Source organism: Periweissella fabaria, from assembly GCF_918814575.1.
GTDB classification, from domain to species: Bacteria; Bacillota; Bacilli; order Lactobacillales; family Lactobacillaceae; genus Periweissella; species Periweissella fabaria.
On sequence record NZ_CAKKNS010000004.1, the window covers coordinates 115,343 to 200,740 of the forward strand.

82 protein-coding genes, 1 tRNA gene, 2 rRNA genes and 2 pseudogenes (1 of these 87 running past the window's edge) are annotated in these 85,398 nt (G+C 39.5%); 10 read left to right on the forward strand and 77 right to left on the reverse strand.

All coding sequences use genetic code 11. The features are described 5' to 3' along the window. The 20 genes from LQZ75_RS05540 to helD (LQZ75_RS05635) form a co-directional block, all read right to left on the reverse strand. Positions 1 to 733 carry the 5' portion of an amino acid permease gene (locus LQZ75_RS05540; protein ID WP_230096842.1) on the reverse strand. The gene continues 680 nt to the left of window position 1, outside the view, so the window shows 733 of its 1,413 coding nt (coding positions 1-733); its start codon is at positions 731 to 733; the stop codon falls past the left edge of the window. A 191-nt stretch (positions 734 to 924) separates the two neighbouring features. Then, positions 925 to 2,340: an amino acid permease gene (locus tag LQZ75_RS05545; protein ID WP_230096843.1), complete on the reverse strand. Its 1,416-nt coding sequence runs from the start codon at positions 2,338 to 2,340 to the stop codon at positions 925 to 927. Positions 2,341 to 2,649: 309 nt separating this feature from the next. Further along, positions 2,650 to 3,636 carry a ribose-phosphate diphosphokinase gene (locus LQZ75_RS05550; RefSeq protein ID WP_230096844.1) on the reverse strand — a complete coding sequence of 329 codons (987 nt, stop codon included), beginning with the start codon at positions 3,634 to 3,636 and terminating at the stop codon, positions 2,650 to 2,652. Between the two features lie 155 nt (positions 3,637 to 3,791). After that, positions 3,792 to 4,238, reverse strand: a complete 447-nt coding sequence (locus LQZ75_RS05555; protein ID WP_230096845.1) for a MerR family transcriptional regulator — start codon at positions 4,236 to 4,238, stop codon at positions 3,792 to 3,794. A 65-nt stretch (positions 4,239 to 4,303) separates the two neighbouring features. Continuing rightward, positions 4,304 to 5,560, reverse strand: a complete 1,257-nt coding sequence (locus LQZ75_RS05560; RefSeq protein ID WP_230096846.1) for a D-alanyl-D-alanine carboxypeptidase family protein — start codon at positions 5,558 to 5,560, stop codon at positions 4,304 to 4,306. Beyond that, entirely contained in the window at positions 5,550 to 6,701 is a 1,152-nt protein-coding gene (locus LQZ75_RS05565; protein ID WP_230096847.1) for a sensor histidine kinase, read from the reverse strand. Before LQZ75_RS05565 ends, LQZ75_RS05560 begins: the two co-directional genes overlap by 11 nt. A 116-nt stretch (positions 6,702 to 6,817) precedes the next feature. After that, positions 6,818 to 7,510 (reverse strand): response regulator transcription factor CroR, encoded by a 693-nt coding sequence (croR, locus tag LQZ75_RS05570; RefSeq protein WP_230096848.1) that lies wholly within the window; start codon positions 7,508 to 7,510, stop codon positions 6,818 to 6,820. Between the two features lie 39 nt (positions 7,511 to 7,549). Beyond that, positions 7,550 to 8,299, reverse strand: coding sequence for a DUF1129 family protein (locus LQZ75_RS05575; RefSeq protein ID WP_230096849.1), 750 nt, complete (start codon positions 8,297 to 8,299; stop codon positions 7,550 to 7,552). A gap of 84 nt (positions 8,300 to 8,383) precedes the next feature. After that, complete coding sequence (gene ychF / locus LQZ75_RS05580; RefSeq protein WP_230096850.1) at positions 8,384 to 9,487, reverse strand: redox-regulated ATPase YchF; 1,104 nt, start codon at positions 9,485 to 9,487, stop codon at positions 8,384 to 8,386. Between the two features lie 23 nt (positions 9,488 to 9,510). Next, entirely contained in the window at positions 9,511 to 9,708 is a 198-nt protein-coding gene (locus tag LQZ75_RS05585) for a DUF951 domain-containing protein (RefSeq protein ID WP_230096851.1), read from the reverse strand. 11 nt (positions 9,709 to 9,719) lie between these two features. Continuing rightward, complete coding sequence (locus LQZ75_RS05590; RefSeq protein WP_230096852.1) at positions 9,720 to 10,637, reverse strand: ParB/RepB/Spo0J family partition protein; 918 nt, start codon at positions 10,635 to 10,637, stop codon at positions 9,720 to 9,722. After that, entirely contained in the window at positions 10,624 to 11,394 is a 771-nt protein-coding gene (locus LQZ75_RS05595; protein WP_230096853.1) for a ParA family protein, read from the reverse strand. The genes LQZ75_RS05590 and LQZ75_RS05595 overlap by 14 nt, the downstream gene beginning before the upstream one ends. After that, positions 11,395 to 11,937, reverse strand: coding sequence for a ParB/RepB/Spo0J family partition protein (locus LQZ75_RS05600; protein ID WP_230096854.1), 543 nt, complete (start codon positions 11,935 to 11,937; stop codon positions 11,395 to 11,397). 22 nt (positions 11,938 to 11,959) lie between these two features. Beyond that, complete coding sequence (rsmG, locus tag LQZ75_RS05605) at positions 11,960 to 12,685, reverse strand: 16S rRNA (guanine(527)-N(7))-methyltransferase RsmG (protein ID WP_230096855.1); 726 nt, start codon at positions 12,683 to 12,685, stop codon at positions 11,960 to 11,962. A gap of 338 nt (positions 12,686 to 13,023) precedes the next feature. Continuing rightward, positions 13,024 to 13,224: a cold-shock protein gene (locus LQZ75_RS05610; RefSeq protein ID WP_168721656.1), complete on the reverse strand. Its 201-nt coding sequence runs from the start codon at positions 13,222 to 13,224 to the stop codon at positions 13,024 to 13,026. 238 nt (positions 13,225 to 13,462) lie between these two features. Further along, entirely contained in the window at positions 13,463 to 14,194 is a 732-nt protein-coding gene (locus LQZ75_RS05615; protein ID WP_230096856.1) for a DUF4811 domain-containing protein, read from the reverse strand. Further along, positions 14,191 to 15,663 carry an MDR family MFS transporter gene (locus tag LQZ75_RS05620; protein ID WP_230096857.1) on the reverse strand — a complete coding sequence of 491 codons (1,473 nt, stop codon included), beginning with the start codon at positions 15,661 to 15,663 and terminating at the stop codon, positions 14,191 to 14,193. The genes LQZ75_RS05615 and LQZ75_RS05620 overlap by 4 nt, the downstream gene beginning before the upstream one ends. A 466-nt stretch (positions 15,664 to 16,129) precedes the next feature. Further along, complete coding sequence (gene apf, locus LQZ75_RS05625) at positions 16,130 to 16,864, reverse strand: aggregation-promoting factor (protein WP_230096858.1); 735 nt, start codon at positions 16,862 to 16,864, stop codon at positions 16,130 to 16,132. Between the two features lie 402 nt (positions 16,865 to 17,266). Next, the gene (gene coaA, locus LQZ75_RS05630) at positions 17,267 to 18,154 is read right to left on the reverse strand and encodes a type I pantothenate kinase (RefSeq protein WP_230096859.1); all 888 of its coding nucleotides are present in this window, start codon (positions 18,152 to 18,154) and stop codon (positions 17,267 to 17,269) included. A 4-nt stretch (positions 18,155 to 18,158) separates the two neighbouring features. After that, positions 18,159 to 20,450, reverse strand: coding sequence for an RNA polymerase recycling motor HelD (helD, locus tag LQZ75_RS05635; RefSeq protein ID WP_230096860.1), 2,292 nt, complete (start codon positions 20,448 to 20,450; stop codon positions 18,159 to 18,161). 157 nt (positions 20,451 to 20,607) lie between these two features. Here helD (LQZ75_RS05635) and LQZ75_RS05640 point away from each other — a divergent pair, with 157 nt between their 5' ends. The 3 genes from LQZ75_RS05640 to LQZ75_RS05650 all read left to right on the forward strand — a co-directional run bounded on the left by LQZ75_RS05640 (position 20,608) and on the right by LQZ75_RS05650 (position 23,337). Next, on the forward strand, positions 20,608 to 21,291 hold the full coding sequence (locus LQZ75_RS05640; RefSeq protein ID WP_230096861.1) for a histidine phosphatase family protein: 684 nt from the start codon (positions 20,608 to 20,610) through the stop codon (positions 21,289 to 21,291). A 20-nt stretch (positions 21,292 to 21,311) separates the two neighbouring features. After that, positions 21,312 to 22,595 (forward strand): GTPase HflX, encoded by a 1,284-nt coding sequence (gene hflX / locus LQZ75_RS05645; protein WP_230096862.1) that lies wholly within the window; start codon positions 21,312 to 21,314, stop codon positions 22,593 to 22,595. A gap of 130 nt (positions 22,596 to 22,725) precedes the next feature. Beyond that, positions 22,726 to 23,337, forward strand: coding sequence for a sugar O-acetyltransferase (locus LQZ75_RS05650; protein WP_230096863.1), 612 nt, complete (start codon positions 22,726 to 22,728; stop codon positions 23,335 to 23,337). A gap of 83 nt (positions 23,338 to 23,420) precedes the next feature. Here the strand turns inward: LQZ75_RS05650 and LQZ75_RS05655 are convergent, their stop codons facing one another. The 26 genes and pseudogenes from LQZ75_RS05655 to LQZ75_RS05780 form a co-directional block, all read right to left on the reverse strand. Next, positions 23,421 to 25,865, reverse strand: coding sequence for a phosphoketolase family protein (locus LQZ75_RS05655; RefSeq protein ID WP_230096864.1), 2,445 nt, complete (start codon positions 25,863 to 25,865; stop codon positions 23,421 to 23,423). A gap of 393 nt (positions 25,866 to 26,258) precedes the next feature. Then, on the reverse strand, positions 26,259 to 27,578 hold the full coding sequence (locus LQZ75_RS05660; RefSeq protein ID WP_230096865.1) for a dihydrolipoyl dehydrogenase family protein: 1,320 nt from the start codon (positions 27,576 to 27,578) through the stop codon (positions 26,259 to 26,261). Positions 27,579 to 27,627: 49 nt separating this feature from the next. Beyond that, the gene (gene pnuC, locus LQZ75_RS05665) at positions 27,628 to 28,377 is read right to left on the reverse strand and encodes a nicotinamide riboside transporter PnuC (protein ID WP_230096866.1); all 750 of its coding nucleotides are present in this window, start codon (positions 28,375 to 28,377) and stop codon (positions 27,628 to 27,630) included. 270 nt (positions 28,378 to 28,647) lie between these two features. Continuing rightward, positions 28,648 to 29,790, reverse strand: coding sequence for a dihydropteroate synthase (gene folP, locus LQZ75_RS05670; RefSeq protein ID WP_230096867.1), 1,143 nt, complete (start codon positions 29,788 to 29,790; stop codon positions 28,648 to 28,650). Then, positions 29,791 to 30,381: a non-canonical purine NTP pyrophosphatase gene (locus LQZ75_RS05675; RefSeq protein WP_230096868.1), complete on the reverse strand. Its 591-nt coding sequence runs from the start codon at positions 30,379 to 30,381 to the stop codon at positions 29,791 to 29,793. Further along, positions 30,381 to 30,950 (reverse strand): annotated as a pseudogene (folE, locus tag LQZ75_RS05680) (GTP cyclohydrolase I FolE). Before folE ends, LQZ75_RS05675 begins: the two are co-directional and overlap by 1 nt. Next, positions 30,943 to 31,446: a 2-amino-4-hydroxy-6-hydroxymethyldihydropteridine diphosphokinase gene (folK, locus tag LQZ75_RS05685; RefSeq protein ID WP_230096869.1), complete on the reverse strand. Its 504-nt coding sequence runs from the start codon at positions 31,444 to 31,446 to the stop codon at positions 30,943 to 30,945. The pseudogene folE and the gene folK overlap by 8 nt, the downstream one beginning before the upstream one ends. Beyond that, on the reverse strand, positions 31,439 to 31,804 hold the full coding sequence (gene folB / locus LQZ75_RS05690; protein WP_230096870.1) for a dihydroneopterin aldolase: 366 nt from the start codon (positions 31,802 to 31,804) through the stop codon (positions 31,439 to 31,441). Before folB ends, folK begins: the two co-directional genes overlap by 8 nt. A 202-nt stretch (positions 31,805 to 32,006) precedes the next feature. Continuing rightward, the gene (locus LQZ75_RS05695; protein ID WP_230096871.1) at positions 32,007 to 32,402 is read right to left on the reverse strand and encodes a VOC family protein; all 396 of its coding nucleotides are present in this window, start codon (positions 32,400 to 32,402) and stop codon (positions 32,007 to 32,009) included. Between the two features lie 24 nt (positions 32,403 to 32,426). Further along, positions 32,427 to 33,179: a DUF6198 family protein gene (locus LQZ75_RS05700; protein WP_230096872.1), complete on the reverse strand. Its 753-nt coding sequence runs from the start codon at positions 33,177 to 33,179 to the stop codon at positions 32,427 to 32,429. Continuing rightward, the gene (locus LQZ75_RS05705) at positions 33,179 to 34,180 is read right to left on the reverse strand and encodes a zinc-dependent alcohol dehydrogenase family protein (RefSeq protein ID WP_230096873.1); all 1,002 of its coding nucleotides are present in this window, start codon (positions 34,178 to 34,180) and stop codon (positions 33,179 to 33,181) included. The genes LQZ75_RS05700 and LQZ75_RS05705 overlap by 1 nt, the downstream gene beginning before the upstream one ends. A 61-nt stretch (positions 34,181 to 34,241) precedes the next feature. After that, complete coding sequence (gene scrK, locus LQZ75_RS05710) at positions 34,242 to 35,120, reverse strand: fructokinase ScrK (protein ID WP_230096874.1); 879 nt, start codon at positions 35,118 to 35,120, stop codon at positions 34,242 to 34,244. A gap of 439 nt (positions 35,121 to 35,559) precedes the next feature. Then, positions 35,560 to 36,288 carry a GntR family transcriptional regulator gene (locus tag LQZ75_RS05715; RefSeq protein ID WP_230096875.1) on the reverse strand — a complete coding sequence of 243 codons (729 nt, stop codon included), beginning with the start codon at positions 36,286 to 36,288 and terminating at the stop codon, positions 35,560 to 35,562. A 163-nt stretch (positions 36,289 to 36,451) separates the two neighbouring features. Then, positions 36,452 to 37,126 carry an HD domain-containing protein gene (locus LQZ75_RS05720; RefSeq protein WP_230096876.1) on the reverse strand — a complete coding sequence of 225 codons (675 nt, stop codon included), beginning with the start codon at positions 37,124 to 37,126 and terminating at the stop codon, positions 36,452 to 36,454. 5 nt (positions 37,127 to 37,131) lie between these two features. Beyond that, positions 37,132 to 37,629 carry an aminoacyl-tRNA deacylase gene (locus tag LQZ75_RS05725; RefSeq protein WP_230096877.1) on the reverse strand — a complete coding sequence of 166 codons (498 nt, stop codon included), beginning with the start codon at positions 37,627 to 37,629 and terminating at the stop codon, positions 37,132 to 37,134. 14 nt (positions 37,630 to 37,643) lie between these two features. Continuing rightward, the gene (locus LQZ75_RS05730) at positions 37,644 to 39,086 is read right to left on the reverse strand and encodes an MDR family MFS transporter (RefSeq protein ID WP_230096878.1); all 1,443 of its coding nucleotides are present in this window, start codon (positions 39,084 to 39,086) and stop codon (positions 37,644 to 37,646) included. A gap of 147 nt (positions 39,087 to 39,233) precedes the next feature. After that, on the reverse strand, positions 39,234 to 40,349 hold the full coding sequence (locus LQZ75_RS05735) for a VanZ family protein (RefSeq protein WP_230096879.1): 1,116 nt from the start codon (positions 40,347 to 40,349) through the stop codon (positions 39,234 to 39,236). Between the two features lie 146 nt (positions 40,350 to 40,495). Then, on the reverse strand, positions 40,496 to 42,187 hold the full coding sequence (gene alsS, locus LQZ75_RS05740; RefSeq protein ID WP_230096880.1) for an acetolactate synthase AlsS: 1,692 nt from the start codon (positions 42,185 to 42,187) through the stop codon (positions 40,496 to 40,498). A gap of 186 nt (positions 42,188 to 42,373) precedes the next feature. Further along, positions 42,374 to 42,787, reverse strand: a complete 414-nt coding sequence (locus LQZ75_RS05745; protein ID WP_230096881.1) for a MarR family winged helix-turn-helix transcriptional regulator — start codon at positions 42,785 to 42,787, stop codon at positions 42,374 to 42,376. A 328-nt stretch (positions 42,788 to 43,115) separates the two neighbouring features. Continuing rightward, on the reverse strand, positions 43,116 to 44,681 hold the full coding sequence (locus LQZ75_RS05750) for a bifunctional metallophosphatase/5'-nucleotidase (protein ID WP_230096882.1): 1,566 nt from the start codon (positions 44,679 to 44,681) through the stop codon (positions 43,116 to 43,118). 30 nt (positions 44,682 to 44,711) lie between these two features. Next, positions 44,712 to 45,503 carry a phosphonate ABC transporter, permease protein PhnE gene (phnE, locus tag LQZ75_RS05755; protein ID WP_230096883.1) on the reverse strand — a complete coding sequence of 264 codons (792 nt, stop codon included), beginning with the start codon at positions 45,501 to 45,503 and terminating at the stop codon, positions 44,712 to 44,714. Beyond that, positions 45,503 to 46,291, reverse strand: coding sequence for a phosphonate ABC transporter, permease protein PhnE (gene phnE / locus LQZ75_RS05760; RefSeq protein WP_230096884.1), 789 nt, complete (start codon positions 46,289 to 46,291; stop codon positions 45,503 to 45,505). The genes phnE (LQZ75_RS05755) and phnE (LQZ75_RS05760) overlap by 1 nt, the downstream gene beginning before the upstream one ends. A 1-nt stretch (position 46,292) precedes the next feature. Then, positions 46,293 to 47,069, reverse strand: a complete 777-nt coding sequence (phnC, locus tag LQZ75_RS05765; protein WP_230096885.1) for a phosphonate ABC transporter ATP-binding protein — start codon at positions 47,067 to 47,069, stop codon at positions 46,293 to 46,295. 158 nt (positions 47,070 to 47,227) lie between these two features. Beyond that, positions 47,228 to 48,151 (reverse strand): phosphate/phosphite/phosphonate ABC transporter substrate-binding protein, encoded by a 924-nt coding sequence (locus tag LQZ75_RS05770; RefSeq protein WP_230096886.1) that lies wholly within the window; start codon positions 48,149 to 48,151, stop codon positions 47,228 to 47,230. Positions 48,152 to 48,551: 400 nt separating this feature from the next. Continuing rightward, positions 48,552 to 48,830 carry a DUF7671 family protein gene (locus LQZ75_RS05775; RefSeq protein WP_230096887.1) on the reverse strand — a complete coding sequence of 93 codons (279 nt, stop codon included), beginning with the start codon at positions 48,828 to 48,830 and terminating at the stop codon, positions 48,552 to 48,554. Positions 48,831 to 48,841: 11 nt separating this feature from the next. Further along, a complete protein-coding gene (locus LQZ75_RS05780) occupies positions 48,842 to 49,849 on the reverse strand; it encodes an NAD(P)/FAD-dependent oxidoreductase (RefSeq protein ID WP_230096888.1) in 1,008 nt (335 codons plus the stop codon). A 243-nt stretch (positions 49,850 to 50,092) separates the two neighbouring features. Here LQZ75_RS05780 and LQZ75_RS05785 point away from each other — a divergent pair, with 243 nt between their 5' ends. Then, positions 50,093 to 51,049, forward strand: a complete 957-nt coding sequence (locus LQZ75_RS05785) for a nucleoside hydrolase (protein ID WP_230096889.1) — start codon at positions 50,093 to 50,095, stop codon at positions 51,047 to 51,049. A 65-nt stretch (positions 51,050 to 51,114) separates the two neighbouring features. Here LQZ75_RS05785 and LQZ75_RS05790 read toward each other — a convergent pair whose 3' ends face one another. Then, a complete protein-coding gene (locus tag LQZ75_RS05790; protein ID WP_230096890.1) occupies positions 51,115 to 51,828 on the reverse strand; it encodes a hypothetical protein in 714 nt (237 codons plus the stop codon). Between the two features lie 211 nt (positions 51,829 to 52,039). On the opposite strand from LQZ75_RS05790, the gene LQZ75_RS05795 reads away from it, so the two are divergent. Next, a complete protein-coding gene (locus LQZ75_RS05795) occupies positions 52,040 to 52,954 on the forward strand; it encodes a methyl-accepting chemotaxis protein (protein ID WP_230096891.1) in 915 nt (304 codons plus the stop codon). A gap of 169 nt (positions 52,955 to 53,123) precedes the next feature. Here LQZ75_RS05795 and LQZ75_RS05800 read toward each other — a convergent pair whose 3' ends face one another. Next, on the reverse strand, positions 53,124 to 55,187 hold the full coding sequence (locus tag LQZ75_RS05800; protein ID WP_230096892.1) for a methyl-accepting chemotaxis protein: 2,064 nt from the start codon (positions 55,185 to 55,187) through the stop codon (positions 53,124 to 53,126). Between the two features lie 169 nt (positions 55,188 to 55,356). Between LQZ75_RS05800 and LQZ75_RS05805 the strand changes: the two genes are divergently transcribed. Further along, positions 55,357 to 56,184, forward strand: a complete 828-nt coding sequence (locus LQZ75_RS05805; protein WP_230096893.1) for a sunset domain-containing protein — start codon at positions 55,357 to 55,359, stop codon at positions 56,182 to 56,184. Positions 56,185 to 56,263: 79 nt separating this feature from the next. On the opposite strand, the gene LQZ75_RS05810 is transcribed toward LQZ75_RS05805, so the two are convergent. The 11 genes and pseudogenes from LQZ75_RS05810 to LQZ75_RS05865 all read right to left on the reverse strand — a co-directional run bounded on the left by LQZ75_RS05810 (position 56,264) and on the right by LQZ75_RS05865 (position 66,484). Then, complete coding sequence (locus LQZ75_RS05810) at positions 56,264 to 56,857, reverse strand: hypothetical protein (RefSeq protein ID WP_230096894.1); 594 nt, start codon at positions 56,855 to 56,857, stop codon at positions 56,264 to 56,266. 167 nt (positions 56,858 to 57,024) lie between these two features. Then, the gene (locus LQZ75_RS05815) at positions 57,025 to 57,744 is read right to left on the reverse strand and encodes a metal ABC transporter ATP-binding protein (protein WP_230096895.1); all 720 of its coding nucleotides are present in this window, start codon (positions 57,742 to 57,744) and stop codon (positions 57,025 to 57,027) included. Further along, positions 57,737 to 58,228, reverse strand: a complete 492-nt coding sequence (locus tag LQZ75_RS05820; protein WP_230096896.1) for a MarR family winged helix-turn-helix transcriptional regulator — start codon at positions 58,226 to 58,228, stop codon at positions 57,737 to 57,739. Before LQZ75_RS05820 ends, LQZ75_RS05815 begins: the two co-directional genes overlap by 8 nt. 155 nt (positions 58,229 to 58,383) lie before the next feature. Further along, positions 58,384 to 58,767, reverse strand: coding sequence for a DUF1093 domain-containing protein (locus LQZ75_RS05825; RefSeq protein WP_230096897.1), 384 nt, complete (start codon positions 58,765 to 58,767; stop codon positions 58,384 to 58,386). Positions 58,768 to 59,053: 286 nt separating this feature from the next. Beyond that, a complete protein-coding gene (locus LQZ75_RS05830; RefSeq protein WP_230096898.1) occupies positions 59,054 to 60,886 on the reverse strand; it encodes an AAA family ATPase in 1,833 nt (610 codons plus the stop codon). A 24-nt stretch (positions 60,887 to 60,910) separates the two neighbouring features. After that, positions 60,911 to 61,735, reverse strand: a complete 825-nt coding sequence (locus LQZ75_RS05835; protein ID WP_230096899.1) for a hypothetical protein — start codon at positions 61,733 to 61,735, stop codon at positions 60,911 to 60,913. A gap of 98 nt (positions 61,736 to 61,833) precedes the next feature. Continuing rightward, positions 61,834 to 63,187, reverse strand: a pseudogene (locus LQZ75_RS05845) (dihydrolipoyl dehydrogenase family protein). 155 nt (positions 63,188 to 63,342) lie between these two features. Next, a complete protein-coding gene (locus tag LQZ75_RS05850) occupies positions 63,343 to 64,302 on the reverse strand; it encodes an NADP-dependent oxidoreductase (protein WP_230096902.1) in 960 nt (319 codons plus the stop codon). After that, on the reverse strand, positions 64,283 to 64,762 hold the full coding sequence (locus LQZ75_RS05855) for a MarR family winged helix-turn-helix transcriptional regulator (protein ID WP_230096903.1): 480 nt from the start codon (positions 64,760 to 64,762) through the stop codon (positions 64,283 to 64,285). Before LQZ75_RS05855 ends, LQZ75_RS05850 begins: the two co-directional genes overlap by 20 nt. Before the next feature lie 167 nt (positions 64,763 to 64,929). After that, on the reverse strand, positions 64,930 to 65,781 hold the full coding sequence (locus LQZ75_RS05860) for a hypothetical protein (RefSeq protein WP_230096904.1): 852 nt from the start codon (positions 65,779 to 65,781) through the stop codon (positions 64,930 to 64,932). A 187-nt stretch (positions 65,782 to 65,968) separates the two neighbouring features. After that, entirely contained in the window at positions 65,969 to 66,484 is a 516-nt protein-coding gene (locus tag LQZ75_RS05865) for a nucleoside 2-deoxyribosyltransferase (protein WP_230096905.1), read from the reverse strand. 224 nt (positions 66,485 to 66,708) lie between these two features. On the opposite strand from LQZ75_RS05865, the gene LQZ75_RS05870 reads away from it, so the two are divergent. After that, positions 66,709 to 67,080 (forward strand): DUF1304 domain-containing protein, encoded by a 372-nt coding sequence (locus tag LQZ75_RS05870; RefSeq protein WP_230096906.1) that lies wholly within the window; start codon positions 66,709 to 66,711, stop codon positions 67,078 to 67,080. A gap of 207 nt (positions 67,081 to 67,287) precedes the next feature. Here LQZ75_RS05870 and LQZ75_RS05875 read toward each other — a convergent pair whose 3' ends face one another. From LQZ75_RS05875 to metG, 10 genes are all read right to left on the reverse strand, one after another. Beyond that, a complete protein-coding gene (locus tag LQZ75_RS05875; RefSeq protein ID WP_230096907.1) occupies positions 67,288 to 67,524 on the reverse strand; it encodes a DUF2922 domain-containing protein in 237 nt (78 codons plus the stop codon). A 12-nt stretch (positions 67,525 to 67,536) separates the two neighbouring features. Next, positions 67,537 to 67,740, reverse strand: coding sequence for a hypothetical protein (locus LQZ75_RS05880; protein ID WP_230096908.1), 204 nt, complete (start codon positions 67,738 to 67,740; stop codon positions 67,537 to 67,539). Between the two features lie 553 nt (positions 67,741 to 68,293). Next, entirely contained in the window at positions 68,294 to 68,872 is a 579-nt protein-coding gene (locus LQZ75_RS05885; RefSeq protein WP_230096909.1) for a hypothetical protein, read from the reverse strand. Between the two features lie 405 nt (positions 68,873 to 69,277). Then, complete coding sequence (ispE, locus tag LQZ75_RS05890) at positions 69,278 to 70,132, reverse strand: 4-(cytidine 5'-diphospho)-2-C-methyl-D-erythritol kinase (RefSeq protein ID WP_230096910.1); 855 nt, start codon at positions 70,130 to 70,132, stop codon at positions 69,278 to 69,280. A gap of 267 nt (positions 70,133 to 70,399) precedes the next feature. Further along, the gene (locus tag LQZ75_RS05895) at positions 70,400 to 70,636 is read right to left on the reverse strand and encodes a Veg family protein (RefSeq protein ID WP_230096911.1); all 237 of its coding nucleotides are present in this window, start codon (positions 70,634 to 70,636) and stop codon (positions 70,400 to 70,402) included. A gap of 90 nt (positions 70,637 to 70,726) precedes the next feature. Next, on the reverse strand, positions 70,727 to 71,719 hold the full coding sequence (galE, locus tag LQZ75_RS05900) for a UDP-glucose 4-epimerase GalE (RefSeq protein ID WP_230096912.1): 993 nt from the start codon (positions 71,717 to 71,719) through the stop codon (positions 70,727 to 70,729). Between the two features lie 53 nt (positions 71,720 to 71,772). Then, positions 71,773 to 72,663, reverse strand: coding sequence for a 16S rRNA (adenine(1518)-N(6)/adenine(1519)-N(6))-dimethyltransferase RsmA (gene rsmA / locus LQZ75_RS05905; RefSeq protein ID WP_284707495.1), 891 nt, complete (start codon positions 72,661 to 72,663; stop codon positions 71,773 to 71,775). Between the two features lie 3 nt (positions 72,664 to 72,666). Further along, positions 72,667 to 73,224 carry a ribonuclease M5 gene (rnmV, locus tag LQZ75_RS05910; protein ID WP_230096913.1) on the reverse strand — a complete coding sequence of 186 codons (558 nt, stop codon included), beginning with the start codon at positions 73,222 to 73,224 and terminating at the stop codon, positions 72,667 to 72,669. Beyond that, positions 73,224 to 73,997, reverse strand: a complete 774-nt coding sequence (locus LQZ75_RS05915; protein WP_230096914.1) for a TatD family hydrolase — start codon at positions 73,995 to 73,997, stop codon at positions 73,224 to 73,226. The genes rnmV and LQZ75_RS05915 overlap by 1 nt, the downstream gene beginning before the upstream one ends. Before the next feature lie 386 nt (positions 73,998 to 74,383). Next, on the reverse strand, positions 74,384 to 76,426 hold the full coding sequence (gene metG, locus LQZ75_RS05920; protein WP_230096915.1) for a methionine--tRNA ligase: 2,043 nt from the start codon (positions 76,424 to 76,426) through the stop codon (positions 74,384 to 74,386). Positions 76,427 to 76,711: 285 nt separating this feature from the next. Between metG and LQZ75_RS05925 the strand changes: the two genes are divergently transcribed. Next, positions 76,712 to 77,332 (forward strand): phosphatase PAP2 family protein, encoded by a 621-nt coding sequence (locus LQZ75_RS05925; protein WP_230096916.1) that lies wholly within the window; start codon positions 76,712 to 76,714, stop codon positions 77,330 to 77,332. Positions 77,333 to 77,446: 114 nt separating this feature from the next. Beyond that, complete coding sequence (locus LQZ75_RS05930; protein WP_230096917.1) at positions 77,447 to 78,229, forward strand: L,D-transpeptidase; 783 nt, start codon at positions 77,447 to 77,449, stop codon at positions 78,227 to 78,229. Between the two features lie 59 nt (positions 78,230 to 78,288). Here LQZ75_RS05930 and LQZ75_RS05935 read toward each other — a convergent pair whose 3' ends face one another. Beyond that, complete coding sequence (locus LQZ75_RS05935; RefSeq protein WP_230096918.1) at positions 78,289 to 79,236, reverse strand: helix-turn-helix domain-containing protein; 948 nt, start codon at positions 79,234 to 79,236, stop codon at positions 78,289 to 78,291. A gap of 193 nt (positions 79,237 to 79,429) precedes the next feature. Here LQZ75_RS05935 and LQZ75_RS05940 point away from each other — a divergent pair, with 193 nt between their 5' ends. Next, positions 79,430 to 80,074 (forward strand): L,D-transpeptidase, encoded by a 645-nt coding sequence (locus tag LQZ75_RS05940; RefSeq protein ID WP_230096919.1) that lies wholly within the window; start codon positions 79,430 to 79,432, stop codon positions 80,072 to 80,074. A gap of 69 nt (positions 80,075 to 80,143) precedes the next feature. On the opposite strand, the gene LQZ75_RS05945 is transcribed toward LQZ75_RS05940, so the two are convergent. The 7 genes from LQZ75_RS05945 to rrf (LQZ75_RS05975) all read right to left on the reverse strand — a co-directional run. Then, positions 80,144 to 80,509 carry a hypothetical protein gene (locus LQZ75_RS05945; RefSeq protein ID WP_230096920.1) on the reverse strand — a complete coding sequence of 122 codons (366 nt, stop codon included), beginning with the start codon at positions 80,507 to 80,509 and terminating at the stop codon, positions 80,144 to 80,146. A gap of 243 nt (positions 80,510 to 80,752) precedes the next feature. Further along, positions 80,753 to 81,562: a Cof-type HAD-IIB family hydrolase gene (locus tag LQZ75_RS05950; RefSeq protein WP_230096921.1), complete on the reverse strand. Its 810-nt coding sequence runs from the start codon at positions 81,560 to 81,562 to the stop codon at positions 80,753 to 80,755. Next, positions 81,562 to 83,874 carry an RNA polymerase recycling motor HelD gene (helD, locus tag LQZ75_RS05955; protein WP_230096922.1) on the reverse strand — a complete coding sequence of 771 codons (2,313 nt, stop codon included), beginning with the start codon at positions 83,872 to 83,874 and terminating at the stop codon, positions 81,562 to 81,564. Before helD (LQZ75_RS05955) ends, LQZ75_RS05950 begins: the two co-directional genes overlap by 1 nt. Next, positions 83,861 to 84,814: a YihY/virulence factor BrkB family protein gene (locus LQZ75_RS05960; RefSeq protein WP_230096923.1), complete on the reverse strand. Its 954-nt coding sequence runs from the start codon at positions 84,812 to 84,814 to the stop codon at positions 83,861 to 83,863. Before LQZ75_RS05960 ends, helD (LQZ75_RS05955) begins: the two co-directional genes overlap by 14 nt. A gap of 194 nt (positions 84,815 to 85,008) precedes the next feature. Then, a tRNA-Asn gene (locus LQZ75_RS05965) sits at positions 85,009 to 85,081 on the reverse strand. A 10-nt stretch (positions 85,082 to 85,091) separates the two neighbouring features. After that, positions 85,092 to 85,208: ribosomal RNA gene (gene rrf, locus LQZ75_RS05970) — 5S ribosomal RNA — on the reverse strand. A gap of 79 nt (positions 85,209 to 85,287) precedes the next feature. After that, positions 85,288 to 85,398 (reverse strand): 5S ribosomal RNA (gene rrf, locus LQZ75_RS05975); the annotation flags it as partial.

Below are 85,398 nucleotides of genomic sequence, written 5' to 3' on the forward strand. Positions count from 1 at the left end.
AAATCGCATCAAATCCAATAAATGAGAAAAAGACAATTGATGCGGCTGGAATAATTCCCATTGCCGTTCCATGACTAAATTTATATACGCCATGTGGGGCAAAAGGTGTCCAATTAGAAACTTTGATAAACCAGAAGGTACATGCAATAAAGACTACAATTACCAAGACTTTAATAATAACCATAATGTCATTAACCCGCTTGGTATTGTTAATTCCTTTTGAGATAATCCACGTTACTAATAGCACAATACAAAAGGCTGGTAAATTAAAGTATGTGGTTACTCCCGGCGTTGTCCCCGCAGCGGCTGTTAATGCCGTTGGTATATGAATCCCAACATTATTTAATAAACTAACGAAGTACCCCGACCAACCAGCCGACACATTAGCTGCTCCTAGTGAAAACTCTAAGATCAAATCCCAACCAATCATAAATGCAATAACTTCACCAAAGGCGATATATGAATACGTATATGCGGAACCTGAAATTGGGGCAATTGATGCAAATTCAGCATAACATAACCCCGCAAAGCCACAACAAATGGCCGCCAATAAGAACGACAATGATAATGCTGGTCCAGCGGTTAAAGCCCCCTTACCAGTCAAAACAAAAATCCCGGTTCCGATGATATCACCGATTCCCAACAAGATTAAATCCCAAGTACGCAATGTCCGCTTCAAACGCGGCTGCGTTTTGAGTAAATCAGCGACCTTTTTTTTACGAAATATGTCCATCAAAAATTCTCCATTTCTTTAGCATAACTTTCAATAAAAATTATTAAATAATAAAAAACACTCACCGAATATCATAGCATTATTCTATTAGCTAGGTTAACATCTGTGGATATTTTTTCATCATATTATAATATTAACCTTAATATTTTAATCAAAAACTAAAAAAGCCGTGCCCACCGGCACGGCTTTTTCTATTTATTTGTATGGAGTTGCGAATTTCGATGACTGTAACCAAAGTAGACGGCTAATCCTAATGCTAACCAAATTAAGAATCGTAACCATGTTTGCCAGTTTAAACCACCAATTAATACAAAACAAAATACCATCGCAATAATTGGTGTGAACGGTGCTCCTGGTACTCGGAATCCACGGTGTAAATCTGGCTGCGTCTTTCGAAGAACCAAAATTCCAGCAGATACAAGCACAAAGGCTGACAATGTCCCGATGTTAACTAAATCTGACAAAATGTTCAAGTTAATAAATCCACCCGCAAAGGCTGTCAAAATTCCAAAGAACCAAGTACCTTTAAATGGTGTTTGATACTTTTCGTTCACATCACCGAAAAACTTAGGTAATAAACCATCACGAGCCATTGAATATGAAATCCGTGATTGTCCATATAAATCAACAAGAATAACTGTCGTCATTCCCAAGATGGCCCCTACACTAACAAGTGCCGCTAACCATCCTTGACCGGTATGGTGTAAAACCGCCAAAATTGGTTCGTTTAAGTAATTGGCAAACGCCGTGTACTTAACAACCCCTGTCATGATTAGTGTCATGATAATGTATAGGACTGTTGAAACAGCTAGTGAAATCAAAATTCCTCGTGGAATCGTCTTACTTGGATTAATCGTTTCTTCTGAACTAGAAGAAACAGCATCAAAACCAATAAATGAGAAAAAGACAATTGATGCAGCTGGAATAATCCCCATTGCCGTTCCATGATGGAATGTGTAGGCCCCAAATGGTGCAAATGGGTGCCAGTTAGCTGGCTTAATAAACCAGACTGTGCAGACAATAAATAGTACAATAACGGCTAATTTAATAAAAACCATCGTATCATTGACGTGCTTGGTGCTGTTAATTCCGATAGAAATAATTGCCGTAATTAGCAATACAATACAAAAAGCTGGTAAATTAAAAATCGTATGCACGCCGGGTGTTGTTCCTGCAGCGGCAGTTAATACGGTTGGTATATGAATCCCGATACTTTCTAATAAACTATTAAAGTATCCTGACCATCCTACCGAAACAGTGGCAGCCCCTAAAGCGTATTCTAACATTAGGTCCCAGCCAATAATAAAGGCTATCATTTCCCCAAAAGCAATATATGAATATGTGTAAGCTGATCCCGAAACGGGGGCAATTGATGCAAATTCAGCATAGCAAAGACCAGCGAATCCACAACAAATGGCAGCAATTAAAAATGAAAGTGACAAACCTGGTCCAGCAGTTAATGCCCCTTTACCAGTTAAGACAAAGATCCCGGTTCCAATAATGGCCCCAATTCCTAGAAATACTAAGTCCCATGTACGTAGTGTGCGTTTAAGTGGTGATTGGTTCTTTAAAATATCATCGACTGACTTTTTGCGCATTAGATCCATTAGCGTACCCTCCTTGGTAAATATTGTTAAACAAAATCAATTATATTAAACGAAACTAAATTTATTTAAGAGTTGCAACTATAATATCATTTTAAATTAAAATAGCGTGAGAATCTTTGCTCTTGTTAACAAATTCTTAAACTTTATCTTATATATATTATAAATAAATAATATACACAAGCCGGAAAACGTTTACGTTTCATTAAGTAATTAACCTTATCGATATAGAAAAAAGCAGCTTGACGTTTTACGTCAAACTGCTTTTTTGTTAAATACTACATAGTCTTTACGACCTAGTTAGCACGCTAATTATTTATGTGCACCACGGCGGTAACGATTTAAGAACAATGGTGACACTGCCTTATTTTCGTTAATCCGCATGATTGCATCTGCCAATAAGTCAGCTGCTGAAACTTGAACTAACTTACTAAATTTCTTTTCTTCTGGCAATTTGATTGAATCTGTCAAGATAACCTTCGTAAATACTGAGTTTTCAAGACGTTCAACCGCTGGGCCTGAAAGAACCGCATGAGTTGCCACAACATACACTTCAGATGCACCTTCGTCCATCACTTTTTGTGCACCTTGAGTAATCGTACCAGCCGTATCGATCATATCATCAATCATGATTGCACGCTTACCCTTAACATCCCCAATGATGTTCATAATCTTAGCGACATTAGCTTTTGGCCGCCGTTTATCAATAATGGCAATTGGGGCTTTTAACAATTCAGCTAATGCACGGGCCCGGGTCACTCCACCATGGTCCGGTGAAACAACAACTGTATTACCTTCTTCAGCAATACCAGAGCTAAGCAAGTAATCAGCTAATAAAGGGGCTCCCATCAAGTGATCCATTGGAATATCAAAGAATCCTTGAATTTGGGCAGCGTGTAAATCAAAGGCAATTACACGTGTTGCACCTGCTTTTTCAAGCATGTTAGCAACTAATTTAGCTGTGATTGGTTCGCGTGAACGGGCCTTACGATCTTGACGAGCATAACCATAATATGGCATCACAATATTGATACTTGCTGCACTTGCGCGCCGCAAAGCATCAATCATAATTAATAATTCAACTAAATTATCATTCACTGGTGCGGATGTTGATTGAATGATGTAGACGTTATCACCACGAATACTTTCATCAATATTGACACGAATTTCTCCATCACTAAAGCGATCGACCGTAACTTTACCTAATTCAACTCCGATAGATTCGGCAATTTTTTCAGCAAGTGGTTGATTGGCACTTAATGAAAACAGCTTAAATTTTGGGTCACTGTATGCTCTCATTTTGGTCCTCTACTTAATAAAATTTCTATAACGTTTTCTATACACAATTTTATTAGTTTTTGTTAATCTATTCAAGCAATTCTGGTTGTTTCTAACCAATTGTTCAGATTTATTCGTTTTCTTCTCACTTTAGCACGTAAAACAAAAACAAAAACTTACCGTTCAATAATTTTGTACGTAACTTTACCAGATCCTTGGACAGCAATTAAGCGTTGCCCGGCTGCTTCATCAAACCAACCAAGATCAATTTCTAAATGGTCACCGTGATCATCTACGTTTTTTATCGCTTGTTTTACAAAAACATGGACTAAATTAGCCATATCAATATAGTCATTTACTTTCTTAACGGCCGCCGATAAAGTATACCCATTATCCAAGAAATACTTAATCCCAGTTACACGAGCATATTCCCGAAAATGATACGAACGAGCAGCTTGATCATCCCCACGTTGCATTGATTGAATATAATTTTTTTGTTCCCAATAACGTAGTTGGCGGCTAGATACTCCAGTCATCGAACTTAATTCACCAATTCGAAAAACCATTCTTTCCGCACTAAAAATCTGGCGAAATAACTGATATTGTACTGGTTCCTTTTCCATGCGCTCACTCCGATTCTCTAAATATGATATGGTTTATTGTCATGTAAGTTGACAATAATGTCAAGTTAGAACAAATCGAGGAATCCATGCCATAACCGGGCAAAGAAGCCTAATTTTTCAACGGTCTGTTTAGCAACTGCCGGTCCAGCTTGTTCATCATGTTTACTCAAATAGGTAATATCATTCATCTTAATCGTACCGGCGGCCGCACCTTGTTTTAACGGTGCCGCTAAATCTTTATTCGGTGTAATTGAAACCTTTGGTGCCGTTTGGTCGATTGGTAACCAAACACCAATTGATTGTGCATTAGTAACTTGGGCTTGCTTAGTCTTACCGTTTTTAATATCGGTTGCCGCTTTTAATTGACCTTGTGGTACTTGGACAAAGTGAACTTTACTTAAAGTTTGATCAAGGAGTTTAATTGTTTGATAAAAACGAGTTGGATTGAAGCCATTAACAGGCCCCGTTCCATAAACAACGGTAATCAAACGGCGATTGTCATATGTTAAAGTCCCCACAAAATTCTGATGTGCCTTAGTTGATGTTCCGGTTTTTAAGCCATCAAAATGATACTGTGACTTAACTTTACCACCGGGTAATAAGGCATTCATTGATTCTACGTTGGTCCCATAGAAATTAGTCCGTGGTAGCGCCGTTGTTTGAATAACGTCTGGATAGTCATTAACTAAATGCGTAGCAATAATTGCCATATCTTTAGCACTCATCATATTTTCGGTATTGGGGTTATTCCCAACGGCATCACTATAAACTTGAGAATTCAACAACCCAGCAGCACTATTAATGGTCGCATCATTAATACCCCAGTCATTGAGCTGTTCTTGCATGTGGTCAATATAAGCGTGCTGGTTGCCGTTAATCGCATCTCCTAAGGCCATAGCAGCCGCATTAGCTGAACCAAGTAAGGCGGCTTGATAGAGCTTTTTAACACTATAGTGTCCGCCGACTTTAAGGGGCACGTTTGTTAATTCCGCTTCGGTACTAACTTTAGCAACGTTTCGTGAAATTTTAACTGGTGAATCCCAATTAAAAAGCTTATCTTTATTAATCGCTTGATTAACTAAATAAGCGGTCATTAATTTAGATGTTGAGGCGGCTGGTAACACCTTATCCATGTTTTGTTGGGCAATAATTTGGCCACTTTGCGCATCAACAACAATAGCAGCTTGGGCATCGATATTCGTATCTACCGGTGCGGCATGTACCATCGGACTACCTACTATTGTAATAACTGTAATCGTCAATACCCCAATCACAATTCCTTTAATCCGTTGACTCTGCTTGCGGACCTGTTTACTTTGCATTTAACTTCTCCATACTTCTTTGAATTATTGGTACCTGAACAATAAACTCCGTCTTGCTATCATCAGATGTTGCATAAATTGAGCCGTTATGGCCTTCCACAACACCTAAAGCAATCGCTAATCCTAATCCCGTACCACCCGTCTTAGTTGAGCGAGAGCCCTCCACGCGGTAAAAACGATCAAAAATATGTTCAACTGCCTCTGCTGGAATTTTTTTACCATCATTAATAACCCGCACTTCAACAAAATTTTTTTCTAAACGACTTACTAACTTAATATACGTCGCATTTGTACCATATTTAAGCGCATTTTGAATTAAATTCATAAATAAGCGGGCTATTTTATCTGGGTCAGCATCAATAATAATATCATCAGGAATTGATGCTGTCACTATACTTAAATTCTTATGTTGTGCTTCTAGTTCAAAACTAGCTGATAATTGCTTTAATAATTCACTTAAGTTTATTTTTTCAAAATTCAACCGTAAATCAAGTTGTTGCATTTGCGCAAATTCAAATAACTCTTCAACTAAGGATTTCATCTGGGTCGCTTTTGCATACGCCGTGTGCGTATATTTTTGCACGAGCTCTGGTGTTAACTTATCATATTCATTTTCAACCAATCCGAGGTAACCAATAATTGACGTTAATGGCGTCCGTAAATCGTGTGAAATATTAGTAATCATTTCATCTTTGGAGCGTTCAATCGCTAATTCATCTTCACGGGCTCGAATTTGTGCATCCACCATCGCATTAACACTATCAATAATCTCTTGTAAATTATTATTTAACTTAAAAGAGATGTGGTGTTTAAAGTTTCCCGCAGCAATATAGTGTAACTCGCTTAAAATATGATCCATTTGTAAAGCCCGATAGCGCCGGACTAATCGCCAAATTAAGACCCATAAATCCAAGCCCCCAATGATTAAGATTCCCAACCATTGATAGCTCCAAATCCGTAAATCTTCGGGCCCAAACGATAATCCACTTTTAATCTCAAAGATACCAATTTGGAAACTCTCATTTGTATGGACAACTTGATCAATAATTGTCAGCACACTCCAATCGAGCAACACTAAAATTCCAATTGTGATAATCCCTTCCCAAAAAAGAAGCCATTTTTCGCGACCAGTTAGTTTCATTTTCTTCAAATCTCCTCTAAACGATTTCATGGTACGAAAAAGGACTATGACATATCACTTAAAAACAGTTATGTCACAGTCCTTTTTGAAAACACCTTTAACAGGCTGCTTCAATCTTAACGGCGTTCAATTTTGTAACCCACACCCCAAACGGTTTGGATGACTTGATCGCCATTGGTTGCTTCTTCAATCTTATCACGCAAGTGTGATACGTGAACCATGACGGTCTTTGCAGACACAACTGATTCTTGTTGCCACACGCGTTCAAAAATATCATCGGCTGAAAATACACGGTTTGGGTGACTTGCAAGCAAGTACAAAATTCCAAATTCAAGTGCAGTTAACGCAATTCGTTCACCACTAACGGTTTTAACTTCGTGAGAGTCTTTATTGATAATCAATGAACCGACATTTAAAACATCCGGTGTGGCATCTTGAACACGATTGTCAGAACGACGCAATAATGACTTAACCCGCGCCATAATTTCAAGCGGGTTAAACGGCTTAGTCACATAATCATCAGCACCTGTGATTAAGCCTTGAATTTTATCCATATCTGATGTCTTAGCTGATAAGATTAGGACCGGCACTTGCGAATCCTTACGAATCTCTTTAACGACTTCTAAACCATTAACTTCTGGCATCATGATATCTAAAATTACTAACGCAATATCTGGGTTGGTGTGTAATTTTGATAGTGCTTCATGACCATCGTAAGCGATTACTGATTCGTAACCTTCGTTTTTAATATAAATTTCAAGCAATTCTGCAATTTCGTGATCGTCATCTGCAACAAGAATTTTTGTCATCGATCTCACCTCGTCCGATATATTTCAATATAGTTATTGTTATTTTTTAGGTGCTGGTCCACCGAAGAAACCACCAGTAATCCCTGTAATTCGGCGTTCATAGAGGAATCCTACAAAAGCTAATACGGCGATAATGATATATGCCCAGCCTGGTAAAATTGGGTTAACTGTGTGCGGAATAAATGATACTCCTAAGTAAATTAACATCCACGCAAGAATCGCTAAAATCATCGCAATTAAACGGTACCAAAATGGGCGCTTAGGCTTATTAGCACTTGGTAAGATTAAACCTTGGATATATGAAAAAATCAAACCACCAGTTGCGGCTGTAAGAATCAAACTTACCACCCCGTAAGGTGCTCCGTTCGTTTCTAACTTTGAACCATTGAAAAGCATAAAGAAACCAAAAACAGCCCCAAACATTGCTAAGAATAAAATCCCAGTATCCAAAGCATTTAACCAGTAACCAGCATCATTACCAGCTGCCGCTTGGCGTGGCTTTGGAGCAACTAATTGTGCCGCAGCAGCACTAGGTGTCCCATACAATTGCTTGGCTGTTGTGCCAGTTACTTGTGCTGCTAAAAGTTCGCTTTCAATTTTTGCTAATTCAGCGTTCAATTGATCTGCTTCCATTTTATCATGTAATTGCTTTTTAAGTTGGAACATGAAATCTTCGTTCCGTTTAGTTAACGTTTGCTTGGCTGCATGAGCAGTTGTCGCAACCGGTGTTTCTGTAGTTGCTGTAGCATCTTGATTAGCTACAGTTTCATTACTATTTTCTTCTACCATTGCACCTTATCCTATAATTGTATTGAATGAACATTAAATTAAAATTCATTATCCCTTAACATAAGGTTAAGGATTGGGAATTTCTTAAACATTAAACAAGAATTCGATAATATCACCATCTTGCACAACGTATTCTTTACCTTCAGAACGTCGTTTTCCTGCTTCACGAACCGCTTTAACAGAACCAAGTTGATCTAAATCATCAAAGGCAATTGTTTCAGCACGGATAAACCCACGTTCAAAATCAGAGTGAATTACACCAGCGGTTTGTGGGGCCTTCATACCGGCTTTAAATGTCCACGCACGAGTTTCCTTACCACCAGCCGTAAAGAATGTCCGTAGATCAAGTAAATGGTAAGCTGCCCGAATTAACTTGTTCAAACCAGGTTCAGTAACCCCGTTCATATCCAAGAATTCTTGCTTGTCTTCATCTTCTAATTCGGCAATTTCTTCTTCAGCACGCGCTGATAAGCCAATTACTTCGGCCCCTTCAGTAGCAGCAAAGTCTTGAATTAACTTAAAGTATTTTGAAGCAGTTGGATCAGCCATATCTTCTTCAGCCACGTTGGCAACATACAAGACGGGCTTTGAAGTTAATAAGAACAAGCCACGGACAACTTTTTGTTCTTCTTCATTAAATTCAATCGTCCGAACTGATTTACCAGCTTCAAGGACTGGCTTAATTTTTTGTAAGACTGCAAATTCAGCATTAGCTTCCTTATTGCTAGCTGTTTTCGCTGCTTTTTCAGTCTTTGCATAACGCTTATCAACAGCTTCTAAATCAGCCAAAATCAATTCTGTATTGATTGTTGCGATATCATCAATTGGATCAATTACCCCATTAACGTGCGTAATTTCATCATCATCAAAAGCCCGCACAACGTGCACAATGGCGTTAACTTGACGGATATTTTCAAGGAATTTGTTCCCCAAACCTTCCCCTTTTGATGCGCCTTTAACGATACCGGCAATATCTGTAAATTCAAAAGTTGTTGGCACAATCTTATCGGCTGGCTCAACTTCTTGAATCCGTGCTAAGCGTTCATCGGGAACTTCAACCATCCCAACGTTGGGTTCAATTGTCGCAAATGGATAGTTAGCCATTTCTGCCCCAGCTTTAGTAATTGCGTTAAATAGGGTTGATTTACCAACGTTAGGTAAACCAACGATTCCTGCTGTTAATGCCATATTTATCTCTTCTTTCTTATTATCTATGCTTCATCAGTCACGTGTGATTCTAACACGCGTTTAACACGGTGATTAAAATCATTGCGCGACATCATAATTTGGTGGCCACAATTGACACACTTAATTTTGATGTCGGCCCCTACGCGTAAAATCTCCCAAGCGTTTGTTTTACACGCATGCGGTTTTTTCATCTCAACAATATCAGTTACGTTATATTCCATGACATCACCTACTAATCAAGACTAATATTTAAAACATGTAAAATCCGACTCAAATCATCATCTGAAAGATAATTAATTTCAATTTTCCCTTTACCGTTTGTTTTGCTCTTCAATAATACTTTCGTCCCAAATTTTTCTTCTAATTGACCTTCTGCTGCTTTAATGAACTTGTTGCCGTCAGCTTTAGCTTTAGTCTTAGGCTTGGTTTCTTTTTCAGTGACAACAGACCCATTTAATTCACTAACAAGTTCTTCAAGTTGACGAACGGTAATCCCTTCTTCGATGACGCGTTTAGCAACCGTCGTAATCTGGTCTTTAGCCTTTAAGCCAAGTAAGGTCCGGGCTTGCCCCATTGAAAGTGAACCTTGTTCGACAAGGTCTTTAACACTCAATGGTAATGTCAATAAGCGTAAGTAGTTAGCAATAAATGGGCGTGACTTACCAAGTCGCTTCGCCAATTCACTTTGTGTGATGTTCAAGTTTTCCATTAAAGTATGGTATGCTTGCGCTTCTTCAATTGGTGACAAATCTTCACGTTGCAAGTTTTCAATCACGGCTACTTGCATCATTTGTTCGTTTGATAAGTCACGGACAATTGCTGGAATCGTATCTAATCCGGCCATTTTTGAAGCACGGAAACGACGTTCACCAGCAATAATTTCGTATTGCTTCACCGTCCGTTTAGGTTGACGGATAATAATTGGTTGGAAGACACCTTCATTTTTGATTGATGCGGCCAAATCTTCTAAGGCTGCTTGATCAAAATTTTTACGAGGTTGGAAAGGATTAGGAACAATCTCATCCAAATGAATTTTATGAACTTTTTCAGCGTTCAAGTCTTCGATGTCAATATCGATATTATTACTGCTAAGGAGGGCCCCCAAACCCTTACCTTCGCCTAAGATACTCTTCTTTTTAGAAATCGCCATGGGCCGCTAAGACCTCCTTTGCTAAAGCCGTATAAACTTCTGCACCACGTGAGCTTGGATCATAATCAGTGATTGCCAAACCATGAGCTGGCGCTTCACTTAGACGCACATTCCGTGGAATGATCGTCTTGTATACTTGGTCACCAAAGTAGTTTTTAACTTCAGCATTAACTTCTTGACCTAAATTAGTTCGCGCATCAAACATCGTCAACAAGACCCCTTCAATTTTCAAATCAGAATTAAAGTGACGTTGCACTAATTTAACCGTGTTAAGCAATTGTCCTAACCCTTCAAGCGCGTAATATTCACTTTGCACTGGAATCAAAATTGAATCCGCAGCCGTAAAGGCGTTGATGGTAATAATTCCTAATGAAGGTGGATTATCGATAATCATGTAGTCATATTGATCACGCAACTTATCTAAGGAATCTTTTAACCGCATTTCACGGGCCATTTGTGGGGCCAATTCAATCTCGGCCCCTGATAGTTGAATCGTGGCTGGAACGACATCCATCCCCTCGTGTGATGATTTTAAAATAGTGTCTTCAATTGGAACTTCATTTACTAACACATCGTAAATATCTTGTTCAATTTCCGCTTTTTCAATCCCAGTACCACTGGTTGCATTACCTTGCGCGTCAATATCAACGAGTAAGACACGCTTACCAGCTGATGCTAAGGCGGCTCCTAGATTTACACTAGTAGTCGTTTTACCCACGCCTCCTTTTTGATTTGCGATTGCAATTACATGTGCCATTTAAGCGTTCCTCTCTGTCTGGTTCTTATCAATTATTTTTAAAATGACATGATCATCAACCTCAAGTTGTTCCACAAGAACTCCTTGCTTAGCTAATCGTTGGATGCCTTGCGTTAGGAAATCACGTAACATTGCCTTTTGAGTTGGTAGATCAAGCTGGGTTTGGACTAATTTTCGAACTAGTTCTTCCGTTTGTTTAACGTTTAATTTATGCTTTAAAATTTTATTAACAACAGCGATCTGCTTGCGTTTTTCAAGCTTAAGAATCGTCCGGCCGTGTCGTTCTGTAATCTGATTATTTTGCAGTGCTGTTTTGGCAACATCACTTAACTTTAATAACCGTAATTTATTAGCTACGGTGGCTTGCGAGCAACCTAGACGCTTAGCTAAATTTGCTTGCGTAATATTGGTTGCTGCAATAATTTCTTGGTAAGCATTAGCCTCATCAATTACAGAAATTTGGGTATCCGTACTGATTTTTAATAACTGTTCAATGCGTATCTCAAGTTCATCATTTGAGATACTCTGTAAATCATTGTTCATATTACATGCCTTCCAAAAGATTTTATTCTCCTAGTGGTTCTTTATTGGGCGTCCCTGGTTTACGTGGGTACTTTTTAGGAGTTGGTTTGGTTTTTTGTACCACATCAATTTCACGTGGGTCACCATTTGGCAACGTAAAGGCGTGTGTTTCAAGAACTTGACCACCAAGGGTCTTTAACGCAAATTCAGCGTTAGCCAATTCGACTTGCGCACTTGAACCTTTCATTGCTAAAAGCACACCGTTAACTTTCATAAGTGGTAATGTTAATTCACTTAAAACGGTCATACGGGCGACGGCACGCGCCATAACGATATCGTATTTGGCTCGGTGTGGTGAGTTTTTGCCACCAAATGTTTCTGCACGATCATGGAAAAAAGCAACGTTAGTTAAATCAAGCGCACTAGCTAAATCATTAAGAAAGCCAATCCGTTTATTTAATGAATCCACGATGCTTACTTTTAATTGTGGGAAAGCAATTTTTAGTGGGAGTGATGGGAAGCCGGCACCGGCACCAACATCAATAATATCCAGTTCTTCAGTTTGGAGCGCTGGATAATAGATGGCTGCAGTAAGAGAGTCGTAGAAATGCTTCAGGTAGACTTCTTCTTTATCTGTAATGGCAGTCAAATTGAACTTTTCATTCGTTGCAACCAACAGTTCATAATACTTATCAAACTGTGCTAATTGCTCGGCTGACAGGTTAATGCCATGTTCAGCTAATGCTTGCACAAATTGTTCTTCATTCATTGGGTTTCCTCCAGCGTTCAGTTGAACGATTAATAATTCACATAAGATAATAATACCTTAAAATCCGCTAATTCTCAAAGTTTGTTTACATTTTTTAGGGAAATATACGGCCATTTTCAGGGTGCGTGAAACAGAGTGTGAAACGACACAGAGCACGATAATGCTCGGAAGATCGTGTGCACTAACAAAAACCACTAAAATACCGGTTCAGTATTTTAAGGACTTTACAATTAAGAACAACTACTTGACCATTTTGAACCATTTCACTTTTAGGCAACAAAAAAAGGTAACCACTAGATAAAACTAGTAGTTACCCTTTTGACATTAATTAATTAAAATTAAGCCTTGTTAACGTTAGCAGCTTGTGGGCCGCGGTCTGAACTTTCAACGTCGAAAGTTACAGCTTGACCTTCTTCAAGAGTCTTGAAGCCGTCACCTTGAATAGCTGAGAAGTGTACGAACACGTCGTCGCCGTTTTCACGAGTGATGAAGCCAAAACCTTTATCTGCGTTAAACCATTTAACAGTTCCTTGTTCCATGAGAGAAATCTCCTTTTGATACTACTACTGTAGTGAAATATTTGATATGTAACTTGATGGTGCCAGGAGATATTTCTCAATACTGATGAAACAAGACCTAATTAACCGAACCAAACTACAACTTGAATTATAACACGATTATAAAATAATTAAAAGTTTTTATTTATCGAATTTCGGAAGAAAATTCCAGGCATCAATTAAATTAACTAATATGACGAGTTATTTTTTAATAATTAAATTACTTTTCGAGTTTATTAACAACATCTGCAAACGCTTTTTGTTGGAACTCAGCGGTTGCTTGCTTGACAATGTTTGCTTGCGCACTTTGATCTGTCGCTAACGCGGGATTTGCCATGATAGCCGCTTTAACTTTGGCACCGATAAATTCTTTAGCAGCCATTGCTTGCGCTTGCTTTTGTGCTGGTGTCATTTCTTTTGTCACTTTAGCCAATTGCTTAGCATTAGTTGTACTAATTTTTAACCATGACTTAGGCAAGTTAAAGGTATTGTTACGTGATACGACCGTTTCATTGTCACCTAATCCAAAAAGAATTTTGTATAAAGTGTCTTTATATTCATAACGAATCGTTGTCACTTCTAAAGTGGCTTGCTTATCTGATGTAAAGAACACACAGTTAACAGTTTTTCCATCTGTTTGGGTGTGTGTCGGTTTACTGTCAGCATGTTTTTTGTAAATGTAGACATTTTCCTCAGTCCCTTTACCAACTTGTTGATATAAGAGTAAATCGGCTGGTGTCTTAGGAACAGCTGTAAAAATTTGGTGCGTTGTTACATGAGCCACTTTCCGCATACCGAAATGATATTTATCATTTTGGATCAAAAGCGTTAAGCTAGCGATTAATGCTACAAATGAAACTAATGAGGCAACAATCCGTAATGATTTTTTAGTAATCAAAACAAATGAGACGAAAAAGGCAACTACAAAAAGTGCAATAAGAACTAGAATCATACTTTTTTACCTCCTTCGATAATAACGGTATTTTTAGGTTTATCAGCAACAAACAACGCCACAATTAAACCAGCAATTGCAAAGCCCGTTGCAATCCAAAAAGCGGCATGGTAACCATTTAATGCTGCACTCAACGCTTGATTTTTGTATTCAAGCGGTGCATCTTTAAGGACTGATTTAGCGGGCATATTGTTCTTAATTACATTTGAAAGGACTGAAATCATAACGGCGGTTCCCATTGATGAGGCTACTTGACGGGTTGTGTTGTTGACCGCTGTACCATGCGCTACAAGAGATCCTGTTAAAGCTTGCATCCCAGAAGTAGTTGCCGGCATCATAACCATTGAAATGGCAAACATCCGTAATGAATAAAGGACAATCACATTAATAATTGGCGTATTTTCTGTTAAGAATGTAAATGGTAACGTTCCTAACGTCAAAATAATCATTCCGGCAATAATCAAGCGCTTGGCACCCATTTTATCGTAAATCCGACCAGTGATTGGTGACATAAATCCAATTAGTAAAGCCCCTGGTAACAATGTCAATCCAGCGTGAAATGGTGACATTCCACGGACCGTTTGTAGATATTGTGGGATTACCAATTCGGCTCCAATCATGGCAATCAAGACGATTGATGACAAGATTGTTGTTAGCGCAAATTGCTTAATTTGGAATACGTGCACTTGTAATAATGGTTTTTCACGAGTTAATTGACGGATAATGAAAAAGGCAATAAAGATTACCCCAATAAGCAATGGTAAGATAACGTATTTCACGTCCCCCCAACCTTGAGTACTTACTTCTGAGAATCCGTATAATAAGCTACCAAATCCAATTGTTGAAATAATAAATGACCAAAAATCAAGTGGTTCTTTTCCTGTATGGATAACAGGTTTCATGAAGAATAAACCAGCAATGATTACGACCAGAATAATCGGAATCATCACCCCGAAAAGGACTTGCCATTTGTAGTTATCAATAATCCAACCTGAGAGCGTTGGTCCAAGTGCAGGTGCTAAACCAATCACCAACCCAGCCATTCCCATGGCAGTTCCTCGCTTTTCAGCCGGAAAAATTGATAACATAATCACTTGGAGTAACGGCATCGTTACCCCCACTGCAACGGCTTGAATCAATCGGCCGGTTAAAAGTTGGGGAAAAGTGTGTGCCGTGGCTGAAATGGTTGTTCCAATTAAGAAAATAACCATTGAACCAAGGTAAAGCCACTTAGTATTGTAGCGGTGACTTAACCAAGCTGAAATAGGAATTAAAATCCCATTAACTAACATAAATCCTGTTGTGAGCCATTGCACTGTTCCTAATGATTCATCTAATGACTTCATCAAAGTTGGCAGCGCCGTAGCTAAGACAGTTTGATTTAATACGGTCACGAAGGTACCAATTAAGAGCACGGCTACTAATAAGCCGCGATTAAAAGGCTTTCCTTGTGCATCAACTGCTTCCATTCAAGTTCTCCTTTAAATTGTTTACTTAGGTGTGTTTTTATTACGATACGATAATATAGTTTAATGCTTCTAGTTTGCATTTGTCAACTTATTTGACAAAACTTTAATTATTAAATGTAAGTATGCATGTAACCTAGAAATCGTGCGGATCAAAGAAAAATCTTAAAATACGTACCTGGTATTTTGACGTTAGCCGAAACTAGCTGATCTTGCGAGCACATTGGACTGGGGGATACTCATCATCACACGCAAAAAAGACCAGACGAAAACTCGTCTGGTCTTTTCACTAAACAATTACATGTAAATGTTTCACACTCTTTATGCCGATTATGTCGTTATTTAGTCAGCGTAAAGCTGTGCTTGTTGAACGGTGGTATAAATATTAACCACAAAGTAAGAATCCCCGCCGTTGGGAGATTCTTACTAAAAATGGTACTTTAACAAAAGTTCCTAATCCAATTTCAGATTAGTACCAGTTGTGTGATTGCCAGAAGGCTTTGGCATTAGTCCATGAACCGTAACGTGATTGTACGTATTGGTTAGCAACACGTTCTTGGTTAGCTGGTGAGTAGTCACCACCAAGGTATGATGCACTAAGTTGGTACATACCAATGAATTGACCGTTACGAGCGTTGTAGTTGTTACCTGATTCGTGACTAGCAATCCATTGCTTTGCAGCTGCATCAGAACCGTTAGTAGTTTGTTGGGCTGCAGCTTGTTGTTGTGCTGCTTGTTGTTGAGCACGTTGAGCTGCTTGTTGTTGTGCTGCTTGTTGTTGTGCTGCTTGTTGTTGGGCACGTTGAGCTGCTTGTTGTTGAGCTACTTGGGCTGCTTGTTGTTGGGCTTGTTGGGCTGCTTGTTGTTGAGCTGCTTGAGCAGGTGCTTGTTGAGCAACTTGTTGTACTGGTGCTTGCTTAGCAACTGGTGCTTGTTGAGCAACTTGTTGTACTGGTGCTTGTTGAGCTTGTTGGGCTGCTGAAGGAATGTTCAACTTTTGGTTAACGAAGATCAAGTTAGCGTTAGACAATTTGTTAGCGTTAACGATTGCTTCGATAGTAGTGTTGTTTTCCAAAGCCAATTTTGAAACTGTGTCGCCTTGTTGAACAGTAATAACTGAATCGGCGTTAGCAACAACGCCAGTAGAAATCAATGCAGCAACTAAACCAGTACCAGTTAAAATCATTTTCTTAAGATTATTCATGTGTATATCTTCTCCTCTTAAATACAAGAAATGTTATTTGTCTATTTATTCGTTTTATATTATCTGGCCATCGATGTGACCCATCTTTTTTCATTGATAACTCGTTTGCTATCAATCAACAATCTATATACTACAGACAATTTATAACAGCCATATAGCTATAATGTAACAACACCCCTGTTTTTATGTCATATAAGCCCCTTTTTATGTAACATGGCTGTAATATAACTTTTTCTATCATGTTTAAAGCCTATCATAGCTGGTTCTAAGCAAAAAATGTATACCCCCTTAACTATCTCGGGAATTAAGCCATTTTTTTCGTAAAAAAAGTGAAAAAAAGCTTTTTTTTATTAATTTACAAAAAAAAAGCTGTAAAATTCAGTGAATTTTACAGCTTTGTGACTAATATTTCCGTAATGCAACTTGCGTAACAGAATGATTAGTCCCTTTTTCTATGATTATATCGGCTAATGAACGTGCCGGTAAAATACATTCTTTTAAATTACGTTCATTAACTGTCTGCCAGACTTCCGCAGCTAGCTTAGTTGCTGCGGAGCGATTACTAATAAATTTATGGTAATAACTAGTTGGCTCATGTTCAGCAGCATCAATTAAGCGTTCAAAGCGTTGCATAAACCAATTTTTGATTAACGCCGTTGGAGCATCAATATAAATCGTTAAATCCATTAAATCAATTGGGGCTAACGCTTGTCCATGCCGATGTAAAGCATTAACGCCTTCTAAAATAACAATATCAGGCTCATCAATCAATTGAACTTGATTGGGTAAGACATCGTAATACTCATGCGAATAGACCGGAACACTAATATCGGGGTGGCGTTCTTTGACCGCTTTTAAAAAAGTAATCATTGCTTCTATATTATATGATTCTGGAAACCCTTTCCGATCAGTTAAGTTTAGACTTGCCAAAATTTGGTTATTATATAGGAAGTTATCCGTTGTCACAATTTCAATTTTAGCTTCTGGTAATGCTTCAGCTAATAATTGTTTGATTGTTTTAGCTATCGTTGACTTACCTACAGCAACACTCCCGGTTAAACCAATAACAAACGGTTTGACTTTACCAGTTGGTTGCCCCAAAATATCTTGCCACATCATTTCAGCCGCATGGTTATGTTGCATTTTAGTAATCACCAATGGCACTAGGGCTTGATAATCCGCTTGTAAGGTCGCTGTCATAGGCAACTGCCAATCATGTAACGGAGCAAACTCAACCCCAATTGCTCGCCACGCTGCCGCGTTCAAGACATTATAGTTTACATTTGCCACTAGTTTATTCTACCTCGTATAAGTCCGTATTCACCCGATCAAGTAATGGTGTCACACTACCACAAGCTAAGAGGGTTAACTCATGCATCGCCCGTGACGCAATCGTGTAAATTAATTGCCGTTCACTTTCTGATGGATAATTAGCCGCCGAAACATCCCAAGCCACAACTGCATCAAATTCAAGCCCCTTAGCTAAATATGATGGCACAATGATTACACCTGGTACTAAACGTTGGTTTTCAGAACGAATCAACGTTGCTTTGACATTAGCTGCTTTCAAGACGGCATCCACAGCCAAACCTTCCGCTAACGTCTTTGTAATAATAGCCGTTGTTTCATGGGCTGCATTGTTGGTGGCAATCTGTTTTACTAAGCGGGCTTCCATTGCTGGCATTGTATCAAATTGCGCCAATACTGGTTTAGCACCATTCCGATTAAACGCAATAATTTGTTCCCCATTTACGAGTAACTCTTTTGAGAAGTCCGTAATTTGTTGAGTTGACCGGTATGTCTTCGTTAATTGCACAACACTTGTCTTTTCCGGATCAAACATCGCACCTAACTCATGTAACAGCGTTTTGGAATTTTCTTTCGTAAAGATTGCTTGGTTCAAATCACCAAGCATTGTGAATTTTGCTTTTGGAAAACTAAACTTCAAAAAGGCCAATTGGAAAGCTGAATAATCTTGAATTTCATCAATGAAGACAAAACGAATATCACGTTCACCACGTTTACCAGTAATTAAATCATATAAGTAGAGATAAGTTGAAACATCCGCTAAGGTCATTTGCTTAGTTTTGAATTCGGTAACCGTTCGAGCAACACTAGCTTCCCAATCTGCAGTTGAAATATCCCATTTACGTAAATCGGTCATTTTTGGTACATTTCGTAAAAAGGCCGCAAATTGCGCATTTACATTAATGAAACGGTTACGGTGAATAGCTGTTGCAATTGGCTTAAAGGCATTAACAACAATTTTACGTGCTAAGAAGTTATATTCCTTTTCTTCTGACGCAAATTCGCGGGGTTGGTCCCCAAATAATGAATCAATTTCGGTTTTAGTTAAGTTTTGAATTGCTTCTTCAACCCATTTTTCCTTCAATTCATTCCCAATGCGGCCATTTAACGATGATGTTAAGCGCTCTTTGGTTGCATCTAGACGTTGTCCCAACTTATATTGTTCATTGTAACCATAGTAAATTTTAGCCATGTGGTCTTTATCAAAGAACGGCTTGCCTTGGAAATTAATATCTTTGAAGCGTAAATTACCTTTATTAAGGGTTTTAGCATATTTTTCAACTAATTTGAAGAACGCTAAGCTCCCTTTAAAGCGGGTAATATTCTCGTTAGCCATATCGTTGTGTTCTTCAAAGCGTTCTTGTAATGTTTCAACTTGAATCTTCGGTAAGCGGCGCATCGCATATTGGTAATACGTCATTTGCACCATGTTTTGTTCCCCAAGTTCAGGTAGCACTTGATCAATATAGTCATTAAATAATTGGTTTGGACTAAATAAAACAACTTGGCCACTGTTTAAATTACCACGGTACCGGTATAGCAAGTACGCTACCCGTTGCAAGACGGCCGCTGTTTTACCTGAACCAGCCGCCCCTTGAACAAACAATAAGTCCGCACTCGTATTCCGGATAATTTTGTTTTGTTCCTTTTGAATTGTCGTCACAATACTCTTCATCTTCGTATCTGACTCACCACTCAAGGCATCAAGTAACATTTGGTCACCAACTGCTTCATCAGTATCAAAGATTGTTACGATGACCCCATCTTCAATCTGGAATTGGCGTTTCAATTGGACATTGACATTTTGTTTACCATCTGGGGTTGTGTATTCCACATTTCCCAGTCCACCATCATAATAAATTGATGAAATTGGAGCTCGCCAGTCGTAAATCAAAAAGTGATCAGGGGTATCTGAAAATGAACCTAAACCAATATAAATTGTTTCGGCTTTTTCTTCACCCTTTTCTTGAAAGTCAATTCGAGCAAAGTAAGGATTCACTTTTAATTTTTGTAATGTTTCTAAACGTTTTGTGGCGTTTTGAAAACTATTTTGGCGTTCAATCAACATTTGTTGTTGTTGGCGAACTGATAATGCGGTATCTAAAATATTTTCATAAGTACTCGTCTTAATCCGGACATCGCCCCATGATTTTTCAATATCAGCACGATCATTAGAAGTCCGATCAAGTTCTTGTTGCGTTTTTTGCTGGGCAATTTCTAGTTTTTCATTAACTTGGTCCAGGTAATTTTGTTCAAAGGTGTAGTTGGAATCTGTCATATATACTCTCGCTTTATTTTATATCTGGGCCCATCGGCCTAATAACATTTTTGCTACTACTTGGCTATCAATTATACGCTAGCCACCGCTTTAATGCCATCTTATGTTACTATATTAGTATCAAAGTCTTTAACTTTTCAAAAAGGAGTATTTAAAAATGCAACCAATCAATATTTACCTCGTACGTCATGGACAAACTTTCTTTAACAAATACGATCGTTTCCAAGGTTGGAGTGATATCGACCTTACGGAAAAAGGAATTGCCGATGGTCATCGAGCTGGTAACCTTTTAAAGGATATCCGTTTTGATGCTGCTTATTCAAGTGATCTCCCACGCGCTTTTAAAACAGCGACCTACATTCTTGAAGAAAATACGCAAACTGATATTGTCGCACCAACTCCTTTGAAGGCCTTCCGGGAACAATTCTTTGGTACATTTGAAGGTGTTAGCGGTCCTGATGCGGTCCTTGACATTGTTAAATGTGCACCTGCTAAAGCGGCACACATCACAACTTTCTCTGATTTATTAACGGCAATCGGGGCTGATGCAACCCTTGATGCAATTCACGCTGCTGATCCCGAACACGATGCCGAAGATTCTCAACATTTCTGGACCCGCATTGAAGCCGGCTTTGATCGTCTTCGCCAACTTCACCCTGATGGTGGCGATATTTTACTCGTTTCTCACGGGGCAACAATTCGTAGTATTGCTGGCCGTTTTGGTGACGCTGCTTTTGAAGGCCACGCACCAGCCAATGGTAGTATCACCAAATTAATTCTTACTGAAGATGCCATTAAAGTTGCTTACTACAGCGTTACTGACGAATTACCCGCTAACTAAAAAGGTAATAAGGTATATTTATGACAACAGAAGAAGCAAGCACATTACAACCCGTAATTATTGCTGGGCTTGATAATAACGATCCTAGCTTTGACTATTCTATGGAAGAACTCGCCAACTTAGTCTCTGCTAACAATATGATCGTTCAAGAAACCCTTACTCAAAAACTTGACCGTCCTAATGCTGGTACTTATTTTGGTAAAGGTAAAGTTGAAGAACTTGCACAATTAGTTGCAGAAACTGACATCAAATTTGTTATCACAAATGATGAATTGTCACCTTCACAAATTCGTAATATTGAAGCTGCCACAAAAGCAACGGTTGTTGACCGAACAGGGCTAATTTTAGATATTTTTGCTAATCGCGCCCGTTCTAAAGAAGCTAAGCTACAAGTGGCTATTGCCCGCTTGAAGTATCAATTACCACGTCTACGTACTAGTATGAACGTGCGGTTGGATCAACAAACTGGGGCAACTGGGAGTGGCTTTACAAGTCGGGGTTCCGGTGAATCAAAACTGGAAATGGACCGCCGGACAATTGAAAAAAACATTGCCCACTTAAAAGAAGAACTTGAAGCGATTAGTAAATCTGAAACAACTCGTCGGACCCAACGTGACAAAGCTGGAATTCCAACCGTTGCGTTAGTCGGCTATACTAACTCTGGTAAATCAACAACAATGAACGGTTTAGTCCGGATGTTTGGTGAAGGTGAAGATAAACAAGTCTTCGAAAAGAACATGCTTTTTGCAACTTTGGATACTTCCGTTCGTTCATTAACCTTACCCGATCAAAAGCAATTCTTATTGAGTGATACGGTTGGATTTGTTTCGAAGCTCCCTCACAACTTGGTGAGCGCCTTTCGGCAAACTTTGGCCGAAGCCGCTCAAGCTGACTTGTTAATCCAAGTTGTTGATTATTCTGATCCAAATCATAAAGAAATGATGGCAACAACTGAAAAGACCCTCCATGAAATCGGGGTTAAGGGCATTCCTATGGTTATTGGTTATAATAAAGCTGATAAAATGGATGATGTTATTTTCCCAAGTCGTGAAGGCGATAACTTAGTTTATTCTGCACGCGATGAAGCATCTCTGCTTACTTTAATTGATATTATTAAAGAAAAGATTTTCACCGATTATGAAATTCATGACTTACTAATTCCGTTTAGTGATGGTCAAGTAGTTACATATTTGAATGAAAACGCCCACATTTTAACTACTGAATATACTGAAAATGGGACCCTCCTCAACGTGGAACTGCACACAGCTGATGCGGCCCGTTTCAGTAAATACTTTGCTGATTAGGCAATAAAAAACGAAGTCAATGGACTTCGTTTTTTTATTTTTGCAGCACTATATTAGACATATCAGGTACAATAGCTTACAATTGTACCTTAACTACTTAAACTAAACTTATTTAAAGGAGACTTTATCAATGACGCAACAAGAACAAATGTTGACAGGTCAAATTTACGACTCTGGTGATGCTACCTTATTAGCATTACGGCAAAAAGCCCGCAAACTCAGCCAAGATTATAATAATTTGGCTGATGGCGATCCCAAACGGGCAAGTATTATCGCCGACCTAATTCCCAATATGGGGACTGAATGTGAAATTCAAGGACCCATCGCTTGGGATTATGGTCGCTTTACAACAATCGGTAACCAAGTTTTTATTAACTATAATTTTACCGCCCTTGACTGTGCCCCAATTACAATTGGTGATAACGTTTTGATTGGCCCTAATGTTTCATTACTAACACCAATGCACCCTCTTCGGTATCAACAACGTAATATTCAGGCGCGCCCTGATGGCAGTCTCTACAGTCTTGAGTATGCTAAACCAATTACGATTGAGAAAAATTGTTGGTTAGCTGGTAATGTTACCGTCATTGGTGGGATAACCATCGGTGAAGGTTCTGTTATCGGGGCCGGCAGTGTCGTCACCCGTGATATTCCCGCTAATTCATTAGCCGTTGGGAACCCTTGTCGTGTCATTCGAGAAATTACCGCAGATGACGATTTGGAAATGCCTGAAATTTTCTAATTACAAACCAAAAAAGCCGTTCGCTAATGCGAACGGCTTTTTCATATTTACTATTAGTAACAGCAGAGTTAATCGGCAGTAGATTACTTCTTAAGAGCTGACCATTTCCAATCAGTAAATTCTGGAATATCGATACCTTCGTTACGAGTAACTTCGAAGTGGCGAGCCAAGATAGCGTCCATTTCAGCAGTAATTTCAGCGATCTTATCAGCAGCAACAACACCTTCAAGCTTAGTAAGGGCATCCTTAACTTGGTTGAAACGGTCGATTTGTGAGTAAACACGCATGTCGTAAGTAGTAGTGATATCACCTTCTTCACGGTAACCGTGAACATCAAGGTTGTGGTTGTGACGGTCGAAGAATACGTCCTTAACAAGGTCTTCGTAACCGTGGAATGCGAATACAACTGGCTTATCAGTAGTGAAGATAGCGTCGAATTCAGCATCTGAGATTGCACGTGGGTCTTGCTTCTTAAGACGTAAGAAGTCAACAACGTTCACGTAACGAATCTTCAATTCAGGAAGCTTTTGGTTAAGTAACCAAACAGCAGCCAATGCTTCGATAGTTGGTTCAGTACCAGCTGAAGCAAATACGATATCTGGAGTTTCGTCAGCAGATACAGTAGAAGCCCAGTCGATAACCTTAAGACCATCTTCAACTAATTCAGTTGCTTCGTCAATAGTAAACCATTGTTGACGTGGTTGCTTAGAAGCAACGATCAAGTTGATAGTTTGGTTCAAGCGCAATGACTTGTCGGCAACGGCTAACAATGAGTTACCATCGGCAGGCAAGAATTCACGGATGTACTTAGTCTTCTTTTCAGCCAAGTGAGTCAATAGACCTGGATCTTGGTGAGTGTAACCGTTGTGGTCTTGTTGGAAAGCAGTTGAAGTTGCGATCAAGTTCAATGAAGGGTACTTGTTACGCCACTTGATTTCGTCTGCTTGACGGTACCACTTGAAGATTTGAGTAATCATTGAGTCAACAACACGCAAGAATGATTCGTATGATGCGAAGAATCCGCGACGACCAGTCAATGTGTATGCTTCTAACCAACCTTCAGCTTGGTGTTCTGAAAGTTGTGAATCAATGATACGACCTGAAGCAGCAACCTTTTCGTCGTTACCTTCACGTACGTCTTCCATCCATTGACGGTCAGTAACGCTAAATAAGTCCCAAAGACGGTTTGACATAGTTTCGTCAGGTCCGAAGAAACGGAAGTCTTCCATGTTTTGTAATGTAACGTCCTTCAAGTAAGTTGAAAGAACGAACATATCCATGTTACGGTTACCGTCAGCAAGTTCAGTACCACGAGTTTCTTCAGTGATTTCGTTAGCGTAATCACGGAAGTTAGGTAAGTTCAATTGCTTAGGTTCTTCACCGCGGGCAACACCACCGTTAGCAATTGGGTTCATTGACATACGCTTGTCACCCTTAGGTGCAAGGTCGATCAAGAATTGCTTAGGAGTACCATCTTCGTTGAACAATTCAGTTGGACGGTATGAATCCATCCAAGCAACGAATGCATCAAGATCTTCGTTGAAGTTCTTGTCTTTTGATGAGAATTCCAATGGAACTTGGTGTGAACGGAATGAATCTTCAACTGGAAGACCCTTTTCGTTGTGAGTAGGACCACCCCAACCCTTTGGAAGACGTGCAATGATAACTGGCCAGAATGGTACTTCACCATCTTGGTAGCGACCGTTTTCACGAGCATCTTTTTGGATTGCTTGGATGTCTGCGATTGCTTCGTCGAATACTTTAGCAGCCAACTTGTGGTATGCCATGTAATCGTGGATGTCGTCGTTTTCGATGAAACGTGGTGACCATCCGAAACCTTCGAAGTACTTAGTCAATTGTTCATCTGAGTAACGTGACAAGATAGTTGGGTTTGAAATCTTGAAACCGTTAAGGTCAAGAATTGGCAATACCGCACCATCAGTCTTAGGGTTGATGAACTTGTTTGATTGCCATGCAGCCATAAGTGGACCAGTTTCTGATTCACCATCACCGACAACAACGAAACCAATTTGGTCTGGGTTATCCAAGATAGCACCCACACCGTGTGAAAGTGAGTAACCAAGTTCTCCACCTTCGTGAAGTGAACCTGGAGTTTGTGCAGTTGCGTGAGAACCAACACCACCTGGGAATGAGAAGCTCTTGTAAAGCTTGTTCAAACCAGCAAGGTCGCGAGTGATTTCTGGATAATCTTCAGTGTATGAACCGTCAATCCATGAGTTAGAGAACATAACTTGACCGGCGTGACCAGGTCCTTCAACATAAAACATGTTCAAGTCGTACTTGTTGATCAAACGTGATGCGTGTGCATACAAGAAAGTTTGACCTGAAACAGTACCCCAGTGTCCGATTGGTTTTGCCTTAACATCAGCTTGAGTAAGTGGAGTGTTAGTAACTGAGAACAATGCGTTGTCCTTCAAGAAGATAACACCAGCTGAGATGTAAGTAGTTGCACGCCACCAGGCGTCAACTTGTTCCAAATATTCTAATGAATCGTAATCTACTGCCATTTGGAATAGCTCTCCTTATTAATTGGTTTTAAATTAGTTTAAAAACATGACACAATCGTCGATGTTTACAATTATTATTGTAGCTAAAATATTTAAAAAGTCAACTAATTAATCAATTGGTGCGGTCCAATTACTTAACGACCAAAAATCAACCCAATTGAGTAATTAACTTCTTATATACTACATGTCAAGTTTAACGTGTTTTAGGTGATATGGCTATTAATTTAATTGTAAAAAAAGTGTATTGAATGCTAGCGTGTGCCAAGTCGTTATCCTTTAAAATCCATTTAGATGGCGGACAAAATTTTCCAGATAACTAAAAAACGCCTTCGATACATAGACCATATCTAAGGCGTTTTTGATTAATATTCAGTTTTTATATCGCTTAGGGCCCTAATAGAAGTATCCTAAGTCGCTTTCCATCGTTGGATACGTCATAATCTGCTTAGTAACATCGTCTGCCGTTGTCTCGCTATTAACCGCAGTCACAAACATATTAATAATTTCATCAGCTTGTTCTGAAATTAAACTAGCCCCAACGATTTTGCCATCATGCTTAATCACGCGTGCGGATGCTTGGTCATTTAAACGCATGTAATTAAACCAACTACTTAAATCATAATCCGTTACGTCATAGCCTTTAATTTTGGCTTCAGCCGTGCTTACTCCAACTTGGGCAATTCTTGGATGTCCATATACCGCTGAAGAAATTACCGGATAATTAATCTCAGCAGCTGTTTGGCCATTGAGAAAATCAACTAAATAGCGTGCTTCATAGCCGGCCACCGGTGTTAAATTAGGCGTCCCAGAATTTGCTACATCCCCAGCTGCAAAAATATTCGGATTCGTTGTTTGTAAGTGGCCATTTACTTTAATGCCCTGAGAATCAAATTCAACTCCCGCAGTTGCCAAATCAAGGCCTTCAACAGCCGCATGTCGACCTGTGGCCGCAATAACTTTATCCGTCAAGAAAGTCCGGCCGTCAGTCGTTGTTACTAAAATTCGGTCAGCTTGCTTCTTTAATGAAGCTACTTCGGTATCAAATTGAAAATCAACGCCTTGGGCCGTCATTTCAGGCACAAGCTTATCAACTAACCATGGTTCAAATCCCCGTAAAAGGTGTTGATTGTGTTGCAATAAATGCACTTGAGCGCCGGCCAATTGAGCAATACTTGCAAATTCAACCGCAATATAGCCACCACCAACTATTGTTATATCGGCTGGCAACGTTGGCATGTTCAAAAAATCCTCCGACGTCTCGGCTAATTGAGCCCCAGTGAAGGTTGGTCGGGTTGGCCGTTTACCGGTTGCAAGCACCCAAGTATTTGCTTGAATTTGCGTTCCATCAGGTAAGACAACTGTATCCGCATTAATAAACCGTGGTATCGCATGATAAGTAGCAATATCATCACCGGTTAAGCCAGCTAATGTTCGGACCGGATGAGCATCGACATATTTTTGCTTTTTAGCCATCACCGCTGGCCAATCTATCTTTAATTGTCCTGGGACTTCCTTTTGAAATAATTGGGCTTGCCGTAAAACATCAATACTATTAACGATTATTTTTTTCGGATCACATCCCATATTGGCACATGTCCCACCCCAGATATAATCTTCAAAAATGGCCACGCTTTTACCAGCCGTACGCATGCCATAGGCCACTGTTGTTCCAGCCGAACCTGATCCAATAATGCCAACATCATATTTAAGCATCGTATACTCCTCTCCCATCCAAACTAAACTCAATTCGCTTTTCAAGAACTTATTTTACTCGTGGTTCCCCATCAGGTCCCTTCGACCATTGATAATAAGCGTAAACTGCATTAAATAGTAAGGCAAATTGTAACGCCACTTGTGAGACATTGTCCCCAAGTGAACCTAAGCCTGTTTGCCCATTAAATGTGCGTAAAGCTAAAATAGTCCAATAAATTGACCCTGCTCCATTGACAACAATCCATAACGCCCAATTTTCTTGGAATTTAAAAATGAACAATACTTGGGCAATGAAACTCACCACAAAATTAATTGAATCCAAGTATGGTAATTGGCCATGTAGATGGGCTAAAACAACCCAGCCGGCAATCCAGGCCAACACCGAAATTCCGGCAATCACCCCGCGCATTGCGCTACTAAAATAACGGATTTTGTGATTAATAATCCAAAAATACCAGCCAACCGGTTGCGAAAGCACATAGAAAATATCAATCGCAAAAGAACCATAAGCATGGGTTGTCAGCGCAATATAGCCCATCGCAATGTATTGCAAAACCCCGAAAACAAAGGTTACATTACGATTTTTCATTCCATATACCAGACACAACACACCAAAGACTCCTGAAGCAATCCCCATTAAAGAACTTGGAATCCATAAGTACGCTGCAAATTGTAGTAGCACTAAGCAAATAGTATAAAAAATTTCAAATGGCTTCCAATTAGTAAACAGTTGCGTGTACCACCATCCATGATGACCACTACTACCAACAGCCCCACTATCTGTCTGTAATTTCCTCATCACATCATCCCCTCTAAATGTAAAATTTAAACTTGTAGCTTAATTTTACCACCACTTAATTTTTTTCATGCCTTTGTGAACTTGTACTAATACCTCGCCTATATTCACCATATTACAAACGACATAGATTCAGACTTCAAAAACAGATCTAACATCCAAACCAAAAAACCTGACCGAATTTTTTATCCAGTCAGGTTTTGCTAATTTTATCCTATCTATGAACCATCTTTAGTCACACACTTATTTACGGCATCTTAAAGCGGATCGTTATTAACCTAACCAGTACCCACTTGCAATAGTATCTAGTAATGTAACCAATTGGCGGGTTTCTGCAACGTCATGGACCCGTAAAATTCGGCCCCCACGAACATACATTAGCGCTTCAGCAACCAGTGTCATTGGTAAGCGGTCTTCTTTAGCTAACCCCAGTAAATTACCCAAGTAGCCTTTCCGTGATATTGCAATCATCATTGGTCGTTTAAAATCGTTAAATGCATCGACATTTAACATCATGCCATAATCTTGCACGCCATGGGGAACTTTTGAATAACCGATTCCTTGGTCTAATGCAATCCGTTCATACGCAATGCCGGCGTTCGTTAATAAGGCCAAATTATCAGCAAAGGCTGCGTGCATTTCGGGTGTTAATTCAGTAATATCTTTGTTACGTGCATTCAACATCGTCAAGAGACCGACATTACTATTAGCCAATAACGTTAATTTAGCCGGATCGTCTTCAAAACTATTAACATCATTAATAATATCGACCCCCGCCGCAATGGCTGCTTCCATGACCGGCAACTTATATGTATCAATGGCAATTACAACATCTGGGTACCGCTGCCGAATCGCTTTAATATATGGAATTGTCCGTTCAATTTCCACTTCTGGTGTCACTTCGGCATAGCCTGGCCGGGTCGTTTGACCATTAACTTCAATGACATCTGCCCCCGCAGCCACCATTTCAGCAACATGTTCGAGTACAGCTGCTTCAGTCTGGTACTTACCACCATCAAAAAATGAATCCGGTGTGATATTCATAATCGCATAAATCAACGCCTTATTACTTAAATCAAACCGGCGATTTTTGACTTGCCAGATTAAGGCAAATTGTTCATTAATTAAGCTAAGCTGTGTGGTAATTTCAGGATCAGCACCAAACCACCCATCCCAATTATTAGTTAATAATCGTAACGCCGGTAAGGTCAATAATACTTGGGCGTGGGTATCTTCAGCAAACCACAAGCCATCTAATTGCGCTACTCGATGCGCTAGCTTATTTAAGCTATCAGGCTTCATTTCACTAAACTCAAGGGCAATTAAGCGCTGTTTTTTGATTATTTGTAACAAAGATTTGCTTGTAAAATCATTACGTTGCGTTAATAAGGTGGTAATATCTTGTACAACTGCCATTTATTGATCACTCTCCATTAATAATTTTTGTTGTAAGGCTCTTGCAGCTTGGCCGCGATGTGTTTGCGGTAATCGACGAGCAGTGGGCATTTCAGCGAATGTTTGCGCTTGCGCAACTGGTTGAAAAAGCTTATCAAAACCCGTTGAAAGTTGGCCTCGCGGAGTTGTTACAATCTGGCCACTAACAACCCCCATACTGGTTATCGTTGCCATATTAGGACGCGCAGCCGCCAGCCAAGTAACCATTTGGGCATCACGGTGTGTTACGTTAGCTAAACGGGCCAACACCGCATCATTCATACTCAATCGACTGGTTTGCAAATCTCGGTTGGTCGTCACCCCAAGTTGGTCGGTTAACGCTACTAATTCTAGGCCACTATCATCGGCAATGACTGGCTGTTGTAACAAATTAGCTAAAAATTCAGCTTTAGCTTGGGCGTTAGCTTGATAACTGATTGTGCCTTCCGTTGGAAAGGTAACTGGGGCAAATTTAGTTGTATAACCAACCGCCGTAATCCCAGCCATTGCTAAACAAGCCTGTAAATCAGCTGTCTTATACGGGTTATTTGATGCAATTAACCATGTCGTCATTATTTCACAGTCCGTTGGAGAAATTCTCGCTTCAATTCTTTATCGTCAGTAAATGAACCTAAGTAATAACTCGTATCAGTCATCACACCTGGTTTTTCAACCCCCCGCATTTCAACTCACATATGCCGGGCTGAAATTGATACCGCTACCCCACGGGGATCAAGAATCCGCGTCAATTCACGCGCAATGTTGACCGTCATCCGTTCTTGAACATTGGGCCGCTTTGCACAATAATCCACCAAGCGCGGAATTTTACTCAAACCAATCACGTGGTTGTCACCTGGAACATAGGCTACATCAACCGTGCCATAAAACGGTAACAAATGATGCTCACACATTGAGTAAAATGGGATATCTTTTAACAAGACCATTTCCGTTGTTTCATCCACCGGAAAGACTTTATAGTTATCAAATTCAGGGGCCGTAACTGATGCAAAAACTTCACCATACATCTTAGCCACACGGGCGGGGGTTTCTTGTAATCCTTCCCGTTCCGGATCCTCACCAATCGCTTCTAAAATCATCTTTACTGCATTTTGTATCTTTTCTTGGTTTTTTGTATCAATCATTAGTAATAACCAACTCTCCTACTTTATTAATCCAACTTTTATCAAGCTGCTGCTCAAGGGCTGCTTCAACTTGTGCTAAAACAAGCGGATCATTTTGGGCAATTTCTTGTACTGGTAATAAAACAAAATTACGTTCCGCCGCATGCGGATGCGGCACTTGTAAATCTGGTAAATCAAGGACACGTGCCCCCCAGTAGACAATATCTAAATCAATTGTGCGTGGGCCCCAGTGAATCAACCGTTCACGATGTAAAGTTTGTTCAACATTATGTAAGGCCGCTAACAAAGCCAGTGGTGTTAAAGTGGTGGTCACGGCCACGGCAATATTGTTGAAATTAGCCTGATCACGGTTCCCCCAAGGCTCTGTTTCATAAATTGCGGACACTGCCGTAATTTGAATATCAGGATGTGCTTGTAAAGCCAATACCGCCGCCTTTAAATTGGCCACGCTATCACCAATATTACCCCCAATACTAAGATATACGTGTTCAGTCATTTTGCGTACCTGACACTTCAATCTCAACATCATCAAAAATGCCCGGCATTGGTACACTAAACTTGCGAATTTTTAACGTGATTTGTGGTGCGGTGGGATAGTTATGTAATAACGTAGCTAGTAATTCATTAGCTAATGATTCAATTAATTGATATGCATGCGTGTGGACAAATTTATCAATATCCGCCCGCACATCCGCATAACTAATTGTTGTTGCTAAATCGTCATTATGCACCGCTGTTTCAATTGGATAATTTAACTCAACGTCAATCGCAATTTGTTGTCCATTTTTGCGTTCTTCAGGCAACACCCCATTAAAAGTATGAAAACGTAGATTGTGAATTCGAATAGCACCCATTTGTGTAGCCTCCAATTTTTTATTAGTCTATAAGTTTAAATTATACCAAAATTACCGTCTTTTAATAATTACAACCGGATAAATTTTACTATTTCTAGGCAAAAAGTTCGTATCTTGTGTAAAAAAACTACCCTTGAAAAGATTACACCTTTCAAGGGTAGTTTCGCATTTTTATTTTAAGAAGCGGTGCTTAATTTAGACCTTACTTGGTGAGAATCTGGCAAAATTCAATCACTTCATGGTTTGGTCCTAAAATATTGAAGTACTTAATACCGTGAGCCCAAAATGAAGGAATACTTTGAACCTCATGGTCAATCAATTCAAGACCTTGTGCTTGAGCAGCCGCAAAAGTTGCTTCAATGTTAGTTGTATCAAGGGAAAGGTGATTAATTGCGCCGTTTGTCTTAGTAACAGCATCCCCAGTCCATGATTCAATCACGACATTGTCTAATTTCATAAAGACACATTGATTTTCACCATTAGGGAACAAACCCGCTTGTGTAAAGCCTAATGATTCATAAAAGGCAATCGTACCTGCTAAATCATCGGTAGGGATTCCAATGTGTTGAATTCCAGTTACATATTCATTAATTGCCATGTCCTTATTCCTACTTTCCATTACTTAATTAGTTTCAATTGCTTGGTGTTTAAGGGTTGGAAAGACCCATTTATCAGCAAATCCGGTAATCCCCCCTTGGAACAGAAAGGCAAAAATGGTGCCTAAACCAAAGTTTGTAAATGAGCGCGTAATTACTAATGCAATTACGGCCAAAATTGTTGGTGGAATGTATGACGCCCACATTGCTTGTGCAGCGTGACCACCAAAATACTTAAAGCGTAAAATTTGCATCAAATCATCAGCGGGGTGCAATACCAGATTAACCCGTTGATAAATCGAAATTGCCACACCGATACATCCAACACCCACGAAATTCAAGATGATATACAAGGCAATCATCCCTGGCGTACGAGCTTCAGGCAAGCCAGCAAATACTTGGGGATATGCTCCCAAGAAAAAATCAGAGAAGAATTGAATCAAAGCCGAGAAAGGCAACATGAAGGCAATATTTCCTAAGGCTTTCTTCCATGAGAAGTGCCCCATTAAAATCGCATTCAAAATAATCGTCAAAATCCCTACTGATAAGAATGCCCAAAACAAATTAAAGTTAATTGCATTGGCAAAGTTTGCCGTTGCCGCAGTCCAATACGCTGACCCAAGAAATCCCGGGTGAATTTTTGTACTAGTTACTAGCGTTAACACATTACCGACGGAATTGATCACTAATGAAATTACAAAAAAGGCTAATGATTTCGCCATCGATATTGTCCGTGGTGTCGTTGTCATGTGCTTAGTTGCTGTATGATTGATATCCATTATTCACCTACTTTAACAACTGCTTTACTTACCCCTTTAATTTCACCTTCCAAGTATTGCGTTACTTCCGCTAATGTTGGTTCGTGACTGATTAATGGTAAAACATCTAATTTACCAGTAGCCAATAAGGCAATTGAGTCCTCAAAGGTATCTGGATTAATAAATGAACCTTGAATAGTTAATTGTTTTTGGAAGACTTCATAAGTATTCATCTTAAATGTTTGGTCTGGTTTACCAACCCCAAACATCAACACTTGAGCACCTTTAACAGTTGCTTCAATGGCTTGTTCTTGGGTTTGAGGTAAACCAACCGCTTCAATGACAATGTCATATTCAGCAGGAATACTTTCTTTGGTGGTGTTAATTGTCTTGTTAACACCAAAGTGTTCCTTATTAAAAGCTAACTTATCATCAAAAATACCTGCTAAATCAACACTTGCCACCCCATAGGCTTGTAAGATTTGTACAAATAATTGGCCCATAAAGCCATCCCCAATTACCAATGCTTTTTGCGATTGGTTTAGTTTCAACATTTTAATTCCGTGAACAGCACATGAAATAGGTTCAATGGCTGCTGCTGCTTTCAAATCAACATTTGCCGGAACAGTGTAAACTTGAGCTGCAGGTGCGGTAAAGAATTCTTCCAAGCCCCCATTACGAGTTACCCCAACAGCTGATAAGTTGTCACAAAGTTCCTTACGACCTGTCCGGCAGTATTCACATTGGCCACAATAAATATTAGGGTCAACACTAACATGATCGCCTACCTTAACATTGGTAACTCCTTCACCAATTGCCGCCACAATCCCTGAGTTTTCGTGTCCCAAGACGATTGGTGGTACGGCCGGTGCTGAACCAGGTAGGCCATTATATAGTGCATGGTCAGTTCCGCAAATCCCAGCATACTTAGTTTCAACTAAAACTTCACCAGCTTGTGGTGTTGGTTTTGTAACTTCTTGAATTTCCATCTTCTTGATATCTGTTAATACTAAAGCTTTCATTTTGTACTCTCCCATAATTTTTTATTGTTAGACAACATTTAAAACATGCGGTTTTAAAGGGTTATTCTTGGTATTCCTTAAGGGCCAAAGCGTAGTCCCCGAAGGTTGCTGAACCATTTGACTTCAAGGCTGGCATCACAAGGTACCGCTTCAAGTCACCAACTTCAACATAGCCATTCATCAACTTAGTGAATTGGTCACGAATTTTGTCCAAGAATTGTTCGCTAACAACCCCACCACCAAAGACAATCTTACCTGGACGTAATGTCAAAGTAGTTTGAATAGCAGCTTGGGCAATGTAGTAGGCCATGATGTCCCAAGTAGGGTCATCCAAAGGCACTTCACGGCCAGGTTTACCTAAGCGCGCATCAAAGGTTGGTCCAGCAACAAGGCCTTCCAAACAATCACCGTGGAATGGGCAAATTCCATCAAAGTTAAGATCATCTGGGTGACGCTTAACTTTCACGTGACCCATTTCAGGGTGACCAGTTTCACCAACAAAGTGACCGTTAATCACGATACCGGCCCCAACACCAGTTCCAATTGTGTAGTAAACTAATGAATCAATCTTTTCATTAGCTAATGTAGACATGACATATTCACCGTATGCAGAACCATTCACATCGGTAGTCCAGTAAACTGGCACATTGTTGAGATGTTCTTGGATGTAACCAACAAAGTCAGTATCTGCCCAACCCTTTTTAGGGGTATTAGTTATGTAGCCGTACTTAGGTGAATTCTTACGAAGTTCAATCGGACCAAAAGATGAAATCGCAATGGCTTTCAAATCGTCAAACTTTGAAAAGAACGCAACACATTGTGCTAATGTTTCTTCTGGGGTTGTCGTTGGGAAACTAGTCATTTCTTGGGTGCGATAATCTTCATTACCTACCGCACAAACAAACTTAGTTCCACCTGCTTCAATACTTCCTAAAATCAAAACACTGTCCTCCTAAAAAACCGTCATTTTTTTAATGTTTCATTAACAAAATAAATTGTAAGGCTAAATCGATGAAATGTAAACGCTTTCTAACAAGAAAAATATATTATTACATAAGTAAATAGTACATACAATTATTCTTTAACCCCCTCTCAGCACTTTGAATGGCTCAAAAACGGCTTAAATTAGCAATTTCACTTTTACTAAAATGAAATTTTACAATCAACAAACCCAAGTAATCCTTAAATAAAAATTCTATTTTAGTGAAAACAACTCATTTTATCGTAAAAAAACATGAAAATACGGATACCTGCCGTTAATTTATTATTAATATTTTTAATAACAAGTGCCTATGCTCCTAATATGCCTAAATAACCAAAAAAACAGCCCCTAAAATCCACTTTAGGGGCTGTTTAACGTTCTATTAAATATCTTAATGCTACTCTGAATCTAAACTCACAAAGGCATTATACTTCATATACTTATAATGCAAGCGCATCGTTGAGACCTCAAATGGGGTCCCATCGTCAAGAAAGAAAATCCCTTCCATTACGCCGACCGGTTCCGTTGCCGATAATCCTAATAAACGCCGATCACGCTCCGTAGATGGTTCTGCCATTACAGACATAAAGGACTTCGTAACTGCTTTTTTCTTAGTATCTTCCACAAAGTTAAAAATGGAGTTCGTAACATTTTCCATACCCAACTCGGGTAAAACTTTAATTGGAATAAACCCGTTTTCAATCATAAACGGCTCACCATCTAAGCGGCGTAACCGTTGTAATTGATAGACAAAGTCACCAGGAGATAAAAATAAGGCTTGTTGGAGATCCTCATCAGCCGGAATTACTTGAAAATTAAGTAATTCAATTGACGGCGCCCGGCCATCAATCCGATAACTGTCGGTAACTCCAAGGTTAGAACCTTCATTATGGAAAATTGGTTGGTTTTTTAAATATAACGGATTAACAAATGTGCCTGAACCACGCTTCTTAAAAATAATGCCTTGCCCAGCTAAAATATTGAGCGCTCTTTTAATTGATGAACGACTTACCCCGTAACTCTCAGCTAGTGAGCGTTCATCAGGCAACTTTTTATCAGGAAATTCATTACTATAAATGCGTTCTTTCAAGTCATGCAACACCTGCATATAGATCACGTCAGCCATGAAGTTTTCCTTTCACTTCGTTTCTTATCTTGTATTACTTACAACTTAATATTTACGTACATAAAATATTATAGTCTAAATAAATTGGTGTGACCACCGTTATTTAAAATGATACCCAATTTTTTTATTGAAACTACCCATTTTTGACAAAACCTTTACAACTTTATAAATCCAATCCGTCCCATTCACGCTTAAAATCACTTAAATAGTCTAGCATAATTTGTTGGCGATGTTGGCCAACTTGCTTCGCATAATCCGTATTCAAGTAATCAACGAGTAATAATAGCTTTTCATAGAAGTGATTAATCATCGTTCCTTCGTCATTATTACGATATTCAGCTTTGGTCATTGCCGTGCGTGGTTGGATGGCCGGATCATAAATCTTACTACCCATATGGCCACCATATACAAAGACTCGGGCAATTGCAATCGCCCCAATCGCATCTAACCGATCGGCATCTTGAACGATTTGGCCGTTAATATCTAATGGTTTGGCCGTGCCAGTCAAGGATTTTGACCAACTCATATTATCAATAATTGTAAAAATCGCTTTTTGATCAGCAACAACAACCCCAATACTCGTCAAAAATTTAGCTACTTTTGCTTTGGCTGCCGCAGGGTCAGCAAATAACTTATCATCATAAGTATCATGGAGGTATGCTGCTGCAATGACGATAAATTGATCAGCACTTGGTTCAGTTTCTAAAATCCGACCAGCATTTTGTACCACCCGCTTAATATGGCTAAAATCATGGCCACTAGCATCATGTTTTAAGACGTTGGCTACAAAAGCTGCAATCGTACTGTAGTTATTACCACATCCATTAATCATTTCCATCTTTTTTACTCCTCGTGGCGGGTTAAATCAACAAATTGAGCGTGGGTAAACTCTGCTAATTGTTGGGCATCGACTTTAATTGAGCGACCAAGTTCACCACCAGAAACAATGATTTCACCCATCGTTAACGCGCCTTGGTCAATAAAAATCGGAAAGTGTTTCGTTTGCCAAATTCCAACCGGATTATTAGCCCCATGGACATATCCGGTCGTTTTAACTAAATCCTTTAACGGAATCATTTCAACTTTTTTATTACCGGATGCTTGGGCTAATTTCTTTTCGGATAGATGCACATCTAAAGGCACACACCCAACAACCGGACCGGTTACATTCCCAATTAAAGCTAAGGTCTTGTAAATTTGATGTTCATCAAGCGCCCCGTGTTCAAACCGTGCCACACCATTATCATCATGCGTAGCAAAGACGAGGGTTTCATAACTAATCTTGGCTTTATCGAGCATTTGCTCTGCCAAAGTTTTTTTAATTTTGGTTTTCTTAGCCATTCCTTTTCTCCATTTTATGCAAATTTATCATCAGGGGCGTGATAGTGGCCGTCAACTTTCAACAGACGTGTTAATCCTGCCGCAATTAATACTAGTACGGTTGCCACAAAGTACGTCACTTGAATCCCAACTAGTTGATGATTAGCCGTTACCGCCCCACCATGGGCCACATTCGTTGAAACTAACGACATAATTGTCACTAACACTGCGGTTCCAAACGACGCCGCTAATTGGCGAATCGTCGTAAACATGGCGGAACCATCGGCAATTAAATGCAATGGTAACGCACTAAAGGCTTCCGTTTGAATTGGCATTGTCACAATTACTAACCCGACTTGGCGAATCACTTGCCATAGCATGATGTACAAGAGACTACTGTGGAAATTGAGTAACCCGAGCATAATCGTACCAACCGCGTTAATGATTAACCCGACAAGTGTTAAGTTACGGGCACCGTATTTATCATATAACGCCCCACTAACAGGTGATAATAAGGCCGTAATCAATGAACCCGGCAGTAATACTAAACCAGATTCAAACGCCGAACGACCCATCACCACTTGCATATACAATGGTAGCAAAATTGCCCCACCATATAAAGCAATCATCAAGACAACATTAATTAGGACCGCCACGTTAAATCGGCGATATTTCAATACCCCAAAATTAACTAAGCGTAATTTAGCGTGGGTTTGTTGGTAAACAAAGGCCGCGGTAATAAGCAAACCGATTAAGACATATCCCCACACATCAAAAGCCCCCCAGTTACCAGTACCGGCATTTGAAAAACCAACCAATAATGACCCCAAGCCTAAACTTGAGAGCACAACTCCTAAGAAGTCAAATTTCAAAAATTTCTGTTCACCAATGTTATTTAATTTAAAAAATGCAAAAATTAAGTCTAATAAAATTAATGGCGCCACCATGAAAAATAAATTACGCCAATTCGTATACGTCACAATCCAACCAGATACCGTTGGTCCAAGCGTCGGTGCGAAATTAAGCGCTAGGCCAATAATCCCCATCGCACGCCCCCGATGCTCAACGGTAAAAAGATTCATAATCACTACATTCATCAACGGGCCAAAAATACCGCCCCCCATTGCTTGAATCATCCGCCCTGTAATTAAAATAGGATAATTAGGCGCTAACCCGGCAATTAAAGTTCCAACGCCAAAAATGGTTAAATCCGATAAATACAGTTGGCGCGTCGTAAAGCGCTGAATTAAAAAAGCGGTTAATGGAACCATCACCCCATTAACAAGCATGTAACCATTCGTTAACCACTGTCCTAGGGCGGCGGTAATATGAAAATCGGCCATAATACTTGGTAAAGCGGTATTCATCAACGTTTGATTTAAAAAACCAATAAATGTTCCTAACATTAAAATTCCCAAAATTTGCCGGGAAGCCCGACTAGGACCGGTACTACTTTGTTCGTCTATTTCCGTTGCCATATAGTTCCTCCATTTTTTGTATATCAAAATAAATATAGTCTTTAGTTATCAAAAGATAAAGTAAATTACCTATTTTTAACCATAAAAAAAGGCTGAGAAAATTAAATTTCTCAGTCTTTTAGGCCTGTTGTGTAAACCAATCTCGTTTTAATGGCCAATTTCATGCGTTTTAGCAATCCGATCATAAAACATCGGAATCCGATGATTAATAAGAACTAACCCCATGTTTCCGACACAAATTAAGGTAAAAATCGCGGCTAATGCTAACACCGTCATGTACGCATTTAAATGTTTCCCTTCGTCAGCAACAAACCACCGTAGTAACTGCGGACTTAAATACATCCAATTACCAATAACTAAGCCAAATAGTAACCCTTGGCGAACTAACAATTGGCCAAAATTGGCTGGTTGCTCAGCTTGATTGACAATCCGAATTTTCACTAGGTGCTTACCAATGGTTTGCCCTTTCAAAATAGTTGGAATTAGGACAAAATATAATACGACGCCGATTAAATAATACCAATAATTATCAACGGCGATTGCTGATTGCCATTCATAAAGGGCAATAAAGATACTATTAAAAATAATCATATCAACTGCCAAACCAACTAAGCGCCGCCAAAAACTAACTTCAAAACGATTAGCTACCGCATCGGCATTTAACTGTTCAATTGATGGGATAAATTTGGTGAAAATTGGCGCTATCCAAAAACCAAGCATGCCCCCCGTAGTATTTAAAATCAAATCATCGACGTCAAACAACCGATATGGCCGTGGATAGATGAAATATAAACCACTCAGTTGTGTTAATTCAAAAAAGAGCGACAGACTAAAACTAGCCAATAATACTTGATACCATTTACGTTTCCAAATATAGCGTAAGTAAACCCCAAACGGTAACGTCAGTAACAAGTTAAAGAATTGTTGCAAGAAGACATCTTGCATTAATGCTGGTAAGTACGTATGAGGATTATCTAGCCGTAACACCGTTTGATGCAAAAATAAGCGTAATGCGGTCAACGGCATTAAATTATAGCGTGGCGTTGTCAATTGAGCTACGACTGAGCGTGGTGGTAACGGTAAAATAATCAAAAAATACGCACATAATAAATAGAAACTAAAACTAAATAAGACCACAACTTTTAGTTTTGAAATGGCACCAAAGCGGCGGTACTGAATAATCGAATACGGTAAGACGGCTAAAGCAGCCAAAATTGGAAATAAAAATACCGCAGTAATAATCGGTATTGTGTAAGCACTCATAGAGCATCCTCCATAATTGTATAAGTTTAAATCAAGCTTATCATAATCTAATTATAAGCACAAAAAAACTCGTATGTGATTAGATATTCACATACGAGTGTTATTTAGATCAACTTACTATTATCCTAACTAGCTTCAGCGTTTGCTTAACCAAGTTGTGAATTAATGATTTGTGAAGCTAGTTCGTTGTTATGTGAGTAGTCAACTGGGATATCAACAACCACTGGACCCTTAGTAGCAAAGGCTTCGTCTAAGACCGCGTTTAATTGATCTGCTGATTCAACACGGAGACCCTTGGCACCACAACTTTCAGCGAACTTAACAACGTCGATTGGTGCAAATTGAACCCCAGCAGATTCACCGTTGTACTTGTTTTCTTCTTGGAATTCAACCATGTTGTAACGTGCTTTATCGTTGAAGACAATTGATACAGTTTCGAGACCTAATTCAACGGCAGTTGAAAGTTCCGCCCCTGAGAAGAAGAAACCACCATCACCAGACACAGAAACTGACTTCGCATTTGGACGAACCATCGCTGCTGTCATTGCCCATGGAAGACCAACCCCAAGTGTTTGCATCCCGTTACTAATCAAGAAGTGACGAGGCACGTATGAACGGAAGTGGCGGGCCATCCAAATGTAGTGAGAACCAATATCAGTTGAAACCGTCATGTCATCCGTCACGTGATCTTGGAGCGCCTTAACAATCGCAATTGGGTGGCTCAATGTGCTATCAGTTGGTTCAAAAGTTGGTTCTTGAGCAGCATCTAATTCAGCTTTAAGACCCTTAAGTGTTTCAAGGGCTGCGGCTGGTACTTCGTAACCGGCAAGATCAGCTTCCAAGGCCTTCAAAGTAGCTGCCATGTCACCGATTAATTGCATTTGTGGCAAGTAGTTATTGTCGATTTGCGCAACGGCAGTATCAACAGTCACGATGTTCAAGTGACCTTCCTTGTTCCAGTTACGTGGTTCGTATTCGATTGCATCGTAACCTAAAGTAATTACTAAATCACTTTGGTGGAGCAACTTGTCACCAGTTTGGTTACGGAATAAACCAATCCGACCAAAGAATGATTGGTCAACAAGGTCACGTGAAATCACACCGGCACCTTGGAAAGTCTCGACAACTGGCAAGGCGTACTTGTGTAATAAGCTGTGTAACGCAGCAACAGTTGCGTCATCTGAACCACGTTGACCAACTAAAATAACTGGTAACTTAGCGTCCTTGATGCGTTGAGCAAGGGCAGCGATGTCTTCCGTTGCCGCAGCACCCATCCGTGCTGGGGCAGCTACTGGAAGAGCTTCAAAGTCAACTGGTGCATCATCGATATCTTGTGGAAGACTAACGAAAGCAGCCCCGTGCTTGTCACCATTAGCAGCAGCAAATGCGTTGCTCATGATTTCTGAAATGTTTTTTTCATCTTGAATTTCAGCACTAAAACGCGTAATTGGCGCAAATAATTGTGCTGATGGTGTGCTTTGGTGAGTTAAACGGTATAAGTCATTACGAGGTACTTGACCACCAATTGCAATCACAGCATCCCCTTCAGCATTGGCCGTCATCAAACCAGTGGCTAAGTTACCAACCCCAGGACCTGAAGTAGCAATCATCGCACCAGTCTTACCAGTAATTCGAGCAAAGGCTTGTGCCATGAAGGCAGCACTTTGTTCGTGGCGAACAACCACTAATTTAGGTGATTTTTCACCAGCTTTAGGGTGGTCAAGCCGTTCGAATAAACGGTCAATTTTGGCACCAGGAATCCCAAAAACAAGGTCAACTCCGTGGTTTACAAGGCTGTCGGCAACAATGTCGGCACCGTAACGTTGTGTATCTGACATAACTATAATTCCTCCGCGAACACTTCAAAATACGGTTCTAAATTTATTATTAACATAGAAATCATCTTAATCCCAAACGCAAAGTAAGTCAACTTAATTGACCTTTCTCTTATGATTTTCTTAACAAATTAATCATACAAATTTAAAAAGCCATAGTCCAACTATTGAACTACGACTTTTTAGTACTTATTTTTGCATGTGGTTAAGATACATGCTGGCTAATTGCTGCAATGCTGGACCCCAATCACCATCATTTTCAGTTAGAATACCATCGATAACGGCAGCTTGACCCCGATTAATTTCTGTTATCATCGTCAGACCAGCCGGGGTTAAATTAATGACTTTACTCCGTTTATCTTGTGGATCTGGTGTTAAATACACTAAATCACGGTCAGCTAAATTACGAAAAAGGACATTAAAGGCTTGTTTAGAAATTCTCAGCGTCTCTAGTAATTGCTTAATGGTTAAGCCTGGTACTAATTCCGCTAAAAATAAAATCCGATGCTGATTTTTATTTAAATTAAAAGCCGCAAAATCGGCGACTTCTGCAAATTCATGATATGCAAAAAAGATTGTGGCCAGATTATTTTTGGGCGTCATCCGTAACTCCTTAATTATTATCTATATAATTCAACATATTTATCATTCGTGTAGAATAATCTTTTTAATTCTAGCACTTCCAACGAATTGGTGCGATAAAGAAATCTATCCATACTAAAAAAATAGCGGATAATCTAAACAAAAACACTAGTGCCATGAGTTTACTCAATCCACTAGTGTTTTTCATTATTAATATTCTGATACGGCTCTTAAACGTGCTTCAAGTTGCAAGCACCTAAGCATATACGCAAGACCACTAATTGATGAGCACGCTCATCAATCGTGGCTTGCTAGTATGCTACAGTGCTGACCGCAACTTGGCGCACTCTTACATCTTCATAAAGCTATAACCGCTCGTCCGCAAATTATTCGGTACCTTTGCTTCCACCTCATCATGAGTTGCAAAGTAGTCCGCAATTAAATCGGTAATATCAGCCGGATTTTCTGTGACGATCTTAGATGCATCAAACATCATGTAATCACCACCCGACACCGCGCGATATTGATTAACTGCGACCACTAATTCATCATCATCAGCTACATCCACACCATGATAGCGTAAGGACTCCAAGCGTTGGCCAACTGGTTTACTCAAATCAAAGCTATAATCAATCCCGCTCCAATAATCGTAATTATAATGTTCAACTTTAGGTGTTAAAAATTTTGGACTAACTTGTAGTTCACCATCAATAACCGTAAAATATGACGCATTCCGTTCTAAAGCGGCCTTCATATCAGCACCACTAATTTTTTCAGCAGCAACTGTATTCGGGAAGATATAACTCGTCACAATATCACGCATCGTCACTTCTGGACTAAAACCAGGAACATCATCATTGAATAACGCGGTGCCGGCAATATCCGTACCAACGGCTTCCATTTGGACTTTGTTAATGAACGCCAAGTACGCACTTCCATGCGCCCGTTCACTCAACGGATTCTTAACTAACATATCACCCTTAACATGCCCAATTGGTGAATCTAACCAATCTTCAAGTTTGGCCGTCAATGGGACTGCTAAATTAGCAATGCCTTCATCAACTTTGAAACCACGCGTACTAATTAATTGAGCAGCTTGTTTGGTAATCTGTAAGTCATCATCGAGTTCCAATGTGATTGCTCCAACTTGATCACCTCGATAACCTGGTTGAGTCACCGGGGTTCCTTTAACAATCTGAGCAATTGAGCGGTGTTGGTGGCCTGAAATCAAGGCATCAATTCCATCAACTTCCTTTAGCAAACGATAACCAGCGTTTTCACCAGTCTGCATGCCATCAGGCACACCTGTTTTTAAATCAGCCTCAAAGCCACCATGGTATGCAACGACAACAACGTCAGCTTCTTGCCGTAAAATCGGTACATAGCGCTTGGCTGTTTCAACGATATCTTCAAATTTAAGACCCTCAATATTACCAGGTTTTTCCCAGTGCGGAATATAGTCGGTTGTTAAGCCCAAAATTCCTACTTTGACACCGTTGTGTTCCAAAATTGTGTATGGCTTACCAATAAATGGTTGGTCATCATCAGCTAAAATATTGGCATTTAAGACATTACTATTAGCTGGAATGGCATCTTTAATATATTGGATACCATAGTTAAATTCGTGATTTCCAAGCACCCGCACATCATAGCCGGTCTGCTTAGCAACTTGGTCATAAATTGTCGCTGCTGAACGATCAAATTTTGCAATGTAATTAGTTAATGGTGAACCTTGAATAAAGTCCCCATTTTCGACCATAATCACAAAATCATCGGCAGCTGCATGCGTTTTAATATCAGCCATAACAGTTGCTGCTCGGGCTAACCCAAAGTCAGTCACTGTGTCGCGACTAGCAAAGTTGGTTGGCATAAAATAACCGTGCACATCACTGGTTGATAATAAGATAATTTTCATGGATTTCCCCTTCTTATTCCAAGGTAATTTTTAAACGAGTTTTTTTCGAAGATATCCTGAAATGAAGTCAATCACCGTAACCATGACGATAATTCCAAGTAAAATGATGGCAACTCGTGGCCACCAACGGGTCCCAATGGCAAAAATCAATGGTGCCCCGATTCCCCCAGCCCCAACTAAACCAAGAATGGAAGCTGACCGGACCGCAATTTCAAACCGGTACAATGTTAATGAGATAAATTCAGGGATAACCGCTGGAATAGTTGCATGAATTAACACATCAAATTGGGTTCCTCCAGCAGCAATAATCGCTTCCGCTGGGCGGCGATCGATTTCTTCAACTGCTTCGGCAAATAATTTACCAAGCATCCCGATTGAGTGAAATGATACCGCTAAGACCCCAGCAAATGGTCCTGGGCCAACTGCTTTAATGAACATAATTGCCATTACGATTTCAGGGAAAGTCCGCACAATGGTTAGGAATAATTTCCCTGAACTTGAACCAAGGTGTGTGCCACCTTTTTTCGTCCGAGCAGCCCAAAAGGCAAATGGAATACTTAAGAGGGCTGAAGCAATTGTTCCGGCAAAGGCAATCGCTAATGTTTGTAGTAACAAGCTAATTAAATCTTCGCCATCCCCGGTATATACATAACTGAAGTCTGGGTGGAATAAGCCATGTAAAATTGATTTAGTAACTTCACCAGCTACCGCTTGAATTCCAGTTACTGGAATCCCTGAAAAGGCCCAGACATAAATGATTACAAAAATAAGCGCCCAAATCCAGGCCTCGTATTTTTGCCAAAATGTTTTCTTAATTGTCATTATTGTAAACGCTCCCGTAATTGGTTACTTAAGGTATCAACAACGACCACTACGATGAATGTTCCAATAACAACAATCGCGGTCCGGTCGTAACGGAATTGGCCCAGTGACCGTTGGAGTAATTCCCCAATCCCACCGGCACCAAGATATCCAAGAATCGTTGATGCCCGTACGTTGATTTCAAAAGTGTACAAGAAGTAACTCAAGAAGTGATTATAAACTTGTGGTAACACTGCAAACCAGACAACTTGGGTCTTAGTAGCCCCAGCTGCTGTTAACGCTTCAATCGGTCCCATGTCGATAGTTTCAATTGCTTCATAGAATAATTTTGAAATCATCCCAAAACTAAAGATGGCTAATGTAAGCACCCCCGCCATTGGGCCAATTCCGACAACCGCAACGAAAACGGCGGCTAACATCAAATCAGGCAATGTGCGCACTAAGTTTAAAATAAACCGAATCGTTCCTCGTATAACTGTGTTAGTCACAATGTTTCGGGCTGCTAAAACGGCAAATGGCACGGCGATAATTGAACCTACTAATGTCCCAATTAACGCCATTTGAATCGTTTGAATAATTGGTTTAATCGTGAATGGTACATATGACCAATCCGGTTTTAACATTTCATAAAAGATTTGCATAAATTGGTTAAAGCCGGTTAAGAATGCTCCGACATCAACCCCTGTCATCGCACAAGAAGCAATGAATAAGGCCAACACAATCGCAGTCCAAACAAGCGCCTTAATATGCCACTTTTGGGCAAAAGATTTTTTGGGAATGGTGTTCATCTTAGGCCTCCTTTACTTCTTGGTTTTTACCATCGTAAATTTCATCGAAGTCCCCATCTTGAACATCACCAATTTGTTTATCATAAACTAACTTACCTGCGCGTAAACCAACAACCCGTGATGCATATTGCTTAGCTAAGCTGACACTGTGTAAGTTAACAACGACTGTAATTCCGAGCTCTTCATTTAACTTTTTCAAGTCATCCATTACCATGACAGTTGTCCGTGGATCAAGTGAAGCAATTGGTTCATCGGCTAACATAATCTTAGGTTCTTGCATCAAGGCCCGGGCAATAGCGACCCGTTGTTGTTGTCCCCCAGATAATTCATCAGCCCGTGAATATAATTTCTCACCTAAATTCACTCGTTGTAAATTAGCTGCTGCTTGTTGCTTATCTGCGGCTGAAAATAAGCCAAAAATTGTTTTCCAAGTTGGGTAGTAACCAACACGCCCGTTAAGAATGTTCTTTTCAACGGTTGAACGCTTAACCAAATTAAAGTTTTGGAAAATCATCGCAATATTACGACGGACTTCACGTAACTGCTTTCCTTTAGCTGTCACAATTGATTGGCCATCAATCAAAATCTCACCACTTGAAACATCATGTAGGCGGTTAGCGGCACGTAATAACGTACTCTTTCCGGCCCCTGATAACCCAACAATCACCACAAATTCACCTTTGTTGATTGTTAAATTGATATTATCAAGTCCTACTGTTCCGTTAGGATAAACTTTATTGACGTCATTAAATTCAATAATTGGTGTACCTTCTTGCATGCTTGCATCTCCGTTCTTCGCTTAACTTCAGCTCTAGGCAGTTATATAGTAAGTTCTCGGCACCACAGCCTTTTAGTGCCATCAAGTACATGCTTCATGGCACTAAAAGGCCGGATAAAGGTTAATTTCAACCTCTATCGCGGCCTTTTAGAAATTGCTTAGTTTAATTTGTTAGCTTCTGATTCGTATTTACGGACGATATCGAAGTTAGAATCCTTAGATGGTGTAACTCCATTCCATGAGTACACATCCTTCATGATTTGAGCACCTTGCTTAGTCTTAGTGATGGCTTCCATGGCGTCAGTAATCTTCTTTTGCCACTTAGCATCAATACCTGAACGAAGCGCGATTGTATCATTAGGAATTGGTGTTGTTTGGTACAATACTTGCGTATCGTTAAAGATTGAAGGAACATCTTTTTTAACCAAGTTACGAGCATCGTTGAAGACAAAGGCTGCATCAGCATTCTTGTTTTCAACGGCAAGGACACCTTGGTCGTGACCCTTAACAGTAACGGTTGTGTAATCTGAAGGTTTGATTCCCTTGTGGTCTAATTCAACCATTGGGAAGATGTAACCAGCATCTGAAGTTACGTCTTGAACGGCAATCTTCTTACCCTTCAAGTCTTTGATGCTCTTAATACCACTGTCTTTACGAACAATGATGTCTGATGCGTAGCTGTTTACCAAGTCAGTAGTTGGTAAACCAGTGTTGTTTTTTTGCACTCCAAAACGTTGTGATTGCAAGATTACGTTAACACCGTACTTTTTGTGAGCAATAGTATATGGTGCAGGTGGCAAGAAGCCCATGTCAACTTTCTTAGATCCCATGGCTTCAACAATTGTGTTGTAGTCAGTTGAAACAGAAACGTTAACTGGAATTCCTAATTCTTTACTCAACAACTTACCAAGTGGCTTTGCCTTTGCTTGGATTGTGTCAGCGTTAGAAGATGGAACAAATTGAACAGTTAATGACTTTAAGTCACCGCTCTTAGTTGTATCAGAAGTCTTACCACACGCAGCAAGGGTAAACAATGCTGCTACACCCATTACGAGTGCCAAACCGCGTTTAAAATTACGCATCAGTTTTCTCCTTTAAAGAAAAATTAGAAAGTTAAGATATTGAACAACTTTAGAATAATATAGGATTCAATTTTCTGCAATAATTTTATAAAAACTGGATAGCAAAATCCGAACGTTACAATATTTTTTAGTGAAATCGGCCCGATTTAAACGATAAAAACCAAAATAAATAGGCTTTGTCAAGATTGGTCAACGTTTTTTGCCGTTTTACAGTATCTTTACATTGATACCAAAACGATACATTTCGTTCGGTTTTTGGCATCATTTTCTTATAGTCTCATTATCTTTGTTAACAATAAAATTATCCGATATATTTATGCCGCAAAAAAACGTCAAAGATGGCTCAACTTCGACGTTTTCGGTTTATTCAATTAACAGTATCCCATAATATTTGCTGTCGCTAATCGCCACTTGTTACACTCTCATTAGTGAATCTTTGCAACGCTACGACATCATGACGATCCTTAAATGCTAATGGCTCAGCTTGCACAATCGCAATCGGGATATTCTTCTCCGTTAAGAAAATTTGCCCTGGTGCGGTGAACTTTCCTTTGGTATGTTTACCAATTCGCCAATAACTTGGATTAACCCCCGCCCGGACCACATACTTACCATTGGTATCTTGGTCGACTGGGACTCCTAAATACTTTTCAACAAAATACTTATCACTTTTACCCATGTTATTTTCTCCTATTTTGTAATTTGGCCATTTTCAATATGCAACGAACTTGAATGAATTGGTCCACGCTTAGTTGGATCTAAAAAGCGGACAGCAGCATTAACTGCTAATGGCGCCTCACCAAAACCGGTACTCAATAACTCCGTGCGGCCAGGATATGTGGCGGCATCCCCAATTACAAAAAGCCCCGCAATATCCGTCTGTAACGTTTGATCCACGCTAATTCCTTGTGGCGTCTGGGTTGGTTGGACTTGCCATTGCTGCATGGTGGTGTTTTCTGAAATAAAGCCATAACTAACTAAGACTTCATCAACTTCGATAACTTTAATCGTATCCCCCATCACTTCATGCATCGTTACTGCTAAACTCCCGTCAGCGGTGGCCGTGATATTTTCAATCAAAAATGGCGTCTCTAACTTAACATCACTTGCTAGTAATTGATTGACGCTATGTTCCAACGCCCGAAAACTTGGCCGGCGATGCATCAAGTGTACTGCCGACGCATGGTCTAATAAATAGAGTGCGGAATCAATGGCTGAATCACCACCCCCTGCTACTAAAACGCGCTTCCCAGTAAATTGTTTGCCATCTCCGACAAAATAATGCACATGTTGCTCCACATTAACATCCGTAGTTGGCAACGGTAATGTGCGCGGCGTAAAGTTACCACCACCAGTTGCAATAATTACTGCTCCTGATTGAAATTCACCGGCAGTCGTACTAACTTGGAAATGGCCATCATCGGTCAATTGGACATCTGCCACCGTCGTTGCTGTCACAATTTCAGGGGCTAACTGTTCGGCTTGCTCGGTTAATTGTTGAACTAACTTTGCCCCGGTAACATGTGGAAAACCAGCCACATCTAAAATCTGTTTTTGGGGATATAACGTGCTAACCTGACCGCCAACGGTTGCCAAACTTTCAACAACGCGCACATTTAAATCCCGTAACCGCGCATAGTAGGCTGCAAAAAGGCCCACCGGACCACCGCCAATAATCGTCACATCAACATCTTGCATCTCATTTCCTCCGTTCAAATCCTTATGCTCCCTATTTTACGCTATTTTGGTTATCGGCAGCTACTTGTTCAATAATTTTTCTTATCTTGTTGAATTTTTTTACATATAATTAAATTATTTTAATTCTGTGTCATTCGGATTTTCCGCATCATACTAATTGATAATTACCTTTTTGTTCGGTATCATTAAGATAATAACTTGATATATATGCAACTTGCATAACATTTGAAACGGAGATTACACATGGCACAAAAGAAAATGATTTTGGATTTAGATACTGGGATTGATGATGCATTGGCTTTAGCATATGCCATTGCTGATCCAGCCGTTGACTTGATCGGAATTATCAGTTCTTATGGTAACTGTTTAGTAGAAACTTCTGGTGAAAATTCATTGAAGTTACTCGAATTGCTTGGTCAGACTGATGTGCCAGTCTTCTTAGGGGAAGGTCACTCAAGTACGACTGATAGCTTTGAAGTTATGGAAATTTCACAACTTATCCACGGTAAAAATGGGATTGGGGAAGTTGAATTACCAGTTGCTAAGCGCCCCATCGAAAGCCAATCTGGGGTTGATTTCTTAATTGAAGCCGCTCACAAGTACAACGACGACTTGATTTTGATTCCAACTGGTCCGATGACTAACTTAGATGCTGCCATTGCTAAGGACCCCGAAGTTGCTAACTTGATTGGTAACATCACTTTCATGGGTGGGGCTTTGACCGTGCCTGGTAACGTAACTCCATTTACTGAAGCTAACATCCACCAAGACCCTGAAGCTGCTGACCGCGTTTTCCGTTCACCAGCCCAAATGACAATGGTTGGTTTGGATGTTACGTTACGGACATTGCTTACTAAAAAAGAAACTCAACAATGGCGTGACCTTGGCACTGAAGCTGGCCGGGTCTTTGCTGATATTGTTGATTTCTATATTGATGCTTACTACAACTTAGACATCGATAAAAATGGTTGTGCCCTTCATGATCCATTAGCTGTTGGGGTGTCAATCAACCCTTCATTTGTCAACACGATTGACTTGAACATGCAAGTAACTTACGATGACGTTGATTACGGTCGTACAATCGGTGACAAAGCGCGCTTGAATGATCCAACTACGAATATGAAAGCCGCCGTGGGTGTCGATGCAGATGCTTACTTGGTTTACTTCATGGAATTATTAAACGGCCTCTTTGCCAAATAATTGCTATATTATTAAAAAGAACCGCTCGCAGCCATTGCGAGCGGTTCTTTTTTAATTAAGCTAGGTTAGTAAACTGTTTTCCCTGAAACAAGTTCTTTTTTTACCTTACTTGGCATATGCTTTTGATCTTCAAGCAAGACGTTATTGAAGATACCTGGCAATGTATCATCTTTTTGTTTAATAAATCGTTTATTAAACCAGTACGCCGTTAAGTCACTATTCAAGAAGACTTTAGGGTCATCCGGCACCTTACTCATTTTACGAACTTGTTTTGCCGAAGCATACAAGACAAAAAGTGGTTGCATCTTTTTATGAACTTTGACATATGATACCAACAAAATTCCATCTTTTTTTGCCATGGGGTTCTCACGCATTCTAAAAATTGCCTTTTGTGCATTACGTAAGACCTTTGTTTGCGCCCCTTCATTTCCATTCAATTGATGACTTACACCAGTCTTCTTGTGTGGTTGCATCAAGAGTACCAAATACTGTTCAAATCCAAATTTGTTAGTAACTTGCAATTTTTTCAAATCATGCGCTTCTTTTTTAGCATGTTTAATAGCCAATTTTTCTAAGCGTTGTTGGTTAGCTTGGTATTGTTGTCCGCGAATATAGCTAACACTTGTTCCACTAATAACTATAACAACCATCGTTGCAAGCATGTATTTCCATTTATTATTTGGTTGTTTCTTAGCTGCTCCACGAAGCCACATAATCATAAATATCAGACCGGCAAGCATACTGATAACATATATCGTAACAATGATTTTTAATATCATTTAATTATCCTTACATTTTATATTTTAGAAACAGTGTATCAAAAAACAAATGATAAGTGAACACCAGCAACCTTTTCTTAACGGTAAAATGGCCTTTATTCCTAGTTATTTGACCTTTGATTAGCAAAAATAAATAGCCGTCCCTTAAATTAACCATCCCTTTAACCGATTACTTGTATATATCCCACTAAATCTAAAGGACGTTGTTATTATGGAAAATTCGGACTTAATTCACTATTCACTGCAAGAAGTTGTTAATCACGCCATTCCCGTCGCCATTTTTAATCCTAAGCGTCAACTGATTCATGCCAATGAAGTTTTTGCTGAAAGCTTGGGCTATACAGTTGCTGAACTTTTAGGTGCCAACCACGCCGATTTGTGCTTTTCGGTGTACACGCAACACCCCCAGTACGAAATTTTCTGGGAGACTATTTTGAATGGCGAACCATTCCAAGAACAGATTTTACGTAAATCAAAAACCGGTAAGCAGGTGTTTTTTGAAGCAATTTACCTCCCGGTTAAAGATAATGCAGGTACGGTTATCTCAATTGTTAAAGTAGCCTTTAATACCACTGAACGAGCGGTTGAACTTGGTGGCATTCTTAAAAATATTAAAGCCTTCACCCAAGATGTTGATGATATTGCCAATTGTGGGGTTACGCGTGTCAATCAAACAATTACTAGCATCAGCGAGATGGAAGAATTCACCGCTAAAAATAAAGAAACGAGTACCACACTGCTCCATGAAACTGAGCAAGCTAACGATATTATTACCGTAATTCAAGACGTTGCCCACCAAACGCGGATGTTAGCCGTGAACTCAGCGATTGAAGCCGCCCGCTTGAATGAACATGGTGGTAGCTTTACGGTTATCTCCAAAGAAATTCGGAAACTTTCTAATCAAGTCCGTGAAGAAGCCGTTAATATTCAAGAACGAATTAGTAAAATCGAAGATCAAGTTAAACTACTAGCTAACGAATCTACCCAAATTAACGAAATGACTAATAACTCCGCTGAAATGTTACACGTCAATTTAGCTGCCTATGAAGAGCTTAAAGCTGGGGCTAAAAAAGTTAATGAGATTTACTTCAAAATTGGGCATTTGTTTGAAGATCAGGGTAAATAAATCGTGACCTAAAGACCATTAGCTAAAAAAAAGGACTGAATTTTGATAAATTCGGTCCTTTTTTATATTTTATGCTAGCAAATTATTACTAAAACAGCGGTACGGTTCAGATATGCCATTTTGATTTGTTTCACATGAAACTTTAACTTATTGTACCCCAGGCTTGGAGTTATTCAGTCAATTCGAATTTTTGTAACATTTTTTGGAGATATTGCGCTGAGCCATCTAATATCTGGACACTATTCGTAAATTCATCCATCATGGCCGATACTTCCTCAGCATTGGCCGATACTTCTTGTGTTCCAGCGGCACTCTTTTCAGCTGCCGTCGAGATTACTTCTAAACTACGTAAAACTGTCGTTTGAACCGTAGCAACTTCATCAGCTATGGTAACTAATGCCGTAATTTCTCCTCGTAACGCTTCATTGTTAGTAAAAACTGCTTGCGTAGCCGTCAACGATTCGGTCAATAACTTCGTTTGTGCTTGGCCCCCAACAACTGACTCGTCCGTTTTAGTCACCATTAATTGCGCATCGCCTTGAATACGCGTCACAATCCTTTGGATACTCTTAGTTGATGCTTTACTTTGCTCTGCTAACTTGCGGATTTCAGCAGCCACAACCGCAAAGCCCTTACCCGCTTCACCAGCACTGGCAGCTTCAATTGACGCATTTAATGCTAATAAGTTCGTTTGTTGTGAGATATCATTAATAACTTTAATCACAGTACTAATTTCTTGCACATTGGTAGCCATTGTTGTCATGCTGGTCTTTAATGCCGCCAACTGTTCCATTTGAGTTGTCCAATTTTTTTGGACTGTCGTTGTCACTTCAACATTAGACTGATTTAATCGTGCTGACTCGTCAGCTTTATTTAACATCGTATTAACGTTATTTTGCATTTGCGCTAAAACATGCGATAACCCTTGGACCGTTGCCATCCCCTGCTCCGTTTCAGTTACCTGATTAGCAGCACCTTGGGCAATTTCAGTCACAGTTATAGCAACCTCGTCTGTCGCGACATTAGTTTGCTTAGCTAGTTCACCCATATCAGTCGCCGCCGAAGCGACCTTGGTACTTTCCACCTGGACGTCTGTAATCAGCTCACTCACGGAGGTTAGCATTTCATTATAGTGCTTTGATAAACGATTAAATTCATGACCATTCGCATCTGGTTTAATTATCCGATTTATCAACTTCGGATTATTAGTGTCCGTCATAATTGGCACTAATTTACCACAACTACCTTGGGCAAAACTATCAGTATACCGTTGTAATATTTCATGAATTAACTTTACATACCAGCTTGCTAAAATTATTATAAATACGCCGACAATCGCCATTAGAGCCAGTGATATTCCTAATAATAATCTTTGTTCTAATGCAATTTCTTGCGTCGATACTTGTTCAATGACCCAAACTTTACTACCTAAATCACCTTTATCAAAGTACACTTTATGGCCGGCCACCTTCAAGTCACCTTGACGTTGATTAGAACTTGCAATCCGCTTAAATAAGACACTATTCTCGATACTTTTTCCCACCGGATACGTCAAACTTTTAGTCTTCCCGTCTGAAGCAATAACGAGGCCTTTATTGGATACAATTGTTGAGGTACCTGTCCGACCAACTTCTAAGTCTTTGACGGTATCTTGCACATTGTCAAACGGCAGATCAATTTCGAGCACCCCCACTTCACCACTAGCGGTTGTAATTTGCAGGGACGCTGATATAACTGTTTGCCCTGTTGAAATATCAATATAGATTGGTGAAACATAGACGCTCCCATTAGCTGTAATTGCCCCGGTAAACCAATCGCGTTTCCGAGGATCAAACCCTTCCGGAATACTCTCTGTTGCAACTAGCTTACCATCACTTTTTGCAAAGGCAATATTAGATAAGTAGGCATTACCACTATCCATCACCATATTAATTTCCGTTTGAATCGTTGCCAAATCAAAAGTCGATTTAGTCAAAGAATTTAGTTTAGCCAATTTATTAACTTGTTCGGTCGCTTTCGCATTGGCATTTTCATTTGCCGTATTAACAACTTTGGCGGCACTCCGTTCAATATTTTCAACCCGCTGATTAACCAAATTCGTGGTTATCAAAAATGATGCTATTACCATTAAAACTACTGGTACCACTGAAATCATAAGCATACCAATCATTAAATACTTGCCAATACTTTGGTGCTTGTTACTAGCGTTCATTTGTTTTCTACGTTGTTTCATCCGCACTACTCCCTTAATATGGTATCTCATCATTTAATCGGTAAATTATTACCATATTAAAGGCCTTTGCAAACGATCTTTTAAAGTATAATTTTATTTTTTCTTATATTTACTTAATTTTATGTTATATTATGTACTAGCTTATTTTTTTATATCAAAGGGGACATTCATGTTCGAATTTTTCAAGGCCCATCGTAAATGGTCACTATTCATCATTACTTTCATTATTTTTTTACTATTTACTAGCTCAGCCCTTAGCGCATTACGCACGTGGTTAGTTATTATTGCTCTTATCATTGGATTAATCCACTTTATTTTACTCAAACGTGGTCAGACAAATCCAACTACCCACCAAAAACTCAAGCATAGCTTAATTGCAATCTTAATTATTATGACTTCTTCAACCGTCACCTCACTAGGTAAAGAAATTGCCAATCAACCGGATACGCCCGTCCAACAAGCGGCAAAAAAAAAGACTACAAAAGTCGTTGGCGCCCATGACCATACAGCAGCGACTAGTACCGCTAGCTCGACCAATGTGGTATCCAGTGTGACTAGCCAATCTAGTACAAGTAGCAGTTCAAGTGCAGACCAGACTGCTAGCCCAGTTGCCACAAGTAATAGTTCAAGCGCCGACCAGACTGCTAGCCCAGTTGCCACAAGTAGTAGTTCAAGTGCTGCTAGCTCAAGTACCCCGGATCCAATAGTACCTTCACCAACAGAAACTACTAATCCAGCTAGTTCAACAACCCCACCGCCGGTTGCAGATAATCCAACAATCTCAGTAGCGCCCACGCCCTCTACCGCTACTGACAGCCCTACTCAAGATACTAACGAATCGGTGGCCACAAATAGTGGTGGTATTATCGGGGATGTTAATTCCCATATTTATCACCTCCCTAGCCAAAAACAATATCATATTAAAGCTGAAAATGTGATTCACTTTACCACAGAAGCTGAAGCACAAGCAGCTGGTTATCGGCGTTCCAAACGTTAATAAAGTACGTAGTAAATCTAAAAATGACCCGCAATGAATTTTAAAATTCATTGCGGGTCATTTTGTCGATAAACCTTATTTAGTTAACTTCTAATCTGTACAAGTCTGTGCTCGTTTTTTCTAAATGAATCGGTGTTGTCATGGCTTTTTTACCAAACCGGACCATGTAAAATTCATGTGTATCCTCATCAGCTTCAGCTTGATAAATATATATGCGAATTTTACTAGCAATATCGGCCACCGCTTTAACATCAAAGCGCTTAATTAGTTCAGCTGTTGCCAACTTAATTGTGATGTCATCCAAATTTTTAATTTTAAAATTAATGTATTTATGTTCCGCCAATTGCTTTGTTGAGATGACATAATACGTGCGGACTTTCCATCCATTGGCATCATCAGCACCATAGTCTTTACTTACCTTCGTTAAGGTGGCTACCTTGTTAGTTGGGGTGTCATCATTAAGATGCACGTCATCTGTTTGATCAATTTCATCGGCACTCGCGATATCTTCATCCAAATTTAATTCCAAGCCTGTTTTGACCGTTTGGTAGGTTTTAGCAATTTTTTTAGTAATAAAATTACTGCGCATAAGTAGGCTGCCGAAAAGAAATAATACAATTGGTGATAACGCACCTGTAATTATTGGGATAACCCATGTATCCATCCAATTCATGTATCTACTCCTAAAACTTTTTATATCATTTAACTATGTTCAATTATATTTAAAAAGTTTATCCATCGCAACCGCCGAATTTTTTACCAATATGAAAACAAGAAATTGCCACCAGTCAGATGCCATCGAGAAATTTTTATTTATGTCAGCACCCTTGGCTTCGCTCGCTACATTACTTCACTATTAACTTCCCCAGTTAGGTCCGCCATCTTCAACTTCGTCAAGTCGAGGTCTTTGATTTTACCATTAACCGCTTGGCCGTTTTGGATTAATAAATAGTCAGTGGCATATTTTTGCGCCAATGGAAGGTCGTGGGTCACAAATATGACTGTCACATCATGATCACGTTGGTATTCTGTAACAAGGTCGAGTAATTCATACTTCACCACATTATCCAAACTAGCGGTTGATTCGTCCAAAATCAACAAGTCAGGTTGTTCGACCAATGCTTGAGCAAGGTACGCCTTTTGTTTTTCACCACCTGATGCCGTACCTAAACGGGCATCGAGGCGTTTAGTCAATTCAGTTTCAGCAATAATATGCTCTAACTTCGCTTTTTCCCGCTTGGTTAACCATGGTAATTTACTTTCAGTTAATCCTAACGCCACGAAGTTTTTAATACTTAATGGGTATTCCGCCGTTAAATTACGAAACTGTGGGACGTATCCAATCTTAATGTCCTTGCGGTCAGGTGAAAGGGTCACACCCCCACTTGCTGGTTTCAAGTGACCGAGCACGACACGTAAAAACGTCGTCTTACCGGCCCCATTATCACCAACAATACTCAAAAAACTCCCACGCGGAACTTCAATATTCAAGTCACGAAAGACCACTTTGTCAGGGAATTCAACACTTAAATTATGCGCTGTAATAATATTTTCAGTCATGCTGCTGTCCTTTTCGTTGCTGTGGCGCATTGGTTTCCCATGCGCGGGTCGCTAATTCATTGATAAATTGTTGGATCAAATGTAGTTCCGCCCCCGTGTACTTGTCACAGACGGCGGCTAACTGATTAATGGTCGTTTCATGGCGTTGCCGATGCTCATTGGCAACTGTCTGGCCACTTGCTGTTAACTGGTATTCCATCACGCGCCCATCATGTTGAGCGGGTGTGGCGGTTAAATAACCTTGCTTAAGTAATTCTTTGACCGCCTTAGTAATTGCTGGGCGGGTCAGCTCCATTAAGTTAGCTAACTGATTATTGGCTAGCGGGGTTGCACTATCAAGAAGCAACATCAGAATGTGGGCCTGGGTATCACTAACTGCTAATTGCCCATCATCATTGAGTAGCTCACTCCGACTAGCATACTGGCGCACAAATTCATTCAAAGTGGTGGTAAGACCGACAATCTCGTTACGTGGAATTGGCATCACATTCTCCTTACTAGAAATAATTAACCAGTTAACTATATCGAAGTTAACTCTCAATGTCAAGTTACCGTGTTCGTCCTTAACGATTCTTCAATGATTTATTTAATAGTACAAAAAATTCGCAGAACCTTAAACTGGCCTGCGAATTTCTGGCATTATTTAGCTAACTTATCTTGGACATTCGTTGGGACATCCGTTTTATTAATCTCATTTGGTCCTTTAGTAACCCGCTTTTGACTAATATCAGCTTTGATGTATGCCCCTGGCGTAAATGGTTTCACATCTGCGCCTTCAAGTGCGAAGTGCATTGTTTGATGTGTGCCATCTTCCTTCACGAAATCGAAGTTATAATCATACGTAATTGAATTTGGCACAATTTTGTCATTCGCATCCCGTGTTTGTTCTTTTTTCGGTACTTGACTTGGCACTACCGCATAAGCAGGTGCTTCTTTATAAGTTTCATTATAGTACTTCATCCCATAAAAGCCCCCCACTGCCAAAATGGCGGCCAATAAGATAAGCCCAATTGCTTTTTTCATAATAATCCCCCTTTTTACTAACAGCGATATGTTGCACCTTAAGGATACCATATCGCAACTGGGGATTCTAATATGGGCGATTAAAAGACCGCCTTTTCAAATGCAAACAATTCCCAAATTTTAATTACACGAACGTCAAAATTTTTAGCTACAAATGAAATTTTAGGCTCATGTTTAGAATTACTACGTAAATCTAGCCCTACCATTTCTATGTAAATTTAATATACGGTGATTATATCTTATCAGTTAACTTGATATCTATATTTACACAAATTATTGTTAGAATTTACGACCGAACTTCGGTAATGAATTCATACCTTTTTTGTCTATTTAAAAATGCAGTTTTTCCACCTTCCAATACTAAACAAATTTTTTCTTGTGTTTCACTATCCTCAATTGTTCCTTGTGTATAAATAAATTCATACTCACCGTTACTCCGTATTTTCTGTTCGGCTATAGTTATTGATTCACTATCACCTGCTACTACGACATTAGGATTATGAGTAACAATAAAAAGTTGTCTTCTTATTTTTTGATTTCTTATAAATCTAACAAGTTCATTATAAATTGCTTTATTATCTAATTCATCCTCAGGTTGATCAATCAATAATGGAGAATTGTCTTCAGATATTGTAAGCTGCATTAATAACAAAACAAATGATTTTTTACCTTCTGACATTTGATTAAAAAATTGATTATTGTATTTAACCGAATAGCTCTCAGTTATAAAATCTAAAGATGCCAATTTATTTAAAACGTCATATAAAGTTTTGCCGCTTCTAAGAGCTGAACTAATATCTTTAGTTAAACAGTTGCGAACAAATGTAACCAAGTCTTCAATTTTTAAATCATCATCTGCATTAATTTTATCCTCACTAAATTTACTTAAAATCAAATCAGGCAACAATGATCTAAACACATTTGTACTTGTTTTAAAGCTATCTCTACATAAATCAATTAACGGTTCAATTTTCAAATCAGAAATATATTTTACGACAAGTTCATCTTCGTTATATATCACTACTTGTTTTTTTAAATCTTGCACGTTAAATAGGTTAATTATTTCATCAATACGAGATTTCTTTTCAATTTTTTCGTTGTCAAATGCTTTTAAAATTTTTTCAAGATGGTCATATAATTTTTCTTGATTTTCTAACATCGTTTGTTTATCACGAATTTCAGGAAAATTCTGTTGCACTTTAAAATATTCAACGTAATCGTTATCAGAGTGAATATCCGAAATCTTTTTAATATTTTCAGTTTCTAATACTTCCAATTTTTCCTTTTTTTCATTTGCAACTTCTGAAATATGAGCATTTATATTAGCTACATACGCATTAATCTCCTCCACAATGTCTTGAATATAAATATTGTTAATCCCATTAATGTTTGAGGAAATTGATACAACATCAGAATTTATAATTACGTCTAAAGTTTGTTTCCCTAATTCAATATTTTTTTGAACATTATGTGTATTTTGTTCCTCAGATAATAAATTAGTAACTTTATCTTTATCTAATTTACTTACATTTTCTTGTGCTTTATTTATTTCATTTTCTAGCTGATTAATATTTTCTTGGATTACGGAAATGTTCTGATTCTCACTTAATTCACTCTTAAAGCCTATTATTTTTTTATCAAGTAATTGAATATCCCTTATTTTATTGAGAAGTTCATTCTGAATATCTTGTTTCTTATTCTCTATACTTACTAATAAATTCTTCAAATCTGTTTTTGAAATAAAATTCTGGTTTATAAATTTATTAAAATCATTTTTATTTCTAGCTATTTTTTGTAATCCATCTTGAAAAATAAATTTAATATTCGAATTTCCATCAGCAATGTTACCATAAGCAAAAGTTACAATGGATCCTTCACTTAAATCCTTTACCAATTGATCATATTCTTTATTATCAGTTTTGAATTCCTCAACACTTCTACATAAATTTGCAATTATAGATAATAATATTGATTTTCCACTCGATCTTCCCCCAATAATAGTATTTAAATACTCTGAAAAATAAAGTGTTTGTTTTTTAAATTCCTCATTATTGAGCTCAATCGATTTTATAACCTGCGAATTCATTTTATTACTAGGTTTTTCTTCCTGTATCTTCACACGCAATTCTGGTTCAAATATAATTTACTTTAATCCGTTAAATGTTTTATCTGCTTTTATCCACGTTCTACTTCTATTTGAAAAGTTTTCTAAATCATCCAATCTATGCGCATCAGAACCTGTAACTACAGAAAAAATTTTCCCGTAACTATTATCTTTCTTACGTAGATATTCAATATCTTCTTGCGCTTTATTTGTCCTAGCTTGCAACAACGAAACATATCGTTTAGCAAAATTAATTCCGTTTTGTGATCCGTTACCACTCTCGAGTACAATACCATCTTGTGTATTTGGTAACATTATTAAACATTTATCTGAAAAATTTTTTCCGAACACATTTTCTAATGCCTTAATCACGTCTTTTGTTGAAATAAGATATTTTATTTCTTGATTAATAAATATCTTATCTCTATCTTCTTTAAAGTTTATTTCCTTATCATCAATATCAGTTACCGTTAATTTCCGTAAAAATTTATCTAAATATTCTCGATCAATATTTGGATCAAAAATTATATGCAAATTAACAAAACTGCTATCCCCGCTTCCTTTAGCTCTCTTTTTAGAAGTAATATCATTTACACGTAATTCCATATTAGGCATTAGTACGATATCATCTCTTAATCCCCATTTTTTCCTATTCTCCTTTAATTTAAAGTAATTATTTACTGAAAAATAATCAGTAATTCCTAAAACATCTGCATTATACCCATTTATCTCTTTACAATAGCGCTTCCATACATCTTCTTTATTTTCACGATGTCCATTTTCATCTTGAAAGTTATCATTTAATTCTGTCTCTGGTGTATGAATATGTAAATCCCAATTGTACCAATCTGAAAAATTTCCCATTGTATCACCTTTTGTTATTTTTATACTACTATAACCAAAATTAAACAAAAAGTCTCTACGGATTTTAAATCATTCCGTAGAGACTTTATTTTTCAGGATTATGCCAAAAACTTAGCAATCAATGGTAAGACAATCCCACTATGCGTTGGGAACGCATAAATCGTATTAGCAAGTTTAGCCGCTGAATACTTATCATTAATGACCGGTACCAGTGCATTAACCACTTCCGGAGCAAAGTCACCAATTAAGGCTGCCCCCACTAATTGACGTTGTTCATTGACCACAATTTTCAATGCGGCGTGGACATCATTTTGGGCTTGGAAGCGCATCATTTTGGGCTTGGAAGCGCATCATTTTACCATATGGAATTTTATATACTTTGCAATTTTGCAATTCAGCTTCTTGAGGAAGTAAACCAATTTGGGCCACTCGTGGTAACGTGAAGGCCACCGTTGGGACTGCAGGATATGCGATCGGTTGGTCATTCCCAAGTAAGACACTCGCCACATAATTCGATTCAAAGGTTGCTGTGGGTGTTAGACGGGCAATTGGCTTATCAATAACATCCCCACTAGCATAAATATTAGCAATGTTAGTTTGGAGGAATTCATTAACCAACACCCCTTGACGATTGTAATCAACGCCAATTGTATCCAAACCTAAGCCGTCAATGTTTGCTACCCGACCAGTTGAATCCATCACATAATCAGCCGTAATACGTTGCCCATTTGCTGTATTCACGACAAATTGGTCGCTAGCTTGACTAACACTTGCAACCGCATTACTGAAGACAAACTCAATCCCACGGTCCTGCATTTCACGAACGACGCGTTGGCCATATTCAGCATCAAAACCATTCAAGGCCGTCGCTCCATATTCTACCAGCGTTACATGACTGCCAGCCGCTTGGGCAATCGCCGCAAATTCCATGGCAATGTAACCCGCTCCAATGAAGACAATTGATTTGGGCATATCTGGTAAATCCAAAAAATCAGTGCTATCATGCGTAAATTCCTGGCCGGGAATTGGTAATTTAGCGGGCTTTTGACCCGTCGCAATCACAAATTTATCAGCTTGGTATTGTGTCCCATCAACGTTAATGGTGTGAGGATCGACAAAACTAGCATGGCCGGCGATAATTTCAATTCCATCAACCGCTAACATTTTGGCCAAGCCATCTGACAATGGATCAATCACTTGGTGCTTGTAATTCATCAATGCTGGCCAGACAATTGCCGGCGTGTCTTCAATCCCAATTCCGTGATAATGTTGCAAATGATGGATAATTTCAGCCGGTCCATCAAGTAAAATTTTGGCGTTACAACCAAAATTGGTGCACGTTCCAGCAACTTTGTTTGCTTCAACTAGGGCAACTTTTTGACCAGCTTTCGCCAGTATTTGGGCACCATGCCACGCTGCATGGCCACTACCGATAAAAATTACATCATACATTCAAGTTTTCCTCTTTCGTTTTTGTGTGGGGGGCTAAACGTGCAATCAGGCGCAAGTCCCTAGGCATATACGCAACACCCTACTGACTCATAGACCGAGTCATTGATTGTTACTAGTATGCTACGGTACTTGGACGCGCCTTATTTCACTCTTTCCTAAACGCGTGCACTGGCTACCGGTTGTTCTCGCACTTTGATCACAATCTTCCCCTTCGCATGATGGCTCTCACTTCGGTGGTGGGCCGCTTGAATCCCTTCAGTAGTAAGGGGAAATTCTGCATCCAGAATAATTTGCAATTTATCTTCACGGATTAAATTGGCTAGGTATGTGAGGTCTTCACCCGTTGCAGCTAAGTAACCTGACTCAACCGTTTGCGGACCAGCTTGTTGTTCTGGTGTTGGATAACCTGAAATCGTAATTAACTTACCAGTTGGTTTCAAAATCGCAATTCCTTCATCAATTGCGTTGACCATATCATAAACCGCATCATAGTCATGCAAAACATCTGTAATTTTAGTGGTGTGGTAATCAATTACTTCATCAGCCCCCAGACTTTTCACAAAATCAGCATTGTGGGCGCTAGCAGTTGTAGCAACATACGCCCCCATTAACTTAGCTAATTGGATGGCAAAGATACCAACTCCCCCGGCACCGGCTTGAATCAAGACCTTCTTACCTGGGCCGACTTCAAGCTTGCGCAAAATTTGTAAAGCCGTCATCCCCGCTAAAGGCACCGCAGCCGCTTGGTTAAAGTCAATGTTGGCTGGTTTAGATGCTAATTGATTTTCACGGACGGCAACATATTCAGCGTAACTGCCCCGCGTGCCATCTTGATAAATATCAGGTCGAGCAAAAACTTCATCTCCAACTTTAAATGTTTTAACATCACTCCCTACTTCTGTAATTACCCCGGCTACATCCCAGCCAAGGACGACTGGGAATTGCCATGGAAACATTTTTTGCATTAAGCCTTCTCGGGCTTTCCAGTCAATTGTATTAATACTAGTGGCATATGTTGCTACTAAAACTTCGTCTGCAGCTAATTTGGGCTTTGGTAAATCGCCAACAAATAGTTGATCTGCATCCCCATAGGCATTAATTTGTGCGGCTTTCATTGCTTTGTTCCTCCTCTTTGATAACTTGTAATAACACTTTATTAATCGTTTGTGTTTCTTCAATCATATGTTCTAACGCTAGTGGTGACTGGGCAATTAATTTCGTTTGGACCGCCCCAATTCGGTTTAAAATATCTTTAAAATCGGCCTTCTTTGAAGGTGCCACGACCAATTCACGTACCCGCCCATCTGCTGGACTAGTTTGCTTGAGCAACCAACCTTTTTGCACGAGCTTTTGGACAACTGGTGTTAACGTACTTGATGCTAGCTCCAGATTATCACAGATGTCTTTTAGTTGCGCTCCTTGTAACCGCCAAGTAACAAAGATGCTCAAATACTGTAAATAAGTCAGATCATAATCTTCTAAAATTAATTGGTACAACTTGTGAAAGTAGCGATTACTGTTATATATTGCTAGGCACATTTGGTCATAGACCGCGCCGTTGTGTTCATTTTCCATTGGACCTCCTGAATTTTATATCGTATGCGATATATATTACCACTTACTTTTAGTAAAACAAGTCTTTTAACAAAATTTAAACCTTACAACGACCACATTTAATACTTAATAAGTACGCAAAAAAGCTCAGAAAAATCTTTCTGAGCTTTTGATCTGCATATTAGGGGTTACTTTTGTTGTTGTTTAGCTAAATGCTTAATTGCGGTCTTCATCATAAATTTTTGGAGCATGTTGGGGTGTTGTTGTGCTGCAATATGCAAGCCATTATTAAATTCGACCATCAAGTGCCATTTATGACCTTCTACGATTTCTTTAGGGGCACCAGCTGGTAAAAAGACCCCAAGTTTAACTTTCATACCATCAGCCGTTTGCGTCAATTGGTGCATCCCAATTAACTTAGTGTTCACATTTAACGTTTTTAAGAATGTTTCCCCTGCCATTACCAAATCAACATTAGCATCTGGCTTAATCGGGTACGTAATATTTTTACTTGGCCGCAAATCTAAGTATGAAGGTTCTTGATACATCCCAAATGTTTCAATAATTGTTTGTTCGCCCTTTTTATTAGCATCAAAATAATAGTGTTCAGGGTGTACAAGTGATGGTAAATATAAATTATTCTCTTTAGCAAGCTGTTGGTTAAACATCATAAATTGTGGTAGTGAAATATTTTTAGTCTCAACTTCAACAATTCCGGCTTGATAAACTTGAGGCTCTGGTGAAGCTTCAGCAATCTCTAACCACATATCATTACTAGCTTCGATTTCTGATGTGAATAACTTTATGGTTGTTTCCTTACCAATTGCTTCGCGTGTTTGCGCCAATGCAATTTTAGCATCTGCTAATGGCAAGGCTAGCAACGCTGCTAAATCAAGTTCTTGATTATCTAACGTAACTGGAATATGCTTATTGGCAAAAATTTTGAAAACGTGGTGATACCGTTCTAATTCCACCGCACGAATTTGTTCTTCGGTAATAACTTGGCCATCGACTTTAAATGTAATTGTGTAATCTTGCATGCTTACTGCTCCTCGTAATATTTTTTAGTAGCTAAAGCATAACAAAGGCGTTTGCATATAAAAACCACCAATATCCGATAAGTGTTGGATATGTTGTTAGCCACAAAAAATCCCATGCAACAACGGCATGGGATTAAATCTTTTTATCGGTAGTGCTAGTCAAAATGTGTGCGTAATCTGAGTTACACTAAAATACATTCTTTTTAACTAAATGCTTAGGAAAGTTAACAAAGTCATATGTGCCTAACTTTTGAATGTCATCTTTACCCCAGAAGTAACCCGTGTATGAGCCAGCTAACATCAAGTTAAGTGGTTCGTCATTTTGGGCATATTGCACAATAATCACTGGTTTACGTAAAGCAATCGCATAACCGATTTCAAACATTGTACCTTCATCAGGGCGTACATTCCCATTTTCAATATCGAAATCTAACATCGCAACAACCGCATTCGCTTGATTAATTCCTTGGATATCCGCATGGTAAGTTGCATCTTGCCACTCTTTAGTCTTCATTGCCGTTTCCAATGAACCGTTACCGTATTCAGCAACAATTTCATCTTGTTGGTGTTTAACTGGTTCGAAAACATATCCAACTGTGGGGTTGCTAGCAAGTAAAGCAGCGACTTCATCTAAGCGGGCATTTTGGGCGTCTGAAAAGAATGGTCCCGCTAAATAAATACGACTCTTAAAGTCAGTTGTCATGATAAGATTCCTCCTTTAAATTAACAAAACGTTATCAATATCTTTTATTATACGGGGTTACAGTCTATTTGCAAACTAAGGCCTTGAAATGTTCGCTTTAATACTGATTATTTACGGGTTCCGCGTTTAAATCAGCTTAACTTGTCACCCTCTGGCAATTATTCTATACTTACTGAATAATCGTTTTTTTGCAATTTATTTTTCAGATATGAAAGGAAGTTATAATGTCTTTAATTTCAATTATTTTTGCTACGATCGTCGGGGTCGAAGCATTCGGTATTATGTTGATGGAAATCTTTTTTTCACCAGCCCAACTCGCAAAAGAATTCGACTTACCAAATGAATTTACTGCCCAACACGAAGCAAAAGTTTTAATGGCTAACCAAGGTCTCTATAATGGATTTGTAGCAGTTATGACATTGCTAGCTGTCTATGGTTTACCAACTGACGCCCGTTATATCACAACGCTTGTATGTGTTATTTTTGTCGTGATTGCGGCCATTTTTGGAGCCATTTCTGGTGGTAAACCTAAGATTTTGTTGATGCAAGGAACCCCCGCAATTATTACTTTGATTATTTTGTTAATCTTTAAGTAAGCGAGCAAGCATCGCCGTTCAACAACCATGAGAACTTAGCATTTTATGGCGCTTTAGCGTGCTCAATCTGAAACTGACTCGTGCGATTTTTATATCGTGGGGGTCTTTTTTTATGTGTGAGTATCGTTCCTATTTTTCAAAATATGTACGGCCTAATTTTATTAATGCCTAAGGAAGTCCCCGCTATCGACGGGAACTTCCTTAGAATTATTTATGGCGTAAGTCAAACACTGAATTATCCTCAGTATTGACGACTTTAGCAGCCACGGGGGTTACGTATTTTTTCTTGCCTTTTTTATCTTCAAAGACATTACTTTGCGCAATTACAGCCATTGCGGCTTGGACCTTGGCGGGATCAATTGGTTCTAATACATCCTTTAAAACTAACGTGTTAATGGTGTTCTTCTCGTTTTTAAATTGAAGCAATAATTTTTTTACTAACATCGACTATTCCTCCTAAACTACAAGTTGGGCATGATTTTCAACAAAATTAATTGTTTGGACATTCCCAAGGTTAACAATAGTTTCCAACGCTGCGACGACGGGTTGCATTTGCGCAAATGTGACCTCAAGCGGCACATCCGTAAAACGCTTGGCGACGTACAACTTCCCCGTTTGTTCATTGACACTTGTGACATAAACACTCACTGCTTTTAACATGACTTTTCCTCCTGTCTGTTTGGCAATACTTAGTTATCCGGCTGATGAGGCTAGCTCTCAATCGCCTACACTTATACAGTCAATCAAGGACTAAAAAGTGCGCCATCAAATTTTAAAATTCCCCGTAAAAATTTATAACACGTTGAATACATAGGTTTTGGTGGTTGTTTTAGTAAGGTACGAACAAAATTACTAAGTGACCATTTTTATTTAAAAAATATTTTAAATTGTGTTTACGTGATTTTAAGACTTTGTCCATCAAGCGCCTTACGAGCAAACCACTGCAGCAGGATGATTAGTGTTTATTTACTTTGTTGTTTATTATATTTAGTGTTTATTTTATTAGTACTTATTAGTTGCGGGTTTTCCAATACTGGTTTTTCCAAGGGTGGATAATCCAGTACTGGCTTAACCGGCGCCGGGAAATCCGGATGTGGTGAAAAATGAGTCATAGCAAGCTTTTGGCCCATATTTTAGCATTAATTATAAAAAAGGTTTTACGCCGCATTAATTGAGCGTAAAACCTTTTTTGATTGATAATTTATCGATGCCGTTAGCCCACTTTTTGGTAACTTTGCTGCGCAATCACAGCAACGGAATTTTGATATAACAGTTGACTGGCAACTTCACGTTGTTGAGCTGTTGCCCCTTCACTAGCTAAGACCAAATTACAAATATAAATATTTTTTTGGAAGTCACTTGCTGTCACCGGCTTCGTAATAATTTTAGCTAATTGTTGCTGTAAGTATTTGGGATCATCAGTGTTCGCAACTAAATTGATAATCGCGGTATGCACGTTTTTAACCGCATCATCAATGACATTTTGGCTAATATTAGTAGCAACCAAAATTTGTTGGGCCGTCTTTAATTCCATTTGGAGTTTACTAAAGCTCACTTTGGTATAACCTGACTCGCGAAAATTATACCCACATGTAACTTGCTTTTGTAATGTCCACCGATTAATTTTGGTGGTACTAGCATTAACCGTTGGAATTTGCACTTTAACTAAGTTATTATCGATGGTTGTAATATTAACCGTCGTTACTCCTGCAAATACAGCAACGCTTGTCATTGCTACTTTTAACCAACATTTATTCGTTCGATTTAATTTAAAGCGTTGCTGCTTTTTCATGGAATCCCTTTCACTGTTGCATGAATAGTCACGATATATTTATATGCTCACTATCTAAAATACGCATATTGACTACCAAAAAAAATTAATCGTTCTGAGTTACAACGTTATTAATTTTAATATTTTTTTGCGTATAAAACAAGATATTTATACATTGCTTCTCAAAAAAGATTGTTTATCAGCATTTTCTATACCATAAATTATCTTTTTTCCTGTTTTTAAGCTCATTAAATGTAATTATGCGATATTTTATGAAACACAAAATAAATTTATTCATCTCTTATACACAAATCCGCATATTTAATGTTCGCTTTTCGACTTCCTTCAATAGCAAGCCCCGTATTTTTAATATCTTAAAACCAAAAAAAGCGCCAGAATAAAAATTCTGGCACTTTTCAATAATAACTAACCCAATGTCCGAACAATATAGACTTCCTTACAGAACCCTTTGACGGAATTTAAAATGCGTTGTGCTCGGCTTTGGTTTTCACAAATACCAAAAACAGTTGGCCCAGTGCCACTCATTTGGGCCGCACATGCCCCTGATTGTAGCATCCGTTCTTTAAGATCAATAATTTGTGGATAGTGATGGGAGGTGATTGGTTCAAGAACATTTTTCATATACGGATACATTTGTTGCCAATCTTGGCGGTAAGCCCCTTCTAGTAAGGCTTTAGTATTAACATGCCCTATCCGTTCATAATCAATTTGACGTAAAATCACGGGCGTTGAAACACTAATGGTTGGTTTAGCAATCACCACCCACGCGGCCGGCATTTTCGGTAAAGGTGCAATTTTTTCACCTTTACCCGTAACATATGCAGTCTGTGAGTAAACACAGAACGGCACGTCAGCATCGATGGCAAGGCCTATTTCAGCTAGTTGAGCTAAAGTTAGGCCTAACTTCCAGATACGGTTTAAACCTCTTAAAACGGCTGCTGCGTCGCTTGAACCGCCGCCAAGCCCTGCTGCAACCGGAATATGCTTTTCAATCTCAATACGCACCCCTTCCATCACGTGAAATCGGGTTTGTAAAATATGGGCCGCTTGAAAAGCCAAATTACGACGATCGTTAGGTAAAAAGCCCGTATCAGTGCGGACTTCAATCTTTGTTCGCTTAGGGATAGTCGTAATCGTGACGTAGTCGGCTAAATCAACGGCCGCCATGACCATCTCCCATTCCTGTGAACCATCAGAATGACTAAAAGGCGTATCTAAGCTTAAGTTAATTTTAGCTGCTGCTTTTTCAACAATTTGCATACCTATGCGCCCCTTTAGTCTGTATTAATAAAGATTATACAAAAATATGCAGATTGTGACAACTAGGAGTCAATTCACCTTCCATATTACTACAGCAATCCTAGGCTAGATAGCCTAACCGTATTTGGTCAACCAAACACCGCCGTCTAACTTTAAAACGATTAAAATACCAAAAGCGTGCTAGGCAGCATGTCCAAAACGTGTAAAGTACACCTAAGCACGCTACAAAAAAAGCCCTGTCACAAGACAGAACTTAAATTTAAAGATTTATTCGTTGAAAGCTAATTCAATATTTTGCGTTAAAACATCTGTGTAACTGTAGGATACGGTTTCGACCGCACTTTGGGTTTTATCATAGTCAACAACAAATACAGCAGGATATGTTTCTCGGAGCACACCAGTCCGTTCAGTCACTTTTTTACGGCCAGCTTGTGCGGTTACCGTCATAGTTTCCCCCCGGTGCGCATCGAGCGATTGTTTGATACTTGCTAATGTACTGGGCATAATCAACCACCTTCCTTGTGCAATATAAATTAATTTTACCATATTTTTCTTGACAAATCAAGCGAAAAATTGTAGCGCAAACATCAACAATTACTTATTGTTGTATCCATTTGGGTGAGCCTTAGTCCACGTCCATGCTGTTTTGATAATTTCTTTAACATCGTCATATTGTGGCTGCCAGCCTAAGATTTCACGGGCCTTTTCAGACGCTGCAATCAACGTATCTGGGTCCCCTTCACGGCGTGGTGCAACTTCAGCGGGAATTGCTTCACCAGTGGCTTCACGTGTAGCCTCAACCATTTCTTTAACTGAAAAACCAGTTGAAGAACCGAGATTAAATTGGTTACTTGGGTTACCTTTGGCTAAGTAATCCAACGCTAAAATATGGGCATCCGCAAGGTCAAGAACATGGACATAGTCCCGTACGTTAAAGCCATCTGGCGTGTTGTAGTCATTACCAAACATTTGAATTTTTTCACGTTGACCAGCCGCAACTTGTAAAATAAGTGGTACTAAGTGTGTTTCAGGCAAGTGGTCTTCACCAATTGAACCATCAGCCTTCGCACCAGCAACGTTGAAGTACCGTAAAGCAACCCATTTTGTGCCATAAGCCGCATCTGCCCACCGCATAATGTGTTCCATTTGTAACTTAGATTCACCGTATGGGTTAATTGGTAATTGCGGATCAGTTTCACGAATTGGTGAGTGTTCTGGAATTCCATACGTTGCCGCCGTTGATGAAAAGACAATGTTTTTAACATTGTGTGCTTCCATCACTTCAAGTAATGTAATCATCCCACCAGTATTGTTATCAAAGTATTTCAAAGGGTTTTTCATTGATTCTGGCACAATTGATGAGGCCGCAAAGTGCACGACAGCTTCAATATTTTCTTGATCAAATACGGCTGACAATGCGGCTTTATCACGAATATCAACTTCGTAAAATGGCACGGATGCTGGAACTGCTTGGCGGTGTCCGGTTGCCAAGTTATCAACTACGACCACCTCTCGCTTTGCTTCAACCAATCGATCAACCATATGTGAGCCAATGTATCCGGCTCCCCCAAGAACTAAAATCGCCATTTAAACGCCTCCATTTTTATAATTGAATAAGTTATTTAATAGTATTATTACCTCTATTGTAACAGACCAACTTCATGGAATGCATTAGTCAATTCAATAAATGTTTCGAGGCTCAACTTTTCGGCCCGAATTTTTGGATCAACATTGGCAATCGCCAACGCTTCCATAATCTTCTCTTTGGTTGCTTCATCTTTACCAAAGTAAACGGTTAAGTTATTCCAGTAACTTTTACGACGGTGTACGAAACTTGCTTTCACGAATTTAAAGAAGCTATTTTCATCAAATGGTAACACTTCAAGCGGTGTCCGTTTAGTTAATTTAACAATCGCTGAATCAACATTTGGTTGGGGGATAAAGGCCGTCCGTGGCACAATAAAGGCTACTTCCGCATTCATCCGGTATTGCACGACAATTGAAAGTGAACCGTAATCTTTGGTCCCTGGCTTAGCTGACAAACGGTCGGCCACTTCTTTTTGCATCATAACCACGATGTTGTCAAAAGCTACGCCACTCTTTAAGACATTCATCAAAATTGGCGTTGTGATGTAATATGGCAAGTTAGCCACTAATTTCAAGGGAGCATCAGTACCAAATTGCTCGGTCAATGTTGCTGGCAAGTTAACATCCAAAATGTCCTTGTGTAACACCGTAATGTTGTCGTATGGACTCAAAGTATCTGCCAAAATTGGAATCAAGCGATCATCAATTTCAAAAGCTAATACTTTACCAGCAACTTTAGCGATTTGTTCAGTCAAAGCCCCAATTCCGGGACCAATTTCAACCACGTTATCCGTATCTGATAATTCAGCAGCGGCAACAATGTTGTGTAAAATATTTAAGTCCGTCAAAAAGTTTTGACCAAGACTCTTCTTAGTCGCAATCCCATATTGGTTCATAATGGCTTGGGTGCGGACAGGGGTGGCGATATCTGGGTAATCTGCCATGATTTATTCTCCTTCGTGAATCCGGGCAACTGCTTCAAGGAAGTCAGCGCGAGTAATTTGAAACATGTGTAGCCGTTTCATAAGTTGTTTACCATTGACATAGCCAATGTTTAAATACATTCCAAGTAATTCGCGGTTTTTACGCGCTTGGGGGCCGCCAATTAATTTAGCTGCCAATAAGTCCGTATGACTAATTAATTCTGGCGCATCTTCGCTAGCGGTATAAATATTTTCTAACGCTGCTAAGATAACTTCTTTACTAGCATGTTCGACACCTAAACTCCCACCAGTGTTCTTAGGAACTCCATCTTGGCGTTTGATGAACGCATGCTTAGCATTTGGAACTGCTTCACTAACAATTTTGCGAATTCGTTCACCATTAAAGTCGGGATCAGTAAAAATGATGACTCCCCGTTTAGCGGCTAATTCTTGGATTTGGGCCAATGTTTCATGTGAAACAGCAGACCCATTTGTTTCAATTGTATCGACATCGAGGGCTTTTTTGATATTAATCGTATCATCTTTACCTTCAACGACGATGACTTCTTTAATCTTGGCCATTACTTAATTCTCCATAAACGATGCGCATTAGCGGTAGTTTGTGCCGCTAATTCAGCCGGTTCAATTTGCAATTGGGCAGCCAAATTATCAATCACATATTTCACATAGCCAGGTTCATTTTGTTTACCACGGTATGGCGTTGGCGCTAAGAATGGCGCATCCGTTTCCACCAAGATCCGATCAAGCGGCACAATTTGGGCAGCCGCTTGAATGTCCTTGGCGTTCTTGAAAGTGACAATCCCACTAAATGAAATATACATCCCCAAGTCTAAGAAACGTTGCGCATCGGCGGCATCCCCAGTGAAACTGTGAATCACCCCACCAAATTGTTCCACACCAGCGGCTTTAAGCATCGCATAGACATCATCCATGGCATCCCGAGCATGGATGACAACTGGTAGATTTAATTCCCGAGCCAAGCTTAGTTGAGCGGCAAAAGCTTTCATTTGGGCATCAACGGGCGTATCCCAGTGATAATCCAACCCAATTTCACCAATCCCAACGACGGCTGCATCAGCTAATTGCATTTTCAACTTTGCCAATTCTGGTGCGTTAAATTCTGGCGCATTTTCCGGTTGAAAGCCTAATAAAACATGCATCCCTGGAAATTGGTGTGCGATTGCTAATGCCCGTTGATTACCTTGAGCGTCATAACCAACAATATTCATTTCTGTGACACCAAGCTCATGGGCCCGGTCAACATACGTGGACAAATCGTTATAGAAAGCATCATCATTCAAGTGAGTATGGGTATCGTAACTTTTAAATGGCATGGTCGACTCCTTTACTATTGTTTTCTTTATTTTATCAAATTTAAAATTAATCGTGCCGATAAGTAAACCACCCCAGCCTCCCGAAAGAGTCTGGGGTGTATTTTTAGGTAAGCGTGTGAAGCGCATTTATAGAACACTACGTCAGCAGAGTCAAAACGTGTTCGAACAACCATCCAGTTCCGCCTAACTTTAAAACCACTAAAATACCAAATCCATATTTTATCGTTTTTCGTTGGTGCTCACTGGCTACCCGCTTTGCTCGTACTCTGCTAAAATGTGCTCACAAATCCAACAACCTGAAGCGATACGCACCTTTGCATGATGACTCCCATCAAGCACGCTGCTAGTCGCTCACGGTTGATGAACGGCTTTGCTCGCACTCTGCTCTATTCAACTCCTGATCCAGGAACCACACTATCTGGTAAAATCGTCAATTGAACTTCACCATCATGTTCTGCCGAAAGAATCATCCCTTGTGACAAACGGCCCATCATCTTACGTGGTTTCATATTCGCCACAATCACAACCTTCTTACCAACAAGTTCGCTGTAGTTAGGGTACCACTTCTTAATTCCAGACAAGATTTGCCGGTCTTGGCTGTCACCAGCGTTCAAGCGGAATTGCAATAATTTGTCTGACTTAGGCACTTCTTCAACCGCAATGATTTCAGCAACCTTCAATTCAACCTTATCAAAGTCATCATATTCAACCAAAGCATCCTTTGATGAGTTCATTTCAGTATCAGCCGGGTTCCAGTCATCAGTTGCTGCTGCAGCCGTTTCTTTAGCTTTTTCAATGGCTGCACGCCCTTTTTTCTTATCAGAAGTCGTCAACAAGCCGGCGATGAAGGCTTCTTCTTCCTTGGCGTCACGACGTGGGAAGATTGGTTTACCCTTCTTAACAACTGTTGCACCGGCTGCTAAGTCAGCAAAGTTCAAGTTAGCAATTTGCATATCTTCAACATCAAAACCAAGTTGGGCAAAGATTTGCTTAGGTGCGTGCGTCATAAATGGTTGGAGTAAGATGGCGACAATCCGCAACGTTGCTGCTAAGTGCGCCATGACATCGGCAAGTTTTTCACCAAGTTCATTTTTAGCTAAGACCCATGGTTCAGTTTCGTCGATGTACTTGTTAGCGCGGGCAATCAATTTCCAAACGGCACTCAAGGCATCAGCCGTCTTAATTTCAGCCATGTTAGCGTTGAATTCAGCAATTACTTCCGCCGCTGTTTGAGCTAAGTCAGCATCAAATTCAGTGGCACCACTGTTAAGGGCTGGGATTACGCCCCCTTCGTATTTGTTAATCATCGCAACTGTCCGGTTCAACAAGTTACCCAAGTCATTAGCTAAGTCATAGTTCAACTTACCAATGAAGTCTTCGGGTGTAAAGACCCCGTCGTTACCAAATGGCATCGCTTTGAGTAAGTAGTAACGGACTGCATCAAGACCGTAACGTTCTACTAACACATCTGGGTAAATCACGTTACCCTTAGACTTAGACATCTTACCGTCTTTCATCACTAACCAACCATGACCAAGTACTGTTTTTGGTAATTCAAGGCCTAATGCATGGAGCATAATTGGCCAGTAAATCGTGTGGAACCGCACAATTTCCTTACCAACTAAATGGACGTTAGCTGGCCAGAATTTATCAAATTTAGTTGTGTCTTCCCCATCATAACCAAGGGCGGTAATATAGTTTGCCAACGCATCAATCCACACGTAAATAACGTGTTTAGGATCTGATGGCACAGGAACCCCCCAAGTAAATGAAGTCCGTGTCACCGCTAAATCTTCCAAACCAGGTTTGATAAAGTTGTTAATCATTTCATTCATCCGGGCTTCTGGTTGAATAAATTCAGGGTGTGATTGATAGTATTCAAGCAACCAATCAGCGTATTTGCTCATCTTGAAGAAGTAAGATTCTTCCTTAACTAATTCAACTTCGTGACCAGATGGGGCTTTACCACCAGTCACCTTACCATCAGCATCGCGGTAAACCTCGGCAAGTTGTGATTCAGTGAAATATTCTTCATCAGACACTGAGTACCAACCTTCATAGGCGCCCTTGTAAATATCGCCTTGCGCTAAAAGTTGTTCAAAAATTTTGGCAACGGCTTTTTCATGAATATCATCAGTTGTGCGGATGAATTGATCATATGAAATATCCATCAATTGCCAAAGTTCTTTGATTTGGTCGGCCATGCCATCGACATACGCTTGCGGAGTCATCTTCAAGGCTTCCGCTTTTTGTTCAATCTTCAAACCGTGTTCATCAGTCCCAGTTAAGAAATAAGTATCTTTACCAAGTAACCGGTTGTAACGAGCTGCAGCATCCGCTAACACAGTCGTGTATGAGTTCCCCAATTGGAGTTTACCAGATGGGTAGTAGATTGGTGTCGTAATGTAGAATGTATTGTTATCTGTCATTTAAAATTTTCCTTCCCTGTACTGACAAATGACCCAGTACGGTCTTTTCCGCGATTTGATACGGTGTACGCAACAAGTATTAGTAAAGTTGCTGTTTCGTACTATTATACATTAGATTTTTGTAAGTGTGCTACTTACATCTTGAAAAATTATTGGTGTTTCTTTAAATATTTCGAACTTATTGGCCTTAAAATAATTCACTTTATCAACGTACTTTTTTGGCGTATTTCTACTAAATACGGTAAGCTTAAAGTATCAAATAGATTTAATTACGAGGTCCCAATTGTGCATACCTTTCAACTATTTTATACCCTTGGTAGCCTATCATTATTCGCATTTACACTGATCGCTCTTATTTTAGCTTTTGTTCATCATCACTTACTGCCATTTGATATGCGTATTACTAATTTTTTACGCCGTGGTACTGGCAAATCAACGCGCTTTTTTCAAGCCGTTGATCGGATTGGTAGTATCATCAATCTAATTATCTTCGTAATTATCCTTGTTGCTACTTTGTATTTTACAAATCATCAACAGCTTGCTTGGTGGTTAAGTATCAATGTTTGTGTGATTGCACTGTTCTTAAACCCGTTCTTCAAATTACTATTTCACCGGCATCGTCCCGACGTACCACGCTTAGCAAAGTCGTTTGGTTATAGTTTCCCAAGTGGCCATTCTAGTGGTAGTATGATTATTTTGGGTTCATTGATGTTAATGCAGCCTTTATTACATTTTACCGGCCCCATGATGCTTATCGGTACATTTATCGGAAGCGCTATCATTGGTGTTATTGGTGTCTCACGAGTATACTTAGGGGTACACTACGCTAGTGACGTTGCGGCGGGATTTTTACTCGGCCTAAGCTGGTTATTCTTTAGCTATCCTGTGTTGTTACTAACCTATTAACGAAGCATTTCTTTAATTCCGGTCCCGCTAGGCAGATTACTTTTTATCACAAATGGCGTATGTTAGGATTAAAGATACATTATTTCAATATAGAATTTTCAGGAGGAGACTAGCATGAGTTTGAAAACAATCGCAATTGGCGTCGTATCGGCATTAGTTATTGTCGGGGGCGGTGTCGTTGCGGGGAAGACGCTTATGGATCAAGACACTAACGATAACGCAGCCAGTTCATCAACTAGCATATCTACACAATCCTCTTCAACATCAAGTTCTGATGCTAAGTCAAGTTCCGACTTGGCCTCTAGCAACAAGGCCAAAGCCGATAAAGACGCTGCTGATAAGGCCAAAGCCGATAAAGATGCTGACGACAAAGCCAAAGCTGATGATCAAGATAGCACTAAAACTGATCCTCAACCAACCCCAGAAGAAACTGCCAACAAACTTCGTAATCCTATCGATTGGCGCTTATCATCTGAAGACAAGCCTTATCCTGACGTTAATAAGTACCCTAACCTATGGATTCATGTTTCAATTGCTCAACAACGGGTTTTCTTAATGACTGGTAATACCGTCTTATATACAATGTATTGCTCAACCGGGATGGAACAATCTGGTGATGGGACTCCCCGAGGAACCTTCCATATTCAAAAAGAACAGGGCCTTAGTTTCTATAACCCCACCGCTCAAGGGGGGGCCTATAACTGGACTTCCTTCCACAACCATGGTGAGTTCTTATTCCACTCAGTCCCAATTTACATGAATGGTCAATACATTCTCAGTGAAGCGGCTAAGCTTGGTAAAGAAGAAGCCTCACACGGTTGTATCCGTCTTTCAGTCCCTGACGCCAAATGGTTCCACGATACTATTAAATACAACACTAAAGTTGTGATTGACTAACTTAATTATCAAAAAGGACGCTGCAGCGAATGCAACGTCCTTTTTATATCTTTAAATTCCTAATTAACACTAAAGTAGTGCAATTTTTGCAAGCATTTTTGAAAATATTGTTGCCCGACTTGTAATATTTTCGCATCTGGAGCGATTGCTTGCTGAATATTCGTAAATTTAACCAAATAAGCTTGTGCGGTCGGCATATCTTTAAGATACGCACTACGAATCCCACACAAAAATAAATACATACTATAGTTCAATACATTATTTATTTTTAATTGCGGCATCTCTTGATAGATTTGGTCTAAATCATCTAAATGTAGCACTAATTCATCATAATCTTCCATATGAATTTGGCCGATAAAATAATACAACAGGCCTTTAATATATTTATTTGCCCAAATATCTACTTCATAAAAGGCCTGATATTTTTTAAAATTAGTCTTAAAGCGCTGGTAACCGACTTCTTTTGTCGGCCCTACAAACGCCCAACTAACAATTGGAAAAGCTTCTAATTCAGCCAACGTCCATTCTTTACTAGTAATTAAATACTGATGCACATATTGATATTCTGCTTCATATGCCAATAAGCGGTGCATCAGCATCTCATCAAATTGAATTGTCGTTATTAAATAATCAATATGCACTAAGTATGCGTAATATTTCGCTTGTTTACGGCGATCGTCTTTATATTTTTGATAAAACGCCAATGTTAATTCTGAACTTCCAGCTAAGTCGTGCGCACGGGCGGTATTAACGGCATTGTACTCACTCAATAAGGTGTCTTCTTGGGCTGATTCTAGGTACCACTTACGGCGTAAAAAAACAAATTCATCCAAACTAAAAATATTGAGCCGTTTTAAAATATCCTGCAGTTGTTTAAGCGTAACTTTAGCGACATCCTTTTCAAAGCGATAGGCCGTTGAACGACTTAAAATGCCTTCATAGGTTTCTTTACTCAAAAAGCCTTTATCTTCGCGGATTCGCTTAACGGTTATGCCAATATTTTCCACGTTTCAATGCTCCTTACTCAATTTTGTAATCACGTTGTCAACATAAGTTTGTTTAGTCGCAATTAAAATGCATTTTTTTAAATATTTTTTAATATTTATGTTGTTTTATGTGTCAACTTTGACACATTTATCAATCTCTTGCCATTATCTCATATAATGTTCATTAATATTATATTTCACGAGGTGTTAAATAGTGTCCATTAAAAAATTTTTACCTGTCTTTGCCGTTCTTACGCTCTTAGTTGCTGGGGGCTTTGCAGTAAATAAAGCGCTTCATAGCGATGAAGCACTAGCTAGTAAGACCACTCCTACCAAAGCAGGTACCATAAATAAACCAACAGCCTCAACACAGACAACGCCAACAAAAGCAACACCCACGAATATGCGCCAACCAATTAACTGGCGGCTATCATCTGAAACTATCCCTTATCCAAACGTCGCCCAACATCCCGACATGTGGATCCATGTTTCACTTGAAAAACAACGCGTTTATTTAATGGATGGTACCAATGTCCTTTACACAATGTATGCGTCAACTGGAGAAGTTGCCAAAGGTTGGGGCACGCCTAAAGGAACGTATCATATTCAAGCTGAACGCGGTCATTATTTCTATGCTCCCAATGTTAATGAAGGGGCCTATAATTGGGTGTCATTTTTAGACCACGGTGTGTACTTGTTCCACTCTGTGCCATTTGATAAAGCAGGTCATGTCATCCCTGAAGCCGCTAAAGCGCAAGGGACGGCCGAATCTTCACATGGTTGTGTCCACTTAACCATGGCTGATTCAGAATGGTTTGTCCAAAACATTAAATACAACACTAAAGTTGTGATTGACTAACGGCTATTAAATAAAACGGCTAGGAAAAGCTTCCTAGCCGTTTTTTCGTACTGCTTTACAAATAATAAATTAATATCCTGGTTGATAACGATCGATAATAGCCGCAAATTCCGGTGCCTGTTCGGGATAATCAAGGTATCGGCGCTTAACTTTTAATTTAATACGTGAGCCCCCAAACGATTTGATAAACATTTTATAATCTAGCCAACCTTGTGCAAATTGTAATTCTTCAATATCTTGCATCGCCAAAAAACGAATTTCACCAGTCAATTCTTTAGCAGTAGTAAGGCGTAACAATGCTACGCCGTTATTTGAAAAAGCGACCATAAACATTTTATTACCAATTGTCGCTTCAATAATTTTAGTGGTCTCATCTGCTAACTTATTGTCGGTTAGCAGCGCAATAATGGTGCTTCTCGGTATTACATCTCCCATAATTAAATCCCCCTGACTACTGTGTCCGGCTCTACAACGCCATTATAACGATAATCGCGTAAAATTCAAACTATTTGCACTTATCCGCTACTTAGCTAAATTCAAATAAGGTCGCTTTTTATAATGAACGGGCCTAACTAAAAAATGCTTGGTGAAAATCACCAAGCATTTTTTATTGTATTAATTTCACATTTTTAGCTCGCCCAAAATCGACTTAATCAAGCATCGATTGCGTGGCAGCCATTATCCAAAATAACGTTCCAAGAATTTACCAATTCCATCTTCATCATTCGAACGAGGCGTTGTATAAGCTGATAATGCCTTAACATCATCCGAACCATTTAGCATCGCAACTGGGGTACCAGCATATTCAAACATTCCCAAATCATTTTCAGCATCCCCAAACACCATGACATTTTCAGCAGTTAAACCGTAATGTTTGGCTAAAGCTTGGACCCCCACTCGTTTGTCCAAAGTTGGTTGCAAGAATTCCAAAATTTTTGGTTGTGAACGAACCATATGGAATTGTGCTTGTAACTCAGTTGGCAATAAGGTGCTCAAAGCATCCAACCGCTCTTTATCCGTAGCCATAACCGCTTTGGCGTATGGTTGATCAGGTAAACTAGCGAAATCCGTAATTTGGAATAACAGTGGTGCTCGTAAAACGCTCGCATAATCTGATTGGCCAATACCACTAATTTGCCAATTTTGCGTAAAGTCCAAGACATCTAATGGGTAGCCATTGGCTTGGGCCCAATCATATAATGGGGTAATTGCAGCTTTATCAGTGGCTAACTTAAAGATGGGCTCTTTAGTCGCATTGTTAAGCACTAATGCACCGTTAAACGTTAATGAGAAGTCATCGAGCCCGGTTAAGCCAAGTTCTTCAATAAACTTACCGATGGCAGCAATTGGTCGACCAGTTGCAATCGCAATATGGATTCCGGCTGCATGTAACTCACGAATTACCTGGGCTGTGCGTGGTGAAATTTCCTTTTCACCGGTCAACAAAGTTCCGTCCAAATCAAAACAAATTAACTTAATATCTGCCATTAGTTATTCTCCTCGTGAACCGCTACTGGTTCAATTTTTTGGTATAACGCACGGTCAAGTTGCGCCAAAATTGGTGATGGTTGGCCGTTTACTATTAATAATAAATCATGCATTGCCCGCGTGGCAACTGTATATAAAATGGCCGCATCATTGGCTGTTGTATATGTTGTGGCCGAAACATCATAAGCAATCGCACAATCAAATTCTAAGCCCTTTGCCAAATAAATGGGCAACGCAATCACCCCTTTAGGCAACGCTCGATCAGTGGCTGTTAGGTTTGTTACTGGTAGCTGTGCCCGTAACATTTGCGCAATCCGGGTGGCTGCACTGGCAGTCTTAGTCAAAATAGCGACTGTCCCATATGTTGCTAAAAACTCTGGCAAAGTTGCTGTCAGATAAGCCATCGAGCTCGTTTCATCGGTTGTTGGAACTATTCGTGGTAAGCGCCCTTGCCGTGTAAAGGCTTCAATGTGGTTATTGGCCGGTAATAAAGCTTTCCCAAAGGCGGTAATTTCTTGGGTTGACCGGTAACTTTTATTTAACGTCACCAACTTAGTATGCTTGGCCGCAAAAGCCGTTTGCAAGTTGGCATAAAATTCATTAACCGCCGTCACATCATCAAATAACGCCTGTTGGTTGTCACCCAAAATAGTGAACTGGGCGTGCGGAAAGGCGTGCTTGAAGTACACCATCTGGGCCATTGTATAATCTTGCATTTCATCAACAAACAAATGTTGAATTTGACGATTCCGGCCACTATTAGTTAACAAGTCACGTAAGTACATGAACGGCGTGGCATCATCGAGTAATACTTGATGGTATTCCAACGCTGTTTGAAACTGTTGGGCTTTTAATTCCCACAACTCAGGTTGATCAGTCTGGGTGCCATATTGCATCAAGAATGCGGTATATTGTGTATAAACATCAACATAATAATCATTGAATAATGCATCATATACACCTTGATAATAGCGCTCAACGAATTTTGCAGCCGCATACTCACTTTCCGCTTCCGCACTAGTAAATTCATCACGGGTCCCAACTCCAATGAGTTGTTCATACTCTTCTGTACTCATACCATTGAGGGCCTCACTAACCCACGGTGCATCTAGAGCATTCGTAACTTTGCGTTTTAATTCTTTGATTAATTGATTTTTTGTGGCTAACATTTTGGCACCAACACTCGCATTAGCTGGCTGCCGACTATAAATTAATTTGGTGTGGTAGGCTGAGAATAGCACTTCATCAACTAAATAAACGTCCGCAAATTCAATACTATCTTCATCCAAAGTGGCAACATAGTCGGTTAACGCAGCCATAAAATCTAACGAACCCATCGTTGCCCGAATCACTTCAGTTGGCAGTTGCTTTTGGTGGGCTTCATACCGTTCAAAAAGCGTTTGGACTTTCAAACCTTCTAAGCGTGCTGATAGGAAATCGGCCAATGTTACTTGGCGCATATTGCGTTCCCCTAAACTAGGGAGAACTTCGGCAATATAATTACTAAATAATTTATTCGGTGAAAAAAGTAAAATTTGGTCAGCACTTAACTCGGCCCGAGCATGATATAGCAAAAAAGCAATCCGTTGCAAAATTGCCGAGGTCTTCCCAGAACCCGCAACCCCTTGCACAACAAGCAAATCATGCGTAGTGTCACGAATAATATCATTTTGTTCGGCCTGGATTGTTGCGACAATATTTTGCATGTATTCGTCATTTTGTTGGCCCAATGCATATTGCAACATCTCGTCACCAACCGTTTCATTGGTATCAAACATATTGGTAATGTGCCCATCTTCAATGGTAAATTGGCGCTTATTAAGTAATTCTGTTTCCTGGTGTCCACTCGGCGTGGTGTACTTCACATGCCCGAGCGTTCCATTGTAATAAATTGCAGCTACGGGGGCCCGCCAATCATAGATTAGAAATTCATCATCCGGTCCTTGTAATGAAGATGTCCCAATATAGAGCTGCTCAATGGCGGCCTGTGGCGTATCTTGAATTTCAATTTTACCAAAATATGGATTGTGGGCTAATTGTGCCAACGTACTTAATTGCCGCTTTAAAATCGTTTCTGTTTCAACAACTCGGGCCACCAATTGCCGTTGTTGTTGAATTTCAGCATTCGTTTCACTAGCGTCATCAATTTCAAACGTATTAACTGAAGCATTATCACTATAGTTACGTTCCACGGCACGCGTTTCTTGGTGTGCGTGCACTAATTGTTGCTCCATCGCGTGATGTTTATCATTAATAACTTCAATGACGGCGTCAACGCGGTGTTGTTCACGCTGTTCTTCATTTAGTTCCATGTTTTTTATTTTCCTTTAGACTTTCCCATTGTTTCCTTTTCCAGCGGGTAATCCCCCAACGTGGGTTGCTTATATTATCCTCAGCTGGCATACTTGGCCGCCATAACTGATTAAACGTTGCCACAAAAACCGCTCCTAAAAGCGAAATTGTCGCTACTAAGTTTAGCCAGATTAACATAATTATAATACTCCCAATTGCTTGGTAAAAAGTATATTTATTAGCTGCGATCTTAACGTATAATCCAAAAACTTGCGTTAAAGCCAGAAATGCAGCTACTTCCAAAGCACTCCCCGCTAACAAAGCCCGCCAATCGGGACGCTTAGCTGGCATCATATAGTTAATCAGCATTACCCCAAACAAAAGGACCGCAATCACTACTGGCCACTGCGCTTTTTGCACAATATTAATAAATTCAGCTGTCGTTGGAAAAATGTTGACCACTTGTTGAAATAACGGCTTACTGATTGCAATAAAAAACATCACCACTGTCTGGATTATAATCACCCCAATAATCCACCCAACTGAAATTAAGCGCATCAACCATGTCGACTTAACTTTTTTTTCGCCATAGATTTGCTGGATACGGGTCCGAAAAATTGCAATAACTTGACTCAATGACCATAATGTTACCAACAATCCCACGGAAAAAATACTAACACTTTGTCGTTTCAATACGGCTTCGATTAATGGCACAAGTACTGCGTTAACATTTGAAGGTACGGCCGTTTGCACTAATAACAGCGTGTCATTAATATTGATGCCAATATAGGGCAAAACCGCTCCTAACGCAATAATGGCTGGAAATAATGCCAATAAACTATAATAGGCGACCATTGGACTTGCTTGTCCTAGTTCTGCTCGTTTTAAATACGTCATAAAAATTTTAATCGGTGGGGCTGCTTGAATGGCTGCCAACCAACTTCGTATCTTTTTCAACATCGCTCCTCCTCTTAATTTTATTAATATCATTTTACCATACGACTTTCTAAACTCTGTCACACGCTACTGAAATCCAATAAAAGACCACCTATTCGTGCTTTCTAATTATCCACGTTTTTAGGCAAACAAAAAATCCAGATGGTTATGATTAACATTTCCATCTGGATTGTATTTGCAGGATTAAATCCTTATAACTCCGGCAGGCGGGCTCGAACCGTCGACAACCTGATTAACAGTCAGGTGCTCTACCAACTGAGCTATGCCGGAATAATATGAAGCATGGCGACGTCTTATCCTCGCAGGGAGCGATCCCCCAACTACTTTCAGCGCTACAGAGCTTAACTTCTGTGTTCGGCATGGGAACAGGTGTATCATCTGCGCCATCATCACCACACTTGATATTAGGTAAAGTATAATTGCTTACACTTTATGTAGAAAAGGACGAACCCTTACGGCTTCATCCTTTTCAATGTGCATGGCGACGTCCTATCCTCGCAGGGAGCGATCCCCCAACTACTTTCGGCGCTACAGAGCTTAACTTCTGTGTTCGGCATGGGAACAGGTGTATCATCTGCGCCATCATC

Bases quoted from the DNA above. Each gene is read 5' to 3' on its own strand.
- LQZ75_RS05565 (WP_230096847.1), bottom strand. From the start codon at position 6,701: ATGAAACTAACTGGTCGCGAAAAATGGCTTCTTTTTTGGGAAGGGATT.
- ispE (WP_230096910.1), bottom strand. From the start codon at position 70,132: ATGCAAATTGTTGAAAAAGCAGCAGCTAAAATTAACTTAAGCTTAGAT.
- LQZ75_RS05960 (WP_230096923.1), bottom strand. From the start codon at position 84,814: ATGTTGAAAAAGATACGAAGTTGGTTGGCAGCCATTCAAGCAGCCCCA.
- LQZ75_RS05945 (WP_230096920.1), bottom strand. From the start codon at position 80,509: ATGGGAGATGTAATACCGAGAAGCACCATTATTGCGCTGCTAACCGAC.
- metG (WP_230096915.1), bottom strand. From the start codon at position 76,426: ATGACAGATAACAATACATTCTACATTACGACACCAATCTACTACCCA.
- LQZ75_RS05880 (WP_230096908.1), bottom strand. From the start codon at position 67,740: ATGTTAAAAGCAGTGAGTGTTTATGTCACAAGTGTCAATGAACAAACG.
- folP (WP_230096867.1), bottom strand. From the start codon at position 29,790: ATGGCAGTTGTACAAGATATTACCACCTTATTAACGCAACGTAATGAT.
- apf (WP_230096858.1), bottom strand. From the start codon at position 16,864: ATGAATAATCTTAAGAAAATGATTTTAACTGGTACTGGTTTAGTTGCT.
- LQZ75_RS05595 (WP_230096853.1), bottom strand. From the start codon at position 11,394: ATGGCACATGTAATTGCAATCGCAAATCAAAAAGGAGGCGTGGGTAAA.
- LQZ75_RS05855 (WP_230096903.1), bottom strand. From the start codon at position 64,762: ATGGAAAATGAACACAACGGCGCGGTCTATGACCAAATGTGCCTAGCA.
- LQZ75_RS05810 (WP_230096894.1), bottom strand. From the start codon at position 56,857: ATGAATTGGATGGATACATGGGTTATCCCAATAATTACAGGTGCGTTA.
- galE (WP_230096912.1), bottom strand. From the start codon at position 71,719: ATGGCGATTTTAGTTCTTGGGGGAGCCGGATACATTGGCTCACATATG.
- LQZ75_RS05590 (WP_230096852.1), bottom strand. From the start codon at position 10,637: ATGGCGATTTCTAAAAAGAAGAGTATCTTAGGCGAAGGTAAGGGTTTG.
- LQZ75_RS05715 (WP_230096875.1), bottom strand. From the start codon at position 36,288: ATGGCTGACGTGATCTATATGCAGGTGTTGCATGACTTGAAAGAACGC.
- LQZ75_RS05640 (WP_230096861.1), top strand. From the start codon at position 20,608: ATGCAACCAATCAATATTTACCTCGTACGTCATGGACAAACTTTCTTT.
- LQZ75_RS05705 (WP_230096873.1), bottom strand. From the start codon at position 34,180: ATGAAAGCTTTAGTATTAACAGATATCAAGAAGATGGAAATTCAAGAA.
- LQZ75_RS05560 (WP_230096846.1), bottom strand. From the start codon at position 5,560: ATGCAAAGTAAACAGGTCCGCAAGCAGAGTCAACGGATTAAAGGAATT.
- LQZ75_RS05695 (WP_230096871.1), bottom strand. From the start codon at position 32,402: ATGGCAATTAATGAATATGTAACTGGAATTCAACACATTGGAATCCCT.
- LQZ75_RS05860 (WP_230096904.1), bottom strand. From the start codon at position 65,781: ATGCAAGATTACACAATTACATTTAAAGTCGATGGCCAAGTTATTACC.
- LQZ75_RS05575 (WP_230096849.1), bottom strand. From the start codon at position 8,299: ATGGTAGAAGAAAATAGTAATGAAACTGTAGCTAATCAAGATGCTACA.
- LQZ75_RS05950 (WP_230096921.1), bottom strand. From the start codon at position 81,562: ATGGCAGATATTAAGTTAATTTGTTTTGATTTGGACGGAACTTTGTTG.
- LQZ75_RS05795 (WP_230096891.1), top strand. From the start codon at position 52,040: ATGGAAAATTCGGACTTAATTCACTATTCACTGCAAGAAGTTGTTAAT.
- LQZ75_RS05835 (WP_230096899.1), bottom strand. From the start codon at position 61,735: ATGGGAAATTTTTCAGATTGGTACAATTGGGATTTACATATTCATACA.
- LQZ75_RS05815 (WP_230096895.1), bottom strand. From the start codon at position 57,744: ATGACTGAAAATATTATTACAGCGCATAATTTAAGTGTTGAATTCCCT.
- LQZ75_RS05730 (WP_230096878.1), bottom strand. From the start codon at position 39,086: ATGGCAACGGAAATAGACGAACAAAGTAGTACCGGTCCTAGTCGGGCT.
- LQZ75_RS05615 (WP_230096856.1), bottom strand. From the start codon at position 14,194: ATGATTCTAGTTCTTATTGCACTTTTTGTAGTTGCCTTTTTCGTCTCA.
- croR (WP_230096848.1), bottom strand. From the start codon at position 7,510: ATGACAAAAATTCTTGTTGCAGATGACGATCACGAAATTGCAGAATTG.
- LQZ75_RS05770 (WP_230096886.1), bottom strand. From the start codon at position 48,151: ATGCGTAATTTTAAACGCGGTTTGGCACTCGTAATGGGTGTAGCAGCA.
- phnE (WP_230096883.1), bottom strand. From the start codon at position 45,503: ATGACAATTAAGAAAACATTTTGGCAAAAATACGAGGCCTGGATTTGG.
- LQZ75_RS05735 (WP_230096879.1), bottom strand. From the start codon at position 40,349: ATGAGTGCTTACACAATACCGATTATTACTGCGGTATTTTTATTTCCA.
- rsmA (WP_284707495.1), bottom strand. From the start codon at position 72,663: ATGGCAGATTACCCAGATATCGCCACCCCTGTCCGCACCCAAGCCATT.
- LQZ75_RS05610 (WP_168721656.1), bottom strand. From the start codon at position 13,224: ATGGAACAAGGAACTGTTAAATGGTTTAACGCAGATAAAGGTTTTGGC.
- LQZ75_RS05555 (WP_230096845.1), bottom strand. From the start codon at position 4,238: ATGGAAAAGGAACCAGTACAATATCAGTTATTTCGCCAGATTTTTAGT.
- LQZ75_RS05660 (WP_230096865.1), bottom strand. From the start codon at position 27,578: ATGCTTAAATATGATGTTGGCATTATTGGATCAGGTTCGGCTGGAACA.
- LQZ75_RS05820 (WP_230096896.1), bottom strand. From the start codon at position 58,228: ATGCCAATTCCACGTAACGAGATTGTCGGTCTTACCACCACTTTGAAT.
- folB (WP_230096870.1), bottom strand. From the start codon at position 31,804: ATGGGTGCTATTCGAATTCACAATCTACGTTTTCATACTTTTAATGGG.
- LQZ75_RS05870 (WP_230096906.1), top strand. From the start codon at position 66,709: ATGTCTTTAATTTCAATTATTTTTGCTACGATCGTCGGGGTCGAAGCA.
- LQZ75_RS05915 (WP_230096914.1), bottom strand. From the start codon at position 73,997: ATGCCATTTAAAAGTTACGATACCCATACTCACTTGAATGATGATGCT.
- LQZ75_RS05545 (WP_230096843.1), bottom strand. From the start codon at position 2,340: ATGGATCTAATGCGCAAAAAGTCAGTCGATGATATTTTAAAGAACCAA.
- LQZ75_RS05800 (WP_230096892.1), bottom strand. From the start codon at position 55,187: ATGAAACAACGTAGAAAACAAATGAACGCTAGTAACAAGCACCAAAGT.
- LQZ75_RS05895 (WP_230096911.1), bottom strand. From the start codon at position 70,636: ATGCCCAGTACATTAGCAAGTATCAAACAATCGCTCGATGCGCACCGG.
- LQZ75_RS05655 (WP_230096864.1), bottom strand. From the start codon at position 25,865: ATGGCAGTAGATTACGATTCATTAGAATATTTGGAACAAGTTGACGCC.
- LQZ75_RS05865 (WP_230096905.1), bottom strand. From the start codon at position 66,484: ATGACAACTGACTTTAAGAGTCGTATTTATTTAGCGGGACCATTCTTT.
- LQZ75_RS05805 (WP_230096893.1), top strand. From the start codon at position 55,357: ATGTTCGAATTTTTCAAGGCCCATCGTAAATGGTCACTATTCATCATT.
- LQZ75_RS05750 (WP_230096882.1), bottom strand. From the start codon at position 44,681: ATGAAAATTATCTTATTATCAACCAGTGATGTGCACGGTTATTTTATG.
- LQZ75_RS05785 (WP_230096889.1), top strand. From the start codon at position 50,093: ATGGCACAAAAGAAAATGATTTTGGATTTAGATACTGGGATTGATGAT.
- LQZ75_RS05725 (WP_230096877.1), bottom strand. From the start codon at position 37,629: ATGGCTAAGAAAACCAAAATTAAAAAAACTTTGGCAGAGCAAATGCTC.
- LQZ75_RS05790 (WP_230096890.1), bottom strand. From the start codon at position 51,828: ATGATATTAAAAATCATTGTTACGATATATGTTATCAGTATGCTTGCC.
- LQZ75_RS05780 (WP_230096888.1), bottom strand. From the start codon at position 49,849: ATGCAAGATGTTGATGTGACGATTATTGGCGGTGGTCCGGTGGGCCTT.
- ychF (WP_230096850.1), bottom strand. From the start codon at position 9,487: ATGGCATTAACAGCAGGAATCGTTGGTTTACCTAACGTTGGTAAATCA.
- rnmV (WP_230096913.1), bottom strand. From the start codon at position 73,224: ATGGCCAAGATTAAAGAAGTCATCGTCGTTGAAGGTAAAGATGATACG.
- LQZ75_RS05775 (WP_230096887.1), bottom strand. From the start codon at position 48,830: ATGGGTAAAAGTGATAAGTATTTTGTTGAAAAGTATTTAGGAGTCCCA.
- LQZ75_RS05620 (WP_230096857.1), bottom strand. From the start codon at position 15,663: ATGGAAGCAGTTGATGCACAAGGAAAGCCTTTTAATCGCGGCTTATTA.
- LQZ75_RS05875 (WP_230096907.1), bottom strand. From the start codon at position 67,524: ATGTTAGTAAAAAAATTATTGCTTCAATTTAAAAACGAGAAGAACACC.
- LQZ75_RS05850 (WP_230096902.1), bottom strand. From the start codon at position 64,302: ATGAAAGCCGCACAAATTAATGCCTATGGGGATGCAGATCAACTATTT.
- folK (WP_230096869.1), bottom strand. From the start codon at position 31,446: ATGACTGAACACGTATATCTTAGTATTGGGGGTAATATTGGTGATAGC.
- phnC (WP_230096885.1), bottom strand. From the start codon at position 47,069: ATGCAAGAAGGTACACCAATTATTGAATTTAATGACGTCAATAAAGTT.
- LQZ75_RS05585 (WP_230096851.1), bottom strand. From the start codon at position 9,708: ATGGAATATAACGTAACTGATATTGTTGAGATGAAAAAACCGCATGCG.
- LQZ75_RS05700 (WP_230096872.1), bottom strand. From the start codon at position 33,179: ATGGATATCAATCATACAGCAACTAAGCACATGACAACGACACCACGG.
- helD (WP_230096922.1), bottom strand. From the start codon at position 83,874: ATGGAACTAAATGAAGAACAGCGTGAACAACACCGCGTTGACGCCGTC.
- LQZ75_RS05650 (WP_230096863.1), top strand. From the start codon at position 22,726: ATGACGCAACAAGAACAAATGTTGACAGGTCAAATTTACGACTCTGGT.
- rsmG (WP_230096855.1), bottom strand. From the start codon at position 12,685: ATGAATGAAGAACAATTTGTGCAAGCATTAGCTGAACATGGCATTAAC.
- LQZ75_RS05930 (WP_230096917.1), top strand. From the start codon at position 77,447: ATGAGTTTGAAAACAATCGCAATTGGCGTCGTATCGGCATTAGTTATT.
- phnE (WP_230096884.1), bottom strand. From the start codon at position 46,291: ATGAACACCATTCCCAAAAAATCTTTTGCCCAAAAGTGGCATATTAAG.
- LQZ75_RS05550 (WP_230096844.1), bottom strand. From the start codon at position 3,636: ATGAGAGCATACAGTGACCCAAAATTTAAGCTGTTTTCATTAAGTGCC.
- LQZ75_RS05745 (WP_230096881.1), bottom strand. From the start codon at position 42,787: ATGACGCCCAAAAATAATCTGGCCACAATCTTTTTTGCATATCATGAA.
- pnuC (WP_230096866.1), bottom strand. From the start codon at position 28,377: ATGAGGAAATTACAGACAGATAGTGGGGCTGTTGGTAGTAGTGGTCAT.
- LQZ75_RS05675 (WP_230096868.1), bottom strand. From the start codon at position 30,381: ATGACGACATGGTTAATTGCATCAAATAACCCGTATAAGACAGCTGAT.
- LQZ75_RS05885 (WP_230096909.1), bottom strand. From the start codon at position 68,872: ATGAAAAAGCAGCAACGCTTTAAATTAAATCGAACGAATAAATGTTGG.
- helD (WP_230096860.1), bottom strand. From the start codon at position 20,450: ATGACAGATTCCAACTACACCTTTGAACAAAATTACCTGGACCAAGTT.
- LQZ75_RS05600 (WP_230096854.1), bottom strand. From the start codon at position 11,937: ATGAACAATGATTTACAGAGTATCTCAAATGATGAACTTGAGATACGC.
- alsS (WP_230096880.1), bottom strand. From the start codon at position 42,187: ATGTCAGATACACAACGTTACGGTGCCGACATTGTTGCCGACAGCCTT.
- LQZ75_RS05720 (WP_230096876.1), bottom strand. From the start codon at position 37,126: ATGGAAATGATTAATGGATGTGGTAATAACTACAGTACGATTGCAGCT.
- LQZ75_RS05825 (WP_230096897.1), bottom strand. From the start codon at position 58,767: ATGAAAAAAGCAATTGGGCTTATCTTATTGGCCGCCATTTTGGCAGTG.
- hflX (WP_230096862.1), top strand. From the start codon at position 21,312: ATGACAACAGAAGAAGCAAGCACATTACAACCCGTAATTATTGCTGGG.